General features: G+C 39.3%; 102 protein-coding genes and 1 pseudogene (1 of these 103 running past the window's edge). 53 read left to right on the forward strand and 50 right to left on the reverse strand.

Annotation, left to right across the window (positions count from 1 at the left end):
- Together F580_RS26615 and F580_RS0113850 are read left to right on the forward strand one after the other, a co-directional pair.
- Window positions 1–2,083: thrombospondin type 3 repeat-containing protein (locus tag F580_RS26615; RefSeq protein ID WP_040357384.1), on the forward strand; the 2,083-nt coding region annotated here is incomplete at its 5' end.
- 135 nt (window positions 2,084–2,218) lie between these two features.
- Entirely contained in the window at window positions 2,219–2,599 is a 381-nt protein-coding gene (locus tag F580_RS0113850) for a hypothetical protein (protein WP_019028336.1), read from the forward strand.
- A 310-nt stretch (window positions 2,600–2,909) separates the two neighbouring features.
- Here the strand turns inward: F580_RS0113850 and F580_RS25565 are convergent, their stop codons facing one another.
- Entirely contained in the window at window positions 2,910–4,535 is a 1,626-nt protein-coding gene (locus F580_RS25565; RefSeq protein ID WP_019028337.1) for an ATP-binding protein, read from the reverse strand.
- Complete coding sequence (locus F580_RS26390) at window positions 4,532–4,675, reverse strand: hypothetical protein (protein ID WP_019028338.1); 144 nt, start codon at window positions 4,673–4,675, stop codon at window positions 4,532–4,534. Before F580_RS26390 ends, F580_RS25565 begins: the two co-directional genes overlap by 4 nt.
- Before the next feature lie 506 nt (window positions 4,676–5,181).
- On the opposite strand from F580_RS26390, the gene F580_RS26395 reads away from it, so the two are divergent.
- The 9 genes from F580_RS26395 to F580_RS0113905 all read left to right on the forward strand — a co-directional run bounded on the left by F580_RS26395 (window position 5,182) and on the right by F580_RS0113905 (window position 13,765).
- Window positions 5,182–5,337 carry a hypothetical protein gene (locus F580_RS26395; RefSeq protein ID WP_019028339.1) on the forward strand — a complete coding sequence of 52 codons (156 nt, stop codon included), beginning with the start codon at window positions 5,182–5,184 and terminating at the stop codon, window positions 5,335–5,337.
- Window positions 5,334–5,483 carry a hypothetical protein gene (locus tag F580_RS26400; RefSeq protein WP_245560629.1) on the forward strand — a complete coding sequence of 50 codons (150 nt, stop codon included), beginning with the start codon at window positions 5,334–5,336 and terminating at the stop codon, window positions 5,481–5,483. The genes F580_RS26395 and F580_RS26400 overlap by 4 nt, the downstream gene beginning before the upstream one ends.
- Window positions 5,484–5,486: 3 nt before the next feature.
- A complete protein-coding gene (locus F580_RS0113875; RefSeq protein ID WP_019028341.1) occupies window positions 5,487–6,290 on the forward strand; it encodes an ABC transporter ATP-binding protein in 804 nt (267 codons plus the stop codon).
- The gene (locus tag F580_RS0113880) at window positions 6,281–6,991 is read left to right on the forward strand and encodes an ABC transporter permease subunit (protein WP_019028342.1); all 711 of its coding nucleotides are present in this window, start codon (window positions 6,281–6,283) and stop codon (window positions 6,989–6,991) included. The genes F580_RS0113875 and F580_RS0113880 overlap by 10 nt, the downstream gene beginning before the upstream one ends.
- Entirely contained in the window at window positions 6,992–8,662 is a 1,671-nt protein-coding gene (locus F580_RS0113885) for a GldG family protein (RefSeq protein WP_019028343.1), read from the forward strand.
- A 492-nt stretch (window positions 8,663–9,154) separates the two neighbouring features.
- On the forward strand, window positions 9,155–9,781 hold the full coding sequence (upp, locus tag F580_RS0113890; protein WP_019028344.1) for a uracil phosphoribosyltransferase: 627 nt from the start codon (window positions 9,155–9,157) through the stop codon (window positions 9,779–9,781).
- Window positions 9,782–10,040: 259 nt separating this feature from the next.
- Complete coding sequence (locus F580_RS0113895) at window positions 10,041–11,888, forward strand: M43 family zinc metalloprotease (RefSeq protein WP_157443121.1); 1,848 nt, start codon at window positions 10,041–10,043, stop codon at window positions 11,886–11,888.
- Between the two features lie 154 nt (window positions 11,889–12,042).
- Window positions 12,043–12,486: a YtoQ family protein gene (locus tag F580_RS0113900; RefSeq protein ID WP_019028346.1), complete on the forward strand. Its 444-nt coding sequence runs from the start codon at window positions 12,043–12,045 to the stop codon at window positions 12,484–12,486.
- 403 nt (window positions 12,487–12,889) lie between these two features.
- Complete coding sequence (locus F580_RS0113905; RefSeq protein ID WP_019028347.1) at window positions 12,890–13,765, forward strand: urea transporter; 876 nt, start codon at window positions 12,890–12,892, stop codon at window positions 13,763–13,765.
- Between the two features lie 74 nt (window positions 13,766–13,839).
- Here the strand turns inward: F580_RS0113905 and panC are convergent, their stop codons facing one another.
- From panC to F580_RS0113955, 10 genes are all read right to left on the reverse strand, one after another.
- On the reverse strand, window positions 13,840–14,706 hold the full coding sequence (gene panC / locus F580_RS0113910) for a pantoate--beta-alanine ligase (protein WP_019028348.1): 867 nt from the start codon (window positions 14,704–14,706) through the stop codon (window positions 13,840–13,842).
- 100 nt (window positions 14,707–14,806) lie between these two features.
- Window positions 14,807–15,601, reverse strand: a complete 795-nt coding sequence (gene panB / locus F580_RS0113915; protein WP_019028349.1) for a 3-methyl-2-oxobutanoate hydroxymethyltransferase — start codon at window positions 15,599–15,601, stop codon at window positions 14,807–14,809.
- Window positions 15,602–15,812: 211 nt separating this feature from the next.
- A complete protein-coding gene (gene folK, locus F580_RS0113920; RefSeq protein WP_040357416.1) occupies window positions 15,813–16,301 on the reverse strand; it encodes a 2-amino-4-hydroxy-6-hydroxymethyldihydropteridine diphosphokinase in 489 nt (162 codons plus the stop codon).
- Window positions 16,302–16,311: 10 nt separating this feature from the next.
- A complete protein-coding gene (gene pcnB / locus F580_RS0113925; RefSeq protein WP_019028351.1) occupies window positions 16,312–17,736 on the reverse strand; it encodes a polynucleotide adenylyltransferase PcnB in 1,425 nt (474 codons plus the stop codon).
- Window positions 17,737–18,234: 498 nt separating this feature from the next.
- Window positions 18,235–18,927: an SDR family oxidoreductase gene (locus F580_RS0113930; RefSeq protein ID WP_019028352.1), complete on the reverse strand. Its 693-nt coding sequence runs from the start codon at window positions 18,925–18,927 to the stop codon at window positions 18,235–18,237.
- A 64-nt stretch (window positions 18,928–18,991) separates the two neighbouring features.
- Entirely contained in the window at window positions 18,992–19,939 is a 948-nt protein-coding gene (gene gluQRS / locus F580_RS0113935) for a tRNA glutamyl-Q(34) synthetase GluQRS (protein ID WP_019028353.1), read from the reverse strand.
- A 33-nt stretch (window positions 19,940–19,972) separates the two neighbouring features.
- Window positions 19,973–20,419 (reverse strand): RNA polymerase-binding protein DksA, encoded by a 447-nt coding sequence (gene dksA / locus F580_RS0113940; RefSeq protein ID WP_019028354.1) that lies wholly within the window; start codon window positions 20,417–20,419, stop codon window positions 19,973–19,975.
- A gap of 275 nt (window positions 20,420–20,694) precedes the next feature.
- Entirely contained in the window at window positions 20,695–21,408 is a 714-nt protein-coding gene (sfsA, locus tag F580_RS0113945) for a DNA/RNA nuclease SfsA (RefSeq protein WP_019028355.1), read from the reverse strand.
- A gap of 75 nt (window positions 21,409–21,483) precedes the next feature.
- Window positions 21,484–21,927 (reverse strand): hypothetical protein, encoded by a 444-nt coding sequence (locus F580_RS0113950; RefSeq protein ID WP_019028356.1) that lies wholly within the window; start codon window positions 21,925–21,927, stop codon window positions 21,484–21,486.
- A 166-nt stretch (window positions 21,928–22,093) separates the two neighbouring features.
- The gene (locus F580_RS0113955) at window positions 22,094–22,579 is read right to left on the reverse strand and encodes an acyl-CoA thioesterase (RefSeq protein ID WP_019028357.1); all 486 of its coding nucleotides are present in this window, start codon (window positions 22,577–22,579) and stop codon (window positions 22,094–22,096) included.
- A 132-nt stretch (window positions 22,580–22,711) separates the two neighbouring features.
- Between F580_RS0113955 and hrpB the strand changes: the two genes are divergently transcribed.
- Both hrpB and mrcB read left to right on the forward strand, forming a co-directional pair.
- Window positions 22,712–25,255 (forward strand): ATP-dependent helicase HrpB, encoded by a 2,544-nt coding sequence (hrpB, locus tag F580_RS0113960; RefSeq protein WP_019028358.1) that lies wholly within the window; start codon window positions 22,712–22,714, stop codon window positions 25,253–25,255.
- Between the two features lie 10 nt (window positions 25,256–25,265).
- Window positions 25,266–27,596, forward strand: a complete 2,331-nt coding sequence (mrcB, locus tag F580_RS0113965; protein ID WP_019028359.1) for a penicillin-binding protein 1B — start codon at window positions 25,266–25,268, stop codon at window positions 27,594–27,596.
- A gap of 76 nt (window positions 27,597–27,672) precedes the next feature.
- On the opposite strand, the gene F580_RS0113970 is transcribed toward mrcB, so the two are convergent.
- Window positions 27,673–28,017, reverse strand: coding sequence for a DUF3718 domain-containing protein (locus F580_RS0113970; RefSeq protein WP_019028360.1), 345 nt, complete (start codon window positions 28,015–28,017; stop codon window positions 27,673–27,675).
- Between the two features lie 472 nt (window positions 28,018–28,489).
- Here F580_RS0113970 and F580_RS0113975 point away from each other — a divergent pair, with 472 nt between their 5' ends.
- From F580_RS0113975 to ung, 6 genes are all read left to right on the forward strand, one after another.
- Window positions 28,490–28,888, forward strand: coding sequence for a YebG family protein (locus F580_RS0113975; protein WP_019028361.1), 399 nt, complete (start codon window positions 28,490–28,492; stop codon window positions 28,886–28,888).
- Between the two features lie 37 nt (window positions 28,889–28,925).
- Window positions 28,926–29,660 carry a M48 family metallopeptidase gene (locus tag F580_RS0113980; protein WP_019028362.1) on the forward strand — a complete coding sequence of 245 codons (735 nt, stop codon included), beginning with the start codon at window positions 28,926–28,928 and terminating at the stop codon, window positions 29,658–29,660.
- Between the two features lie 480 nt (window positions 29,661–30,140).
- On the forward strand, window positions 30,141–32,618 hold the full coding sequence (thrA, locus tag F580_RS0113985; RefSeq protein WP_019028363.1) for a bifunctional aspartate kinase/homoserine dehydrogenase I: 2,478 nt from the start codon (window positions 30,141–30,143) through the stop codon (window positions 32,616–32,618).
- Window positions 32,618–33,592 carry a homoserine kinase gene (thrB, locus tag F580_RS0113990; RefSeq protein ID WP_019028364.1) on the forward strand — a complete coding sequence of 325 codons (975 nt, stop codon included), beginning with the start codon at window positions 32,618–32,620 and terminating at the stop codon, window positions 33,590–33,592. Before thrA ends, thrB begins: the two co-directional genes overlap by 1 nt.
- A gap of 81 nt (window positions 33,593–33,673) precedes the next feature.
- The gene (thrC, locus tag F580_RS0113995) at window positions 33,674–34,978 is read left to right on the forward strand and encodes a threonine synthase (protein WP_019028365.1); all 1,305 of its coding nucleotides are present in this window, start codon (window positions 33,674–33,676) and stop codon (window positions 34,976–34,978) included.
- Window positions 34,979–35,120: 142 nt separating this feature from the next.
- On the forward strand, window positions 35,121–35,804 hold the full coding sequence (gene ung, locus F580_RS0114000; RefSeq protein ID WP_019028366.1) for a uracil-DNA glycosylase: 684 nt from the start codon (window positions 35,121–35,123) through the stop codon (window positions 35,802–35,804).
- Window positions 35,805–35,809: 5 nt separating this feature from the next.
- Here the strand turns inward: ung and F580_RS0114005 are convergent, their stop codons facing one another.
- Window positions 35,810–36,727, reverse strand: a complete 918-nt coding sequence (locus F580_RS0114005; RefSeq protein WP_019028367.1) for a hypothetical protein — start codon at window positions 36,725–36,727, stop codon at window positions 35,810–35,812.
- A 170-nt stretch (window positions 36,728–36,897) separates the two neighbouring features.
- Between F580_RS0114005 and F580_RS0114010 the strand changes: the two genes are divergently transcribed.
- A complete protein-coding gene (locus F580_RS0114010; protein ID WP_019028368.1) occupies window positions 36,898–37,200 on the forward strand; it encodes a hypothetical protein in 303 nt (100 codons plus the stop codon).
- Window positions 37,201–37,242: 42 nt separating this feature from the next.
- Here F580_RS0114010 and F580_RS0114015 read toward each other — a convergent pair whose 3' ends face one another.
- From F580_RS0114015 to trxA, 4 genes are all read right to left on the reverse strand, one after another.
- Window positions 37,243–37,821: a GNAT family N-acetyltransferase gene (locus tag F580_RS0114015; protein ID WP_019028369.1), complete on the reverse strand. Its 579-nt coding sequence runs from the start codon at window positions 37,819–37,821 to the stop codon at window positions 37,243–37,245.
- A gap of 289 nt (window positions 37,822–38,110) precedes the next feature.
- Entirely contained in the window at window positions 38,111–39,064 is a 954-nt protein-coding gene (locus tag F580_RS0114020; protein ID WP_019028370.1) for a D-2-hydroxyacid dehydrogenase, read from the reverse strand.
- Window positions 39,065–39,229: 165 nt separating this feature from the next.
- Entirely contained in the window at window positions 39,230–40,435 is a 1,206-nt protein-coding gene (locus F580_RS0114025) for an NnrS family protein (RefSeq protein WP_019028371.1), read from the reverse strand.
- A gap of 196 nt (window positions 40,436–40,631) precedes the next feature.
- The gene (gene trxA / locus F580_RS0114030) at window positions 40,632–40,976 is read right to left on the reverse strand and encodes a thioredoxin (RefSeq protein ID WP_342663220.1); all 345 of its coding nucleotides are present in this window, start codon (window positions 40,974–40,976) and stop codon (window positions 40,632–40,634) included.
- Window positions 40,977–41,594: 618 nt separating this feature from the next.
- Between trxA and F580_RS0114035 the strand changes: the two genes are divergently transcribed.
- The gene (locus F580_RS0114035) at window positions 41,595–42,503 is read left to right on the forward strand and encodes a LysR family transcriptional regulator (RefSeq protein ID WP_019028373.1); all 909 of its coding nucleotides are present in this window, start codon (window positions 41,595–41,597) and stop codon (window positions 42,501–42,503) included.
- A 115-nt stretch (window positions 42,504–42,618) separates the two neighbouring features.
- On the forward strand, window positions 42,619–43,293 hold the full coding sequence (locus F580_RS0114040; RefSeq protein WP_019028374.1) for an alpha/beta hydrolase: 675 nt from the start codon (window positions 42,619–42,621) through the stop codon (window positions 43,291–43,293).
- A 599-nt stretch (window positions 43,294–43,892) separates the two neighbouring features.
- On the opposite strand, the gene F580_RS0114050 is transcribed toward F580_RS0114040, so the two are convergent.
- From F580_RS0114050 to F580_RS0114060, 3 genes are read right to left on the reverse strand one after another with little or no spacing between them, the layout of a single operon-like run.
- The gene (locus F580_RS0114050) at window positions 43,893–45,266 is read right to left on the reverse strand and encodes a sigma 54-interacting transcriptional regulator (protein WP_051092088.1); all 1,374 of its coding nucleotides are present in this window, start codon (window positions 45,264–45,266) and stop codon (window positions 43,893–43,895) included.
- 28 nt (window positions 45,267–45,294) lie between these two features.
- Window positions 45,295–45,870, reverse strand: coding sequence for a hypothetical protein (locus tag F580_RS0114055; RefSeq protein ID WP_019028377.1), 576 nt, complete (start codon window positions 45,868–45,870; stop codon window positions 45,295–45,297).
- Window positions 45,867–47,396 (reverse strand): sensor histidine kinase, encoded by a 1,530-nt coding sequence (locus F580_RS0114060; RefSeq protein WP_019028378.1) that lies wholly within the window; start codon window positions 47,394–47,396, stop codon window positions 45,867–45,869. Before F580_RS0114060 ends, F580_RS0114055 begins: the two co-directional genes overlap by 4 nt.
- Before the next feature lie 384 nt (window positions 47,397–47,780).
- Here F580_RS0114060 and F580_RS0114065 point away from each other — a divergent pair, with 384 nt between their 5' ends.
- The 3 genes from F580_RS0114065 to F580_RS0114075 all read left to right on the forward strand — a co-directional run bounded on the left by F580_RS0114065 (window position 47,781) and on the right by F580_RS0114075 (window position 52,955).
- On the forward strand, window positions 47,781–48,134 hold the full coding sequence (locus F580_RS0114065; RefSeq protein WP_019028379.1) for an EF-hand domain-containing protein: 354 nt from the start codon (window positions 47,781–47,783) through the stop codon (window positions 48,132–48,134).
- Window positions 48,135–48,752: 618 nt separating this feature from the next.
- A complete protein-coding gene (locus F580_RS0114070; protein WP_019028380.1) occupies window positions 48,753–50,939 on the forward strand; it encodes a M3 family metallopeptidase in 2,187 nt (728 codons plus the stop codon).
- A 372-nt stretch (window positions 50,940–51,311) separates the two neighbouring features.
- Window positions 51,312–52,955, forward strand: a complete 1,644-nt coding sequence (locus F580_RS0114075) for a DUF5666 domain-containing protein (RefSeq protein ID WP_157443122.1) — start codon at window positions 51,312–51,314, stop codon at window positions 52,953–52,955.
- Window positions 52,956–53,053: 98 nt separating this feature from the next.
- On the opposite strand, the gene F580_RS0114080 is transcribed toward F580_RS0114075, so the two are convergent.
- Window positions 53,054–53,311, reverse strand: coding sequence for a DUF2164 domain-containing protein (locus tag F580_RS0114080; protein ID WP_019028382.1), 258 nt, complete (start codon window positions 53,309–53,311; stop codon window positions 53,054–53,056).
- A gap of 260 nt (window positions 53,312–53,571) precedes the next feature.
- Here F580_RS0114080 and F580_RS0114085 point away from each other — a divergent pair, with 260 nt between their 5' ends.
- A complete protein-coding gene (locus F580_RS0114085; RefSeq protein ID WP_019028383.1) occupies window positions 53,572–54,543 on the forward strand; it encodes a putative porin in 972 nt (323 codons plus the stop codon).
- Between the two features lie 64 nt (window positions 54,544–54,607).
- On the opposite strand, the gene F580_RS0114090 is transcribed toward F580_RS0114085, so the two are convergent.
- Window positions 54,608–55,066: an Lrp/AsnC family transcriptional regulator gene (locus tag F580_RS0114090; RefSeq protein ID WP_019028384.1), complete on the reverse strand. Its 459-nt coding sequence runs from the start codon at window positions 55,064–55,066 to the stop codon at window positions 54,608–54,610.
- A 483-nt stretch (window positions 55,067–55,549) separates the two neighbouring features.
- On the opposite strand from F580_RS0114090, the gene iscX reads away from it, so the two are divergent.
- The 12 genes from iscX (at window position 55,550) to F580_RS0114150 (ending at window position 69,969) form a co-directional block, all read left to right on the forward strand.
- Window positions 55,550–55,756, forward strand: coding sequence for a Fe-S cluster assembly protein IscX (gene iscX, locus F580_RS0114095; RefSeq protein WP_019028385.1), 207 nt, complete (start codon window positions 55,550–55,552; stop codon window positions 55,754–55,756).
- A gap of 339 nt (window positions 55,757–56,095) precedes the next feature.
- Window positions 56,096–57,784, forward strand: a complete 1,689-nt coding sequence (locus F580_RS0114100) for an NAD-dependent malic enzyme (protein ID WP_019028386.1) — start codon at window positions 56,096–56,098, stop codon at window positions 57,782–57,784.
- A gap of 188 nt (window positions 57,785–57,972) precedes the next feature.
- Window positions 57,973–58,404 (forward strand): nucleoside-diphosphate kinase, encoded by a 432-nt coding sequence (gene ndk, locus F580_RS0114105; RefSeq protein ID WP_019028387.1) that lies wholly within the window; start codon window positions 57,973–57,975, stop codon window positions 58,402–58,404.
- Between the two features lie 296 nt (window positions 58,405–58,700).
- Window positions 58,701–59,861 carry a dual-specificity RNA methyltransferase RlmN gene (rlmN, locus tag F580_RS0114110; RefSeq protein WP_019028388.1) on the forward strand — a complete coding sequence of 387 codons (1,161 nt, stop codon included), beginning with the start codon at window positions 58,701–58,703 and terminating at the stop codon, window positions 59,859–59,861.
- Window positions 59,862–60,112: 251 nt separating this feature from the next.
- Window positions 60,113–61,741, forward strand: a complete 1,629-nt coding sequence (gene pilW, locus F580_RS0114115; RefSeq protein WP_157443123.1) for a type IV pilus biogenesis/stability protein PilW — start codon at window positions 60,113–60,115, stop codon at window positions 61,739–61,741.
- Complete coding sequence (locus F580_RS0114120) at window positions 61,734–62,726, forward strand: RodZ domain-containing protein (protein WP_019028390.1); 993 nt, start codon at window positions 61,734–61,736, stop codon at window positions 62,724–62,726. Before pilW ends, F580_RS0114120 begins: the two co-directional genes overlap by 8 nt.
- A gap of 105 nt (window positions 62,727–62,831) precedes the next feature.
- Entirely contained in the window at window positions 62,832–63,962 is a 1,131-nt protein-coding gene (gene ispG / locus F580_RS0114125) for a flavodoxin-dependent (E)-4-hydroxy-3-methylbut-2-enyl-diphosphate synthase (protein ID WP_019028391.1), read from the forward strand.
- A 177-nt stretch (window positions 63,963–64,139) separates the two neighbouring features.
- Window positions 64,140–65,420 carry a histidine--tRNA ligase gene (gene hisS / locus F580_RS0114130; protein ID WP_019028392.1) on the forward strand — a complete coding sequence of 427 codons (1,281 nt, stop codon included), beginning with the start codon at window positions 64,140–64,142 and terminating at the stop codon, window positions 65,418–65,420.
- Between the two features lie 23 nt (window positions 65,421–65,443).
- Window positions 65,444–66,130 (forward strand): YfgM family protein, encoded by a 687-nt coding sequence (locus F580_RS0114135; protein ID WP_019028393.1) that lies wholly within the window; start codon window positions 65,444–65,446, stop codon window positions 66,128–66,130.
- Between the two features lie 47 nt (window positions 66,131–66,177).
- The gene (gene bamB / locus F580_RS0114140) at window positions 66,178–67,422 is read left to right on the forward strand and encodes an outer membrane protein assembly factor BamB (protein ID WP_019028394.1); all 1,245 of its coding nucleotides are present in this window, start codon (window positions 66,178–66,180) and stop codon (window positions 67,420–67,422) included.
- A 274-nt stretch (window positions 67,423–67,696) separates the two neighbouring features.
- On the forward strand, window positions 67,697–69,178 hold the full coding sequence (gene der, locus F580_RS0114145) for a ribosome biogenesis GTPase Der (RefSeq protein WP_019028395.1): 1,482 nt from the start codon (window positions 67,697–67,699) through the stop codon (window positions 69,176–69,178).
- A 110-nt stretch (window positions 69,179–69,288) separates the two neighbouring features.
- Window positions 69,289–69,969: a PilZ domain-containing protein gene (locus F580_RS0114150; RefSeq protein ID WP_019028396.1), complete on the forward strand. Its 681-nt coding sequence runs from the start codon at window positions 69,289–69,291 to the stop codon at window positions 69,967–69,969.
- A 44-nt stretch (window positions 69,970–70,013) separates the two neighbouring features.
- Here the strand turns inward: F580_RS0114150 and xseA are convergent, their stop codons facing one another.
- Entirely contained in the window at window positions 70,014–71,348 is a 1,335-nt protein-coding gene (gene xseA / locus F580_RS0114155; RefSeq protein ID WP_019028397.1) for an exodeoxyribonuclease VII large subunit, read from the reverse strand.
- A 363-nt stretch (window positions 71,349–71,711) separates the two neighbouring features.
- On the opposite strand from xseA, the gene guaB reads away from it, so the two are divergent.
- From guaB to F580_RS0114185, 6 genes are all read left to right on the forward strand, one after another.
- Window positions 71,712–73,184 carry an IMP dehydrogenase gene (guaB, locus tag F580_RS0114160; protein WP_019028398.1) on the forward strand — a complete coding sequence of 491 codons (1,473 nt, stop codon included), beginning with the start codon at window positions 71,712–71,714 and terminating at the stop codon, window positions 73,182–73,184.
- 260 nt (window positions 73,185–73,444) lie between these two features.
- The gene (gene guaA, locus F580_RS0114165) at window positions 73,445–75,022 is read left to right on the forward strand and encodes a glutamine-hydrolyzing GMP synthase (RefSeq protein WP_019028399.1); all 1,578 of its coding nucleotides are present in this window, start codon (window positions 73,445–73,447) and stop codon (window positions 75,020–75,022) included.
- Window positions 75,023–75,387: 365 nt separating this feature from the next.
- Window positions 75,388–75,735, forward strand: a complete 348-nt coding sequence (locus F580_RS0114170; protein ID WP_026301445.1) for a RidA family protein — start codon at window positions 75,388–75,390, stop codon at window positions 75,733–75,735.
- A 60-nt stretch (window positions 75,736–75,795) separates the two neighbouring features.
- Window positions 75,796–77,316, forward strand: coding sequence for a protein adenylyltransferase SelO (locus tag F580_RS0114175; protein WP_019028401.1), 1,521 nt, complete (start codon window positions 75,796–75,798; stop codon window positions 77,314–77,316).
- Between the two features lie 102 nt (window positions 77,317–77,418).
- A complete protein-coding gene (locus F580_RS0114180) occupies window positions 77,419–79,452 on the forward strand; it encodes a RecQ family ATP-dependent DNA helicase (protein WP_019028402.1) in 2,034 nt (677 codons plus the stop codon).
- 346 nt (window positions 79,453–79,798) lie between these two features.
- Entirely contained in the window at window positions 79,799–80,674 is an 876-nt protein-coding gene (locus F580_RS0114185) for a DMT family transporter (RefSeq protein ID WP_083926991.1), read from the forward strand.
- A 228-nt stretch (window positions 80,675–80,902) separates the two neighbouring features.
- Here F580_RS0114185 and F580_RS0114190 read toward each other — a convergent pair whose 3' ends face one another.
- The 4 genes from F580_RS0114190 to F580_RS0114205 form a co-directional block, all read right to left on the reverse strand.
- The gene (locus tag F580_RS0114190; protein ID WP_019028404.1) at window positions 80,903–81,268 is read right to left on the reverse strand and encodes an MmcQ/YjbR family DNA-binding protein; all 366 of its coding nucleotides are present in this window, start codon (window positions 81,266–81,268) and stop codon (window positions 80,903–80,905) included.
- 19 nt (window positions 81,269–81,287) lie between these two features.
- Window positions 81,288–81,599, reverse strand: coding sequence for a cupin domain-containing protein (locus F580_RS0114195; protein WP_019028405.1), 312 nt, complete (start codon window positions 81,597–81,599; stop codon window positions 81,288–81,290).
- Between the two features lie 45 nt (window positions 81,600–81,644).
- Window positions 81,645–82,679 (reverse strand): tetratricopeptide repeat protein, encoded by a 1,035-nt coding sequence (locus F580_RS0114200; RefSeq protein WP_019028406.1) that lies wholly within the window; start codon window positions 82,677–82,679, stop codon window positions 81,645–81,647.
- Window positions 82,680–82,836: 157 nt separating this feature from the next.
- Window positions 82,837–83,709 carry a hypothetical protein gene (locus tag F580_RS0114205; RefSeq protein ID WP_019028407.1) on the reverse strand — a complete coding sequence of 291 codons (873 nt, stop codon included), beginning with the start codon at window positions 83,707–83,709 and terminating at the stop codon, window positions 82,837–82,839.
- Between the two features lie 295 nt (window positions 83,710–84,004).
- On the opposite strand from F580_RS0114205, the gene F580_RS0114210 reads away from it, so the two are divergent.
- From F580_RS0114210 to F580_RS0114220, 3 genes are all read left to right on the forward strand, one after another.
- Complete coding sequence (locus F580_RS0114210) at window positions 84,005–84,415, forward strand: VF530 family protein (RefSeq protein ID WP_019028408.1); 411 nt, start codon at window positions 84,005–84,007, stop codon at window positions 84,413–84,415.
- A gap of 350 nt (window positions 84,416–84,765) precedes the next feature.
- Window positions 84,766–85,398, forward strand: a complete 633-nt coding sequence (locus F580_RS0114215; protein ID WP_019028409.1) for an alpha-ketoglutarate-dependent dioxygenase AlkB family protein — start codon at window positions 84,766–84,768, stop codon at window positions 85,396–85,398.
- Between the two features lie 232 nt (window positions 85,399–85,630).
- Window positions 85,631–85,813 (forward strand): hypothetical protein, encoded by a 183-nt coding sequence (locus F580_RS0114220; protein ID WP_157443124.1) that lies wholly within the window; start codon window positions 85,631–85,633, stop codon window positions 85,811–85,813.
- Window positions 85,814–85,868: 55 nt separating this feature from the next.
- On the opposite strand, the gene F580_RS0114225 is transcribed toward F580_RS0114220, so the two are convergent.
- The 4 genes and pseudogenes from F580_RS0114225 to F580_RS27235 all read right to left on the reverse strand — a co-directional run.
- Window positions 85,869–86,429: a hypothetical protein gene (locus F580_RS0114225; RefSeq protein ID WP_019028411.1), complete on the reverse strand. Its 561-nt coding sequence runs from the start codon at window positions 86,427–86,429 to the stop codon at window positions 85,869–85,871.
- A 287-nt stretch (window positions 86,430–86,716) separates the two neighbouring features.
- The gene (locus F580_RS0114230) at window positions 86,717–88,066 is read right to left on the reverse strand and encodes a multifunctional CCA addition/repair protein (protein WP_019028412.1); all 1,350 of its coding nucleotides are present in this window, start codon (window positions 88,064–88,066) and stop codon (window positions 86,717–86,719) included.
- A gap of 155 nt (window positions 88,067–88,221) precedes the next feature.
- Entirely contained in the window at window positions 88,222–88,407 is a 186-nt protein-coding gene (locus F580_RS27230; RefSeq protein WP_026301446.1) for a TonB-dependent receptor, read from the reverse strand.
- 104 nt (window positions 88,408–88,511) lie between these two features.
- Window positions 88,512–88,811 (reverse strand): annotated as a pseudogene (locus tag F580_RS27235) (TonB-dependent receptor); the annotation flags it as partial.
- A 165-nt stretch (window positions 88,812–88,976) separates the two neighbouring features.
- Here F580_RS27235 and F580_RS24580 point away from each other — a divergent pair.
- The gene (locus F580_RS24580) at window positions 88,977–90,680 is read left to right on the forward strand and encodes an AAA family ATPase (RefSeq protein WP_040357425.1); all 1,704 of its coding nucleotides are present in this window, start codon (window positions 88,977–88,979) and stop codon (window positions 90,678–90,680) included.
- A gap of 121 nt (window positions 90,681–90,801) precedes the next feature.
- Here the strand turns inward: F580_RS24580 and leuD are convergent, their stop codons facing one another.
- From leuD to gmd, 7 genes are all read right to left on the reverse strand, one after another.
- Window positions 90,802–91,398, reverse strand: a complete 597-nt coding sequence (leuD, locus tag F580_RS0114250; protein WP_019028414.1) for a 3-isopropylmalate dehydratase small subunit — start codon at window positions 91,396–91,398, stop codon at window positions 90,802–90,804.
- 140 nt (window positions 91,399–91,538) lie between these two features.
- The gene (leuC, locus tag F580_RS0114255; RefSeq protein WP_019028415.1) at window positions 91,539–92,954 is read right to left on the reverse strand and encodes a 3-isopropylmalate dehydratase large subunit; all 1,416 of its coding nucleotides are present in this window, start codon (window positions 92,952–92,954) and stop codon (window positions 91,539–91,541) included.
- Window position 92,955: 1 nt separating this feature from the next.
- Window positions 92,956–94,071, reverse strand: coding sequence for a 3-isopropylmalate dehydrogenase (gene leuB, locus F580_RS0114260; protein WP_019028416.1), 1,116 nt, complete (start codon window positions 94,069–94,071; stop codon window positions 92,956–92,958).
- Between the two features lie 102 nt (window positions 94,072–94,173).
- On the reverse strand, window positions 94,174–95,751 hold the full coding sequence (gene leuA, locus F580_RS0114265; protein WP_019028417.1) for a 2-isopropylmalate synthase: 1,578 nt from the start codon (window positions 95,749–95,751) through the stop codon (window positions 94,174–94,176).
- 424 nt (window positions 95,752–96,175) lie between these two features.
- Window positions 96,176–96,904 (reverse strand): DUF1796 family putative cysteine peptidase, encoded by a 729-nt coding sequence (locus F580_RS0114270; RefSeq protein WP_019028418.1) that lies wholly within the window; start codon window positions 96,902–96,904, stop codon window positions 96,176–96,178.
- Window positions 96,905–96,945: 41 nt separating this feature from the next.
- The gene (fcl, locus tag F580_RS0114275) at window positions 96,946–97,917 is read right to left on the reverse strand and encodes a GDP-L-fucose synthase (RefSeq protein WP_019028419.1); all 972 of its coding nucleotides are present in this window, start codon (window positions 97,915–97,917) and stop codon (window positions 96,946–96,948) included.
- A gap of 69 nt (window positions 97,918–97,986) precedes the next feature.
- Complete coding sequence (gene gmd, locus F580_RS0114280; protein WP_019028420.1) at window positions 97,987–99,114, reverse strand: GDP-mannose 4,6-dehydratase; 1,128 nt, start codon at window positions 99,112–99,114, stop codon at window positions 97,987–97,989.
- 248 nt (window positions 99,115–99,362) lie between these two features.
- Between gmd and F580_RS0114285 the strand changes: the two genes are divergently transcribed.
- On the forward strand, window positions 99,363–100,244 hold the full coding sequence (locus tag F580_RS0114285; protein WP_019028421.1) for an alpha-1,2-fucosyltransferase: 882 nt from the start codon (window positions 99,363–99,365) through the stop codon (window positions 100,242–100,244).
- Between the two features lie 88 nt (window positions 100,245–100,332).
- Here the strand turns inward: F580_RS0114285 and F580_RS0114290 are convergent, their stop codons facing one another.
- The 3 genes from F580_RS0114290 to F580_RS0114300 form a co-directional block, all read right to left on the reverse strand.
- The gene (locus F580_RS0114290; protein WP_019028422.1) at window positions 100,333–101,196 is read right to left on the reverse strand and encodes a glycosyltransferase family 2 protein; all 864 of its coding nucleotides are present in this window, start codon (window positions 101,194–101,196) and stop codon (window positions 100,333–100,335) included.
- A gap of 98 nt (window positions 101,197–101,294) precedes the next feature.
- Window positions 101,295–102,188, reverse strand: a complete 894-nt coding sequence (locus F580_RS0114295) for a glycosyltransferase family 2 protein (RefSeq protein WP_019028423.1) — start codon at window positions 102,186–102,188, stop codon at window positions 101,295–101,297.
- A gap of 153 nt (window positions 102,189–102,341) precedes the next feature.
- On the reverse strand, window positions 102,342–103,892 hold the full coding sequence (locus F580_RS0114300; protein ID WP_019028424.1) for a capsule assembly Wzi family protein: 1,551 nt from the start codon (window positions 103,890–103,892) through the stop codon (window positions 102,342–102,344).
- Between the two features lie 227 nt (window positions 103,893–104,119).
- On the opposite strand from F580_RS0114300, the gene F580_RS24585 reads away from it, so the two are divergent.
- Both F580_RS24585 and F580_RS0114310 read left to right on the forward strand, forming a co-directional pair.
- Window positions 104,120–105,235 (forward strand): glycosyltransferase family 9 protein, encoded by a 1,116-nt coding sequence (locus F580_RS24585; protein ID WP_019028425.1) that lies wholly within the window; start codon window positions 104,120–104,122, stop codon window positions 105,233–105,235.
- A complete protein-coding gene (locus F580_RS0114310) occupies window positions 105,232–106,320 on the forward strand; it encodes a glycosyltransferase (protein ID WP_019028426.1) in 1,089 nt (362 codons plus the stop codon). Before F580_RS24585 ends, F580_RS0114310 begins: the two co-directional genes overlap by 4 nt.
- 108 nt (window positions 106,321–106,428) lie before the next feature.
- On the opposite strand, the gene F580_RS0114315 is transcribed toward F580_RS0114310, so the two are convergent.
- Entirely contained in the window at window positions 106,429–107,034 is a 606-nt protein-coding gene (locus tag F580_RS0114315; protein ID WP_019028427.1) for a TIGR04211 family SH3 domain-containing protein, read from the reverse strand.
- Window positions 107,035–107,334: 300 nt separating this feature from the next.
- Between F580_RS0114315 and F580_RS0114320 the strand changes: the two genes are divergently transcribed.
- The gene (locus F580_RS0114320) at window positions 107,335–108,957 is read left to right on the forward strand and encodes a CYTH domain-containing protein (RefSeq protein WP_019028428.1); all 1,623 of its coding nucleotides are present in this window, start codon (window positions 107,335–107,337) and stop codon (window positions 108,955–108,957) included.
- A gap of 23 nt (window positions 108,958–108,980) precedes the next feature.
- Entirely contained in the window at window positions 108,981–109,925 is a 945-nt protein-coding gene (locus tag F580_RS0114325; protein ID WP_019028429.1) for a L,D-transpeptidase family protein, read from the forward strand.
- Between the two features lie 44 nt (window positions 109,926–109,969).
- Here the strand turns inward: F580_RS0114325 and F580_RS0114330 are convergent, their stop codons facing one another.
- From F580_RS0114330 to F580_RS0114360, 7 genes are all read right to left on the reverse strand, one after another.
- Window positions 109,970–110,227, reverse strand: a complete 258-nt coding sequence (locus tag F580_RS0114330) for an Lpp/OprI family alanine-zipper lipoprotein (RefSeq protein WP_019028430.1) — start codon at window positions 110,225–110,227, stop codon at window positions 109,970–109,972.
- Window positions 110,228–110,340: 113 nt separating this feature from the next.
- On the reverse strand, window positions 110,341–110,682 hold the full coding sequence (locus F580_RS0114335; protein WP_019028431.1) for a hypothetical protein: 342 nt from the start codon (window positions 110,680–110,682) through the stop codon (window positions 110,341–110,343).
- Between the two features lie 51 nt (window positions 110,683–110,733).
- Window positions 110,734–111,375 (reverse strand): hypothetical protein, encoded by a 642-nt coding sequence (locus F580_RS0114340; RefSeq protein WP_019028432.1) that lies wholly within the window; start codon window positions 111,373–111,375, stop codon window positions 110,734–110,736.
- A 91-nt stretch (window positions 111,376–111,466) separates the two neighbouring features.
- Window positions 111,467–112,156 carry a PspA/IM30 family protein gene (locus tag F580_RS0114345; RefSeq protein ID WP_019028433.1) on the reverse strand — a complete coding sequence of 230 codons (690 nt, stop codon included), beginning with the start codon at window positions 112,154–112,156 and terminating at the stop codon, window positions 111,467–111,469.
- Window positions 112,157–112,216: 60 nt separating this feature from the next.
- Window positions 112,217–112,630 carry a YjfI family protein gene (locus F580_RS0114350; protein WP_019028434.1) on the reverse strand — a complete coding sequence of 138 codons (414 nt, stop codon included), beginning with the start codon at window positions 112,628–112,630 and terminating at the stop codon, window positions 112,217–112,219.
- Between the two features lie 153 nt (window positions 112,631–112,783).
- Window positions 112,784–114,535, reverse strand: a complete 1,752-nt coding sequence (locus F580_RS0114355) for a polyamine aminopropyltransferase (protein ID WP_019028435.1) — start codon at window positions 114,533–114,535, stop codon at window positions 112,784–112,786.
- Window positions 114,536–114,669: 134 nt separating this feature from the next.
- Window positions 114,670–115,343: the 3' portion of a DUF350 domain-containing protein gene (locus tag F580_RS0114360; RefSeq protein WP_019028436.1), read on the reverse strand. It continues 229 nt past the right edge of the window; 674 of the gene's 903 nt are visible here — the last part of the coding sequence; its start codon lies beyond the right edge, outside the window; it ends in the stop codon at window positions 114,670–114,672.

The raw sequence follows: 115,343 nt of genomic DNA on the forward strand, positions 1-115,343 counted from the left end.
TGAATGGGCCGATGGTGATATGGATGGTATCGGTGATAACTCTGATTGGGATTTGGATAACGACGGTGTTGATAACGACAACGATGTATTCCCATTGGATGGCTCTGAATGGTCAGATTTAGATGGTGATGGCACAGGCGACAATGCGGATACAGACCGTGATGGTGACGGTGTTGATAACGATTTAGATATCGCCCCAGATGATGCAGACATTGCGAGTGCTATTACATTGACTGCTGCTGAACTGAAATCAAGTTATGTACAGATTTCAACAGGATATCAAGCTGAGCCGACGTTTAGATTAGGTGTTGCTTCAGGTAGTCAGTACAGTTTCGATGGCAGTACTGGTGAGGTAATAACTTCAGCAGGTAACCAGACTTATACCTACAGCATAGCGAATGATGAACTTGCCATGGTGTTAAATGGTGCAGTTGAATCAACGACTTACTTAACCCCCTATGAGTTGGCGGATTATGGTGTGGTTAGTCAACAATCTGCGGATGATTTTGTTAACGATAATGGCGAATACCAATTGGAAATTCGTACCACCACTACAGCAAGTAATTGGCAGCTAGTGGCGGTTGATGGCAATGAGCAAACGTTCTTTATCGTTGATGTCACAGAATATCGCTTTGCTGAGCAATGGCAACAAGAAGCGTTAATTGGTTTAGAAAACGATTTTGTCACAGTAGGCAGCGACTCAAGTGTTGTATTGATTGATGCAACGTCATTAGCGTCAGTTGATTTTACCGAAGGTGAGTTAACGACCGGTCAATGGGCGATGCAAGTTCACCTTGATGAATATAGCGATGATGGTCAGAGTCGTTTAGCGGCAGATGTAGCGACCTTTAATGTTGACAACACAGGTACTGCACTTATCAGTGGAGCAACGTTTGATTGGATGATTACTGATGGTGCATTGGTATTAACGTATCCTGCGGGCAGCACTGTTACATTTACACGTTACCAAGACTTTGCACAAATTGATGAAGTGTTAATTACTATCGATGGTAATGGTTTTGTCTCAAGTGAGTACCAAATCATTGCTCCATGGGGCAATACTAACCTTGACCCGCTAATTAATAACTATGCACAAAATGGTTTCTCATTAACCAATCCTAATGCGTATGACAGTGAAGGTAATTTTGACCTAGACCATGTGTTTGGTTACCGCTTACAAGACAATGGCGTAGCCACTCGCGTATGGAGTAGTGACGTAGACTTTAATAACTACGGTGCTGGTTGGGATACTTGGGATATGCAATGGGGCAGTTTAGGCGAAGCCATCATGACGTCTTATTTAGATGGTGCGAACTTAGATAGTGCAGGTTATCCTACATGGCATGCTGATTGTAATCCTAATGATTGGGATTGTAGTGAACACCGCAAGCGTGTTTGGATCCCTATTCAACAAGTGGGTAATCGTGTTTATGTCATCGAGTATGAAGAGCGAAATAGTGAAGCTTGGAATTTTGGTGCAGAGCCAAACTGGTATATGTATATTCAACCTCGAATTCAATTCTACGAAGCTATGGATATTGGTTTAGATTCAGATTCTGATGCAGAGCCTTCAAGCTTAGTTTGTGGTTATGAATCTGGCTGGAATGATGATCTAAATGACGGATTAGGTGGTCCAATTTCACCTAACTCTTTCGCTGATTTTGTCAGTGTTGTTACTGATTGTGGAACCCCTGCAAGCATATCCAATAGCTATATAGCGGGTCTAACTTTCGATGATGATGGCGAGATGAGCAGTTTTAATAATGATGGTTCAGCCACCCAAGGTGACCCAAGCACAGGGCAGTTCTTAGGTGAAGATACCATTGATTTTATTTGGTACATCGAGACGGTTGACAGCATCACTTATCTGGTCCTTGAATCTGATGACTCTTTGGATTCAGATTTACCAGCAGGCTTTTGGTTTAGAGAAACCAGAGCTATTACCACTATTAATGGCACACCTGGTGCTTCAGGCACCACTTATCATGTAACACATTACAGTGAACAGTCTAATTATGCAGATGATGATCGTGCTGCCAATAGTGATGGCGAGATATGGTCAACCGTTTATACCCTGCAATAAGATGATTTACGCTGATGAACCTAAAATCAGCACCTTACAAGGTATAGATGTGAAAATTTACGGAACGCCTCAATAAATTTTATTGAGTAGTAAATAAAAAAGGGATAGCAATATCCCTTGTTTATAGGAAAAAAAATGAAACAAATAATATTATCTTTAACTATCGGCTTAGTTGTTGGCTATGGTGTGACTAGCGTTTTTGAAAACTCGGAGATATCTCAGTTACAGGTGGAAAATAATAATGCAAAGCTGCAGATGGTCAAATTAACTGAGCAGTTACTGATTTTACAAAAGCAAAATAGGCCATCACCACATATAGCTCAGCGTCAGGTAGTGAAACGATCAACTAAAAATTTAACGAGTAACTCATTACATAAAGCTAAACGGAAGAAACAGAGTCAAGAGCAAATGTATGCTCAGCGTAGACAAGCTACAGAGCATATGCGTAGTCAGCAAAGCAATAATGGATTAAAAGACCATCAGGTAAAAACGACTGAAAATGGTACTGTATTATAAAATGCTGGCTTGACTTTGAAATCAGTAAATCAAAAAAGGCAGAGTATGAATACTTTGTCTTTTTTTTGAGCTCAAATAAGCCCATCAAATGATCATATAGGTACGAAAGGTGACGTTTACTCGTTAGTTTTTTTACTTGCTTGTGTGCTCGTGTGATTAACAATAAAATTAACAAGGACACTCACTGTTAATTATTGTTTAGTGCGCTTTATAAGGGGATATAACGATTATTAATGCAAATTTACAACTCGACTAGGTGCAATATTTAGCTAAGCATTGTTGGGTCCCTCGATTATCCATTTCAGTGGTTCTATTCATTAGTTTCAAGCTTCAATGATTCATTAAAGGGCAAGATGATTTCAAATATCACCCCTTCGTCCTTACCTCCACGGCAAACAATGGTGCCTTTAAACAGTTGCACAATAATATTATAAATAATGTGTAAGCCCAAACCACTGCCGCCAGTATCTCTCCCTGTGGTATAGAAGGGTTCAAATATCTTTTGGTGTAATTCTTCAGTAATGCCTTTGCCATCATCTTGATAAAGAATAGTTATACTATTTGCTTCCACTGTCACCTTAATAGAGATAGTGCCATCGGTAATATAATCAAAACCATATTTAACTGAATTAGTAACTAAATTAGTTATCACTTGCGATAGAGCACCTGGAAAGCTATCTATCGCTAAGGTCTCAGGACAATCGATAAGTACTTGTTTGACGTGACGTTTTGTTTGCGGTTTAAGGGAGTTTACAATGGCTTTTAAGTAAGTATTCACATTAAAAATACGGCGCTCATGACTGGTTTGATCCACGGCAACTTGCTTGAAGCTCTCCACTAACTCACAGGCCCTTTGCAGGTTATGGGTTATTATTTTACCACTTTCCAAGGATGTCTTGGTATAGGATTCAAGTACTGAACGAGTTAGTTTGCCTTTTTCAGTATGAGAGATAATGGCTTGAGTTTCTTCTTCTAATATCGATGCGGCAGTTACGCAGATGCCAATAGGCGTATTAATTTCATGGGCAATGCTAGCAACCATGCCACCGAGTGCAGCCATCGTTTCTTTCTCTACTAATGATTCTTGTGTCTGCCTAAGTTTTATGAGCGTTTGCTGTAAATCTTCATTAGATTCTAAGACCTTAATTTGTGCGCGTTTACCTTGTTCTATTTCGATATTTAATTTTTTTTGAGATTGCTGATAGTTAAATTTAAGCCGACCAATTAGCAGCATCATCGTAAATAAGCCAACGAGGGAAACGCCTAGGATCAACCAAATAAAGCCTCCTAGGTTAGTCTTTGCTTGTTGCTGAAAATTCCCTATCGGCAGTGTCACTTCTAAAATACCGCGCACATCACCCGTTTTCCAATCAGACTTTGGCGTATCTTTATGATTATTATGACATTCAACGCAATCTGCTCGCATTTGGTCTGCAACCGCATAACGTAGTACTCGATTTCCACCGATAACTTCAAAGGAAAAATAGGCCAACTGAGGTGATTTTTGAAAAAAATCCCAGGCCGACTGACCAAAACTATCTTGTAAGCCCCGATCTTCTTTCCGCCAAGGAAAAGGAAAAGGGCTATATAGTCTGACTTTCGTACCCGAGCTACGCTGACCAATGCGTTTCGCGAGCAACATGCTTAACGTTGCCGGTAATGGGATCGCGTCAGCGCGTTCGTGATAATCATGAACAATAGAAATATTACTATTTTTAAGTTTATTAACTACTTCAGAGGTATAGAGGGTACGAAACTCACTAACAGCGCCAAGGTATAACTCGGCATTTTTAATGCTAATGGATTCTACTAAGACACTTTGTTGCTTTTCCATATACCAGACAATCATGGTACCAGTACTGATAAAAAGTAAAATTAACAAGAGCCAAGTATGGTTGTAGGTATATTTAAAAACACGCTCTTTAAACGATTTCATTGAATGATGACGGCCGAAATTAGGTATTGCGTATTATCTAGATGTTTCATGCCGGGCTCTATTCGTAGCTGATAACAATCTTTTTCTTGCCACTTGGCAGCAATGTATTTGTTCAGGTGATTCAGTCTAATTTCATACATAAATGGTCCCTATAGTTAACGTTAACTCTTTGGAAGTATAGCCCAAAATTGAGATATTCAAACTGCTTATCCATAATGTCGAAAGGTATAAGTAATCACATAACCAAGCAGGTAAATATTAATTTCAACTGTATGTTAGAACATTATTTTTTGAAAAATAGCGCTACTTTAATACCTAATTGCCAGTTATTTAAATTGGCTTTTACTTAGAGTAATACTCAAGGTAACACTGAGGGCAGGTGGCGTTATTTAAGTTGTTTTATATCGAAGTGTTATGCTTTCAAGGTGAGTCAGGGAATATCATTTTCATAAGAATAGCGTAAGTCCTCACGAGTTTGAAAAAATGTACTTTGAGACCAGTTTAAAACGGTCAGTTGGCTTATTACTTTTAATTTTTAACCTCTCATTATTAAACGATTTATTTCAATAAAGATAAAATTTCTTATCAAAATTTCGTGTTATGCTGTCGCAATATTATCACCCAATGATTGTTAAAGAGACTCTTTATGCCACCGACCTTTTCTCGTTATTCTGCCATTGCCCTTGTCAACGAAATAGAGTCAGCTGAATGCCCCATAGGCATAGAAAAACGTGTTGCTCTGCTCCCCCGTGATGATGAATACTTAAAAAAAACTGCCTCTGTGCAAACGGCTGAGCAATGATGGGTATGATGCATGAAACTGCTATTGGTTATTCAGGGAAAATTGTTGAAGTGTTAATTGGAGAAGAAAAGCTTATTGATGGACTAGGGCAATTAAAATATGGCGTTAAACGCGTTTTGGTTTGTGGACCTTTCAGGAAAGTATAACAGATGATTATTGTTGATAATGTCGTCAAGAATTTTGGCTCGTTCCAAGCATTAGACCATGTTTCCTTTGAAATCGGCAAAGGTGACATTGTCGGCTTCCTAGGTAAAAATGGCGCAGGAAAAACCACTTTAATGCGTATTTTGACCTCCTTTTTGGCCCCGTCATCCGGCAAAGTGATTATTGATGGCAGTGATATGGCTAAAAACTCTTTAACCATTAGGCAACAAATTGGCTACCTTCCTGAAACACCACCTTTATATAATAGTATGGCAGTGGAAAGTTATTTAAAATTTGCAGCACAAATCAAAGGTGTTAGGGCAAAAAAACAACGAATTCAGTTAGCTAAGGTAATCGAAGAATGCAATCTAGCGCAAGTTAAACACAAAACTATAGCAACCTTATCTAAAGGCTATAAACAAAGGGTCGGTATTGCTCAAGCTATCATTCATGAGCCAAAAGTACTCATTTTAGACGAACCCACCAGCGGCCTTGATCCTATTCAAGTTCAACAAGTATTGGCCTTGATCAAAAATCAACGAGAACAAAGAACAGTCATACTAAGTACGCATAATTTAACTGAAATTGAGCAAATTGCCCATCGGGTGTTAATCATTAAAAGTGGCAAAATAATTATCGACCAATCATTAAAGGGGTTATTGAAAGCTAAAAATGACCAACACACTCTATTTCAAGCTGAACCTCATTTACAGCCAGCCTCATTAGAACAGATTTTTATTAACCTTCATCAGCTAAATTCAAGTCAAGAAACAACACCGGACAACACAACAGGTGATAAATGGGTATAATAATTGCTTTGGCAAGAAAAGAATTACACGGTTATTTTAGCACGCCAATCGCTTACCTTATGTTGATTGCTATGTTGTCTTTGTTCAATATTTTCTTTTATATGATCATTGCTCAAAATAAAGAGGTGTCATTGCGAGATGTTTTTCAGATCATGGAGTTTATGTTTGTCTTTCTGATCCCCTTATTAACCATGAAGTTATTTTCTGAAGAAAAATCAACGGGCACGATGGAGTTTTTGCTGACTGCACCGTTAACACCTAGCATGTTAGTGTTAGGTAAATATTTAGGCATGATGACTTTTTTCTCTATTTTAATTGCCATGACGATTATTTATTATGTCATCGTGGAGTATTTTGGTAGTCCTGATCCGATAAGTATTTTATCGGGTTATGTTGGCATTTGGCTCGAAGGTGCTTTTTTTATTGCTATCGGTTTACTGACATCTTCTTGGACGGGCAATCAAATTATTGCCGCAATGATGTCATATCTCATCTTATTTTTACTCTATTTTGCCACTAGTTTTACCCAATATTTTACCGGGACTGTGGAGAGTTTTCTGATACAGCTTAGTACACGTACCCATTTAGAGAATTTCGCCACCGGCATGATTACCCCCGGCGATATTACCTACTATTTATCAGGGATATTACTTTGTTTAGTTTTAACTCGTTTAAGCATAGACAATAGGTTGTGGCAATAAATGAAGTTTATCTTCCAGAAAATGAAATTTTTTATTAAAAAGCGCTTACCTTTTTTATCTGGTCTTATGTTATTAAGCTTAGCCTTGAGCTTGTCATTTTTTTATATCGAACAACAGCTTACTCATCTAGTCGCTAGTCTTATTATTTTGACAAGTCTGTTATTTGTTGTTTTCGTTTATATATCTTTTAATCTCAATATTAATGATTTAAAAAACCGAAATAATATCCAGTCTTTAAGGGTGGCGCAAGTGCGGATGTTTATGCGAGTTTTAACCATTTTTATGGTAAGTATTACCTTTATTGGCGGCAGTAATTATTTAGCCCATAACTCGGATATGAGATGGGATGTCACCCAAGCTAAACAACATACCTTATCTAATAATACCATTGAATTTATTCGCTCTTTAAAAAGTGATATTAAATTAACCGCCTTTTATGTCGGTATGCCGCCCAAATATTTACAAGACTTATTCAACGAATATCAACGAGTATCTGCGGGTCTCATTAGCAGTGAAATTATCGATCCTATTGAACAAATAGCTTATGCAGCAAAGTTTGGCAATGTGGTTAGTGGTAAAGAGCGCAAGGTTATCGTGCAAACAAACGGTAGCAGTAAAGAAGTTGATTTTACTGATGAGTACCTTTCAGAGGAAAAATTAACTCATGCAATAGCCCGTGCGATTAGAGCTCCAAGACAAGTTTATTTCTTAACAGGACATAACGAATATTCAATATTGAATAAAGATAATGTTGGTTTGAGTACCTTCAAAAAATTATTAGCCGATAATAACATCGAAAGTAAAACGTTAATGTTGGGCATAACTCAATCTATTCCTGACGATTGTGATGTTTTGATCATTGCAGGTCCTCAAAATGAGTTAACCCCAAAAGAAGAAAAGCTGATCATTGAGTATTTAACAAAAGGTGGAGATGCTTTATTTCTTATCGAAAACACCTTGGTAACCACAGCAGATAAACCGTTAACGGCAAGCCAACAAGATAAAAATCCAGCGTTAAATAATATCCTCAATCACTGGGGCCTAAATGTTCAGTCGGACATTGTTGTTGATTTAACTAATCATGTTGGTGATGATGTGGGCAGCCCCGCCACCAAAAATTATCCACGCCACAAAGCGATAACCGAAGGTTTAGATTATACCTTTTATGTTAGGCCGCGCTCTATTCGCGTTTTAGCACAACGACGACCGACGATAAAGGTTGCACCGATAGCCTCTACTGCATCAAAAGAGAATAGCTGGGCCGAAACGGATAGAACCTTAAACATAAAGTTTGATCCCGCAGTTGATACAGCAGGTCCGGTACCTTTTGCTTATGTCGTTCTTGAAGAGAGAGCAGCTGAAGAAAAAACAGCAAAACAAAAGCAAGAAAATATGACATCAAATACTCGGCTGATTGTTTTTACCGACGCTGATTTTTTGACTAATATTTATATTAATCAATACAGTAATGCACAAATGGGGCTTAATATTGTTAACTGGTTGGCTGAGCTAGAGTATAAGGTTTTTCTTAGCCCTAAAGAAATCAAGGTCGAGCGTTTAGACTTAACCAGTAAACAAAAACGACAAGTGATTGTGATACTGTTTTTATTGCCATTTTTCTTTGTTATTGTCGGCTTAATCGTTTGGTTACGCACTAAAGTTCATCACTAAAATAGCTTTAGGGAGTTTGGATGAACTCTCTCTTCCTAATTAGTTGTCTCAAGTCAGTCAACTAATTAACAAGCACACTCACTGTTAATTGTTATCTCAAGTCAACGAAGGCGCATCATTTTCATTGCCGGTTATATGCATTACCAACTTCAACCTATACCCGTTACCATTCAAGATGCATGTTTCGGAGTGCTTGAGAAATTTCAATTCAAGGCATATCAATGTAGCCATGGTTAGTCAGGAGAATATGCTCAGGATAATGTGCTCCTGCATTATCTAATAAGGTACGTCCTGTACCGTCTGCATTCTCTTATAAGCTACATCCATGTAGCGCCATTCAAATTGATGTAACGACCCTTCGGCCTAAATCAACTCTTTCAGATTTAAAACGACTAGTTTTTTGAATTTTAATTATAAAGTTCGCTGAACATCATCAAAAAACGCTAACTTCCTGCTAATCTATGTGAGAACTCTCATCAAAGGATTATCTGCATGTCAGTATTTGAAATAAAACACCCACTAGTACAACATAAAATTAGCCTAATGCGTGCTAAAGAAATGAGCACTCGGGACTTTAGGCAACTCTCTGCTGAAGTCGGTTGTTTATTAACTTATGAAGCGACTAAAGACCTTGAGTTAGAAGACTTCCAAATGCAAGGTTGGGATGGTGAGTTAACGGGTCAGCGTTTAGTGGGTAAAAAAGCAACGGTAGTACCCATTCTACGTGCCGGCATTGGTATGTTAGATGGAGTCTTAGAGTTGATGCCTAGTGCTAAAGTCAGTGTTGTTGGTCTTTACCGTGATGAAAAAACGTTAGAGCCGGTCACTTATTTTGAAAAATTAGCCGGTGATATAGACCAACGGATGGCGTTAATCATTGACCCTATGTTAGCGACTGGCGGTTCAATGAATGCAACTATCGACATACTAAAAAAAGCCGGCTGCACTGACATTCGTGCTTTGGTCTTGGTTGCTGCGCCAGAGGGTATTGTTAAGGTACAAAATGCCCACCCAGATGTCGATATCTATACGGCATCGATTGATGATCACTTGAATGACAATGGTTATATCATTCCTGGACTTGGTGATGCCGGTGATAAAATATTTGGCACAAAATAAATCGGCTAGTTTAGCGGTGACTAGTTCTCATTAGTCCCCGTTATTAGTTAGCGCTAGTAACGGCACGCTATTTTACTTTGCTAAGGTAAAATAGAGCGAAAAAAGATATAAAACTGGCTTACCGGCTCTTTAAAACGATAATCTGATTCCGTATGGTTTACACAGTCTCTTTTTATCGGTTGATGTTGTGATTACCAAAGACCCTCTTTTATATGTTACTAAAGCACTTTTTGTTTGTTTGGCTTTATTAGCAAGTCCAATGACTTTCTCCCAAGGCGTTGATAATGAAATCGGTGTTTATTACCTGATCTCTGCAGATGACCGTAATGGTCAAGCAGCAAGTGCGACCAACGAACAATTACAAGCGGGGATAGAACAGTTAAATAAAGATTTCTCTATTTTAAATATCAGCTTTGTTTTACTCGATAAAATCTACTTAACCAATGATGATGTTGCCGGTATAAATGATGGCAGTTGGGATGATGATAACGAAGAGCAAGTACGGCCATTTTTTCGTTATGGCGCCTTAAATATAGTGGTGGCAGATCTTGATGGTAAAAATGGCCATGCTTACTGGAATTATGAAGCAACCGATACCATTGAAGTTGAACCTGAAGATCTAGGCACATCAACTATCTCTCATGAGTTCGGTCATAACTTAGGATTATTGCATACTTACCAAAGTATTGATGATGGTTCAATTACGCTACTCGAAGGTGTTAATGGTTGGCAATATGGCGATAAGGTCATTGATACCGCCGTTGACCCGGGTAAGCGAAGTTATTATAACCACTGCAACTATACGGCTAGCGCTGTTGATAACTCAGGTAATACTTATCATCCAGACGGTTTTAATATTATGGGTAAAGGGCAGAATACTTGTCGAAATAGCTTTACTGCTGAGCAAGTTAAACGCATGCAACGAATCCTGTTAACTGATAAATTCCATTTACTGAATACTTTTAACAGCCTAAATAATCCAACCTGCATAAATACCGCTATTCATACCGATCAAAATTTAACTGAAGGTTTTAACTATAACGAAGTTGCTCAACTTAATAGCTGGCGTCAAGATAGCTATCAAGATGATTTCAACTGGAAATATTATAACTACACTAATAGCTCAAGTACCGGAGCCAGTAGTCCCCAAGAAGGCCATACCTTCTTACATATTGATGCATCCCATGAGTTATTATCAGCCAACGATAATATTAACCTCATCAGCCCTTGTTTTACTTTTACAGCAGCATCGTCTGCTCAGCTAACATTTTACTATTCTATGTATGGCGCTGATATCGGCTCATTAACGATGGAAGTAACCTTAGATAATGGTGTTAGTTGGCAGAGTCTTTGGCACAAGTCCGGTCAACAGCATACCAGCGGCTCTTCTTGGTCATTAGTCACAATAACACTTGATGAATATATTACCGCGCCATTTCAATTACGATTTTCAGGGCAGGTGATTGGTGGTGATAAAGGTGATATTTCACTTGATAACATAAGTGTTACGGCGAGCCAATTACCGGTACAAGAGCAAGTGATTGATATAACCATTAAAGAGCAGTTAGCTGTTGAATTAGATGTGAGTGTTTATTTTGAAGCGCTACTTATTTCAGCCACTGTCGATAGTGAAATAGCCGTGAGTATCAACAATGGCGAATACGCAATTAACTGCCAAGCAGATGCCTATACCACTGAAACATTAAAGCTCAGTGATGGCGATACTTTATGTTTGCGTCATACCAGTAGCGTAAACTACCAAGAGCAAGTCACAACGGTACTGATACTCGCTGAGCAAAGCTTTAATTTTAATAGCACAACCATCGTTGAGCCAGTTGTCGCACCAGAGCCAGTAGCTTTATCAGAGCCAGTAACTATACCAGAGACAGTAACTGCGCCAGAGCCACTGACGATACCCGTTCCGGTAACTACGCCGATAACGGTGGCAATAACAACACCTGTGCCAACACCCGTTCCCGTTGCTGAAAACACCGCTGAAACGGTAGAGCAGCAAAGCAGTGGCGGAGTCATAATCTGGTTATTACTACTGAGCTCGATGCTGTTGACTACAAGGCATCGCCAAAGTAAGTTACTTAGGAGTGTATAAAGGCGGTCAGCTAATTTGACTGAGTTTTGTCTTTAGTAGAGAATTTCATTTTAGTCACTTATTCCACATAGTGAAATTGACTCAAGCTTAATTCATACAGGATGTTATGAATAATTCATGTATTATGAATGAATTATAAAATGAGGGTGCTGTTATGAAATTAAATGTTTATTTATCGGGTGAAATTCATTCCGATTGGCGAGAGAAAATTATACAAGGTTGTCAAGAAAGTGATTTAGATATCAGCTTTACCTCGGCTAATACGGATCATGAAAGTAGTGATTGTGCTGGCGATCATTTGGGCGCTGAATCTGAGCAGTTTTGGCGCGACCATAAATCAGCCAAAGTGAATGCAATGAGAATTAAAACCCTTATTCAGCGTTGTGATATTGCGGTTATTCGCTTTGGTGAAAAGTATAAGCAATGGAACGCTGCATTTGATGCCGGTTATTGTGCCGCCTTAGATAAGCCTTATATTACCCTGCACAGTGAAGATATTATTCACCCCCTTAAAGAAGTGGATGCTTCTGCTCAAGCTTGGACGACCAATGTTGAGCAAGTCATCACCACGTTAAAAAATATTGCCGGTAAGTCTTAACACTGTCGGTAGAGTGTCAACAGCGTATGGCTAGTAGTAATACCAATCCGCATAAGAAAGTGCTCGCTTAGCGAGAATTTAAAGGCTTATAGGCAAGGCATTGATTGCAGATAATGGTTATTCCCTTATTAAAATCAATAACGCAGTATATAAGCCTTTAAAACTCGCCCTTTGGGAACACATGGATCACCATGATAACTTCACATAATATGCTCGATGTAGAATAACTATAACTACGCATATTTTGATTGTTCTAATGTCGCCCATGCAGTTCTAAGAGAGCACTTCTTTATGCGGAATGGTATGATTAGCCAATAACCTGCACTTGAATGAGATAGCCATGTTGTAGCCTTGACGTTGCTCGTTACTGGCTTAAAGTAAACTATTTTCCGCGATAACCTTAATGAAACTTCCTTTTGATCATTTTAGCCAAAGCTTTCTGCGTAGCTTTGGGCAAATCATGCTGCAAGCAAATGCGGCTACCGGGTTTTTATTTTTATTGGGTATAGGCTTAAATTCAGCCGTTATGCTAGTGGGCAGTATTTTAGCGGTACTCTGTGCCTTAGCGGTAGCTCAGCTTGGTAAATTTGATGCGGAAAATATACAGCAGGGATTGTATGGCTATAATGCGGCTTTGGTTGGTATTGCGGTATGGTTTTTATTACCTGTTAACTTAACGTCTTTGTTATTGGTTATTTTTGGCGGTGCACTCTCCACGCTCCTGATGCACTTAATGTTGAGCAAGCTACCGAAAATTCCGACTTTTACCGCACCGTTTATTTTATCAACTTGGCTTTTACTCATTTTCATTGAATATGCCGATTTGGCGTTGCTAGATAGGGCGCTAATGACCGCAGATAATGCCACTACGATAATCGATTATATCCAAGCAAGTCTGCGTGGTGTTGCCGTTGTGATGTTACAAGAAAACGCCTTAACAGGTTTGATCTTCCTTGGGGCATTATTTTGTCAATCAGCTAAAGTCGCCGTTTGGGCGCTAATGGGTTCAACACTGGCAGTGTTAGTCGCACTGAGCTTTAGCTTCTCAACAGAAATGATTATCAGCGGACTTTATAGCTTTAACGCCTGTCTGGTCGGTATTGCTATGAGTATTCTTTATCCTAGAAAGCTTGGCTGGATTATCTTAACTATCAGTCTTAGTGTTTTTATTACCTGGGCTTTTAAACAACTAGACCTATCAGCATTAACCGCGCCCTTTGTATTATCAACTTGGTTGGCCATTGCCATTATTACAGTGACGAAGAAAAAGGCCGTATAAGCTTGAACTGAGCGGTTTAAGCCTAGTTGCAAACCCTTAGCCTTTTAGCTTGAGTATGCTGAGGTTGACCGGTGCTAAATAAGGTTCACTTGCACATTATCTATTAAGCGTGCGTTACCACAGTGTGCCGCCGCTAAAATAACGAGTTGGGTGTCATCTTCACTGGCAGGTTGCAATGTTTGTGCCTGACAAATATGAAGGTAATCGGTATGTAAGCCCGCTTTATTGATGGTGTATGCGGCTTGCTTGGCTAAGCCAATAAAATCGATACTATCATTTTGCTCAAAACCCGATTTAACTTGCTCTGCTAGCCATTGTAAACTTTGCTGCAATACTGGCGCGCTGGCTTTTTCTTCAGCAGTTAAATAACCATTACGTGAACTTAGTGCTAAACCACTTTTTTCGCGAATCGTCGCCACAGGTACTATGGTAATAGGCATTGATAAGTCTTCAACCATGGTTTGGATCACTTGCACTTGTTGGTAATCTTTTAAACCAAAACAAGCGACATCGGGTTGTACTAGGTTAAATAATTTACAAACTACCGTAGCAACGCCGCGGAAATGACCAGGGCGACTTTCGCCGCAGTAACCCTCAGAAACATTAGGAACTTCAACAAAACTTTGTTTGTTGAGACCTTTAGGATAAATAATTTCGGGTGTGGGTGTGAATAATAAGTCAGTACCGGCAGCGGTTAATTTTTGCTGATCATCTGCCATGGTGCGTGGATAATTATCAATATCTTCATGGATACCAAACTGCATAGGGTTAACAAAAATACTGGCAACAACTTTATCTGCATGTTTATGAGCTACATCGACTAACGAAATATGTCCCGCATGTAAATTACCCATGGTAGGTACGAAAGCCACGGTTAAACCTTGTTCACGCCACGCTTTAACTTGTGCGCGTAATTCACTAATTAGACTGACTGTTTTCATAAATTATTCTTACCGCTTTTATTATTATTACTTATTATTTATTGCTAAGACTCAATATTAACTATAACTGATAATTTATTGAATCGAATATTTATAGTGATTATTTGAAAATATGTTCGTCACCGGGGAAGTTACCTTGGCTTACTTCGCTGATATAAAGCTCAATGGCCTTTTTAATATCACCGGTGTCTTGTAAAAAATTACGTGAGAATTTTGGCATATAATTACAAGCAATGCCTAGCGCATCGTGCATCACCAAAATTTGTCCATCAGTATCTTTACCTGCACCGATACCAATGGTTGGGATAGTTAAAGCTTTGGTAATGGCTGCACCTAAACGGGCAGGAATACATTCAAGCACCAATAATTGCGCGCCAGCGGCCTCAAGAGCCTTAGCGTCGGCGATCATTTGCTCGGCTTTGTCATCTTCACGGCCTTGTACTTTAAAGCCACCAAAAATATTAACTGACTGCGGCGTTAACCCTAAATGCGCACAGACTGGAATACCACGCTCAACTAATGCTGAAATAGTATCATTAAGCCAAGCACCACCTTCCATCTTTACCATGCTTGCACCAGCTTGCATTAACAAAGCAGCATTACTCATGGCTTGTTCTGGTGTTGCGTAGCTCATAAAAGGCATATCAGCGATCACTAAGGTTTGTTCTACACCACGTTTTACACAGCGAGTATGGTAAGCCATATCTTCAATGGATACCGGCAGTGTACTGTCTTGCCCTTGTAATACCATACCCAGTGAATCACCAATCAAGATGGCATGTATTCCTGCTTGGTCGAATAGCTTGGCGAAGCTGGCGTCATAGGCGGTGATCGTTGATATTTTTTCGCCTTGCTGCTTCATCTTCAGTAAGCTTGCTGTGGTTATTTTAGCCATGAATTTTCCGAATAGTTTAATGAGCTTATTAACCCGCTTGGGGTAAGCTGTCAGTGTCAATATATTATATACCCGTTACCATTCAAAGTGCACTCTGAAACCTGCATCTTGATTGATAACGGCTATAACACTAAGGATTGTATTGTTAATATTGATGCTTGCAATATTTATTATTTCAATACTAAGTATTTCAGTACTAATGAGTTAAATATTATAGTTTTACTATGCCATTACCATTAATTTCACTCGCAAGTGAATTGATTGAGGTACCATCTGGTAAGTGTAAATTAGGTGCAATCTCTGCCAGTGGCAGTAAGACAAATTCGCGTAGCTTCATACCGTAATGAGGCACAGTTAAGCGTTCATTCTCTATGGTATCATCGCTATACAATAAAATATCACAATCAAGAATGCGCGCGCCCCAACGGTTTTCTTTTCGAACACGACCGGCTGCATTTTCTATTGCTTGTAAGGCGTCTAATAGTTCAAGGGCGGATAAACTGGTTTCTACAGCAATAACTGCGTTGATATAATCATCTTGATCTTGAGGACCCATAGGTTTGCTCAAATATAGTGACGATAGTGTAATAGCGTTACTTACTGATAATTTTGCTATTTCTTTAGCGGCGGTACTCACCTGTACTCTCGGGTTAGACAGGTTGCTACCTAACCCAATGTAAGCGATCACTTTTTCTTTCATCAGTTTACCGTTATGATTCAGTGGTTTTTGCACTAGGTTTACGGCGTTTCTTTGGGCTACGTCGTTTTGAACCTTGTGGCGACCTGACACCTTTGATCATTTGTAAACGGGCTTCATCCGATACTTCTTGAAAGTCTGTCCACCACTGCGCTAATTCAATAAGCTCAGGGGTCGCTTCAATTTGAGCGCGTAATAACAAGAAGTCATAGCCGGCTCTAAACTTAGCATGCTCAAACGTTTTAAAGGCGCGTTTACCATCGCGGCGACCTAACTTCTCTTGCAATATCCATATATCTTTAATAACCGCTTGGAAGCGCTTAGGTATGGCAATACTGCGCTGCTGCTCTGGCATTATTTCATTTAAAGCGGCAAAAAATACGTCTTGAGGAGTCAATTGGGTGGTGACTTTAATTTGCTGAATATGCTTTTGTAATGGATACCAAAGCATGGCAGCGAATAAAAAGGCCGGCGTTACTCGTTGCTCGTTAATAATGCGTTTGTCGGTGTTTTCCATAGCCAACATAATAAAATCGAGTAAAAAGTCTTGTTCTTGTGTGTCCTGATTAAGGGCTTGGTCAACCGCAGGGAAGAAATAACCGAAGAGGTTATAACTACGCAGTTGCTCGAAATTCGCGACAGCTTTTCCTGAAATAAACATTTTCAAAAATTCTTCAAACAAGCGAGCTGCAGGGATATTAGCCATTAACGATGAAAGTTCTTTAATGGGCGCTTTGGTGGAGTCACTTATTTGCATATCAAGCTTAGTGGCAAAGCGAATTGCACGTAACATACGTACTGGGTCTTCACGGTAGCGTGTTTCAGGATCACCAATTAAGCGGATAACTTTATCTTTTACATCTTGAACGCCATTGGCAAAATCATATACTTTAAAGTCTTTTGCTGAGTAATAAAGCGCATTGATAGTGAAATCTCTACGCTCAGCATCTTCGTTTATACTGCCGTAAATATTGTCACGCAATAACATGCCGGCATCACTTTGTTTCGACGTTTTTGTGCAGTTCCTTTCTTCCTTTGAAGCATTCTCATGATGGCCTCTGAAAGTGGCAACCTCAATAATTTCTCGACCAAAAACAATATGCGCTAAACGAAAACGTCGACCTATTAAACGACAATTCCTAAACAAGGCTTTTATCTCATCAGGTGTCGCATTGGTAGCAATATCAAAGTCTTTAGGTTTTAAACCAAGCAAAATGTCACGAACACCACCACCAACAAGATAGGCATCAAAGCCGCCTTTATTTAAGCGGTACAATACTTTAAGCGCATTTGGGCTCATCAATTTACGTGAAACTGGATGCTGATCTCTTGAGAAAATCAATGGCTTGTCAAAAGATGCCGTGGCAACAGTAGTTTTGTTACGGGTATTTTTTATTGTGTCCTTTTTAGGGATCGCTTTGGCGATAGTTTTTCTCATTTTTTTGGAGAAAACTTTTTTGCATAAATTAATAACGCTTTTGATAGTCACAGGCCTTTAAGACAGACATAAAATAGTGGCGCAATGATATAACAGTGTAGGGCAAAAGAGAATAACCGTTGGGGTAAATAGCGTGAAAAAGCAGCAAAAAAAGGCCTAAGAAAGAAAGGTCGAAGCAAAGCGCGCCTTTCTGACTATAAACCTATACCCAGCGGTATATTTATTGAGTTACTTAGGTAACCTCAACTCTAGATAAGCAAAGTTACTCAAAAAGCTATTTTAGGTGATATCAGCGTTGGTATTCCTACCAATAACCAGTTATTGGGTACGTAATACCGCCTTGTTTTCACCAAAACTATCAATATTGAGACGAATAAATAAACTTATAGCATAGGTGTTTATGCTATGTGATTGATAATAAATAAGTACTTAAAAAAATTAACATTCATTATCCAGAGTTGAGGTTAGGCAGTCAATTACCAGGTTGGTTGCTATAACCTACCAAGGTAATGTTTCACCGTTTGAATGCTTAAAGACCCCAGTTTCAGCCATTGTTAACTGGTCCATTAAGGTGATTAATCGCTCTGCAGCTGTATCGGCACTGATGTCACCGTTACTTAATACGCCGTCGTTATTTACCATCTCAGTTTGTACATATCCCGGGTGATAAATGCCAACGGCAATACTTTCGTCATGGAGATCTCTGGCCAATGATACCGCAGCAATGTTAAGTGCTGCTTTTGACATGCGGTAACCATAACGTCCGCCGGAAGTGTTATCGGTAATAGAGCCCATTCTCGAGGTAATAAAAGCAATCTTACTACCGGCAGATAAATTCTTGAGTAAAGCGTGACTAAAGCAAAGCGGCGCTAGGGCATTAACATTAAATTGTTCTAAAATAGTGTCTTGGTTTAAATCACTGAGTTGCTCGTCACGTAAAATACCGGCATTGTTGATCAATAAATCAATGGCTACTCCTTTTAGCGCTGAAACCGCTTTATTAACGCCAACTTGGGTAGCGACATCAATATGCTCGACTACGTTGACGCCGAGGGCATCTAGCGCTATAGAGCTTTGACGACAAAGTGCATACACGGTATCGCCACGCTGTTGGCAGAGTTTAGCCATGGCAAAACCAATACCACGATTGGCGCCAGTAATAACAATAGTACTCGGTGTAATAGTAGACATAGTGCTTCCTTTAAATGATTGTATTTTACGCTTTATATCAGCTTAATTTTAACAATGCTCAACGCTAATCAATGTTTATCTCAACCACTTTAGGAACAAGACTGCGTTGCCAATGTTTTATTGCCCAGTTTATAATCTCGCCAATGCTTGAGTCAACTAACTCTGGCAAGGGTGATTGCCCTAAAAAAGTTAAGGCAGCAATAAGCGCTGGCTGTGGGTTGGCATTATCAATTACCGGTGCTTTATTTTGTTTACTCAGCTTATAACCTTCACCGGTTATGGCTAAAGGGACATGACCGTATTGTGGTGTGTTACATGGCATGAAACTATCGTTTAAGGTTTGATAAAGTGTTAATTGCCTGGCGGTAGGCTCGAGTAAGTCACAGCCGCGAACAACATGCGTGATCCCTTGCGCTATATCATCGGCGACTACGGCAAGCTGATAGGCAAATAAGTTATCTTTACGGTGGATTATAAAATCTTCATTAGCTAATTTTTTATCGCAAATCACATCACCTTGAAATATATCGTTAAATTGATATAAACCGTAGTGGTTAACAAGCCTTAAGGCACTGTCTTGTGCTGGATGATTTTCGCTACGGCAATGTCCTTGATAGATACCGCCAATGGCTTTGATTTGTGCACGGGTACAACGACAGGAATAACTTAGTTTTTGTTGTGCCATCTCTGACAATACCTGACGATAATAGTTACTTTGCTTGCTTTGATAAAGCTCAGTTTCATCCCAATATAAACCAAAAGCTTCTAGCGTTGTTAATATTTCAGCGCTAGCACCTGGTTGTTCACGAGGGGGATCGATATCTTCAATGCGAATAAGCCATTTGCCTTGTTCGCCGCGATCATTAATGAATGCTTTGGCATCTAGAAAACTCGCTAGTGCAGCGATTAGAGAACCAAAATGAAGTAAACCGGAAGGGGATGGAGCAAAGCGACCACGATATTGAACAACCTGATTAGGTTTAAGTGGTCGCTTATTATGCAAACGTTGCATGAGAACTAGGTTTAACTGACTCTTAGCTAAGAGTTAGCCAGCCATTTGGCGTTCTTTAATTTCAGATAACGTTTTGCATTCAATACAAAGGTCAGCTGTAGGTCGCGCTTCTAAACGACGAATACCTATTTCTATGCCACAAGAGTTGCAAAAACCAAAATCGTCATCTTCAATTAACTGTAAGGTTTTTTCAATCTTCTTGATAAGTTTACGCTCACGGTCTCGTGTACGTAATTCAAGACTGAATTCTTCTTCTTGAGCTGCTCTATCCACAGGATCTGGGAAGTTTGCTGCTTCGTCTTGCATGTGTGCTACGGTGCGATCAACTTCTTCACGCAACTGTGAGCGCCAAGCATCTAAGATTTTTTTAAAATGCACCTTTTGAGGCTCTTCCATGTACTCTTCGCCAGATTTTTCTTGATAAGGCTGAACGCCCGCTAATGCAAGAATACCTAGTGACTTTTGTTTGTTTGTTGGCATGCTTATTCTCCTAATGCAACATATACCAAGGCAATTTACTAATATACCACGTTTTATCGCGGTAAAATGCCTTCGTTGTAAGTGCCAATATTTTATATATGACCCGATGAATCAGGACTATATTGTGTTGCTCATCATAAAAATCAACTGTTAGAGTAAAATAAATATTTTATTTTACTCTATTAGCTAGTTCAGCGCAGTGAACAATGCTGTTTACTGCGTTAAAAATTTTTGAGCAAGCTTTTTTAGCAAACTTTAGTAGGGCTAGTCAAATATTATCGTTCAATAAAAGGAATTTTTTCAGATAAAGTTATTTTTAGCTCTCCTAAATTTAGGGAAAAATCGGCTTTATAGGCTAATATTTCAACACCTGCTTGGCTTGCTTGCTTAAGAAGCTTTGCATAAGTGGCATCAATATGACTGGCGACACTAATATCATTAATACCACTGTGCAATACAGCAAACAGTAAAACAGCTTTGTGCCCTTGTGTCACCATATCCATCAATTCTCGTAAATGTTTTTGGCCGCGTGTAGTTACAGCATCGGGGAAATAGCCATGCCCTTGCTCTAGTAAGGTGACTGATTTGACTTCAATATAAGTGTCAGGTGAGCCATCATAAGTGGCTAGAAAATCTACCCGGCTATTTTCATTACCGTATTTAACTTCACGATGTAACGTTTTAAAGGGCGTTAACTCACTAATTACCCCATTGTGTAATGCTTCTTCGACCAATTGGTTTGCACGTAAGGTGTTTACGCAAATAAAATGTTCGGCTTGGCTTTGGGTGATTTCCCAACTGAAGGGGTATTTACGTTTACTGTTAGTTGACGTGCTATACCAAACCGTATCGTTGGGCTCTGCACAACCCTTCATTGCACCTGTGTTCGCACAATGTATGGTTGTCTGTTGGCCATCGCTAAATTCAATATCAGCTAAGAAGCGTTTATAACGCTTAATCAGTGTGGCGGGTTGTAATTGCAGTATCATAAAAAAGTGTGTTAAAAATGGTTTAGCGCATCATAACCTAATTTACTGCTGCTCTAGGCAAGTTAAGTGTTTCTTTTAATTAGTCAGTGCGATTTTTCGTTGGTTATTCTTCATTAAGTTTGATTGTTGTAGAAAATCATTAAGCCAGTCTGCGGCGCTTTCGCTATCACTAAAAACATGAAATGCCATTTGGCAGTCATGATAAATGCGTTGTAGTTGCAATTGCTGTATATCGGCATAAGCACTATCTCTAATGACCACCGCAATGGCAATCATGCCTTTTTCTTGTCGGTAGATGGTGGTTTCTTTTAATTGCAACTCAGCTTCAGGGGTAAAAACACTATTACCACGAAAGGTGATTAATGAAGCCCAGGGCTCACCGGTCATTTTTTCAGTGAGCAACTTTATTTCTTGGTGATATTTTTCAATAGTCAACTCAGTAAAGGGTCCTTGTGCATCTACGAATAAAATATTGTTTTTCTGTTCAATAACATAACGTCCATGTGCGGAATATGGCATGTTAACTCATTTCAGTTTAATTAAAGGACGCATAGTAATAACAAGCTTTTTTAAACTTGCCAAGTAAGCAGAGATATTTTATTTTGCAAGTTTTAATTTGATATAAAGTACCGTTTAAGTTATCCACTGTAGATAACTTAAAGGAGATACTGCGAAAAGGGAGGTCTTATTTCCAACCAAGGTTTTTCTCGAAATCTTGATCGAGCTTTATGGCAAACTCTTTTGCGTGGATAGCTACTAGCTCTAACTTATTTTCTTCTTCATTTTGGGGTGAAAACTTTGGCACTTTAACGGGGTAGCCACTCTCATCGGTTGCCATAAACGTAATGAAACATCGGTTGGTTATCACATAGCTATGCTCCTTAGGATCACAAGCTCTGACTACCACATAAATATGCATACTGCTGCTACCCGTATGTACTATTTGTGCGGTAATCGTGATCATTTGTCCGACTAAAATGGGCCGGATAAAGCGAATGCCATTTGCTGATACAGTGACACTGTAGCGTTTACTCCATTTTGCTGCACACGCATAAGAAGCTTGATCAATCCATTTCATCACCATACCACCGTGAACTTTACCGCCGAAATTCACGTCAGTAGGCTCTGCTAAAAAGCAAAATTCAACGGTGTTATCGAGATTTTTTTTCATGGTAGAGATTACCTTGTCCGGTTTCTTACACATTGAATTAATTATAGACAAATTCAAGTGCTTATCGAGTTATGCTCAGCAAGTAATAATTGATATGATAAAGGTCATCCTTTGTCTCACTGAATTTTATCGATGGCTGTGTCTACTTCTTTACCCATAGAAGCAATTAAACAACAATTTTGCCAAAGCCTGAATGAGCAAAATATGCTTATATTATCGGCGCCACCAGGGGCCGGTAAATCAACGTGTTTACCTTTGTGGTTATTGACCTTACCAAGCTTGGCTAATAAAAAAATATATTTGCTCCAACCTAGACGCTTAGCGGTTAAAAACATCGCTACCTTTTTAGCTAAACAATTAGGTGAAAATGTTGGGCAGACCGTTGGCTATCGGTTACGAAATGAAAATAAAACCTCGGTCAATACTCGTCTTGAAGTGATTACTGAAGGTATTTTAACGCAGATAATTCAAAATGATGCTGAATTATCTGATACCGCGTTAGTGGTTTTTGATGAATTTCATGAGCGCAGCTTACAGGGCGATTTAGCGTTTGCCTTGACCCGTGAAGTACAAACAGAATTGCGTGAGGATTTAAAAATACTGCTGATGTCGGCAACATTAGACACTGAGTATTTAGCGAAAGCCCTCCCTGATGCTTTGTTGCTAAATAGCGAAGGACGAAGCTTTCCCGTTGCAGTGAATTATCATGCACCTAAGAGCCAGAAATTATGGCGTGAGCATGCTTTAGCGGTAATTAAAGATAAGATGTTTAATCATCAGGGGTCTATATTAGTTTTTTTGCCAGGTAGTGCTGATATTCGTTTTTTAGTTGAACGTTTAAGTAATCTACCCGTTCAAGGCGTGCAAGTTTGTCCTTTATTTGGTGAATTAACGTTAAAAGAGCAGCAACAAGCTATTGCGCCTTGTGCGAATGGTAATCGTAAGGTGGTCTTAGCGACCAATATTGCGGAAACATCACTGACTATTGAGGGCATTGATCTGGTCATAGATTGCGGTCTTGAAAAGGTGGCACTATTTGATAGCGCTAGTTTGATGAATAAATTGATACAACAACAAATTGCCAAAGCTTCAGCGGTACAACGAGCAGGACGTGCTGGCCGATTAATGCCTGGTCAATGTATTCGTTTATACGCTAAAGACGATTTTGAACGTAGGCCTCTGCACAGCGTTAATGCTATTCAACAAGCTGACTTATTGCCTACACTTATTGAGGCCGCTCGTTGGGGTGTCACTGCGCTAGCAGACTTACCCTTATTGGAATTACCGAGTGACATTAAAGAGCAACAAGCTTGGCAAGAGTTGCAAAGTTTAGCCATTGTTGATGATAACAATATCCTCAGTAAACATGGCGATAAAGTCGCAAGTTTACCTTGCCATCCGCGCTTCGCACATATGATCTTAATGGCACAAACTCAAGATAAACAGGCCGCATCATTAGCTTGTTTAATGGCAGCCTTACTCGAAGAAAGAGATATTTTTAAAGGTGAACAAGCACGTTTTGATTGTGATCTAAATCATCGATTGCAACTACTGATGCAACAAAATAATAAAAACAATCATAATAAAATCCCGGTATTAACACGGATCTTAAAGCAAGCAGAGCGACTCGCTCATCAGGTGAAATTACGCTTTAGTACCCAGTCACTCGATTTAGCAAAAACCGGATGCTTACTTGCTTATGCTTATCCAGAACGTGTCGCTAAAGCGCGCTCTAGCCATGGGGATTATATTTGCGTCAATGGTAAAGGCGCATCCATCAATCAACAAGATGCGTTAGCCAGTGAGGGCTATATAGTTATTGCCCAAGTTCATCAGCGTGATAACCAATTAAACGTCAACTTAGCCTGTGCAATAACATTAGATGAAATCAACCAGGTTTTCACCGAACAAATCAAGCGGCAAGATATTGCTCAGTTTGATAACCGAAGCGGAAGAATTATTGCACAAAAGCAAACTTCATTAGGCGCAATAGTGCTATCGGAACGGCCACTGAAAAATGGTGTTACGGCTGACGAAATTAGTCGTATGTGGTGTGAAATGGTGATAAAAAAAGGTCTTGGTTTTTTACCTTGGCAGACAAAAGACTTAGCACTTAAGGCTCGTTGGCAATGGCTAAATCAATACTTTCCAGAATATAATTTAGCCGAAATTGATGATCAGAACTTATTGAACAACTTAAGTACGTGGTTGGCGCCTTTTGTTGGTGAGATAACCACTAAGGCGCAGCTTGCTAAGCTAGATTTATCAGCAATGTTGTTATCTTTGCTTAATTACCAAGAACAAAAATTACTGAAACAAGCAGCACCCACTGTCTATATCGGACCAACGGGGCGACATTGCCCTATTAGCTACACTCAAGAGCCGTCTCCTAAGGTGTCCATGCCCATGCAGGAATTGTATGGTTTAACACAAACCCCTTGCGTAGGTGTTATAGTAGGCATAAATGAGCATAAGAAAGGGGTGCCATTATTATTAGAATTACTATCCCCGGCACAACGGCCAATTCAACTGACCCAAGACCTAGTGACCTTTTGGTCTGGTAGTTATCAAGCAGTACAAAAAGAGATGAAAAGTCGCTACCCTAAACATTATTGGCCAGATGATCCCCTTAATGCAAAAGCAACCAATAAAACTAAACGTCATATAAAAGAATAGAATAGCTAGCATGTCGAATAAAAACATCAAAAGTAAAGCAACAAAATCGAATAAGCCAACGAAGACAGCTGATAAGCAAAAATCGGTAACAGCTAGAATAATAATATTTTTAGCAAAATTGACTATAGCGTCACTTTTTACCCTCGGTATTTTTTTAATTTACCTCGATGCGAAGGTGCGACAAACCTTTGAAGGTCAACGCTGGCATGTGCCCGTACAAGTCTATGGTCAGCAGCAAAAGCTACAAATAGGTGGACAGGAAAACTTAACTGCAATAACCGAATCACTGATTATCAATGGTTATGAGAACGTGAATTATGTCACTCGAGTGGGCCAGTTTTCACAGGTGGCAGATCTATTAACTATTTTTCAACGTCCTTTCGACTTTGATGATGGCGCTAGTCACGCGCAGCAGTTAAATATTGAGATAGTCAATGATATTGTTGTCGCGCTTCAAATTGATAAAGCAGCGGTTAGCCAACTTTCCTTAGAGCCACAATTATTAGCACGCTTAGTTCCTGATAATAAGGAAGATCGCGTGCTGGTCTCTTTAGAAGAGTTGCCAAGTCAGTTGATCGATACCTTACTACTCATTGAAGATCGTGATTTTTATCATCATTATGGCGTGTCCCCGATGGGCATTGTTAGAGCCTTATTCAAAAATATCAGAGCGGGTCGTACCGTTCAAGGCGGTAGTACCTTAACTCAACAACTTGTTAAAAATATGTTTTTAAGTCGCGAGCGTACCCTTACGCGTAAAGTTCAAGAAGCGCTTATGGCGTTAATTTTAGAGTTTAGGTACAGCAAAGATCAGATTTTAGAAGCGTATATTAATGAAGTCTACCTAGGACAAAATTATGCCAACGGTGTTTATGGTTTTGGTCTAGGTGCGCAGTTTTATTTCGGTAAAAGCCTTAATGAACTAAGCCCAGCGCAAATGGCATTGTTGATTGCCCAGGTGAAAGGGCCTAGTTATTATGATCCTTGGCGACACCCAAAACGTGCGGTAGAGCGACGCGATCTTGTGCTCAGACTGATGTTCGAACAACATTTATTATCACTGGTAGATTTTGAATACGCAGCAGAGTCACCGTTATCCGTGCGCGCGCATAGACGTTTAGCTAAAAAGAAGTACCCAGCCTATTTGCAATTGGTCAACCGCGAACTCAACCAATATCTATCCAGTTTTACGCAAAAATCGGGCATTAAAGTTTTTACTGGTTTTTCACATCGCAGCCAACAGTTATTAGAGCAAAGCGTTAATCAGCAATTACCCTTGTTAGAAAAACAATATAAACAAAAAGGCTTAGAAACTTCGATGATAGTTACCGATATTGCAACGGGTGAGATCCGTGCTCTAGTAGGTGGTCGAGAAAGTGGCTATGCCGGCTTTAACCGAGCACTAAATGCTAAGCGGCATATTGGCTCATTAATCAAACCTATCATCTATGTAGCGGCATTAGAGCGCTATCAACAATATAACCTCGCTAGCATTCTTGATGACAAAGCTATTACCTTAAAAAATGGCTCCGGTAAAAAATGGCAACCCAAAAATTATGATGGTAAGTATCGTGGCCAAGTTTCCTTAATCGAGGGCTTAGTTTATTCCCTCAATATACCGACTATCAATCTTGGTATGAGTTTAGGTTTAAACAACGTAGCTGATGCGATTAAAGCGCTTGGTTATCAGCATAAACTGCAAATGCGCCCCTCGGTTTTATTGGGGGCTATTAATATGTCACCCCTGGAAGTTAATCAATTATATTTGGCTATTGCTAGTAAAGGTTATTATCGAAAAAGTCATACAATCACCAAAATAATATCGTCAAAAAATGAAATATTATGGCAAAAAAAACAAACAGGTGAACAGCGTTTATCAGGCGAAGCCGCCTACCTACTTGATTACGCCTTAACACAAGTGACGAAAATAGGGACCGCTAAATCACTAACTTGGCGTTTAAATAACAAGGAAATTGCAGGTAAAACAGGTACTAGCAATGCTTTACGTGATAGTTGGTTTATTGGTTATGACAATAAGCACTTAGTGACCACCTGGTTGGGTAAGGATAATAATAAGCCAACCGGGCTAACGGGTAGCAGTGGTGCGCTGCCGTTATTTGCCAATTTTATGAAAAGACAAGGTGTGGTTAATAAAATTGAAGAGCAACCACCGGGGATAGTGGTCACATTATTCGAACAACAAACAGGTAATGCAGTCACTGAAGAATGTGCTAATACCGTCATTTACCCAGCAATTAGAGCCGGTATTAGAACTTCAAAGCATTGTCTGCAAGAAAAAGTAGATAGGCGATCTTGGTTTGAAAAAGTGTTTGGTGACTAGCGGTAGTACTCGTAGGATAGGCTAAAATACGAACGCTCAAAGCTCGCAGGTTGAGCGTTCTTATTTAGCGGTCATGTTAAAAAGTTACTTTAACTTTTGATAACGCGGCAACATCAGTGATGCTCACATTACCGATACTTCTTTGTAATCTTGCAGCAGTTTTATCTGCACCATAACTTTCGGCAAAACTAATAACATCTTCACCGTTACACATTAATTTTAACGCTACGGTTTTTGTGCTTAGGCGATAGCCCTTGGTGGTGCCATTAAGTTTGATCAGGCTGTTGCTTTTTGCTGCTTTACAGACATCAATTAATGCTTTTTCCATATAGGGGCTCATTGTTGCTTGGCTAGGTAAACTAATAGCTAACACTGGTAAAGAGGCCGCAAGTGCAATTAAGGTTTTTTTAAAAGTAGTCATGAATATTCTCCAAAATGTTATTGTGATTCGTTAGTGTTTTAATATGCCTAGTTATGCAAGGCACAACATAATAGTGGACTCTTTTTAGTTAAAAGTTGTAACAATCTTCGAGGAGGATGTAAGCAAAAATCAAGGCGAAAATGTCATTAAACTGCTAAGTCATTGATTGTTTGTCTGTTCGAAAAGTAACCTTGTATATTACTGAAATTAATGTTTACATTTAGTGATACTTTGACATACGAAACTTGGTGTACTTGCCATTTGTCTTACGACCATTGGCGGATTTTTAGCCTGTTTAACTGTTTGCTATGCGGTTTAATATCACAGGTAACTGTTTTTATATACAGTTCTTGGTTTAGGTATGTTATTGTTCTGGTATTATTTGGGTTAAAGTGAATTTAATGCGTTAGGCATTAATGTTGACAATATTAAGAGCGCGTATTGAGCTCATCGGTAGAAATAGGGATAACTAATGGCAGTTGAAAGTCGGTTTGTAGTAATTAGAAACGGAATAGAGGCAAAAACATTTATGGATAAAAAATCAGCAGATGAATATGACAAAATGTTGGATATGGCCGATAACTTGAGTCAGGTTTTCTCTCAATCTTCAGTTGAGTTAAGCGACAGTGTTAATGAAGAGCTAAGCATTTATCTAGCGCAAAACAGAGAAGCGGTACTTGTCGCCTTGTTAGCTAAGAAACCAGCGAAAGAAACGACCAAGCCAGCGACTAAAAAAACAGCCATTAACACGAATGATGAGCCAATTGTTAAGGTTGTAGAGCAAGCCTCAAACAAGGATGAAAAATCGCCAGTAAAAGCAAAAAAAAGCAAAACTAAGGCAACGGCAGTAAAGTTAAGTGCAGCAAGCTAACAAATGGCTAATATTTAGCTCTTGTTGTTAGTATTTTATGTTTGAATATCAACTTATCCGCAGTAAGCGTAGAAAAACACTCAGCTTGCAAGTTAAATATGGTCAAGTGACTGTACGTGCACCGTATTATGTGACATCAGCCTTTATTGATACTTTTATTAACGAAAAATCGGCTTGGCTGCGTGCTAAGATTGCCGAGCAGCAATGTCTATCAGCTCCGCTTAACTATAGGCAAGACGCTGGAATACTCTTGTTAGGTGAGCCTGCTACGCTTAACATCAGCATAGCCAAGCAAGCATCAGTTACTGTTAGTGATGAGTTATCGGCTGACAATGGCGTCGTCCGTCAGCTTAATATTGCCCTAAGTGAAAGGGTGAATACTCGACTGAAAGATCCCACAGCAAAAGCCGAGCAAATAAAAAAGCAGTTAGAGCGGTATTTTAAGCAGCAAGCACAAGAATTGATATTTGAGCGCCTTGAGGTTATTTGTCAGCAAACTTCACTCACACCGACTAAAATAAAAATTCGTCAGTACCGTTCACGTTGGGGAAGTTGTAATAACCGGGGTGAAGTCAGCTTTAATTACTTGTTAATGATGACACCCTTATTTGTCATTGATTACGTTATTGTCCATGAACTTTGTCATTTAGTGCACTTAAATCATTCTAAATGCTTTTGGCAATTAGTAGCACAACACTCACCAAATTATAAAATAGCTAAGCAGTGGCTAAGTGACCACCAAGTAAAACTACACTGGCAAAAACCCAGTTAAGTTATCAAAAGTAATTCATCAATTCGTTGCTGGCTACAAGTTTAGCTACCGTATTTTTTTTGCTAATTCTGCTTAATTATCGCTCGATTTTCGGTAAGTGATCAACTCTCACCCACAAAGTGTTTTCCCTATAGCAGATTTTTGCTTGAATATAAATTTTTATGCATAATTTATAACTTTTTATTTAATGAGTTTTTGTCATAAAAGATTGACAGCCCTCATCAGTTAAGGCATTTTAACGGTATGATATTAAACAACAGCCTCATGATTATTATTATTACCACCACCACCCGAATTTGGATGGCGGTCGCTGGCTAACGTGTAAAAAATAACAATTTTATCGAAGCCCGTGACCTGAAAAGGTTACGGGTTTTTTTATGCTTACAATGAAGAGCATTCACTCTAATATTTCTTGACGGCACATCGCCCTAGAAAAAAAAGGAGCGGCTTTATTCATTGTTTTATACAAAGGAAGAAAACATGCGTGTACTTAAATTTGGTGGCTCTTCATTAGCGTCTGCAGAGCGTTTTCGTCAAGTTGCCGATATCATCAAAGATAAAAGTGAATCATCAAATCTAGCCGTAGTAGTGTCTGCGCCACAAGGCATTACCAATCATTTAGTTGCCATGGCAGAAAATATAAGTGATGAAGCAAAGTTGGTAACTGACCTAGGTCATTTTAATCGCGCAATCACCACCATTATTGATGACTTATCGGCAAGTATTAGTAACTTTAATCGTCAGCATTGTGAACAAGCCTTAACAAATTATGAGCAGCAACTTACTCGTTATATGCAGGGGGCGACATTACTCACTTATTGCCCAGATCATATTAGAGCGAGGATCATTAGCACGGGTGAACGTTTAAGTGTGGCAATACTCGATGCCGTATTACAAGCGGATGGCTTAGCCGTTTCATTATTAGCACCAGAGAAGTTCTTATATACTAATAATTCATCACTCAATGCCGTTGCTGACTTGGAACTATCGAAAGAAAAATATGCAATTGAATATAGTAACTTAAGCAAGATATCACTTATGCCAGGCTTTATTGGCGTCAATGCCGATGTCAATAGTGACATGCCACAAGTCACCACGTTAGGGAGAAATGGCTCAGACTACTCAGCGGCAGTTTTAGCTGTTTGTGCACAAGCTGAGTGTTGTGAAATATGGACTGATGTTGATGGTATTTATAATGCGGACCCTCGCTATATAAAAGAAGCTAAGTTACTTGATTATTTATCCTATCAAGAAGCGATGGAGCTTTCTTATTTTGGCGCCAGTGTTTTACATCCAAAAACAATTGCCCCCATTGCGCAATATCATATCCCTTGCTTAATTAAGAACACGAACAACCCAAGCGCTGCAGGCACCTTGATCTCACATGAAAACGATCAACAAAAACGGGTAAAAGCCATTTCTAATCTTGATGACCTAACCATGGTCAATGTTTCAGGTCCTGGCATGAAAGGCATGGTTGGCATGGCGAGTCGTGTTTTTGCCACCATGAGTCGAGAAAATATTTCTTTAGTGCTGATTAGCCAATCATCAAGTGAGTATTGTATTAGTTTTTGCATTTACTCCAACGATAGCGAGCGTGCTAAGAAAAGCTTACAAGATGAGTTTGAGTTAGAGCTGTTAAATGGCTTACTTGAACCTTTAGCGTTAAAGGGCGAGTTGTCTATTGTTTCCTTAGTGGGTGATGGTATGCATCATCAACGCGGCGTCGCGGCAAAGTTTTTTAGTTCACTCGCGCAAGCACGCGTAAATGTGGTTGCTATTGCACAAGATTCTTCAGAGCGTAGTATCTCGGTTGTTGTTGAGCAAAGAAAATGTATGGATGCGATGAAAGTCAGCCATCAAAATTTCTTTTCACACAAACCAACTATCGATGTGTTTTTAGTTGGCTGTGGTGTTGTCGGTAGCGAACTTATTGCGCAAATTTATCGTCAACAAACAAGTTTAAAAGCGCAAAATATCGTTTTGAAAGTATACGGTATTGCCAATTCTAAAGGCATGGTGTTTGATAAAGAAGGCATTGATTTAAATAACTGGCAAGACGTTGTTGCGCAGGGCAATAATAGGCTACCCGTTAATATTGATAGCCTTAAAGGCTTTGTGCGTGATAATCATTTAATCAATCCGGTTTTTGTTGACTCAACATCAAATGAAGCCTTAGCTATGAGCTATGTAGATTACTTAGCTGAAGGCTTCCATGTTGTTACCCCGAATAAAAAGGCCAATACCGCTTCTTGGGAGTATTACCAACAGCTACGTAGTACGGCACAAAAAACTAACCGCCGCTTCTTATATGAGACAACGGTAGGTGCAGGCTTACCGGTTATTGATACGTTACAAAGTTTAATAAAAGCGGGTGATGAGCTACAACGCTTTGAAGGCGTATTATCGGGCTCATTATCGTATATCTTTGGTAAATTAGACGAGGGTATGCCTTTATCAGAGGCGACGGCTATTGCCAAGGCAAATGGTTTTACCGAGCCAGATCCCCGAGATGACTTAAGCGGTATGGATGTGGCGCGTAAATTATTGATTATGGCGCGTGAAGCCGGTATGAAATTAGAGTTATCAGATATCACTATCGAGTCAGTATTGCCAAGCGACTTCGATGATAGCGGTGATGTCAGCCAGTTTATGAATAACTTAACCCAACTTGATAGTGTTTTTGCTGATCGAGTAGCAAGTGCTAAGTCGACAGGTAAAGTACTGCGTTATATTGGTAATATTGTTGACGGGAAATGCCAAGTTGCCATTGAAGAGGTGGGCGTTGACCACCCATTATTTAGTATTAAAGAGGGAGAAAATGCTTTGGCTATTCATAGTCGTTATTATCAGCCGTTACCTTTTGTCTTACGGGGTTACGGCGCGGGTGCAGCAGTGACAGCCGCCGGTGTCTTTGGTGATTTATTAAGAACTTTAGCATGGGAGCAACAACACTAATGTCGATTAATAACTCAAGTGTTTCAGTATTTGCCCCCGCCTCTATAGGCAATGTTAGTGTCGGTTTTGATGTTTTAGGACTCGCGGTAAAGCCAATTGATGGTACTTTATTAGGTGATGTGGTCACCGTTAGTGCGACAACAGACAGTGACAGTAGTCTTTTGGTTATTGGTAACTTTGCCGGCAAACTTCCGCCCAATAAAGAAGATAATATTGTTTGGTCTTGCTTGTTACTTTTTAATGAACAATTAATAAAAGTACAACAACCATCGGTAGCGGTAGCACTGACCTTAGATAAAAAAATGCCAGTGGGTAGTGGCTTAGGCTCTAGTGCTTGCTCTGTTGTTGCCGCGTTGGTGGCCTTAAATGAGTTTTACGCTAAATATCATAATTTTAGTTTTTCTGAAAATTTGATATTAAGAATGACCGGACAAATGGAAGCGAAGATTAGTGGCAGCATACATTATGATAATGTCGCGCCATGCCTTTTAGGTGGCTTGCAACTCATGGTTCCTGATGAAAATGTGATATCACGCACTTTACCTAGTTTTGATGATTGTTACTATGTTATGGCTTATCCAGGTATAGAAGTCTCGACAAAGGCAGCACGAGACGTTTTACCCACAAGTTACAGTCGTAGTGATGTTATCCATTATGGTCAAAACTTAGCGACGTTTGTCGATGCTTGTCATCGTCAAGATAAGAGCCAAGCATTTTCAGTATTAACCGATGTTATTGCGGAGCCTTATCGCACTGATTTGTTACCAAGGTATCAAGTAGCACGTGATTATTTGACCGGAAAAGGCGCTTTAGCGGTGGGGATTTCAGGCTCAGGACCAACACTTTTCTGTGTCTGCGATAGTAAGCAACAAGCACAGCAATTTTCTCTTTGGTTAGAAGACAATTATTTGCAAACAGACTTAGGTTTTGTCCATATATGTAAAGTCGATGATGTGGGTGCAATAGCGCTTTAATAAATAACTTAATGGCTACTGGCTGAACTAACATAAGCACGGTAGCTAAGAATCTTAGTGAACCTATTATTGGGATATAGAGTGAAATATTATAATTTAAAAGAAAATGATGAACAGGTAACTTTCTCACAAGCGGTTAAGCAGGGTTTAGGTAAAAACCAGGGCTTATTCTTTCCTAGCGCCATGCCAAAGTTCAATAATATAGACGATCTTCTCGCATTACCTTTAGTAGAGCGTAGCGTCAAAATTTTACAGCCATTTGTTGAAGGTGATTTAACCAAAGCGGAATTGACTGATATTGTTACCGATGCGTTTAACTTCCCCGCTTTATTACAACCCATTAGCCCTGATCGTGCAATTTTAGAATTATTTCACGGTCCTACCTTAGCCTTTAAAGATTTTGGCGCTCGTTTTATGGCGAAATGTTTGCAGGTATTTGTTGCCAAAGATGCTAAAGCTAGCGGTGAAACGAAACCATTAACCATTTTAACGGCAACTTCGGGTGATACCGGTGCTGCGGTTGCCCATGCATTTCATGGTATTGAAAATATTCGTGTTGTTATCATGTACCCGAAAGGCAAAATTAGCTTACTGCAAGAGAAAATGTTTACTACCCTTGGTGGAAATATTGAAACCTTAGCCGTCGATGGTGATTTTGATGCTTGTCAGTCATTAGTTAAACAGTCTTTTGATGATAAATACTTGGCTACTACTATTGGTTTGAATTCAGCAAACTCAATTAATATCAGTAGATTACTAGCGCAAGTATGTTATTACTTTGAAGCGGTAGCGCAAATTTCTCGCACCAAAAGTGACTTAACTAATATCGTGTTTTCAATCCCAAGCGGTAACTTTGGTAACTTAACGGCGGGTTTATTTGCTAAAGCGATGGGTTTACCTATTAAGCGCTTTATTGCGGCAACTAATGCCAATGATACGGTGCCACGTTATCTTGAAACAGGTGAGTGGACACCCCATGCTACGGTCGCAACTATTTCGAATGCTATGGATGTGAGTAACCCTAACAACTGGCCACGTGTCGAGCACATGTTGAAAAGCGGTATTGTTGAGCAAGGTTGTGTCAGTTCGGTCTCTATCGATGAAGAGCAAACTCAATCAACCGTTATTCAGCTGAGTAAATTAGGTTATATTAGTGAGCCTCATGCTGCGGTAGCATATAAAGCATTACAATATAGCGCTGTTGAGGGGGAGTTTGGTGTGTTTTTAGGTACCGCTCATCCCGGTAAGTTTAAAGACGTGGTTGAAAGTATTCTGGGTCAACCTATTGGTTTACCGAAAGAACTAGCCGATTGTATTGGCGAGCCTATTTTATCGAAAGATCTTAGTGCTGATTTTAGTGACCTACGGAGCTATCTGTTAGCTTAGCTTATCGTTGAAACTGCTCAATAATATATTTGAGTATGCTTAACCCGAGCCGTTATCGTAAAATATAAAGCTATCACCTAGGTGATGGCTTTTTTATTTATACTGATTTTTGTATTTATAACGCATAATTTTAGGAAATTATATGATTAAACCACAATGGCAGCAGTTACTTAATAGCGAAGCTAAAAAGGAATATTATCAACGTTTAACGAGTGAAATAGCAAAGCAAAGATCGTCAGAACTTGCTATTTATCCTGCCGAAAAGGATATTTTCAATGCCTTTAACCATGTTGATCTAGCTGACGTTAAAGTTGTCATCTTAGGGCAGGATCCTTATCACGGTAAAGATCAAGCCCACGGTTTAGCCTTTTCAGTACAACATGGCGTCAAGGTGCCACCATCACTGGTGAATATATATAAAGAGCTGACAACAGATATTAGCGGTTTTAAAACGCCAACGCATGGTTGCTTAACGACTTGGGCTGAGCAGGGGGTTTTATTGTTAAATACAGTATTAACCGTGCAGCAAGCCAATGCACATTCACATGCCAAACTGGGTTGGGAAACGTTTACAGAACAAGTCATCAGTGAATTGAATGAACATAACCCCGGTTGTGTTTTTATTTTATGGGGCGCACATGCTCATAAAAAAGGTAAAAATATCAATCAAGATAAGCATTTAGTCTTAGCTGGCCCACATCCATCACCACTGTCCGCTTATCGAGGTTTCTTTGGCAGCCAACACTTTTCTCAAGCCAATGTTTGGTTAGCCAAGCAGGAGATGAAGCCCATAGACTGGCACCTGCCTAGGGCACTTGCTACTTAAACTCGTTAATAGCTATTTTCATCAACGCCAGGCAAAAATTGGAATACTTCAAGATAATACTGGCGGAGCTTGGGTAAGTCTCCACTGAGCAGCCACTTTTCATGGGCATAATAAAACTCAGTACTTAGATACGCTTGTTGAAGTATGTCATTAATCTGACTGATGATCTGCTCGCCTACTGCCGTTTTAGAGCAAGAAACGTGGCCTAGAAAATAAGGTGGACTACCGGCAATGGTATAACTTTCTAAAGTGATATGGTCTAGATTTAGGGCATTGATATCTTGGGGATAGTAGATAATGTACTCAATCCTATTTTTCAATAACATATTCGCTACTGATGTTATCCTGCTAGCACCCGCACGTACAAAAACATTATCAATACTCAGCTCCTTTATTTGCTTGTCTATCTCTGCTCCATAAGAAACGCCGCTGGCAATGGCTAAAATTTGTTCTGGGTAATATTGAAATAATCGCGCCAAATTAATAATTTCACCTTGGCTATTTAGCACTTTCTCGTGCAGAGGCGTTGATTGAGTAACACGATACAATTGCAAACCTAGGTAGAGGTCGTGGGGTAAGCTAAAAAAGGAAAATATTTCTCTTTGAGGGTTTTTCATCCTGTTTGACATACAGGCGTTAACTTCACTTTGTAGAATTTTCTCGGCTCTATCGCTAGTCGCTTTAACAACGGTTAATTGATATCCAAGAGATTCTAACCCGTGCATTATTATCATCGCGGTATCTTGTGAGGTGGTTTTAGATATCTTGCTGACAAAGTCTTGCCATTCAAAGGTGTCTTCAATTATCCAAGTGATGGTTTTGGTATGTGGCGATGTTGCTAAGGGCGATACTTCATTCGACGTTGTAAGCGAGGGAAATAAAGTAATAGTGGCTAGTAAGCAAAAGCGTAATAGCAATAACATCTTATCCTCCTGAAAACTTCAGGCCGGCCGATAAAGGCCTAGCAAGTGCTATAAGTATAATTCAAGCGGGTAATAATGTTAGTGATTGAAAGTGGCGGGTAATGTTCTAATTTTTGTAACTCTGCTATATTTTAGGTATATAGGGTATATTGAAAGCTAAAGGAAATAAAATGAGTGTCAGTTTTACTCAATTTGATGAGTCGGCAGTGGTAATTTTAAAGGCATTGGCACGGCATTTTCCTATGCCAACAGAAATTGGCTTTAATGATGTTTTTCCAGAAGGTGAAAAGGATGCCAGTAAACGTGCCGTGCATATAGGCACTATTGCTTTTTTACGCCACGAAGATCTTATCGCTCATGACATAGGAAGTGCGTCTTCATTCATTCTTACCCGAAAAGGTTTAGCGTTATTTGATAAGGATGTCTATAAACACATAAAAGATGAGCTAATTAGCGATGCTGATAGTGTGTAGATCTAGTTAATTTATATTTTTAAAAAGGTTAAACCTCAAGGGTTAATCATCAAATCGAATTATCATCTCAGCAGCTTCGCATTGGCAGTCGTGACCACATAAAATACAGTTATAACCTTGTTTACTTTCTTCATTCCACTTACCTGGATGAGACTTTACTAGCTCGCCACCACATTTACTGAAATAGGATACGGCACTGTTATTAGGGCTTTGTTTCCATAAGTGACTAATACCGGCTTGAGCTCCTTGTCGTTTTGCGGCTTCAATGGCCAGTGTGAGCAATTTTTTACCAATACCTAAACCGCGATACTTTTCATCGACAGTATTGCACTTAAAGTAACAACACTTTAGACGGTCTACTTGCCATAACTCAGGACTACACCATTGATCAATCGGCCATTGTTCGGCTGAGTACGTGCTGCGAAAGCCAATAACCTTGTTATCCAACAGGGCGACAAAACTACAGTTGATGGTATTTACTATGCCTTTTTGTGTCCATTGTGCCAGTGTCTCATTAGTTAAATAACCTTCACCATGAACCCGGTTGGCTAGGGGAATAACTTGTGAAAAATATTCAGTCGTTAACGGTAAATACTTTATTGCTGCTTTTTTAATTGTCATGGTATGCGAAGGTAATTTAATGAGAATCTCATCGCTAAGATAGCAAAGCTTTATACCAATTTCATTAAATTATTGCCCACTTGTACGGGTTAAAATACTCCAAGGCTGCGCTATTCTCAATCCCAATAGCCGGCTATTGCACAATCGAGCGCCTTACCTTGAGTTGTTTTTTCTTCGCACAACAAGATCACAAACTTAATGAAACGGCTATTAGATTAATTGCAGTGGAAATCACTTTGTCCTTAGCAGGCTTAACTCTGGTTTTACTCGGGCTTAATTTAGGCTTAACTTAGTCTAAGCGGTTTAAGCGTTTACCTTGTTTAAAGGCAAAGATATTCTCGCTCAGTAAATTAATGAGTCGCATTTGCGCTTCAATACTTGCCCAGGCAATATGGGCAGTGATTTTCAGATTTTTTAACTTAGCATTAACGAGTAAATGATCTACAGGAGGTGGCTCTTTTGTTAAAACATCTAAAATTGCATAGGCAATATCTTTGTTTATTAAAGCACTTAATAAAGCTTCTTCATCAACTAATGCGCCACGCGCTGTGTTGATTAATACCGCGCTATTTTTCATGCGAGATAAGACATTAGCATTAATAAGTTTTTCTGTTTCAGGGGTTTGCGGACAATGTAAACTAATAATGTCTGCTTGCTCAATAAGGTTATCAAAACTAATTCGTTCAGCTCGAATTGAACTTGCTTTGGGTCGTTCACTAATGAGTACTTTCATGTTAAAAGCATGGGCAATGCTTGCTACCGCTTTACCTAAACTGCCATAACCAACAATACCTAGGGTTTTTCCTGCTAGTTCAGCGATACCATTACCGTGATAACAAAAGGCATCGCTGCTTGACCATAAACCTTGCTCGGTGTTGTTATTATGGTGATTGGTTTGTTGAAAATATTCGAGTAACTGAGCAAAAATATATTGGCCAACAGCTTGCCCGGCGTAACCACTGACATTTGTTAGCGCAATGTTTAATTTCTGGGCTGCTGCTATATCGACATTGTTATAACCGGTGGCACTAATACAAATTAGTTTTACCTTAGGTAATGCCGATAATATATCGCCGCTTAACAGAACCTTATTGGTGATAATTACCTCGGCCTCAAGACAGCGAGCTATTATCTCATTTGGTGACGTGTTGGCATAACAAGTTAATTGGCTTACTTGTTTTTCAATCGCGGATAAGTCGATGTTAGGGCTAAAGGTTTGTTTATCTAAAAATACTGCGCGCATGTTATTTGCTCATTTTTATTTAACTTAATTAATTTATATGACTTATATGGTTTAACTAAATTATTTTAGTAACCTAATGAAAGAAGCTAGCTCTAAAGCGTTTGCTAGCTTTTTACTTTTATCCCAAAAGACAGCTGTCTTGGTAACTCGATAGTGTAAATCACTCTATCCAGGTCGACCATCTTTTCTTGCGGTAATTAACATGGGTCCATAGCCGATGATAAATAGTGCAAAAGCAATAATCCAAAATCCGCCACTGATATCAATAAATAATAACGTTTTTTCGGGGACTGCCCAGGGTCCGAAAGTTCGTAGCAATGCCGCTAAACTTATTAATACATAGGCAATAGTCATTGATTTCGGTGGTGTGAGTGGGCGGCCAGTATGACCTAAAGATACCCGTGAAATCATCGCTAATATTAAACCGCCCATACCGCCAATTGTCAGTAAGTGCCATACGTGGTTACTCGGTACCTCGGGGATTAAATAACTAGCACCAAGTACAAATAAGCCAAAACAAATAAACTTCATCGCGCCATGTATAGACCATAACAGCGGTATGCTTAACGTGATCCAAGGCCGCCATCGTAACCAACGTATGGTTTGAAATACGCTAGCAATGATCAGTAATACCCCAAAGAATAGTGCTGAAAAGCCAACGACCGGCTGTAAAAGTAAACTTAACATGGCAATCGCTAAGCTACCGTTAGCGGCTTTATCTAACCAAGGTAATGGCTCAGCTTTAGCAGTTTTTGTGCCATTTGCAGTAAACATAGGCGCAACACGCCCAGCCATGACGGACATTAAAAAGGTCACTAACATCACGCCGGCATAACCCGAATAGATGCTATTGAATGTTTCAGGGTAATGTATCGCTAAGTGCATCTCTGCATTAGCGAGGGTGAATAAAGCGAGTAGTGGTACAAAGAATAAATTACGATATTGTTTGATAGCAATAATTGGCTTGGCTAATACCAATGCAACGACAGGAAGAAAGCTTAAGTCAATCAGGCTAGTTAGCGTTGAACCAAATAAGTCAGGCATAACTAGAAAAACGCGTCCTGCTAACCAGAGTAAGAATAAAGCGAGTAAAGTCTTACCTTGAGCCCCCTTAACCCCTGTCCAATTTTGTACAGCGGTTAATAAAAAACCGGCAATAATGGCGCCGCCAAAACCGAAAATCATTTCATGAATATGCCACCAATAACCACCACCTAAGGGCGATAAACTGATTGTTCCCCGATACATTAATAACCATAGAATAATAGCGAAAATGCTAAAAATAGCACCGCTAAGGAAGAATGGTCTAAAGCCTAAACGTAATAGTGGCGGAATTTTTTGTTCTGTTGCTAAGTCGGTAATTTGCATCATAAGGTCTACCTTATACCTATCTAAGTAATTGCGTCGGTATTGTTAGTAATAATAGTAATCAACAATTGTAATGAATTACAGGCATCGATATCCGAAATAGATCAAAGAATTGTTAATAAGCTTGAGATACCGCGTTGGACTGGCTATCGATGATGCATAGCCGAGTCCGTACCGCATACTTTAAAATCACATATTTTTACTGTTGTTGAATAAATTTCTTAACTTGGTTAACTGAAGCTGCGCCTACTTGAGTTGCGACTAACTTTCCATCGTTCATTAATAGTAAGGTGGGTATGCCACGAATACCAAATTTGGCCATTAGCGCTTGGCTGTTATCCGAGTTAATTTTAATGACTTTAATATCATCAAAATCTTGTGCTATTTGCTCAACTACCGGCGCAAGCATTTTACAGGGAGCGCACCAGGGTGCATAAAAATCTATTAAGACTTTACCTTTAGCTTGCTCGACTTCTTGAGTAAATTGCTCTGCTAAAATTTCTTCGACCTTAATCGGTGTTGCTGTACTCATGTTGTACTCCATTTTATTAGGTAGTTATCTTGGGTGATAGTCATTGTTAACTCTCCCTTTAATTAGTCTAAACAGTGTACTTAACTTGGAATTGATAGATTAGATGTATTTAATAGGATTCATTGTTCTATATATGAAACAATGGGGTAGGTAATACCAGTTTCATTAAGTTGGTGATCTTGTTGTGCATAGGAAAAATACACCAGAGCAAGGCGCTAGACTGAGTAATAGCTGGCTATTGGGATTGAGAGTAATACCAATTACACTAATATATTGATCAACTGAGAGTTATATTATGGAGCTTAGAACAAGAAAAATTACTTAAACATAGTTATTCTATATTTTTTTAATTTTGTGCCGTTATCAGTTTGCTAATAAACTCCCATAGGGCGAGTTTAAAAAGCTTACATGAGTCGTTATTGATTTCGACAAGGACGCTACATGGATGTAGCTTATTAGAGAATGCAGGAGCTTATTCTCCTGAATAACCATTATCTTCAATCAATGCCTTGCCTCTATGCCTTTTAATTCTCGCTCAGTGGTCAATTAATTAATGTACTTGGTATCGCGCTGACATGGCGTATTTTAACCAGCACAAGTGAGCAATAATTTAATGAGATTGGTATAAGTATGAAGTTGAGTAATTTAGATGATTTACATTTATTTGTAACCTTAGTCGAAACCGGATCATTTACCCTAGCAGCCAAAGAATTAGGCATGGCAAAATCTAAAGTCAGTCGGCGCTTGGTTCAGTTAGAAAAAAAATTAGGCTGCGATCTGCTTTTACGTACCACGAGAAAGCAGGAACTTACTGATAGTGGTCGCTTACTTTATTGTTCGTGTAAAGAGCATATTGATGCCTTAACCAAAGTTGAAGAGGAACTATCCGCTTCGTTGCATCAACCACAAGGTCAGCTGAAAATATTATTACCGTTAGAGTTTTTTAATAAAATAATAAGTACCCTAATTACTGACTTTTTAAGGCGCTATCCTAAAATTCAGCTGCATTGTCAGCACTACTCAGGCTCGGTGCCTGAATTTGATCCTAAGTTTGATCTCTGTTTCGTTTTACATGAGCAAGCGTTGCCGACAACCAACTGGATTGCTAAAGAGTTACTAAGCTTTCCCCAATCTATTTATCTATCACCGGTGATGGCATCCAAGGCACAACGGAAACTACTTGCTAATAAAGCCATTAAGCCAGAACAACTTAGCCAATATGACTGTATATTGGCAGAAGAAAACCAACCTTGGCACTTTCGTAATAATGAAAAAATTGAGCAAGTGATGGTTTCTGGCAAGCTGATACTGACTAGCCCAGAGATGCGTCTTCAGGCGGCAGAGCAGGGTCTAGGCTTGTGTAAATTACCGGATTACATGATAAAAAATAGTGTACCAAGCCAATCATTACAACGTTTGTGTTTAAACCACCAGAGCATAGCTCAACGGTTAAGTGTGCTCTATCAAAGTCGTAATATTGCCAGTAAAACTCGAACCTTTTTAGATTACTTTCAGAGTAACGTCGGACAGTTACTCTAAAAGTCATTAGCCGGCTAAGTATTCGGTAAAATTGTTCCTATATGCCGTTTTGCTACAGGCATTAACCTTGTTATGATGTGGCATCTTTTTATTAACGAATAAATCATTGAATTTTATGTCAGCAACCTCACTTGAACGAATTACTATCGAGCCTAAATCTCCGGCAACTTCCTGTGTCATCTGGTTACATGGTTTAGGAGACTCAGGTGCAGGATTTTCACCTATTGTGCCGGTGTTGGACTTGCCAAAAAATCACGGCATCCGCTTTATTTTCCCGCATGCGCCTGAGCAAGCAGTCACTATTAACCAAGGTTATGTGATGCGATCTTGGTATGACATCAAAAGCATGGATCTACATAACCGTGCCGATATGGCCGGGGTGTTAGAGTCTGAACAGCGTGTACAAGCACTAATACAAGAACAGATTGACTCAGGCATAGCGGCAAAGAACATTGTTTTAGCAGGTTTTAGCCAAGGCGGTGTCTTGAGTTTATTCACCGGCTTACGATTTTCGCAAAGTTTAGCGGGTATCTTGGCATTGTCTTGTTATTTACCGACTGCAGATAAATTACCTGAGCAATGCCATAGTGCCAATGCACAAACCCCTATTTTGCAAAACCATGGCGACCGAGATGGTGTGGTGCCATTGAGTGCCGGTAAAATGGCAAATACATTATTATCAGCAGCAAACTATAAGGTGACTTGGAAGACATACCCGATGGAGCATTCCGTATTGCCTGAACAACTTACCGATATTTCAGCTTGGCTACAAGCTAGACTACTTGCATAATTAACCGCTATCACTGAGTAGGGTTAAGGTAAGTTATGGATGAGGTTAAAGGACAAAGTGGCACTGTAAAGTAACAAAGCCGGTGTCTTAAAGTATGTCATCGTCTGTCGGCAGATGATGTATTGTCAAGAAGGCGATTTTTACCAAGAGCTAACCGAGGCTGGCGTTAATATTAAAGTGCAAGTATTAGATTTTAAGCTTAATTAGCCGTTATCCACTGACCCTAGTTAGCCAAGTGAAAAAAGTGGTGAGTCACACCAATTGAATGTGACTCACGTTATGACTGTTCAAAAAACGAGTCACACTGTAGATGAAGTTATAGGTAACGTTATACCAATTTGATTAAATTTCTTCCCAACTCAGAGCTCTGCTCAATGTTCAATAACAAGGGGGATTTGTTTCGGTTTAGTCATTCTAAATCAAATAAATTTAACGATGTTAGTGGGCATCGAGCAAGCTCCCAGAGGGCGAGCTTAAAAGGCTTACATGCTGCGTTATTGATTTTGACAAGGGAATAACCATTCTCTTCAATCAATGCCTTGCCTTTAAGCCTTTTAATTCTCGCTGAGTGGGAAATAACTTAATCAACTTGGTATTAACTAGTCTTCTCTATAGGATCCAGGCACTAAATGATGACGATTTAACAGCTTATAAAACTCAGTACGGTTACGTTGCGCAATTCGCGCTGCTTGTGAGACATTACCAGCAGTAATTTTTAATAATTTTGCTAAATAATCTCGCTCAAAATGGTCTCTTGCTTGTTGAAAAGACGGAAATTTCGTTGAATCATCACGTAGGGCATTTTTCACTAACGTTGCACTGATGACATTTTCACTTGAGAGCGCCACGCTTTGTTCAATTACATTTTGCAATTGCCTAATATTGCCGGGCCAAGGCGCACTAATCAGTAATTCCATCGCCTCTTGGTTAATGCTTTTTATCGGCATATTTGAGCGCGCAACCGCTTGGTTCAAAAAGTACTGCACTAATAATGGAATATCTTCACGTCGTTGTATTAGGGGGGGCAGTTCTAGCTCAACCACATTGAGTCGGTAATATAAATCTTCTCTAAAGGTGCTGGCTTTAATCGCTTTGGTTAAATTAACGTGCGTTGCTGAAATGATACGAACGTCAATTTTAATCGCTTGAGTACTGCCTACCGGCCTAACTTCTCGCTCTTGTAGTACCCGTAATAATTTCACTTGAAAACTAAGGGGCATATCGCCAATTTCATCTAAAAATAAAGTGCCACCATCGGTCGCTTGGAATAAGCCTTGATGATTGCGCTCTGCCCCAGTAAATGCGCCTTTGGTGTGGCCGAATAGTTCGGATTCAAGTAACTGCTCAGGGATTGCGGCACAGTTAATTGCGGTAAAAACTTTATCTTTCCTGTTACTGGCTTGATGAATTGCTTTTGCTAATAACTCTTTACCGGTGCCGCTCTGGCTGTGAATAAGCACACTAAAATCACTATTGGCCACTTGTTTGGCTTGCTGTAATAGCGATGTCATCACAGTGCTGCGACTAATAATATGACTACGCCACCGCTCAGTTTCACACGTTTGGTCACCACTGGATGGTTGTAATCGTATCGCTAGTTCAACGGTGTCGAGTAGCTCTTGGCTTTCAAACGGCTTAGTTAAAAAGCTAAATACACCTTGTTTAGTGGCGTTAATTGCATCTGGGATGGTGCCATGAGCCGTCATGATTACCACAGGAATATTTGGATGCTGCACTCTAATTTGTTCAAATAAAGCCATGCCATCCATACCTTCCATCCGTAAGTCGCTAATCACAACCTGCGGGATGAAGTGCTGTAATGTCCCTAGGGCAATTTTAGCATTGGCGGCTGATTCAACCTCATAACCTGCTGCTGAAAGTCTAATACTGAGTAAACGTAACAAACTAGGATCGTCATCTACTATCAGAATTTTAGCAGGGCGTATTGCCGCTGCTGGCGTTTTTTGACTCATAACATTATCTCTTTTAGGGCTTGTGGTATTAGCCACGCTCATTAATATTTTGATCAATTTGCTTTAATAACTTTAATTGCTGTTGTAACTGCTCGATGAGCAGGTGGTGTTCATCCGACTCTTTTTTACATGTTTCGCGGTGAGCTTTATGGCTTGCAAGTAAATGTAGTTGGCTATTTAACTGGTCTCTTAGCACCATGATAAAAGCAAAATTTTCTTTAGCTATGCTATCGCCAGAGAGTAAGTACTCATTAAGCAATCGCTTGGCTTTGTATGGATGGTGTAGGTTGGAGTTAGGTAAACTGTAAATTAAAATGAGCTTGCCTTGGTTAAGCACTATATCTTCACGATATTTATTATTGATAAGGATTTTCAGATGTTTTTCTTCTGCCAATAGCCCCTTATCCGTTAAGTTTTTTAACCCTAAGTAATACTGGCTATAATTCTCTGAATCATTAGTCGCAGGGGGAGGCATTTGACAGGCACTCGTTAAGCTAATGAGGCAGGCAATAAAGAGCATTGATAGCTTTTTTTGTACTCGGGCTACGGGGGGAGGAGTGAGCCAGTTCATGGCAGCATATAAAGTCAGACTATTATTTTTCATACTTCATCTTCTACTTGCGAATTTGGTAAAGTGATGGTGACGCGGGCACCTTGTCTATGGCTTTCGTGTGGCTCTTTTGCCTGAGTAATACGGATGCTGCCATTGAGACGCAGTAATAGCTCTTTAACTATGGTCAGTCCTAAGCCGCTACCTTTTATCTGGCTATTCTGGGGAGGTTGACCCTGATAAAAAGCATCAAAGACTTTCTCACTAAGCGCGGAATCGATTCCTGGCCCTTGGTCAATGATAGTAATGGTTAAGCACTCTTTATCTTTTTGATACGTTATCTCGATAGTGCCATTAATGGGTGAATATTTAATCGCATTCGACAGTACATTATCTAAAATAACACTGAGTTGCTTACTATTACTGTAGATATAACAATGGCTTTGATCGCATTTTAATATTATACCTTTTGACTTTATATCGAGTTTTCGAACACTACAGGCGTCATCGATAAGCGCCGCTAAATTAACTTTTTCTAAGCCATGTAAGCTAGTTGAGTCGAGCACAATATTAAAATCGAGTAAATCTTCAATTAAACGTTGTAATCGATTGACGCTTAAACGAATGATATCGCAAATTTCTTGTTGTTCTTCATTAAGTGAACCAACGCTATTATCATAAATAAGCTCAGTGCCTTCTCTTATGGCTGCCAGTGGCGTTTTTAATTCATGGGAGATATGCCGAATAAAACTCGATTTTTGTAACTCTAGGGTATGTAAGCGCAGGCGCATATTCTCTAATGCATCAGCAATCTCTCTTACTTCGACCGGACCATGTAAATTGATTTCTTGTTCAAAATCCCCTTGCTCTAGCACTTTAATTTTATCGGTGAGTCTTCTTAGCGGCTTGGTGATTAAAATAATAAATATAGCAGCTATTAGCAAAGTGATAGGAATGATATACAAACGTGCAAGAATGTTGTTACTAATATTTTCAGTGGTATGGTGAATATTCAATACGTGCTGATTAACAACAAAATTGCTGCGTACTTCAATACTGTCATTGATTTCATGTAAGTGCTTAAAGTCACCTTGGATGTCTTTCAGTGAGAGGCTGTCGATTACGTCGCTCAACATTAAGGTTTTTATTCTTTCGCTATCAAGTTGCAATGACGTTAATAACTTTATCAGTACTGCATCTTTTTGTTTCTCTGCGGTATCGCTAATGAGACCAGATAACACCTCTTGCTGGCGACTAAAGCCACTAAGTAACTCCTCATCCTTAAGCACTATATATTGGCTCGCAGAACGTTCCATTCTCGCAATAGTGTCATCAAGCTTATTGTTGAGTTGGGTGAGTTGGGCCACATGATAAATAGCGCTAGTACTCTGTTTGGCTAATTGACTGACCTTATTAGCACTGAAAAGTAAAGCAGTGACTAAAGGCAGGGCGACCAAGATAAAGCCTATTAAGGTGAGTTTACTCAGGGAGATCTTATTAATAAATGACTGACTAAAAAGTGCCAGCGTTAGCCGGCGCAGTTTGGCTTTACTTTTGTTTAATTTACGAAGGAAAGTCATGAATCTTTGGCCTGAACTCTATCGGGTTAAATGAATGTAGGTGTCCTTTGTATGATAAAAATAAAGTAAAAACAAGACTGTCTTTAATATGAGACACCTATTTCTCTGTTGTGACTTTGTTGTGGCTTGTGTGTAAGTTTTTGTATTTATTGTTTATTCTTTATTATCGTTAGTTTTTTATCAGTGAAAAGCAGATTAATATATTAATCTGTTGTTATATGGCGACAGTTAAAGGGTTATTTTGAGCGAGTGATTGGTATTATTTTATTTTAAATTCCTTAAAATCAAGGTGTTATTGTTTGTGGCACGTTGTGTGCTATTCCTTTATCGATAATGAATTTAACCAGCGAAATTTAACGCTCAAGATTTTAAGAGAGGAATCTAATGAAAAGTATCAGCTTAACGCAAGTAACCGCCTTTGTAGTCGCCGTGACTATGGCTTCTTTTTTAGTTAATGCTGATAAAGCATTAGCTCATAGTGCAGAAGGAAATGATGCTAACCATAGTGAACATTCAACGGTTAGCGCAGTCAGCGAAAATGTAGTGCTGAGTACTGAAAGCTTTACTTTCACTTCTTTAGATATCAATAAAGATGGTAAGTTAAGCCAACAAGAAGTGCTTGCCGGCAAAAATACCTGGTTAGTTAACTCATTCAAACAAATTGATAGCAACTTGGATGAATTATTAACAGAACAAGAAATTGTTGATTTTGTGTCAAAAACAGCTGCAGCGAGTTAACGACCGCTATTGAGTAATCATCCAGCTGACCAGTTTTAGGGGAGCTCCCAACTCGTATCATTACATTTATTTGCCATTCTTAAGGACAAAGAGGGCTTATACCAATCGGACTAATTTATTGATCACTTAGCGAGAGTTAAAAGGTTTAGAGGCAAGGCATTGATTGAAGAGAATGGTTATTCAGGAGAATAAGTTCCTGCATTATCTAAGAAGCTACATCCATGTAGCGTCCTTGTCAAAATCAATAACGCGGCATATAAACCTTTACTTTTTATTAGGTACTCGCCCTTTGGGAGTTCAGTAGCAAACTGATAACATCACAAAATGCATGAAATATAGAATAACTATGTTTAACGCATTTTGTTTGTTCTAAGCTCGCTACTGAAGCTCTAAGTTGGTCAATTAATTAATCCGTTTGGTATTCATCGTCTTGTTATAATCCACTCCCCTTTGGGCTGGCTACATTGGTAGCCGGCCTTTTTTATCGCTGGATTTTATAACTTAAGGTAAAAATAAGTTTAGTTGCACTGATCTCGGGATAGACGGTAGTTGTCGATATATCCCGGCCGAAAAATGCTTGATACACTAAGAGCAATTACTATAAAAAGAGAATACTCAATGAAATCCCAGTTTATCAAAGCATTGTTAGCTTCTAGTATCTTAATGGGTTGCTCAACAGCAACGGATACCATTGAGGGTCAATCTGCTGCTAACATGGTAAGTAAATCTCCTAGCGTACAAGCAGTACAAGAATCACAAGCACTTTTGCTTGCTAAGTGGCAAGGACCGTTTGAGGGCGTACCTGCTTTTGACCAAGTCACCTTAGCTGGGCTAGTGCCGGCAATGGAACAAGCTATGGCTGATAAATTGGCTGAAGTTGAGCTTATTGCTAATAACAATGAGGCGGCTACTTTTGAAAATACCATAGTCGCTATGGAAAAAACGGGTGCAGAGTTAAGTCGACTGTTCACGTATTACGGGATTTGGCGTGCAAATAAATCAACGCCAGAATTTAGAGCATTACAAAGCGAGATAGCACCAAAACTGTCAGCGTTTTACTCAAAAATAAACCAAAATGAACAATTATTTAAACGTATTTCAGCGGTTTATCAAAGCGATGCCGTGAAGGCGATGACCCCTGCCAATCAGCGTTTAGTGTTATTAACTTATAACAGCTTTTCTCGTAATGGTGCGACCTTAAATGCGGCCGATAAAAAACGTTATGCAGACATTAATTTACGTTTATCCCAGCTACAAACAAGGTTTGGTAATAATATTTTAGCGGATGAAGAAGGTTATGTACTGTATTTAGATAAATCACAATTGAGTGGTTTACCTGAATCTATTGTTAACGTAGCGGCAGCGGCAGCGGACGAGCGTGGCCATGAAGGTGAGTATGCGATTACTAATACGCGCTCTTCAATGGACCCTTTCTTAACCTACTCAACAGAGCGTGAATTACGCAAAACAGTGTGGAATACTTACTATAGCCGAGGCGATAATGGCGATCAGTATGATAACAATGCCATCATTGCTGAAATTTTACAGTTACGCCATGAACGTGTTGGCTTATTAGGTTATAAAAACTATGCCTCATGGCGCTTAGAAGATCGTATGGCTAAATCGCCGGAAAATGCCATTGCTTTGATGGAGTCAGTTTGGCCTGCCGCTATTGCCCGTGTTGATGAAGAAGTTGCTGACATGTTAGCCATCGGCAAGAGAGAAGATGGTATTGAGCAAGTACAAGCGTGGGATTACCGTTTTTATGCGGAAAAAGTGCGTAAAGATAAATACAACTTAGACTCAGATGAAGTAAAACAATACCTTCAGTTAAATAATCTTCGTGAAGCTATGTTCTATGTAGCAGGGCGTTTATTTAATTTTAACTTTACCGAAATTACTGATGGCTCTGTCCCTGTGTTTCATCAAGACGTTCGTGTTTGGGAAGTAAAGGATAAAACTTCTGGTGAACACATTGGCTTGTGGTATTTAGACCCATTCGCTCGTAAAGGTAAACGTTCAGGTGCTTGGGCAACAACATACCGTTCCCACACTACCTTCCAAGGTAAGAAAAACGTGTTATCGTCTAACAATTCAAACTTCTCCAAAGGCGTTGCCGGTCAACCAACATTAATCTCTTGGTCAGATGCGGAAACCTACTTCCATGAATTTGGTCATGCATTACATTTTTTAGCCTCGAAAGTTGAATACCCAACACTGAACTCTGGCGTACGTGATTACACTGAATTCCAATCTCAACTGTTAGAGCGTTGGTTAACAACGGATGAAGTGATTAATAACTACCTAGTGCATTACAAAACTGGCGAAGCAATGCCAAAATCACTGATTGCTAAAATTAAAGCAGCGGCCACCTTTAATCAAGGTTTCAAAACAACTGAGTATCTAGCATCAGCCCTTGTTGATATGAAATTTCATACGGTTGATCCTACCGGTATTGATGCCGATAAGTTTGAGCGTGAAACTTTAGGCGCATTGAAAATGCCTAAGCAAATTGTAATGCGTCATCGTAGCCCGCAGTTTGGTCATATCTTTAGCAGTGAAGGTTATGCTTCAAGTTATTATGGTTACATGTGGGCTGAAGTATTAACTTCTGATGCAGCTGAAGCTTTTGCCGAGGCGCCAGGTGGTTTTTACGATAAAGAAGTGGCTAATAAATTAGTGGAGCATTTATTTAGTGTCCGTAACGCTGTTGACCCAAGTGAAGCTTACCGCGCCTTTAGAGGACGTGATGCTAAAGTTGAAGCCTTAATGCGTGATCGTGGTTTTCCCGTGAAAACTAAGTAATAACGAACTCAACTGATCAGTTATAGCGCTTCGCTATATATGATTGTTAATTAAAACTCGCTTCGGCGAGTTTTTTTATACACAAAATAAGGTGAATTTGTAAGAGGAAAATAAGCCCAAGGTGTGGTCTTACTATTATTCTTTATCAAATACTTAGCTAGGTTTCTGCTGAGTCATCTGGTGAGTAACATAATGGATCAAAGTTACAATATATTAGCTAAAGAGACGAAGGTAGACTCGCTCCCCTATTTGCAGCTTTATGGTTATATAGTGTCGTTGTTTCAATTCACTGCACTCTATTCGCTCAAGTTAAGCTGCGCTGTTTTAGTTGATTTAGGGAAAAACCCTAAGCTATTTAGTGGAATTGTATTGATGCAACATAGATTTACGGCTATTGCCGCAGTAGCCAGTTTGAGTTTACTTTTGTCAGCTTGTTCAGATGACGATGAAGAAGTAGTTTTAACCCCTAATGCCACCAGTTCAGGTATTGTCAGTGGCTTTGGTAGTGTGTATGTAAACGGCCTACGTTACGTTACCAAAGACAGTAGTATCATAGGCAATGGCTCAGAAAGCAGTGAAGAAGCGCTTAAAGTCGGCATGAAAGTGGTGATTAAAGCCAATCAGTCTGCAGATAATGACCCTACCGCCCTTGAAGTGAAATACCTTGCCGATGCTATTGGCAGAATCGACGCTATTGATCTAGCCGCGACTTCATTAAGCATATTAGGACAAACTTATTTTATCACTTCAGTTACACAATTTGATGAAGTGATTTTTAATGAACTGCGCGAAGGCATGGCGATTGAATTGAGTGCTTTTGAAAATGCTAACGGTAGCTTTACTGTTACCTACTTAACAACAAAAGACGATTTCAGTGAGCATCAATTATCAGGTACGGTATCAAAGCTTAAAACTCGAGAGAAAAGCTTTTTTATTGGTAGCTTAGTGGTTAATTACGGTGATGCTGAGGTGCAAGGGACCTTGTATGATGGCTCGACAGTTTCGCTAAAAAGCGATATTGGCCTGGTTAGTAATGAATTTATTGCCGATGAAGTGACTGTGCAAGGCATGCTGTTAGTGGTGGGTGGCACACTCACCGTTGCCGGTTTTGTTGAAGACATTAATAAAGTCGAGGCTGGCACTGTTATTGAATTAGATGGTCGAAACTTCCTATTAACCTATGAGTCTGATTTTAGCCAAGGCGATGAAGAAAACTTACGTGTTGGCGATCAAGTCAGCTTAGTGGCCACGGTCATTGATTCAGAGCTACAATCCCCTTATTACCCAATTAAGAATATTCGAGTTGAATTAGCCAATGAAATTAGTCTTGAAGGCATTGTTGAAGTTATAGCTGATGAGAGTTTTACTCTTTTCGGCCAAGCGTTTAGCGTTGATAATTATACCCAATATGAAGATGATTCTGAGCAAGATCTTCGTTACTTTAACTTCGCAAATATCGCCATTGGTGACAGGTTAGCAGTTGATGCTTATGAAGTTGACGGGCTGTTAATTAGTCGTAATATTGAGCGTCAAGAAACGGGGGCTATTGAAGGCGACTCACATGATATTGAAGGCGTGGTTGATAGTATTGATAGTACTTTGGCACGTTTTTCAGTGAAAGGTATTAACGTGTTGACCAATGAGCAAACTGAATTTGAGAATGCTGTTGGCAGCGATGTTGATCAAGCTACCTTTTTCAATACTTTAAAGCTTAACGATGAAGTTGAAGTAGAAATCATCGAGATAGGTGGAGACTGGTTTGCACTTGAAGTTGAAATTGACAGTGCCGAAAAAGATAACGATGTTGAATTGTTAGGTACAGTTGAGAACTATATTAGTCGATTTAACTTCACTGTAAATGGTCATCAAGTTATGACCAATATCCAGACTGAATTTGACAATGGCAGTGCCAGTGATTTAGCAAACGGGGTATTGATTGAAGTTGAAGGCAGAATAGATAGTAATGGTAAGCTCATTGCTGAAGAAATTGAGTTTATCGAACCTAGTGAGAGCTAGTTGTAGACTCAGCTAAACAAAATTAAACAAAGCCGCCGTTAAGCTAATAACTTAACGGCGGCTTTTTTGTGACCTAGTTTGAGCGACCAAAAAGCTGATTAACTAACCGGCTTTTCAATTTCATTAATGCCTTCTTCGACCATTTCACTGACATGTTCAAGTTTAGCGGCAATAACCGCTTGCGCATCAAACAAGCCGCGATTATAAAAATAAGCGCCAATTTCTTTTGAGAAAAAATCTAATAAAAATTCTGCATCAAACTGACCTAAGTCTTGGTCAAGTTCTTGGGCAAAATAACCTTGAATCTTGTTAACGAGTTGCTCTGTTTCGGTGCTGGAAAATTTAATGCTGCTCATAGCTGTTTGCTCTTAATAGAAGAAAGTTTAAAGAGTTATATCTGCCTAGTATATCGAGTGACTTGGCTAAATGGTTAGTGTTTTTTTTGATGTTCACTTTTACGTTAATAGCTACTTGACCAACTACTATTGTTTGTATCTGTAGGTGTTTTGTATAAAAAGTGTAAGTTTATTAATGGATTAATATACATGTTATGCCTTATCTGACATATTCCCCCTTGTTGTTAAAATGGACAATATAATAATAAGGATATATTACTATGAAGCTATCAAAGCTTTCAAAGTTATCAGCACTAGCGACTTTACTGCTATCAAATACGGTACTTGCACAAAGTTACCAGTCATTTTCTAACTTAAATTATTCACAACGAAACTTCACTTCTAATAATTCTACATTCAATCGTACTTATAAAAGTGATTCGGATAATATTACCTTGTCTAGCCAGTATTACTTTGATGAAAGGTTAACGCTAGGACCACTGAACGAATTTGATTATATCAATACCCTTAGCAATGTTTATCTATCAGCCGGTCATGGTGGTAGTGATAGTTTTAGCGCTGATAAATCTCAAGACTATAATCAAGAGTCGAGCTGGAATTCTGAGCATTATAGTGTCAGTATTGGCGGCGAGTGGATAACCAATAGTTTTATTTTTGGCGGCAGTTATAGTTATAGAAAAGCAAGTCATGACGGTGATTTTCAGCTGAATAGTGATAGTGGTAGTTACTCTTATGAAAACAGCAGTAGTTATTTTTCACTAAAATTCGGCTACTTGTTCACTGATAACTTTGTTATCAGTGCAGAGGCGTTTGATGATGACGATGGCGGTAACTTAGTCACCTTTAATGCGAGCTATAATTGGCAATTATCGGGCACTGACTATATTGGCTTTAGTTATGATGTAAATGAAGACTTTGATTATCATCAACTCTCTACTCGTTACTTTTTCGGTATTTCTACGCAAAGTTATTTAGTGCTTGGCGTCGATTATACGCTTTGGGATTTTGAATACTTTGGCACTGAAGATACTTGGAGTGTTAATTCGAGTTATTATTATAATGATAGTGCTTCTATCTCAGCGTCTTATGGCGAAGAAGGCAACTATAGCGTCAGTACTAATTATTTTGTCAATGAAAACTACTCGCTTTCAGCGGGCTACAATTCAATTACCGATAACAAGGTGATAGATAAAGCTGATGGTTACTTTGTTGGCTTTTCTGCACAGTTCTAATAAATATCCATCCATTGAAAAATAGCGCCACCATTATATTCTAGTGATGTAGTGGCGCATCTCGTTAAATATAATCAACTGGCAAGGCGGTGGTGTATTTGATTTCCTCCATGGCGAAACTCGAGCTGATATCTGAGAAGTCTACTTTCTTGATCAACTCTTTATAAAAACGATCGTAAGCCTTCATATCAGGCACTACCACACGCAGTAAATAATCAACATCGCCACTCATACGATAGAATTCGACAATTTCGGGGAAGTCATCGGCTACTTTGGCGAAGGTCGCTAACCAGTCGGGGTTGTGCTGGTTAGTTTTCACCATAACAAAGATGGATAGGCCAACGTTTAACTTCTCCGGATCAGCCAAAGCCACACGGCCTCTAATAATGCCTGCTTTTTCCATCGCTTGAATTCGACGCCAACACGGGGTGGTTGATAGGCCGACTCGTTCAGCAATAGCACTGGTGGAAAGGGTACAATCTTTTTGTAAAATACTAAGAATGTGTTTATCAAAAGAATCCATATTGCTCAACCCGCTTATAGCTAGAATTAAAAACCAACTTAAATGTATATCTTAGTATTATGTTCTTACTTAGTCGCGATTGAAAGTAAAAACAGTACAGTCGTTACTAGCGTTAATTAGTCAACATATAACTCACTCTAACAAACAAATTCGAATTTTTGCTTTACTCACCTCATCTAAATATTGAAGTCGCGTTAATATGATATTAGAGATCAGCCGCTACTGATATACTGCTGTGATAGCCGAAATATCATGGTGTTTGACGAGTGAATAAATGATGAAAAAATTAAAAGGTTGGTGGCATTCTGATTGCTCATTTTGTCGAAAAGTTAGGTTGCTATTCGTTTGGCTTATACTAATGTTAGTGGTAGATTTATTTTTCTTTCAATTGTTATTTTAGTGGTTAGCTTTAGTACTCAGGTTTTAGCTCGCAGGTTTTAGTTAGGCTGCTGAAATAACACGGTTAATAATAGGCGGGCTATTATGGCAATGGGACTACTATGGAGCGACTCTCAAGAGATTGCTTTAGACTTAATTGAGCTGCATGGCGATGTTGATCCGTTTAAACTGCACTTCACCGATTTAAGGCAGTGGGTGCTAGATTTAGAACGCTTTGAAGATGATCCAAATCATTGTGGCGAGCGGGTACTTGAAGCCATTCAGCTAGCATGGATGGCGGAAGTTGATTAATGCCATTATTTAAAGGCATTGTTTAAAGGCATTAACTGAAGCTATTTATACTCAAGGGGTTTATACGTGCAGTGTTTTATACCTTTAGTGGTATTACCAGTTGTGGCGTTTTATCTAGGCGGTAGCCTTATTTATCAGTGAATAAAGGCTAGCAGTTTTCACAAAGTGAAATTGAAAGGTCTTTTTCAAATCTATTCAAAATCTATTCCGATAATAATCCCATCTTTTTAACAAATACCACCATTGCCTTGCTTTGCAGCGGGTTTAATTTCCTCTATACTTTGCTGCATTAATTAAGTAAATAATCATTATTCATCAAACATATAAGTAGTCAGTCAAATGCCTCAAGCTAAACGCCCACTTTATATTCATTATGCAGGCCCGTCATTATTAGAAACCCCCCTTCTTAACAAAGGTAGTGCCTTTAGCAAAGAAGAGCGCGGAAATTTCAACTTAACGGGTCTATTGCCGCCACGTTTCGAGAGTATTGATGAGCAAGCTGCACGTGCATACCGTCAGTACAGCTGCTTTCAAACAGACCTTAACAAGCATATTTATTTACGTGCTATTCACGATAATAATGAAACTTTATTTTTTAAATTGGTACAAAACCACTTAGCTGAAATGATGCCAATTATTTATACGCCAACAGTGGGTGATGCTTGTGAGCAGTTTTCAGATATTTACCGCAGCTCACGTGGTTTATTCATCTCTTACGAAGATAGGTTTAACATTGATGACATGTTGCGTAACGCCACTAAAAATAAAGTGAAAGTACTTGTCGTTACCGATGGTGAACGTATCTTAGGGCTTGGTGACCAAGGGATTGGTGGTATGGGCATTCCAATTGGTAAGCTTTCTCTTTATACCGCATGTGGTGGTATAAGCCCGGCGCATACTTTACCGGTAATGCTTGATGTTGGGACTAATAACCAAAAACTATTAGACGATCCCATGTACATGGGCGCGCGACATAAGCGTATTGATCAAGATTCATATGATGAGTTTATTGAATTATTTATTAGTGCGGTTAAGCGTCGCTGGCCAAATGTTTTATTGCAATTTGAAGATTTTGCTCAACCTAATGCCATGCCATTATTAGCGCGTTACCGCGATAGAATTTGTTGTTTTAATGACGATATCCAAGGCACGGCCTCAGTTACAGTCGGTACGTTACTTGCGGCTTGTCGTAGTAAAGGCTCTAAATTATCAGAGCAGACTGTTGCCTTTGTTGGTGCAGGGTCGGCAGGTTGTGGTATTGCCGAGCAAATTATCAGCCAAATGACTCGCGAAGGTATTTCAGCAGAGCAGGCACGTAGCCAAGTATTTATGGTTGATAGATTTGGTTTATTAACCCAAGGTATGAAAAACCTTCGTGACTTCCAAGAAAAATTAGTACAAAGCAATGAAGCGTTGGCTTCTTGGGATATTCAAGGTGAGTTCGCTTCTCTGGTTGAAGTAATGCATGGCGCGAAACCAGATATTCTTATCGGTGTTTCAGGACAAGCAGGTCTCTTTACTGAAGAAGTCATTACTGCAATGAAGTCTCACTGTGATTTGCCTATTATTTTCCCGCTAAGTAACCCGTCTCGCCAAGTAGAAGCAACACCGAACCAAGTGATTAATTGGACAAAAGGTAAAGTAATTATTGCCACAGGTAGTCCGTTTAAGCCGGTTGAATATGAAGGTAAAAGCTTTCGTATAGCGCAGTGCAATAACAGCTATATCTTCCCTGGTATCGGTTTAGCTGTTGTTGCGGCAAATATCACTCGTATTAGCGATGATATGTTACAAGTAGCCAGTGAAACGTTAGCAGCAGCGTCTCCTCTTGCTAATAAAGAGTCAGATGAACTACTGCCACCGTTAACCGCTATTGCTCAATTAAGTAAAGATATTGCGTTTGCTATCGCCCAAGTTGCTTTTAAGCAGAACTTAGCGCTACCGATGAGCGATGAAGAGTTAGTTACGAAAATAGAAGCAACTTTCTGGAAACCTATTTATCGTCAATATCGCCGCACAAGCGTCTAACTATTTCGAATTTAACCATATTTGATTAAAACGTCGCAACAATATAAATGATATTGCTAAGTGCGATATCATTAGTTGTTTGTGGGATTTTCGTCTATAATGCGCCCAAAATTCTAGCCGTTTAAACGAATGGTTGGATAAATATTTAAATTTTCAACGTAAATTAACACAACTTATAAGGGCTTATCATGGCTATCGAACGTACTTTTTCTATCCTAAAACCAGACGCAGTTGCTAAAAACTTCATCGGTCAAATCTACAACCGTTTTGAAACTGCTGGTTTAAAAATCGTAGCATCAAAAATGATCCACTTAAGCCAAGAAAAAGCTGAAGGTTTCTACGCTGAACATAGCGAACGTCCTTTTTTCGGTGCTTTAGTTGAGTTCATGACTTCTGGTCCAGTAATGGTTCAAGTTTTAGAAGGCGAAAACGCTGTTCTTAAAAACCGTGAAATCATGGGTGCTACTAACCCTGCTGAAGCACTTGCAGGTACTATTCGTGCAGATCTTGCTGATAGCATTGACGAAAATGCTGCTCACGGCTCTGATGCTTTAGAATCAGCTGCACGTGAAATTGCATATTTCTTCTCAGACGAAGAAATCTGCCCACGTACTCGTTAATTCACTTTTAATCTTCGCAAAGCTCACGACTCCGTTGTTGGCTATACTCATTGACTAACGTCAATTTCGTGTAGCTGCCTAGAAATCATTTCGTTTGCTTTGCTTTAAAAATGAATTAAATTTAAAGGATTTTACCTAAACAGGTAAAATCCTTTTGTTATTTTTAACGAATGATAAATTCTTTAAATATAAGCCAGTAAAATTGCGATTGTTGCTTAAAAAGCGTACAATACGCGCCTTGTTTTTTTAGGCTACTTTATTGAGTAGTTTAATTTTAGTTATTGAGAGTTTGTTGTATGAGTGATGCTAGCGGAAAAATTAACCTACTAAATTTTGATCATAAAGGTATGCGTGCATACTTTGAATCTATTGGAGAAAAACCCTTTAGGGCCGATCAAATGATGAAGTGGATTTATCACTTTGGCTACAGCGACTTTGAACTAATGACCAATATCAATAAGAAGTTACGAGAGAAGTTACAGCGCAACTGTGTGATTACCGCACCTGAAATCTCTGAAAAACAAATATCTTCTGATGGCACTATCAAATATTCGTTAAGACTTGAAGGCGGCCAAGAAGTTGAGACCGTATGGATCCCTGAAAATGATCGTGCCACCTTGTGTGTATCATCTCAAGTTGGTTGTGCATTAGAGTGCACCTTCTGTGCTACCGCCCAGCAAGGCTTCAATCGCAATTTAACTGTGTCTGAAATTATTGGCCAAGTATGGCGTGTTGCCAATGATATTGGCGCAACGCGCATTGCCGGAACTCGTCCAATTACCAACATTGTCATGATGGGTATGGGAGAGCCGTTATTAAATATGAAAAATTTAATACCGGCACTTGATACTATGCTGAACGATTTAGGTTATGGCTTGTCAAAACGTCGAGTAACAGTAAGTACCTCGGGTGTTGTACCCGCATTAGACATGCTTAAAGAGAAAATTGATTGTGCGTTAGCTATTTCAATTCATGCACCTAATAATAAGCTGCGTGATGAGTTAGTGCCAATCAATAAAAAATATCCACTGGAAGATTTTATCGCAGCGGCTGGGCGATATATCGATGGTTCAAAAGCGAATAAACAAGCAACCATTGAATACGTAATGCTTGATCATGTTAATGACAGTACCGATCAAGCACATGAATTAGCCCATGTGTTAAAAGGCTTACCGAGTAAAATTAATTTAATACCATTTAACCCATACCCAGGTTCGCCTTATACACGTTCAAGCAATTCACGTATTGATCGTTTTGATAAAGTCTTACAAAGCTATGGATTAACGGTTATTACCAGACGTACCCGTGGTGGTGATATCGATGCCGCTTGTGGTCAACTAGCTGGCGATGTTATAGATAGAACTAAGCGCAGTGCCTTCAATGCCTCAAAGAAAGCAGAAATAAGTTCATTGAAAGATCAGCCTAAAGCTGACACTATCTCTATAAAAACAGTCTAAGCATTAGTGCCTTGTTTTTTAGTGAAAAAATAATGTAAATTTCCTTGCTTAAAGTAGCCGTGGCCATTGTAAACCAAGCGATGAGATAAATTTTTCAGAACAAGGCGTTTGACTGAGTAATAGCATACTATTGGTATTAACAGCACTAGCCTGCTATTGACTATTTAGGCAATTTGAACATGATTACACAGTGAACGACATGGGTATAATAATCAGAGGCGGTGAACACATTGCATATTATGGATAAAGCTATGGCTAAATATATTCTCCTAACACTAACGTCAGTCATTTTTCTGTCGCTATTAAGTGGTTGTGTTACCCAAAGTTTTGAAAATAATGAACCTATTGTAAGAAACCAAGCAACTCTCAATGAAATGGCGACAACTCGTGTTGCCTTAGGATTGGGTTATTTACAAATGGGTGATATGTCTCAGGCAAAACTCAACTTAGAAAAAGCGAAAGGCTTCTCTCCCAATTTAGTACAAGTCCATACTGCCTTTGCCCATTATTATGAAACCGTAGGTGAAAGTGAACTCGCCATTACCTCATTCGAGCTAGCTTTAAGTATTAAAGCTGACAGTGCCGATACTTTAAATAATTATGGGGTGTTTTTGTGTCGACAAGATAAAGTTGATGCTGCCGAAGTTCAGTTCTTAAAAGCAATTGCTGTACCTAGTTACTTACTGGTCTCGCAAACTTATGAAAACTTAGCCTCGTGTTATTTACAAAGTGATGATTTTGACAAAGCTGAAATGTATTTGAAGAAAGCGATTGCACATGACCCAAACAGAACAGCACCATTATTACAAATGGTGCGTTTGCAATATGCGATGACAGATTACAAAGATGCTAAGCTATTTTTACAGAAATTTGAGAGAAATACCCTGCGCTTTACTGCCGATTCTTTAGCACTTGCTTATAAAGTCTATTGGAAGTTAGGGCAACGTCGTACGGCAGGTAATTACGCGAATATGTTAATGAAAATGTATCCACGATCGTGGGAAGGAAAACAGTTTCTACTCAATGAATTAGAATTTATTGAGGCGGATAATCTAGCCGATAAATACAGGCTTAGCCAAAAAGAAAAAAACCGTTACCTCGTATCGACAAGTCATAAACGAGTCGTGAAGCTTTCACCGAAAAAAATAGCTAATTCGCCTTATACCAACAGTAATCTAGCGGCTATTCCAACAAGTAATAGTACAGTAGCTAGCAAGCCTGAGACTGTTGCAAGTAGCACAAATTCATTACTGGGCTCGGGCACAGCTTTACTCTCTGTCGGTATAGCAGGAACAGTTGTAGCCAACAACTTACCGGTAACTAAAACGGCAATGGTAAGTACTACTGGACTAAGTAATGCAGGGCTATCAACAACTGGGGTAAACAATACTGGGGTAAAAAATATCCCTGTAGCGAGTAATACTGCAGCCAATGTAGTTAAAACAATACTACTTACCTCATCTGTAGTAGTCGGACAATCAGATAGTGATGCCAATGAACCGACATCAACAAAACCTATACCAGCAACACGCGATGTACCTTTACCCGAAGCATTGCCTGAAGAAGAAGAGGCCGAGGTAATTCAAGTTGCAAGCCAAGTTAGCGATAAAAAGATCACTAGAACATCAGTTAATGTTGAGGCATCTAAAAGCACTACCAAGGTAACTGAAGAGTTAGCCCGAGGCGCTGAATCCCTTGCCAAACAAGAATTTTTACACACCGTTGCTCCAGCAGAAAATCTTTACAATATCTCGATGAAATATAACGTCAAGTTAAAAGCATTACGCGAATGGAATAACATTTCTGAAAAAAACAAAATCCATGTAGGAGATAAAATCTATGTGGTTAATCCCCAAACAGTGAAAAATATTAATGAATAATGATGTAAGCCCAATTAGCAAAACAGATGATGAAGAACATACTAATATCACCGAGCAAGTCACAGAAAATATTACAGAACTAAGTGAAGATATGGAAATGGTGAGTCCTGGCGCTATGTTACGTGAAGCTCGACTTGCGTCATCACTTTCACAAGAGCATATCGCTAGTAAGCTAAATTTTAAGGTCAAACTTGTAAATAATATCGAAGAGAATATCTTTGATCCCTCAATGCCCGTTACCTTTAACCGAGGATACCTCGTTAATTATGCTAAGTTGGTGGGTGTTGAAGTTGAAGATGTATTAGCAAGCTTTGATGCCCTTGGTGCCGCTAGTATTCAACGCAGTGAACTGTTGAGTTTTTCTAATGAAACGACTAAACAAGCTGAGCATAGTCGTGTTATGTGGTTAAGCTATTTAATCGTCGCTGTTTTAGTTGGTTTGACCATATTATGGTGGCAACAAGAGAGTAACCACCCAGCCGTCACTACCTTAACAGCACAGCCCTTGGCAGATACACTGCTAAAGAAAGACGTTGAAAAGCTTAGTAATGAAACACTAACAAAGACCGCAGAACAGCTTACCAATGACGAGCAAGTTGTAACAGCTCAAGCAAGTGAAAAAAAAACGCTAACTGACATTGAGGCAAGTGCCAATACCGCGCCTTCTATTGTGAATAAAGCTGTAGTTTCAGCTGATAGAAAAATAGATGACAAACCTCAACCGCAGGAGCCTGAGATAAGTACTGCAGTGTTTACTTTTAATGGTGATTGCTGGGTCAATATTTATGATGCTACTGGTGAAAGAATTGCCTGGGGCATTAAAAAGTCAGGTTATGTGATGACTATTAAAGGTAAGGCGCCACTGCGTATTACGGTTGGCAAACCTGAGTTAACCAGTATTGTATTTAATGGGAAACCGGTAGATATGTCGGCCTTTAATGTTGGCAATATTGCTAAATTTAACTTACCCATTATCATTGAGTAGTTAATATTAAATAGGCAGTATTAATACCTATTGCAGAATATATACTGTTGAGTCGTTTTTAGGGTTTATCCTTCGTTTAGCTATTAGCTTATATAAAGAAAAATTATGTTTAAAGAATCTCCAATTATACGCCGCGTATCACGTCAAATTATGGTCGGTAATGTGCCCGTTGGCGGCGGTGCTCCAATCACCGTGCAATCAATGACTAATACCTTGACTACAGATGTTGCCGCCACTGTCGCGCAGATAAAAGCGCTAGAAGCGGTTGGTGCTGATATTGTTCGTGTCAGCGTGCCAACAATGGATGCAGCTGAAGCCTTTCGTGAAATCAAAAAACAAGTCAATGTACCTTTAGTCGCTGACATTCATTTTGATTACCGTATCGCGTTAAAAGTTGCTGAGTATGGCGCTGATTGTTTGCGTATCAATCCAGGTAATATTGGTCGTGAAGATAGAGTACGTAGTGTGGTTGAATGTGCTCGAGATAATAATATCCCCATTCGTATTGGTGTCAATGGCGGTTCACTTGAGAAAGACATTCAAGAAAAATATACCGAGCCAACAGCTGAAGCTTTGTTAGAATCGGCTATGCGGCATGTTGATATACTCGATAGATTAAATTTTCACGAATTTAAAGTCAGTGTCAAAGCTTCGGATGTATTCCTTGCCGTTGAGTCTTATAAATTACTGGCTAAACAAATTGATAACCCTTTACATCTAGGCATCACTGAAGCGGGCGGTTTACGTTCTGGCTCGGTAAAATCATCAGTAGGTTTGGGCATATTATTGGCGCAAGGTATTGGCGATACGATACGTATTTCATTAGCTGCGGACCCGATTGAAGAAATTAAAGTGGGTTTTGATATTTTAAAATCACTTAAACTTCGAAGCCGTGGCATTAACTTAATTGCTTGTCCAAGTTGTTCTCGACAAGAGTTTGATGTGGTAGCAACGGTTAATGCCTTAGAGCAGCGTATCGAAGATATTATGACGCCGATGGATGTGTCAATTATTGGCTGTATTGTTAATGGTCCAGGTGAAGCTATGGTGTCAGATTTAGGCTTAACAGGCAGCAGTAAAAAAAGCGGCTTTTATTTAGATGGCATACGTCAAAAAGAGCGCTTTGATAATAATAACCTTGTTGATCAACTTGAACAGCGTATCCGCGCTAAAGCACACGCGATAAATGAACGCGAAGATGCAAAGAACAAAATTGACTTCCAGTCAGTCGATTAACTTCTGATAATAACCAGCGAATAAATCATGAGTTTATTAGCGCCCTGTTATTAGGTATACTGCGCGCTGCGCAAATTTAACACAGTACTTAATATCTAAATAATTAAGTGTGACGCTGAAAGACATAGGCTTAAGTCTTTCAGCTTTACCTAAAGAATAAGAAAGAGAGATCCCTCAGTGGCTAAACATAATACTCTACAAGCAATCCGTGGCATGAATGATTGTCTTCCTAGCGAAACCAATATTTGGCAAATGGTCGAAAAAATACTGCGCCGTGTTGCCAGTAATTATGGTTTTGCTGAAATTCGCATGCCAATTGTTGAGTCAACCGCATTATTTAAACGCGGTATTGGTGAAGTAACCGATATTGTTGAAAAAGAAATGTACACCTTTGACGACTTAAATGGCGATAGTTTAACGCTGCGTCCAGAAGGTACGGCAAGCTGTGTTCGTGCGGGTATTCAGCACGGCTTATTGTATAACCAAGAACAACGTCTTTGGTATATGGGCCCTATGTTTCGCCACGAAAGACCACAAAAAGGTCGTTACCGCCAATTCCATCAATTTGGCCTAGAAGCCTTTGGCATAGCGACTCCGGACATAGATGCTGAAATTATTTTACTCACAGCACGTTTATGGAAGGAACTTGGCATCAATGAGTTTGTCACACTAGAGTTGAATTCATTAGGATCAAACGAAGAACGTGCAAATTACCGCGAAGCTTTGATTGCATATTTGCTTGAACATGAATCGTTACTTGATGATGACTCTAAGCGTCGTATGCACACTAACCCGTTAAGAGTTTTGGATAGTAAAAATCCAAAAGTTCAAGAGGCCTTAGTTAATGCACCTAAATTATCAGATTATTTTGGTGAAGAAACGCAAGCGCACTTTGATACCCTATGTGCTCGGTTAGATGCTGCAGGCATTAACTATATTTTAAACGAGCGCCTTGTACGTGGTTTAGATTATTATAATCGCACGGTGTTTGAATGGGTTACTACGACATTAGGTTCACAAGGTACTATTTGTGCAGGTGGCCGCTATGATGGTTTAGTCGAACAACTTGGTGGTAAAGCAACGCCAGCATTTGGTTTTGCTTTAGGTATCGAACGTTTAGTCTTAATGCTAACAGAGTTAGGTAAAGTCACTAATATTCGACCACAGGTAGATGCTTATGTGGTTATATTAGGTGATGACGCACAAATTACCGCAAATAGGTTAGCTGAACAATGGCGTGATCAAGTACCAGAGTTAAGATTGCAATGTCACTGTGGTGGCGGCAATATGAAAAAACAATTAAAACGTGCCGATAAATCCGGCGCACAAATCGCGTTAATATTGGGTGATGATGAAATTGCTCAAGAGAAAGTGATGGTGAAATACCTACGTGGACAAAAAGAACAACAAAGCGTGGCATTTACTCAAATTGCTGACTTGTTAACTGAATTAATTTAAGGGCTTTAAGCCAAGGTGAAGTAGTGGAAATTTATCAAACGGAAGAACAACAAGTAGAAGCGATTAAAAGTTTTTGGCAAAAAAATGGCAATACGATTATTGCTGGTATTGCTTTAGGTTTTGCTGGTTTTATCGGTTTTAATCTTTATCAAGACAATAAATTAGAGCAAGAATTTGCGGTATCTGATAGTTACCAAGCACTTATGGACGCAAGTGCTAAGAATGCTAAAGACTTCACGGTCAACGGTGAAAAGTTTATCAGTGAAAATGGTGATAATAGCTATGTTGCTTTAACGGCACTGGCACTTGCTAAAGAGTCTGCTTCTCATAAAGATTGGCAACAAGTCGAAAAGCAATTAACAACGGCAATTAAGACCGCACCAACAGACGGTATTAAAGCTATTGCCAGCCTACGTTTAGCACGTGTGCAAGTTGAACTTGAGCAGTATACGCAAGCCTTAGCGACTTTGAATAACAATTTACCGGCATCGTTTACCGCGGCGATTGAAGAAATTAAAGGTGATGCCTACTTAAAACAGGGTAAGAAAGATCTCGCCCGTAATGCTTACCAAGCAGCTATTGCGGCTGATGGTTTAGCGACAAGCCCAAGCTTACAAATTAAATTAGATGATTTAGCCCAAGCCACTATATTACCTGTGACTACACCAGTAGTCGTAACACCGGTAGTAACCGAAGCTGACGCTAAATAACTTACTGGTTATTTAGCCCTTCATTTATTGTAGTTAAAAGGCAAAGTATGCGTTATTTTGATAAAATTTTTTTTAACGGCTTTAGTGCTAAAAAAGTATTAACCATCATCTTGTTATCTTCAAGCTTACTCGCTTGTTCATCAAATGATGATGAAGACCCAAGTACCAAAGTTGCAGAGCTAAGCAATTTAGACAACGCTTTTGACGTTGAAGTCATCTGGGAACGCAGCGTTGGCGATGGCGTGGCAGATTACTTTTCACGGATAAAACCAATTGTTGCTTATGGCAAAGTTTACAGTGCTAGCCGTATGGGCGATGTTGTTGCTTTTGATCAACAAAGTGGCAAACGAGCTTGGCTCGCTGACTTAAGTGATATCAATAATGAACGTAGTTTCTGGGATAGTCGCGTTTCTGCATTAGTCGCAGGTGGACCTATCGCGGGCCTGAATAAAATATTTTTAGGTACTGAAAACGGAGAAGTTTTTGCCCTTGATGCAGAAACTGGCGAGCTTGTTTGGAAAGCCAAAATTAAAGGTGAAGTGATCACTGCGCCTGCCATTGATTCTGGTGTCTTAGTGGTAAACTCAGCTTCAGGTATAATGAAAGCGTTTGATGCCAATACGGGTGAAGAGTTATGGAAGGTTGAGCAAGATGTTCCCGCGCTTACTTTACGTGGTATTAGCACACCAGTTATTGCCTCTGGCGGCGTCTTAATTGGTTCAGGCAAAGGTGAACTAGGTGTTTACATCCTTGAAAAAGGTCAAGCAGGCTGGACCACTGAAGTTGGTGAAGCAACAGGCTCTACAGAGCTGCAACGGGTTATTGATCTTGATTCAGCGCCGGTTGTTTTTGGTGATAAAATTTATGCAATATCCGCTCGTGGTAACTTAGTTGCCATAGAGTTACAATCGGGCCGGATTTTATGGAAACGCCAATATTCGTCCTATCGACAAATAGCAGTTCACCGTAATGACATCTTCATTACCAATACCCAAGGTCATATATATGCCTTAAATCGTATTAATGGTATTGAGCGTTGGAGTAATGTGGAATTAACCAATCGTGGTGTTACCGGACCGGCTGTTGTTGATAGCTATATTGTTGTCGGTGATTTTGAAGGCTATTTACACTGGTTAGATCAAGACACCGGTGAAATCGTCTCTCGCCATAAAGTTGATAGTAGCGGTATCCATACAACGCCAACAGTGTCAGGTGATGTTTTGTATAGTCAATCACGTGATGGTGATTTACAAGCTATCGTCACACCAGAAATTATCAGTGCAGCACAATAAATGGCACTGTTTCTAGCTGCTTCTATAAAAAGAAGTGACTAGAAAAATACTATTTCAATTAGCTTATTCTCACTCAGAAGAATAAAACGATTTGTTTTGGTATACTAACGGCTCCTATGCAAAGTGCATCAGGGGCCGTTGCTTGTTTTTAGTAGTATCATTTTTTAATAGTTTGGGCAAAATTGCCTTACTTGTTGTTTTTGATATTTAGTTTTTATATTTGTTTGAAAAACCATGCATTACTCGCTTGTATGGTTATTTCTTTGAGGTGCTCATGCTTCCTGTAGTTGCTCTTGTTGGCCGTCCTAATGTCGGAAAATCAACGTTATTTAACCGTTTAACCCGTAGTCGAGATGCACTTGTTGCAGATTACCCTGGTCTAACTCGCGATCGTCAGTACGGTCAGGCTCAAGTAGAAGAACACCCATTTATTGTTATTGATACCGGTGGTATTAATGGTGATGAAAAGGGCATTGACGTAAAGATGGCTGAACAGTCGTTACTGGCGATTGAAGAAGCCGATGCGGTACTTTTTTTAGTTGATGCCCGTGAGGGCTTGACCTCAGCTGATCATGGTATTGCTGATCATTTGCGTAAACAAAATAAAAAAATATTCGTCGTTGCCAATAAAATTGATGGTATTCATGGCGACTCAGCGGTTGCTGAATTCTATTCTTTAGGTTTAGGTGAACATGTTCATCAAATTGCTGCTGCCCATGGTCGTGGTGTTACGCAACTGTTAACGCTTGCTTTAACGCCGCATATTGAAGCTTTGTCTAATCCTATTCAGCCAAAAGAAGAGGGTGAAGAAAATGATGAGTTTGCTGAGGAAATTGAACTTACCGAAGAACAGTTAGCTAAAAAGCTTGAAGGTGAGCCGAAAGAAAATGACAAAATAAAATTAGCTATTATTGGCCGTCCTAATGTAGGTAAGTCAACACTAACTAACCGTATATTGGGTGAAGAACGTGTTGTTGTTTATGATCAGCCGGGTACTACTCGCGATAGCGTTTATATTCCTATGGAGCGCAATGGTCGTGAATATACCTTAATTGACACTGCCGGTATCCGCCGTCGTAAAAATGTTACTGATGTGGTAGAAAAGTATTCAGTGATTAAAACCTTACGTGCCATTGAAGATGCCAACGTTTGTCTGCTTATCATTGATGCACAAGATGGCATTAGCGATCAAGACTTAAGTTTATTAGGCTTTATTCTCGAAGCAGGGCGTTCTTTAGTGCTTGCAGTAAATAAGTGGGACGGTTTAGAAGACCATCAAAAAGATCGTATTAAGACAGAACTTGATAGACGTTTAGGCTTTATTGATTTTGCTCGTATACACTTTATCTCAGCGTTACATGGTACCGGTGTTGGTCACTTGTTTGAATCAGTAGAAGAAGCTTTTGTTTCAGCGACAAAACGTATTTCTACTGCTATGGTTACTAAAATACTCGATATGGCTGTTTTTGATCACCAACCGGCATTACATCAAGGACGTCGTATTAAGCTTAAATATGCTCATGCGGGTGGTTATAATCCGCCTATCATTATTATTCATGGTAACTTAGCGAAGAAATTACCCATGTCTTATAAACGTTATTTAATGAACTATTATCGTAAATCATTAAAAATGATGGGAACCCCTATCCGCATTCAGTTTAAAGATACCGTGAACCCCTTTGCTGGCAAGAAAAAATTGAACTATACACAGCAAAAGAAAATTGCTCGTTTAACGCAAGGTTACAAAAAAGATTAGTCTTTGTTAACACCGCTATCATTGCAACCGGCACAAAAGTGTCTGTTGCAATTTTTAGCTGATTTAACTAAGGTAACAGGTACGCTCCACATTCTATCTTATTGAAAAATATGACTGGACAAGCAATTTTAACCGACCCAACTAAACCTTCTGCGCACAATTTAGTTTTTTTTAAAGCGGGTGCGCCTATCACTATTGATATCGCTACGCCTGCCGGGCAAAAAAGAAGATTTAATACCATTTTTATTGGCTATCTACCTAAAAAGTATGTTTTAGTTGAATTTCCTGATGCCTCTAAGTTAGGTAACTTTTCTCAATATATAGCTCAAGGCACAGTGGTCACCGTTCGAGGTTTGATTGAGGGCCATGATGGTGCGGCTATTGCCTTTATAAGTACGATAAAACAAACCCTACAAATGCCGTCACGCTGTATGGTGTTAGATATACCAACTACTGTCACTTTACAGCGATTACGCTCATCAGTGCGCATTGATACTCATATCAATGCGAAAGCTAAAATAGATGGGGTCTATTGGCAAACAGTCTTAACCAATTTATCGGTTGATGGTGGGCAGTTAGATATCATTAATGGTGAGAAACTGTTGTTAGCAGAAAATAAACTTATTGAGATAGTCGTTGAGAAAGAGGCTGGGGAAAAGAGTCTTAAGGTGGATGCGACCATTTGTAATATTAAGCAGCAAATTGATGGGATATCTTTCGGCGTTAAATTTAATAAAATCAGTAAGCAGCAAGTCATTGAATTGCTGTATCAAGCGCTCACACAAGAATAGGGGCTTGATAACCTTTTTAAATCTTTCCCTCAGACTAGTTAGAGCTAAATAACTCGGGTATTTATCTTACCGTCACTTAACTGCACACTTATTTCTTCACCTTGAACCACTTGATTAACTTTTGTTATCACCGCATTGTCTTTATTCCGGGTAACACTATAGCCACGAGCAATAGTGGACAATGGGCTAACAAGTTGTAATTGCTCAATTATATTTACAAATCGTTCACTTTTATGCTGCAAAGTATTGTGCATAGCTTGCGTAATTCTATGCTCATTTTGTTTAACTTTCTGTTGTTGTAATTGAATCACTTTTAGGGGGGATTGTTGTAATAACCTTTGGCTAAGTTGAGCTGGCTTAGCTTGTACCTGGACAATATTACGCTTCATTGCTTGTTTTAAACGTAAGGCTAATTCATCGGCTTTTTGTTGCTGTAATTGTAACTGTTGCTCGGGGTGGACTTGCGATAAGCGATGTTTTAAATAGTTTATTTCACTGCCTAAATGGGCAAGTTTTATTTGCTGAGCTTTAAGTAAACGTCGTTTAAGCATTACTACATGATTAAGCAATTCACTACTATCACTTGAGACTAACTCTGCAGCTGCAGAAGGGGTTGCGGCGCGTAAGTCAGCAACATAGTCACTGAGCGTGGTATCTATTTCATGGCCAACAGCGCTGATCACCGGTAGATCACTTTGATAAATAGCACGGACAACACTTTCCTCATTGAATGGCCATAAATCTTCTAAAGAGCCACCGCCTCTACCAACAATAAGTACATCACATTCATTACGGCTATTGGCACGTTCGATAGCATGACAAATATCACCTTGCGCATATTCGCCTTGTACTAAGGCCGGGTAGATAATCGCTTTGATATTAGGATTACGACGCTTGAGTACGGTTAAAATATCTTTTACCGCGGCACCAGTCGGCGAGGTGATAATACCGACACAATTAATATGTGTTGGTATTGCTTTTTTATGGCTTAAATCAAATAACCCTTGTGCGTTGAGTTTGTTTTTCAATTGTTCGAATTGTTGACGCAATATGCCCGCGCCAGCATCTTCCATATGCTCAATAATTAATTGGAAATCACCACGGGGCTCATATAAAGAAACTTTAGCGCGCACTAACACTTGTTGGCCATTACTCGGTTTTGCGCCTGTGCCTAAACGAACGCGTCTATTGCTGCCTTTAAACATGGCGCACTTAACTTGCGATTTTGCGTCTTTCAAAGACAAGTACCAGTGGCCAGAGCTAGCCGCAATAAAGTTAGAAACTTCGCCGGTTAACCACACCGTATTTAGTTCACTTTCTAGAATAAAGCGTACTTTTTTGGTTAATTCGCTTATTTGTAATATATGCTGTTGGCTCATAATGCAGAGGTTATCGTAGTTTTGTGTAGACAGATAGCCCGCTAGTATATCAAGTCTACTGTAATAATGCCGAACTCATAATCGCTAATCTCATAAGCATAATTTGCAAGTATCTAGTGCATTTTGTTCAATTTTTATATTTTTTGTAATCCCGTTAATTAGTTGACATATCTGTCAGTAATTAGCTAATAGGACATTAATCCAAATTATATTCTTATAAATAAAGTATTTCGGCACTATTATTGCGTTGTTTTAGAGTGAGTTGATAAAAGTTTAAAAAATAGGTTTACCTAAAACAAGAAAACGGTTAAAATTTTGCCGCAATATTCACTCCCTAACCAACCTTTTTAGAGAGATGTTGCGATGCTAAGAATTGCCCAAGAAGCTTTAACTTTTGATGACGTATTACTTGTACCTGCTCATTCAAAAGTACTCCCACACACGGCTGATTTAAAAACTAAATTAACCCGTAAAATTAATTTAAACGTACCTATGATTTCTGCGTCTATGGACACAGTTACCGAAGCGCGTCTAGCGATTACGTTAGCGCAAGAAGGTGGTTTAGGTTTCATTCATAAAAACATGACCATTGCTGAGCAAGCGAAAAACGTTTCTCAAGTGAAGAAGTATGAAAGTGGCATAGTTTCAGATCCAGTAACGGTAAATAGCACATTTACTATTGAACAGGTCATGCACAAAGCTGATGACTTAGGTTTCTCAGGTTTTCCTGTTGTTGATGAACATAACAGCTTAGTTGGTATCATTACAGGACGTGATTTACGTTTTGAAACGGATTTAACTAAACCGGTATCTTCACTAATGACGGTAAAAGCAAACTTAGTGACGGTTAAAGAAGGCGCTGCTCGCGAAGAAATTTTAGGTTTAATGCATAGTAACCGTATTGAGAAAATCTTAGTGGTTGATGATGCGTTTAAGTTAGTGGGCCTTATTACCGCGAAAGATTACCAAAAAGCGGAAGACAAACCTGACGCTTGTAAAGACGAATTAGGTCGTTTACGTGTTGGTGCTGCTGTGGGTGTTGGCGCCGGTACTGATGAACGTATTGACGCTCTAGTGGCTGCAGGAGTTGATGTTTTATTAATTGATACTTCACATGGTCATTCACAAGGTGTATTAGATCGAGTTAAAGAAGCACGTAATAAATACCCAGATTTACAAATTATCGCCGGTAATGTAGCAACAGCATCAGGTGCAAAAGCCATGGCAGATGCCGGTGTTGATGCCGTTAAAGTCGGTATCGGCCCAGGGTCAATTTGTACTACACGTATTGTTACGGGTGTTGGTGTGCCACAACTAACGGCTATTTCAAATGCGGTTGAAGGTTTGAAAGGTACAGGTATTCCAGTGATCGCTGATGGCGGCATTCGTTTCTCCGGTGATATTGCTAAAGCACTTGTTGCTGGCGCACACTGCGTTATGGTTGGTAGCATGTTCGCAGGTACGGAAGAAGCACCCGGTGAAGTTGAGCTTTATCAAGGACGTTATTACAAGTCTTACCGCGGTATGGGCTCTTTAGGCGCAATGGCGCAAAAAGATGGCTCAAGTGATAGGTACTTCCAAAAATCTGATGGTGAAGCAGACAAATTAGTACCAGAAGGTATTGAAGGTCGTGTGGCTTATAAAGGTCCAGTGGCAGCTATTATTCATCAGCAAATGGGTGGTTTACGTTCATCAATGGGCTTAACTGGCTGTAAAGATATTGAAACCATGCGTTCTAAGCCTGAGTTTATGAAAATTACCTCTGCAGGTATGGGTGAGTCACACGTACACGACGTAACAATAACAAAAGAAGCCCCAAATTATCGTATGGGGTAGTACGCTCGGTTGAGTTATTTAAGCTCAATTTCAGCGTTGCAAGTGCTCACCTAGTAAACTAGGCTCCGCGCTAGCGCCTTGAACTAGAACTAAAATACTCTCAACTTGATGTTGCTAGAATAAGATAAAAAATGATGATGAGTAAGTTCATCATCTAACAAATTCAAATAGGCTGAGCTGGAATCTCGCAAGAGAAGGCTCGGCCTGTTTTACTTAAGATACTACGCTCAAATAGAGCCCTCAAAGGTAGGAAAACAACCATGAGTAAAGACATTCATGATCACCGCATACTAATATTAGATTTTGGTTCACAATACACTCAACTTATCGCCCGTCGCGTACGTGAAATTGGTGTTTACTGTGAGCTTTGGTCGTGGGACGTAACCGAAGAGCAAATTAAAGGTTTTAAGCCAACAGGTATCATTCTTGCTGGTGGTCCAGAGTCAGTAACAGAAGCTAACTCTCCTCGAGCACCTGAATATGTATTTACCGCTGGCGTGCCAGTGTTAGGTATTTGCTACGGCATGCAAACTATGGCTGAGCAACTTGGCGGTGGTGTTGAAAGTTCGAGCCATAAAGAATTTGGTTATGCTGCGGTTGAGCTAGTTGCCCAATCTGCGTTATTCAACAAAGTTGAAGATAGCGTTGGTGATAATGGTAATGCTTTACTTGACGTTTGGATGAGTCACGGCGATAAAGTTTCTGCAATCCCTGAAGGTTTTGTCACCGTTGCACAAACACCAAGTTGTGCTTTTGGTGCCATGGCTAACGAAGAGAAGAAGTTTTACGGCGTACAATTTCACCCAGAAGTTACCCATACCAAACAAGGTTCACGCATTTTAGAAAACTTTGTCGTAGATATCTGTCAATGTGAAAAACTATGGACATCAGCGTCAATCATTGACGATGCTATCGCTAAAATGAAAGCACAAGTTGGTGATGACGAAGTTATCCTTGGCCTTTCAGGTGGCGTTGATTCATCTGTTGTTGCCATGTTATTACAACGTGCCATTGGCGATAAATTGACTTGTGTCTTTGTTGATAACGGTTTACTTCGTTTAAACGAAGGTCAGCAAGTCATGGATATGTTTGGTGATCATTTTGGTCTTAAAATTGTTCATGTTAAAGCAGAAGACAGGTTCTTAGATCGTTTAGCAGATGAAAGTGATCCAGAGAAAAAACGTAAGATCATTGGTAACGTTTTTGTTGAAGTATTTGAAGAAGAATCAAAGAAACTTGAAAATGCTAAATGGTTAGCACAAGGTACTATTTACCCTGATGTTATTGAATCAGCGGCTTCAGCTACGGGTAAAGCGCACGTCATTAAATCTCATCATAATGTTGGTGGTTTACCTGAGCATATGGAAATGGGCTTAGTTGAACCATTACGTGAATTATTTAAAGATGAAGTACGTAAAATTGGTCTAGAGCTTGGTTTACCGTACGACATGCTTTATCGTCACCCGTTCCCTGGACCTGGTTTAGGTGTACGTATTTTAGGTGAAGTGAAAAAAGAATATGCCGACTTATTACGTCGCGCCGATGCTATCTTCATTGAAGAATTACACAATCACGACTTATACAAAAAAGTAAGCCAAGCGTTTACCGTGTTCTTACCGGTACGTTCAGTCGGTGTAATGGGTGATCAGCGTAAATACGATTGGGTAGTAAGTTTACGTTGTGTAGAAACTATCGACTTTATGACCGCTCGCTGGTCACATTTACCATACGATTTCTTAGGGCTAGTTTCTAACCGTATTATCAATGAAGTTGATGGTATTTCACGCGTAGTCTACGATATCAGCGGAAAACCACCTGCAACGATTGAATGGGAATAAAAATTAGCACTCTTTTTTGCTACTTCGCCTAACTTCAGCGTTGGTTGTACTCACTGACATGCGTCAGCTCCGTGCAACCGCCTTGAATTAAGACGAACTACCTGCAAATAGCGCTATTTTATTTCATATTTATATAGTAGTTAAAACCCCAAGATTGCAAGATCTTGGGGTTTCTTTCTAAATAACAAAGGAAAAGCTCAACTCCTTGGGATTTACTTTTAACAATAACCAGACAAGGAGCTCAAACTAGTTGGGATTTTAGCAAAGTGTTTGAGTTTTTAATTTTTGAGCTTATGGCTATAAGTGATGGAATTAAAATCGAGAACAATGCCGATAAAATTTCAAATAGGCAGAGCCAATACACTATGATTGAAAGATTAGAAACTAAGCAAAGAATGAGTCGTATCGTTAAACACAACGGTACTATTTACCTGTGTGGCCAAGTAGCGGCAGATGCCACTAAAGACATTACTGAGCAAACACAAACCATGCTCGATAAAGTGGATGCTTTATTAATACAAGCTGGTAGTGACAGAAAGCACATCTTATCAGCAACTATTTATGTTAAAGATATGAGCTACTTCTCTGAAATGAACGCGGTATGGGATGCTTGGTTACCAGAAGGCCATGCACCAGCGCGTGCTTGTGTTGCCGCTAAAATGGCACGTGAAGCATTATTGGTTGAAATCTCAGTCGTTGCTGCTGAAATATAATATTATAAAGGTAAGTTAAATCGTCACCGCCGTCTTTAAGCATCATTTTTGTGAGTAAATATGAAATTATCCCTGTCTAATGGTTACTTTTCTTTAGGAAATGCCTTTTATCAACAATCCACACCAACGCCCGTTAGTGCGCCAGAATTATTATTGTGGAATACGCATTTGGCAGAAAAATTATCGATAAATTACTCAATAGAGCAAGATGATGAGCAACTCGCACAATACTTTTCTGGTAATCAATTAATTGATGGCAGTACTCCTATTGCACAAGCTTATTCGGGCCATCAATTCGGTCACTTTAATCCGCAACTGGGTGATGGTCGCGCACATTTATTAGGAGATATTAGTGATAGCGAAGGTCAGTCTTGGGATGTGCAATTAAAAGGCTCTGGCACGAGTTTCTTTTCTCGTAGCGGCGATGGTCGCTGTGCATTGGGGCCAGCACTACGTGAATATATGATGAGTGAAGCGATGTTCGCCCTAGGTGTACCAACTACGCGCTGTTTAGCGGTAGTGGCTACTGGTGAGGCGGTTTATCGAGAACGGCCATTACCAGGCGCCGTGGTTACCCGTATTGCCAGCAGCCATATTCGTGTTGGTACTTTTCAATATTTTGCAGCCCGTAATGATATTGACTCCTTAAAAAAATTGACCAACTTTTCAATTGAACGCCATTTCCCACAGTTAAAAGGCATTGAAGGGGAAGTCTTATCTGCGCAGCAAGTCGTTGATTTTTTTGCTGCGGTACTCAACAAACAAGTTCCTTTAGTGGTGTCATGGTTACGGGTTGGTTTTATCCATGGCGTAATGAATACTGATAATACCGCTATTTCAGGGGAAACCATTGATTATGGCCCTTGCGCCATGATGAATCATTATCACAGCGATACCGTATTTAGCTCTATTGATAGAAATTCGCGTTATGCTTTTGGTAACCAAAGCAAAATAATACAATGGAATATGGCGCGTCTTGCGGATTGTTTATTACCGTTAATTGATGACGATGAGGATATTGCCTTAGCCAAAATTACACCATTGTTACAGCAATTTGCCAATGACTTGCAGTTTCGTTATTTTGAAATGATGGCGAATAAATTGGGCATTGCTCAATTAGCGGATGGTGATATTGAATTGGTTAATGATTTACTGGCTATTATGACAAAGATGAAACTAGATTATACCCAGTCTTTTGTCACCCTAGCTGCTAACTTAAATCAAAAAGAAGTAGATAAAGTGATAGCTCAACATAGTGATGGCGAAAGCAACAACGCGGGCGAAGAAGTAGGCAGTGCTCAATATCAGTGGCAGGCATGGCTTAGTCGTTGGTATGTAAGAATCGCCGCTGATGTTGAGGGTGCTAAAGACTTGATGGCAAAAACTAACCCGTTAGTGATCCCTAGAAATCATCATGTTGAAGCTATTTTAGCGACGAGCCAAACTACGGGCGATCTAAACCCATTACATGAGTTTTTAGCGGTTGTACAGCAACCCTATGAGCTATTAGCGCAAACGGCTGCCTATCAAGATGCACCGAGTGACGGTGATGAAAACTATCATACTTTCTGTGGTACTTAACACACAGTGAGTGAATAGTTAATCAGGTGATGGTTAGCTTGTTAATAGTTAACCATCTAGTGTGATAGCTGCTTTCATCGATAAATTTTAATCAGGAAATATATGACCAGTCAACCGACAAGTGCACTCCAAAGCTCTCTTTTAACTACTTTTGGCTTTGATGGCTTTCGCCCAGGGCAAGAGCAGACCATTTCGCAATTGTTAAATGGCCAGTCTTCGTTAGCTATTTTCCCAACAGGCTCAGGTAAGTCTTTGTGTTATCAATTAACAGCTTTGCATTTACCACATTTAACCTTAGTGGTATCACCGTTATTAGCCTTGATGAAAGATCAACTGGCTTTTCTTGCTAGCAAAGGCATTAAGGCAGCAAGCATTGATTCGACCCTAAAAGGCAATGAAGCACAAACCGTGATGGCAGGGGTGCGTGATGGTGATATTAAAATCTTAATGGTGTCAGTAGAGCGTTTTAAAAATGAAAGATTCAGACAATTTATTGAATCTGTACCTGTGTCTATGTTAGTGGTTGATGAGGCGCATTGTATCTCTGAGTGGGGTCATAACTTTAGGCCTGACTATTTAAAGTTACCTAGCTACTGCCAAGCATTAAAAATTCCCTTGGTATTATTACTTACCGCTACCGCTACCCGTAAAGTAAAACTAGATATGGCCGCTAAATTTGCTATTCGAGATGAACATATTGTGCAAACGGGCTTTTACCGCGCCAATCTTGATTTAAGCGTGTTACCCGTGACTGAGTCAGATAAAAATGGTCTGTTAGCGCAAATTATCTCTCAACAAAGTACTCAGCAACAAGGCCCCGGTATTGTTTATGTGACCTTACAACATAGTGCTGAAAAGGTGGCGCTTTACTTAACGCAACAAGGCATTAATGCTTGTGCTTATCATGCCGGTTTTGACAGTGATACTCGCAGTCAAATTCAGCAAGACTTTATGGCGGGTAAAATTCAAGTGATTGTCGCCACCATTGCCTTTGGTATGGGCATAGATAAAAGTGATATCCGCTTTGTTATTCATTATGACTTACCTAAATCCATTGAAAATTACAGTCAAGAAATCGGTAGAGCTGGTCGAGATGGCATGCCTGCGCAATGTTTTACCTTGGCAAACCTTGATGGTTTGAATACGGTAGAAAATTTTGTTTATGGCGATACCCCTGAGTTTAACGGTATTGAAATGCTGCTTAACAGTATTAAAGATGAAGTCATAACCAGTGCTTATGACAGCAAGTGGGAGCTGCAAATATTGCAACTTTCTAATGCCGTTAATATTAAACAGTTACCGCTTAAAACCTTACTGGTTCAGTTAGAGCTAGCGGGCGTGATTGAGCCACTTTACGCTTATTTCGCGGATTTTAAAATTAAGTTGTTAAAACCGAAAACTGAAATAATTAATAGTTTTAATGCCCAGCGCCAAGATTTTCTTCAGCGGATTTTTAACGCCACTGATTTTAAAAAGGTTTGGGGCAGTTTAAATTTTGACACCTTATTGCAAGATAAAACTATTGAGCGTAATCGGGTAATTGCTGCGCTTGAATACCTGCAAGAGCAGCAATTAATAATACTCGAAACCAAAGGCATGACCGAGGTTTTCAAAATTAACCTGACTGAATTAGCAGATCCGAGTTTATGTCAATCACTCGCCAACTACTTTAAAGACAACGAAGTAAAAGAAATAAAGCGCATCGCCGCGTTAGTGCGCTTCTTCCAATTAGATACTTGCCTCACGGTTAATTTAGCGCGCTATTTCGATGATGCATTTTTTGACCAAAATAGGCTTGATGTAAGTGGTGCTGGTGAATCAGGCTCGACACCACAATGTGGTCACTGTAGCGTTTGTCGCGGGCAAGTAGCAGTGTTAGAGCGTTCTCAAGCACAAGTCCCATGGCCTAGTGATGAAACATTAAAACAAGGTATGAGTGAATTAACTGAGCGACTGGCGGGTAAGATAAATCAACCCTTATCCTTAGAGAGTTATTGCCGTTTTTTTGCGGGCATGACCGTGCCATTGTTCGGCCGTAATAAGGTTAGGCAATTATCAGGTTTTGGCGTATGTGAGCAGCAAAGGTATCAAGGTATAAGGGATAAAATAGCGCCGCTGTTTACAACTATGCAGTAGGTGAAATCGCTACTTATACCCAAGCTACTTCAAGATGCTCGTTTCAGCACGGCTGAGCGACTCATAATCAAGACGCGTATTTTATTAATGGTTATTCCCTTAATTAACTACGAAACGATGAATATGATTTGCTCATACATCCCCGTAGGGCTGGTTTAGAAATGTTTTATCCATCGTTATTGATTTCGACAAGGGAATAACCATTCTCTTCAATCAAAGCCTTGCCTAAAGACGTTTCTAACTCCAGCTGAATCCTGCATCTTGAGGTTGTTTGGGTATATAAGGTAGAATAGCGCCGAATAATTAGCGCCACTCTCCCATTTAACCAGTCGAGTACCTGAGTACAATGTTTACTAGCCTAAAAAATTCAATGCCAATGAGCGTTTGGTATATGTTGATCTCGGCTTTGGGCTTTGCCTTAATGTCAGCCTGTGTCAAAGAAGTGAGTGCTTTGGGCATTCCTGTTTTTGAAATTGTTGCCGCTAGGGCTATCGTTTCTGGCCTTATTAGTTACGCAGATATTAAGCGCAAGAAAATCTCTATGTGGGGGAATAACAAAAGCTTGTTAATTGCGCGTGGCTGCGTTGGCGCATTCGCACTGATGTTTGTTTATTATGCTGTAACCACTTTACCCTTAGCTGAAGCAACGGTTTTACAATATTTACACCCCGTGTTTACTGCTGTGTTAGCGCTGTTTTTTTTGAAAGAAGTTATACAACGCTCTACCATTGCTTGTATTTGCATCAGCTTAATCGGCTTATTTATTATTATTCAGCCTAATTTGCAAGTGGGCAGTGGTGTGCAATATCCATGGCTAAGTATTGGCGCGGGTGTTTTAGGTGCTTTTGGTAGTGCGATTGCTTATATTATTATTAAAAAGCTCACCAAAACTGATGATAGTTCAGTTATTATCTTTTATTTCCCACTGATTGCCCTGCCCATCTCAATAATACTGTTGGGTGATGATTTTGTTGTGCCTAGCTTGGCAGCGACAGGTTTACTGATTTTAATCGGGATATTTACCCAAGTTGGACAGGTAGGCCTAACTAAGGCACTGCACTGCGCCGATGCCAACAAAGCCACGGCATACGCATATGTGCAAATACTGTTTTCGGTCTTTATCGGTTGGGCGTATTTTAGTGAAGTACCGGCAGTCACCACAATTATCGGTGGCGGCTTAATTATGTTCGGTGCTTTAGTGAATGTATTCTGGAAACGCTAGGTTTATTTGAAATGTTAAGGCCTGCCTAGTTTTACTCTTTATTAAGCTGATAAGTAATTTACTAAAACTTATACCAATTTCATTAAATTATTGCCCACTTGTGCGGGTTAAAATTCCCCTAGGCGGCGTTGCTCTCAATCCCAATAGCTAGCTATTGCTCAATCAAGCGCCTTGCCCTGATTTATTTTTCCTGCGCACAACAAGATCACAAACTTAATGAAACTGGTATTACGCTTGATTTAACCCCAGTTCTTTTTGTTTTTTCTTGGTTAAACCTTGTGAAACTAAACGATGGGATTCACTAAGGTAATAGTGTAAGTCTTCATCTTTTGCTTTTTCAGTTTCGAAATGCTGTATCCATTTCATACCGCGATTAGCAAAATAGGGCGCTGGTCGGTAACCGTCACATTCACTTAAAAAACCAAAATTTAATTCAGAGGTTTTAAAGGTAAAAGCAGGTTTTTCGTCTTTGCTCCAACCACCAATGGCAAAAACTTTACCGCCGACTTTCCATACATGGGAATTACCCCATTGCATGACATAACTTGTTGCCGGTAAAGCGCCACAAAATTTATTAAATTTATCGTAATTCATGAACCCTAATGCCTCAACTTTAATAGAAAACGGCTAACCAAACGGTCACTTCATCAGGTGATGTTTCAATAACTCTATGTTTTTCATGGGCCGTGATATTTAGGTAATCACCTTGTTTAAGGGTGACTTTATCACCATTAAACAATTCAATGACCCCGTAACCAGACAAAACAACAAGCCACTCATCTTCACTTTGATCGTACCAACCCGTAGCCGGCGATGTTTGTCCCTTAGATATTATTCGCTCAATTCTAAATTTTTCAGTGGTGAGAATATCCTCGAATATTTCCTTAGGGATTTCTGCTGGAATATTGCTAAATATACTGGTCATTACAGCGATCCTTACGTGGGTAATCGACCAGGTAAATCATGTTAATCAATTACCGCTACCCTCATTTAAGAAATCTTCAATATCCTCTTCAGTCATGCCTTTGCAAGGGTACGATGTTTGACCACATTGACTGCCCTTAATTCTACTGCCGGTTGATGCAGAAAAATTGCGACTACTTTTGTTTAATAGGACTAAGAGATGACTCATCGCATCTTTAGTTTCCATCGTGTAGGAGTTAACAGTGAATACTTCAATATCTAGGGTGGCATTGAGTTTGTTAATGAAGCTTTGTCTCTCTGTTAAAGTATTAGCGGTAAGCGTTGTTGAGTTATTCTCCATCTCAGCAACTATGTTCTCTAACCGTTGGCGACTATCTTTATAATCATTTCTCACTATTTTTTCATAATAAATCGCAGCTTTAATGATATCTTTTTCAATAAAGTCACCTTGCTGATACAACCTTGCAAGATAATAACTTGCCTCAGGGTAGCTACTGTCACTGGCTTTGTCGAGTAAGCTAAAACCCTGTGCTAGGTTACCCTGCTTAAACTCAATAAATGCGTTATCAAACAATACTGGCCCGTAGTTTTTTTTAGCTAATTTATCTAGATATTTGCTGGCCAATTGCTGATCTGGCTCAACACCAATGCCTACTTGATAGAGCTGTGCCATCATATGATAAGCTTTAAGGGAGTATTTACCCGCGTTGGATGAGCTATTATAAGCGGTACGCTTTAACCAGCTTATTGCCACGTCGGTATCTTGTTCAACACCATCACCATACAAGTAGGCTGTAGCCAAAACTAATTGTGACTTGGCGTCACCCCAGCGAGCATATTTCCGTATTTGGATAAGTTGCTCACGACATTCTTCCGAGCTACAGATATCTTGATAGTTACTGAGTAACGCTAACAGTCTATCTTGAGGCGTTAGTGGTGTTAGTGGTTGAGCGTGCTTAGTGCCTGCTTGTTGCTCCGTAACAATATCAGCCTTGGCTTCGGCGAAACTGGTCAATGATATCAGTGCTGAACTGAGCACCGCCAAAATAACTATATCGCTAAAAATTGTTTTTAAAGCCATAAATAACGCCCTGTATATAATCTCTAGCTAAAGCCTAATGTAAGGCTAAGAAATAGCTAAAGTAAATAAGCATACAGGCTAGCAGAACTTTTGGACAAAAAAAGCGCTTAAGGGCTAAAGAAAGGTAAAGAGACAAAAAACGAGACAAAATAGATATCTATTTAATATTTTCGCTAAGCATTGTATGTTTTGGGTTAGTGTTATGTTGTAAATACACGATTATTTCTTTGTGAGCTTGGCGAAATGGTTTATATAAATGTGACTTTAACTCTTTTTTAACCTGCTTAATTTCAAGCCCTTTGATGACACAGAATAAGGCTAGAGCGTAAACGGTTTCGAGCTCGGGCAATGCTGCTTGTCGGTTAAGGTTGCGGTTATTACATGAGCCACAACCGCCTTTAAATTGATAAGCAGTATTGGCAAAAACAATACCAAAGCCCATGAAACAGGCGACTAAATCTACGGTTTGCGCAAATGCTGCTTTGCCTCCAGGGGCGGCTAAATTAAAGCTGTTTAAGCTTGAGATATTTGTATTAGCAGCAAGAGCACTATGTTGATTGACCAATATGCCCGCTTGAACTTGCACAAAATAGGCGATCATATCTTGTGGTTGGTTAAGCTGACTTGCATGAAAGGCAATGTCTATACTTGGAACGACTTCAGTACTTTCTACCTTATAGCTAAAATTAGCACTTTCATTAACTGATATATTCGCACTTTTACCACGCAGTGAAGACCCAAAAGATAACAGCGGCATTGGTTTTTGCACAAAACGATCGCTTGCTACTAGGGTTAGTGGCCATTTAGTCATGCCAGTGTACTTTGTTGTGTTAGCAAAGATCGTTTGTGCCATTTCTTCGATACTAGTTGAACTGCCTGGATAAAAAGCATTATTGGGTAATATCAACTCACTACTTTCAAGAAAAAATTCAGCATCAAGTTGCTGCATGCACCAAGAGAAAGTATCAAAAATCCATTCTTTTGATGATTCATTAATGACAGGTTTTGTTTTAAAGAAAGTTGATAACATTAATGTAGAGCCTTTATTTACTGGGTGTTAGCGTTTATTAGCACATGATGAGTTGTAGTAAAACAAACCTAGGGTAGCAAAGAGCAGCACAGCGTTACTAAATTAGTAAGCTGTTGCTCTTAAAAGTCTATAACTTTAGCGATAGTCGTTATGGCTATTGCTCGAGTACTCATTATCTCAATATTTTATTTTGTCATGACATCATTGGTGCAGGTGGTATAATTACTTTATTCATACCAGTTACCCCATCGCGAAGTTACTAGCTTAAGTGACTTTCTGCCGTTTAGGAAGAAGAATGACTAACAAAGATATTTACAAGAATAACCCGTTACATGGTACGAGTCTTGAAACCGTGCTAACGACTTTGGTTGACCATTACGGTTTTGAAATTTTAGCAGCTTACATGAATCTAAATTGCTTTAAACAAAATGCCAGTATTGAATCGAGCATGAAGTTTTTGAAAAAAACCTCATGGGCACAAGAAAAAGTAGAAGCTTTTTTTATGTATCAATATAACAGCTTACCTAAAGCTGATGATGCTAATTTTGAATTACCGCCACGTGATCGTATTGTGCCGTCAGGTTTAGAGCAAAGACCACCAAAAGAATTAAGCCTTGAAGATGCCGAAGAGTTACGCATTAAAACCGCGCAGAAAACCCGAGAGCGTGCTGCAGCTTCAAGACCTGCTAATCCTTGGGGTAATTAGTTGCTTTGTAGGAGAGAATTTATTCTCGAATATATTAGGGTCTGTTGATCTTTCGAGATTACTTTTACAGCAACTTGTTTGGTATTTAGACAAAGCAGAGTTTGTGACGTGTAGCTGGCTACTCGAACAGACGATAACGTAGACTAAATTTCAAACAAGTGCTGCCCTTTAGGGTTCATTTAAAACAAATTTACTCATTGTTACTCGCTTTTTTAATAGAATGACTATGGTACAAAGCTCGCGTCGCGATTAAATCCGTTTTAAATTGAATAAATTTTAACCCTGAAAGATCAACTGCCCCTAGTTGTCAGTCAGTTTTTCGCGGTTAAAACCGCTCCTACAAGGATCTTATGGATTTATTCTCAGCTTTACTCGATGAGCCGCTTAATATTTTACCTACCGATGGTGAGGTGAATTATTACGGTGAAATTATGCCGGTAAGTGATAGCGACTATTACTTTGAGCGGTTGCTAAACACTATTGCTTGGCGTTGTGACCAAGCACTGGTGTTCGGTAAACTTATTGAAACGAAAAGAAAAATAGCTTGGTGTGCAGAAACCCTTAATGGTAAACCGTTTGCCTATAGCTATTCTGGCGTGACTAAGTACTCTATCCCGTTTACTGACGAGTTATTAGTACTCAAACAGTTAGTTGAACAGCACAGTAATGAAACTTATAACTCATGCCTGTTAAACCTTTATCACTCAGGTGACGAAGGCATGGCATGGCACAGTGATGGCGAGAAAGATTTAAAAGAACAGGGCGCTATTGCCTCACTTAGCTTTGGCGCAGAACGAAAGTTTGCTTTTAAACATAAGCTCTCCAAAGAAGTTATTGCCTTACAGCTGAAACCCGGTAGCTTGTTAGTAATGAAAGGCTCAACCCAACAACATTGGTTACACAGACTCCCTCCGACCAAAAAAGTATTAACACCGCGAATAAACCTCACCTTTAGAACGATCGATAAACCAGAACTTAAGTAGTACTAAGGCAAAGGTTTAACTGAGCGCTTATTTTATCTTAATCATGAGCTTTGGCTTAATAAATGCAGCCTTTTTTGTAGATAGCAGCATATACAAATAAGTGTCAAAAAGCGTATGTCGAGTTATTTAAAGCTTATTATTTATTCATCTCAGCCGATAAAAAGATTGAAGAAGGTGATTTTATTTGAGGCTTTTTTTACTAGGTTTGCGCATCATGTTAATGGTGAATATTATGACAATTGAAAAGCAACGGCATTACCTTTTATACGGTAATCGCGCAGTAATTTATGTGGCGAGCTTAGTTGGACTTTTTTATGAGGTGAATATTGCTTATGTGGTAGCGCTAACGTTATGGCTATGGCTACCACAATGTTTATTACTGGAATTAAACTTACTTAAAGCGCTCAGGCATTAGCACGTTGGGGTTTCATGGTGCAAGTTGCAAATTAACCGTCGCAAATTGACAATTCCTAAGCACTAAGGTGTATATAAGAAGCGGTACTAGGCATCATTAAATTGTTGTAAGCCTCTATTTTCTGCCGTACTAATGGCTGATTACTCGCACTTATTACAGTCGTTCCGGTTGCATTGCTAACAGAGCTTGTTGGCAAGGTTTGCACTGGTTGATGTTCAATAAAGTCACCAACACCCTCTTTCACATTTTGATGTAATTGATATAACTCTGCATAGGCATTGGTTAATGCTGATACCGCACTACTACTTTGATTCTCTTGGCTGATGTTACTATCAATATTATGCTCGGTACTGCTTTGTAAGTAGATATCAAAGAGTTTTTGCTGTTGCAGGTAATATGATTGCATCAAATCAATATCTTTAGCGGTTTGATAGTTTGATTTTACTTGTTCAACTTGCTCCGCAATTTTGTCATCAACACCGTGTTGCACAGTATTCTTTTGCTCTGGTGTTAAAATATCACTTAAATCCGAACGTGACTCACCTTGAGGTTTAGCAGACATTACGGGCTGAACTTGACCATAATTACCTTGTGAAGAAGTTATTTGCATTGTCATGTTGACCACCTTACCTAGTTAACTATGCTTTACGAAATTAAGTTGTACCAAAAGCTGATACTGACTTGATGTAAAGATAATAGTTAAAAGTGCTTCAGGTAGTTGTAGTCGTTTGTAAACGTCTTGCAATAAATTGTTGTTTGCTGTGAAGGCTAGCTGAACAATGTTATTAAGCTAGTCTTCATGCTAAATAACATTGTCACTTGGAGCCTTGTTTCTTGAAGCTTAGTTTCCAGAAGTGTGGCTCCAAACAAGATAGTTCCTAGTAGATAGGACGAAGTGCTGCTTTATGGGTTAGGGTTTAAATGCGCACAGTTGGCTTTAACTGTTACGATAGCGTTTAACCTTGCTTTCGCCATAGCCTTTTTTATTGCTATGCCCTGCAAGCCTTGCTCAACAAAAGCTTTTGCGGTTACTTTTCTTGCCGCCTTTACTGCCGCTTGTAAGTATTCTTCTTGTGGGTAAGGGCGATTTTCAAAACCTAAACGGCCGAGGAAATCAGCTTTACAGGCCATTAAAAAGTAATCAAACTCTTCAGGCTTGCGCCAAATATCAAGCTGATTAAACATTTTTAACAAGGTGCTGGCTTTAAGCTCGAAAGCTTTATGACAATGTAAGTGAAATTCACATACTTTCAGCGCCAGTTGCTTGTAGTGTGATGGTACTTTCAGTTGCAGACATATTTTTTCAACGAGTGGTAAACCTGACTTTTCATGACCTTTATGGCTAGGTAATAAATGAGTCTCGGTAACTCCTTTACCTAAATCGTGGCATAAGGCGGCAAAACGAATTGCGGTTTTCTTGTCAATTTGCAAAGAACCACTTTGGTTATCAGTCAACGTTTCGGTAAGTAAAACCGCTTGCTGCAATACCATCATGGTATGTACGCCACTACAAATTTCTGGGTGCCAAAGGGCAGGGTTAGGAATACCCCATAAAACCGCCAGTTCTGGCCATAACTCTTCTAGAGCATGGCACTTTTTGAGTACTTGAAAGAATACTTCTGGGTTACCTGTATTAATGTCAGAATTATCGCCACCATCGGCCAAGCTTAATTGCATTTCTTGCCATACACGTTCGGGGGTTAAGGTTTTTAATTCACCACTGGCACTGATTTCCTGCATCAAGGTAAGCGTTTCATCGGCTATGGTAAAACCGTATTTGTGATAACGTGCGGAAAAACGAGCTACGCGCAGTACCCGTAAAGGGTCTTCAATAAAAGCGTCACTGACATGGCGTAAAATACGATCGTTAAGATCTTTTTGGCCATTATAGGGATCGATAATATCACCGTTATCCGCCATTGCCATGGCATTAACGGTTAAATCACGACGTCTTAAATCTTGTTCAATGGTGACATCTGCAGCGAAATAGCAACTAAAGCCGGTATAACCTTGGCCTTGTTTACGCTCTGTTCGGGCGAGAGCATATTCTGCTTTTGTTTTTGGGTGTAAAAAAACCGGGAAGTCTTTACCTACTTGTTGGTAACCTAGCTTTAGCATTTCATCAACACTGCTACCAACCACTAAATAATCTTTGTCTTTGATCGGACGATTAAGTAATTTGTCGCGCACTGCACCACCGACTAAATAAGTGTTAAGTTGGCTACTGTTACTTTCAGAGTTGTTGCTTGACAAGGTACGACCAAAATGAAGGGAATATTAACTAAAGTGTATCATAAGGCAGCAAAAAATTCAGGGAGCGGCAGTTAGAACAGAGCAATATTGAATGCTGCTTTGTGCTAACTTTAGCCTATTTAGCTGTTGCTATAATTGATAGCTACAATCGGTGGTTAAAATTGGTTGTTAAAAAGGTAATTAACGCCAAAATTAACCGTGCTACCTAAACCTTTAATGTTGTAACAGTCATAGGTATAACCTGGTAATTTTGTTGGGTAGTCATCTTGGTTAAATAAGTTTTCCACGCCGATAAACGTCGACCAATCTTTGGCGAAATCATAATTACCACTTACGTTCACTATTTGATAGCTATCAATAGCCCTTGTTCACCAACATACTTGCCATCAACGGGCTCAAACCGTTTACGATCGCCAACATACAAGTAATTTAACGCTAGGCTGATAGTATTACTTGAAGTACCCTTACTTGGTGCCATGCCAATGACTAAATTAGCTAATAAACTTTGAATTTCAGAAGAAACTTTTAACTGCAGTACTATTTGCTTTTGAGTGATTATGGTTATCGAAGCAGGTACTTCATCTATTTTTTCTGCGATACGGCTACCGGTAACGATAATTCGCTCAATATCTTGTTCAGTCAATTTTTTTTGAACTTTGCTCGTTTCAGTAATGTACTTAGCTTGGCTGTGTACTTGGCCTCTTATAACAAGGGCCAATAGAGTAAGGGATGTTTTTAAAACCATATTTACCTTTTAAGTATTAGTGTATAAATAAAGCCCTTACATATTAATAATAATGATTACTATTTGTAATTAAACGTACACATTTACTCTAATTTTGGTAACTCTTTGACATCCACCAAACAAGCGGTTAATTTTGTATCTCAATTTTCCAGCTCAGCAACCGCCATGTACCGCAATTTTTTCTCATTAAGCGAATTACCTTTTTCTATTTCCCCCGATCCTAAATATTTGTTTATGAGTGATAGGCATAGGGAGGCTTTAGCACATTTAACTTATGGTTTAGGAGAAACGGGAGGTTTTGCTTTATTAACCGGGGAAGTGGGTACGGGAAAAACAACCATCAGCCGTTGCTTAATGGAGCAATTACCTGATAATACCCAAGCTGCTTTTATTCTTAACCCAACCTTATCCAGCCAAGAATTACTGGCCACTATATGTGATGAATTAAAGATTCGTTATCGAAAAAGTGATGCCAGTTTAAAAAACTTAACCGACAAAATTGCCGAAAAACTACTGAAAAATCATGACAAAGATATCAATACTTTATTGATTATCGATGAAGCACAGCACTTGCAACCGGAAGTGTTAGAGCAGTTACGTTTATTAACGAATTTAGAAACCAATACTAAAAAGTTATTACAGGTAATTTTAATTGGTCAGCCAGAATTACAACAATTATTACAACGTCGAGATTTACGGCAATTAGCGCAGCGGATAACGGCTCGCTATCATTTAATGCCGTTAACAAAGCTAGAGCTTGACCAATACATTAAACACAGATTAATGGTTGCAGATTGTGCCAGAGCACTTTTTGATAAAGCTGCTTTAGCGAAAATTCATCAGCTATCGCAAGGCGTACCTAGGTTAACCAACCTCATTTGTCATAGTGCACTGATGCTGGCCTATAACCAAAATGACAGTGTTGTTAATAAAAAGACCGTTATTGCGGCGGCGGAGCGGGCCTTGGGTGATGACCTCATAACTAAGCGAGGACTAAGTCATTATAACGGTGCATTGGTATTTTCTACGGCATTAAGTGTTGCTGCTTTCTTTGCTTTAGCGGGGTTTTGGTGGGGGCAAACGCAGGCTCCTATGAGTCCAGTGATGGTAAGTACGGCTCAAGAGCAAATAAACACTCTTCAAAAGCTAGTAAATAGTGATCAAGTTCATGCTAAGGCTACGGAGCTAGCAAAGCCTGTAGTAGATGAAAAGAGCAGAGAAAAAGTTGTAATGAATACTGGTGAAAAATCAGGAAACACTATAATAACTATTGCGGATAACTCATCTCTAGGCACAAATAAAGATACCCCAAAAGCTAACAATATTTTTGTTGAGGGTAAAACGATGCCAACGCCCGCAGTGATTAAGACCACGAACCAAACGAATACGGATAAAACACTCTTTGTCAGTGCCAAGAAGAAGAATATAGTAAATAACACCTATGAAGATTATCAAGTGCAAGAAGTCGAAGGCGTGTCTAGTGATTTAGTAGCACGATTTCAGACGGCACTTGATGAAACCAATGATGAAAGTAAAGCGGGATATTCAACGAGCAATCAGTCAAGCAATTATCGCCCTGAAGACAAGCAGAATGATTTTGAGTTACTTGAGAATATTAATAACTCAATGGCATCTATTAGGTCAATATCCCAAATGCCAGCAGAGCTAAAAAATGCCTTACCGAGCATGAACTTTGAACAACATATTTATGTCTCAGATGGCAATGGCTGGGTAAAGGTCAATGGTCGAGATCGTTATGAAGGAGACTATATTGGCGATAACGTAGTGGTTGAAAAAATATTACCACAGCAAGTGATTCTCTCTTTTCAAGGTGAAACATTTAGCTTACCCGCTTTAAGCAACTGGTAACTGTTACTCTTTTTAACTTGCTAGTAAATTATTACCAGTAACGGAACTGAAAAAGAAAAAGCCCAGCTAAGTGGCTACTTAGCTGGGCTTTTTATATCGTCTCGGTGACGTTATTTTAAGGCTACTGCCAAGCAGGCATTTTCGCTTCAAAGGCTTTGATGGTATCCAGTTTATCTAGAGTCCAACCGACGCTATCTACACCATTTTCCAAGCTGTATTGTTGAAACTCATTTAAGCTGAATGTAAACGAAAGTTCGCCACGAGTAATAACATTATTGGGTAAATCAACTTTCAAGGTTAGTTGAGTGTCAGCAGATAGTTTAAATAACTGGTCAATTTCAGCTTCATTTAATTTAATCGGTAAAAGACCGACATTGATACAGTTACCGTAAAAAATATCAGCAAAACTTGAAGATATAATCACTTTAAAACCAAATTCTTGCAGTGCCCAAGGCGCATGTTCGCGACTTGAACCACAGCCAAAGTTTTCACGGGTTAACAAAATGCTGGCGCCTTTATATTCGACTTTGTTAAGAATAAACTCAGGGTTTACCTGCGTACCCGCATGATCAAGATAGCGACTATCATGAAATAAATGTACGCCAAAACCTACACGTTCAGTTTTTTGTAAAAATTGCTTTGGGATGATTTGATCGGTATCGACATTGGCGATATCTAATGGCACAACCAAACCAGTATGAGTGTTAAACTTTTCCATTTTCTATTCCTCTGATTGGGTAGACGCTGCTATTTTCTGCAAATCGCCGTGAATATATCCCTATAGGCTTAACTTTAACATCCATGTTAAAGATATTTGCGCCAAATCTAGCAGCACCTACCCCATAATTTAATAGTGAACTAGCTGTTTAAATCAACAAAGTGGCCAGTTATCGCTGCTGCAGCTGCCATTTCAGGACTCACTAGATGAGTACGGCTACCACGACCTTGACGGCCTTCAAAGTTACGATTACTGGTTGAAGCACAACGGTCGCCTTCTTCTAAAACGTCATCATTCATACCTAAACACATAGAACAACCCGGTAAGCGCCACTCAAAACCTGCATCAGTGAATATTTTATCTAAACCTTCACTTTCAGCTTGTTCTTTCACGCGGTAAGAGCCTGGAACGATAATGGCATCTACGCCCTCTACTACTTGCTGGCCTTGATATTGCTGAACAACACCGGCCGCAGCGCGTAAATCTTCAATACGAGAGTTAGTACAAGAGCCAATAAATACCTTGTTCACGTGGATATCAGTCATCTTAGTACCGGCGGTTAGGTCCATATACTTAAGGGCATTTATACAAGACTCCTTCTCAACGGGATCACTGAAATCGTCAGGGGAAGGCACAATACCGTCGACGCTAATAACTTGCCCAGGATTTGTGCCCCAAGTAACTTGGGCTTTAATGTCTTTTGCTGCAAGTGTTATTACCGCATCAAAAGTTGCATCAGTATCCGATTTTAATTTTTTCCAATCGGCTACTGCTTGGCTAAACACTTCACCTTTTGGTGCGTATTCTTTACCTTCTACGTAATCAAAAGTAGTTTTGTCTGGGGCAATTAAACCGGCTTTGGCGCCAAATTCGATACTCATATTACAAACTGTCATGCGCTCTTCCATACTTAGCGCTTCGATAGCTTCACCACAGTATTCAACCACATAACCTGTTGCGCCAGCACTACCGGTTTTACCGATAATAGCTAAGATAATATCTTTGGCACTAATGCCGGCACCGACATGACCTTTAACTTCTATTTTCATGGTTTTTGCTTTGTTTTGACGTAAAGTCTGCGTAGCAAAAACATGTTCTACTTCTGAGGTACCAATACCAAAAGCAAGAGCACCAAAAGCGCCATGGGTAGCGGTATGTGAATCACCACAAACAATAATAGTGCCGGGTAAAGTCAAACCTAACTCAGGCCCAATAACATGAGCGATACCTTGGTTTTTGTGACCCATATCAAACAGCTCGATACCAAAGTCTTTACAGTTTATTGCTAACGCGCGTAATTGGTTGGCAGCGCCTTCACCGGCAGCATCAATTTTAATTGAGCGCGTTGAAATATTATGATCCATAGTAGCAATGGTACGTTCAGGGTGACGTACCGGGCGATTATGAAAGCGTAAACTGGCAAAAGCTTGTGGTGAGGTCACTTCATGAATCAAATGACGGTCAACATACAATAATGGTGTTTCCCCTTTAGCGTCTTCAACTAAATGGCTTTGCCATAATTTTTCGTACATGGTTTGTGGGCTAGTTGTTGTCATCTTAAACGTTCCCTTTTTCCTGAGCATTACTTTGGGCAGTGATGTGTTTACAGATATAATCACCCACTTCACTGGTCGATTTAGCATTTTTACGTTCGTTTGCAGGTAATAAATCAGCGGTTAATATGCCATTATCCAGTGCATTAGAAACTGCATCTTCAATCGCTTTTGCTGCAGCTTCTTGATTTAAGCTATAACGCAGCATTAATGCCGCGGATAGTATTTGGGCAATAGGGTTTGCCACGCCTAGACCAGCAATATCAGGAGCACTGCCGCCAGCGGGTTCATACATACCAAATCCATCGCTATTTAAGCTAGCTGATGGCAATAAACCCATTGAGCCAGTAATCATGGCGCAAATATCCGATAAAATATCACCAAATAAGTTAGGGCAAAGTAAAACATCAAATTGATTAGGATCACGTACTAACTGCATGGCAGCGTTATCAACGTAAAGGTGCTCTAACTCAACTTCTGGGTAGTCTACGGCAACTTCTTCAACCACTTGGCGCCATAACTGACTGGTCGCTAAAACATTGGCTTTATCAACAGACGTTACTTTGTTGTTACGCTTTTTTGCTGCTTGAAAAGCAAGGTGAGCAATGCGTTTAACTTCACGACGTGAATAAAACATAGAATCAAAACCGGTTTCTTCTTCACCTTCGCCTCGACGACCCTTTGGCTCGGCAAAGTAAATATCGCCGGTTAGTTCACGAATAACTAATACGTCAAAACCTTGTGATGAAATATCAGCGCGCAATGTTGAAAGTGATGATAGTGAAGGCTGTAGGGTTGCTGGGCGCATATTACAAAATAAATCAAAATGACCACGCAAGCCTAATAAAGCACAACGCTCAGGTTGCTCTGTCGGCGGTAAGTTTGCCCACTTAGGACCGCCTACTGAGCCAAATAAAATAGCATCGCTAGCTTCACAGCCTGCCATGGTTGAATCGGGTAGGGCATTACCGTGATTATCTATGGCAGCACCACCAATATCAAAATCTTTAGTTTTTATTTCAAAATCAAATTTATCCGCTACTGCGGCTAATACTTTTTTAGCTTCAACCATGACTTCTGGGCCGATACCATCACCGGCTAAAATTGCTATGTTGGACATGTTTATAACCTTTTAAATTGTAATTTTTCTTTAGCGCGAATAAATTCCCGCCTACATACGCGTTCACATGTAGGCGGGATTTTAATCGCGCTTGTTTAATGTTTATTTTGCTAATTTTAAATCGGCAATAGTCATCGCTCTATGGATACTGTTTAGCGCATGAATTAATGCTTGCCCAGACGCTTCAATAACATCAGTTTCTAAACCGTAACCATGGAAGTTTCTACCTTGCCAAGTAATGACTAAATCAGCTTGGCCTAAACCATCTTCACCTGAGCCTTTGTTTGATATTTTGTAATCACTGACTTCAAATTCGATATCAACACTCTGCTTAATAGCTTGATATAGTGCATCAACTGGTCCATTACCTGTTGCTGCCTGTACTTTACTGTTGCCGTTATCGCCTTCTGCCTTGCTGCCAGAGATAAGTTTGATGCTGGCAGTAGCAAATTCACCGTCACCACATTGCACATTAATGGTGTCTAATCGGTAAAAATCTTGTAAATCTTTTTGCTGCAACTTAAATACTAAGGCTTCTAAGTCATCATCAAATACTTGGCCTTTTTTATCCGCTAGCGTGATAAAGTCACTGTAAAGTTCCTCAATATCATAATCAGACTCTTGATAACCTAAACTTGCCATACGGTGTTTAATGACATGACGACCGCTGCGTGAGGTAAGGTTCAATTTGGTTTTAGCAATGCCGACACTTTCTGGTGTCATGATTTCATAAGTATTGCTGGCTTTTAACATGCCATCTTGATGAATACCTGAGGAGTGACTAAAGGCATTACCGCCGACAATTGCTTTGTTTAATTGCACCGGCATATTACATACAGTACTGACTAACTTAGATACGCGGGCAATTTCTTGATGATTGATATTGGTGTTCAAACCTAACAAAGCTTGACGAGTTTTTATGATCATCGCCACTTCTTCTAAAGAGCAGTTACCGGCACGCTCGCCAATACCATTAATGGTACATTCGATTTGACGGGCACCTGCTTGCACTGCCGCCATAGAGTTAGCAACTGCAAGACCTAAGTCATTATGACAATGTACAGAAATCACCGCTTGGTCGATATTCGGCACACGATTAAATAAATCAGTAATGATGCCTTGGAATTCAAAAGGCAGAGTATAACCTACGGTATCAGGAATATTTACTGTGGTGGCACCGGCTTTTATGGCACTTTCTACCATGCGGCATAAATTATCAATGGGCGTGCGGCCAGCATCTTCACAAGAAAACTCGACATCGTCGGTGTATTTTCTTGCATGCTTAATCGCATGTACTGCCATGGCTTCAACATCGCTAAATTCTTTACGTAATTTTTGTTTTACATGGACATCAGAGGTAGAAATAAAGGTATGGATACGAAATTGTTCAGCAACTTTTAGCGCTTCGCCACAGGCGTCAATATCGGCTTCAACAGCGCGCGCTAAACCACAAACACGAGCATTTTTTATCACACGAGCTATTTGTTGGACCGATTCGAAATCACCAGGTGATGATACAGGAAAGCCTACTTCCATAACATCGACCCCTAAACGTTCGATAGCTAAGGCAATTTGCAGCTTTTCGTGTACAGATAAGCTAGCATTTAATGCTTGTTCTCCATCGCGTAAAGTGGTGTCAAAAATAATGACTTGGTCATTGTTAACTTGTGGGATGCTCATGTTTTTTGTCCTTTAAAATCTGATATCTACGGTAAAATTTTCACTATTAACTGCGGACATAAAAAAACCCGCGATTGTTAGCGCGGGTTTTAATTAATTTCTACTTAGTTCTTAATATTTAAACTGTTGAAGAAGCAACAAAACCTAGCCGCGCATGGTGAGTGCGAGCAGGAGGTTAGTTTTAATGTACTTAATCAATTTAGTCATTTTTGTTTCGTTAATTAGTATTTGTGTAAAAATTCACAAAAAGCTGATAAATATTCTATTTAAGAGAAAACTATTCAATATACTATTAATAGCGCACTTGGCTTAGCAGTGTCAATGGATAAAAGGTAATATGATAGTTAATTATTCAAGGTTGAAATTACTAATAGATCGATGACGCTAGCCATGAGTAGGTACTGAGCTTTTTACTTTGGCTCTGCTAAGTTTTCTTTAGCCCTAAAAAAACTTTAAATTTATCCAACGTACTCGGTTTAATCATAGGGCTATTAAGTTGCACCTTACGCTCTACTAATGCTTCTTTTATTACCGTTCGATCCCATTCCTTTGTTTTGCCTTTTATTTTTGCTGATTCAAAGTCAATAAAATGATAAAAAACGTCAGGTCTTTTATCTTGCTCTTTAATTTCATCGGCATGAAAAATTAGCAGATCTATATTGCCCTGATATTTGTTATTGCAAAAGTCTTTAAGCTCATAACAATGAGTGATGGAATCTTGTTGGTTAAAAAAATCAGCGTCTCTTTTTTCATGCTCTTCATGAGTATTATCATTATGAAATGGTGCTTTCATGTCCCAACGAATCAACAATACTTTATCTGCGTTTAATGATTGTTGCAGGGCGATAATTCGTTTTTGGTAAGTGGCAACTCTTTCTTGTGACCAATGGTGCTCATGCATAAGGCCAATTTGGTATTGGGTGTTTAATACCCATGGAGACTCCTTACCCTTCTGGGTAAAACTGATCTTATTTTGGCAATTTGAGAGTGAAAAGAAATCATTGAAATCATTTTTAAACACTGCAAGGACTGCTTGCGCGCTATTTAGAGTCCAATCTAGAGGCAAAGCTTCTTGTCTTAAATCTAAGTCTCTAAGGGCTTGCGCAACTCTGCAGTTAGCACCAATAGGTATGATAGTGTCGTATTTCATCATATTGACTCCTTATGCCGTGGTGGAATTATTCACCATGAACGTTATGCACCCTTTATTGTTGTTTGATTATCAACAAACCATTGATAAGCCATTTTCAAACCATCTTCTAATGATACCGAGTACTGCCAGCCTAGGGATTTAAGTCGGTCGACATTCATTAATTTTCGTGGTGCACCATCGGGTTTTGTGGCATCAAAAACGATTTCCCCTTGATAACCAACGACCTTAGCTACAGTCTCCACTAACTCACGAATGGTACAATCAACACCTGTGCCGACATTAATATGGCTTAACATGGGCTGAGTGTTATCATCATAAATATTTTTATCTAAATTCATCACATGAATTGATGCTGCTGCCATATCATCGACATATAAAAATTCACGCATCGGTTTACCACTGCCCCAAGCCACTACTTGTGCATCTTGCTTTTGCTTAGCTTCATGAAAACGACGTAATAAAGCCGGAATAACATGACTATTTTCTGGGTGAAAGTTATCAAAAGCACCATAGAGGTTCGTTGGCATAACACTACGATAATCTCGTCCAAATTGGCGGTTATAACTTTCACAGAGTTTAATGCCGGCAATTTTAGCTATCGCGTAGGGTTCATTGGTTTCTTCTAAAGGATCGGTTAATAACGCAGATTCAGCCATAGGTTGTTGAGCGAGTTTAGGGTAAATACAGGATGAACCCAAAAAAAGTAATTGCTGAATATTTGCAAGATGCGCACTATTAATGATGTTGCATTGGATCATTAAGTTTTCATAAATAAAATCGGCTGGGTAAGTATTGTTAGCAACAATACCACCCACTTTAGCCGCAGCTAAATAGACTTGATCGATCTTTTCAGTTTGAAAAAACTCAAGAACAGCTTGTTGGTTGTTTAAATCTAACTGCTGGCGTGTGCGGGTAATAATCTTTATGTTATTAACTTTACTCAGTTGGCGGACAATAGCTGAGCCGACCATGCCATTGTGGCCCGCGACAAAAATGTGTGTTGTGTTATTCACAAATACCTCTTAGAGCTCTTTTATCTTGAGCGAGCACGTACTTTACTCGCTCAAGGTTATTGTTGATTATTAGCTTTCCACTGTCACTGCAATGTCATAGCCATGATCTTTTAATATGGCATGTTGCTTAGCTTTATTGAGATCATGCGCCACCATTTCTGCACACATCTCTTCAACGGTGATTTCTGGCGTCCAACCTAATTTTGCTTTGGCTTTTGAGGGGTCACCTAATAGGGTTTCTACTTCGGCAGGACGGAAATATCGCGGGTCGACTTTTACTATAACGTCACCGACTTTTGCTGCTGGCGCATTATCACCAGAAATTGAAGTTATCGTGGCAATTTCATTAAGGCCTTCGCCAGTGAATGCTAATTCAATACCAACTTCTTTAGCAGACAACTTAACAAATTCACGAACACTTATTTGCTTGCCTGTGGCAATAACAAAATCATCCGGTTGTTCTTGTTGAAGCATCATCCATTGCATACGCACGTAGTCTTTTGCATGTCCCCAGTCACGTAATGCATCCATATTGCCAAGATACAAACACTGCTCTAAACCTTGTGAAATACTAGCTATGGCACGGGTAATTTTTCGGGTTACAAAGGTTTCTCCGCGGCGCGGCGACTCATGGTTAAATAAAATACCATTACAAGCATACATGCCATATGACTCACGGTAATTAATTACTATCCAGTAAGCATACATTTTTGCTACTGCATAAGGAGAGCGCGGATGAAATGGCGTGGTTTCAGTTTGCGGTATTTCTTGCACTTCCCCATAAAGTTCAGAGGTAGATGCCTGATAAAACTTTGTCGTTTTTTCCATGCCTAAAAAGCGGATTGCTTCTAATAAACGCAAAGTGCCCATGGCATCAACATCGGCGGTATATTCAGGGCATTCAAATGAAACGGCTACATGAGATTGAGCGCCTAAATTGTATACTTCATCTGGCTGAACATCCTTTAATATACGGGTAAGGTTTGAAGAGTCAGTTAAGTCACCATAATGAAGAAAAAACTTTTGATTTTTTTGATGATTATCTTGGTAGATATGATCAACTCGCTCAGTATTCAATGATGAGGCGCGACGTTTGATTCCGTGCACTTCATAACCTTTTTCTAATAGCAGTTCGGCTAAATATGACCCATCTTGTCCTGTGATGCCGGTAATTAGAGCGATTTTATTTTTTGACATGACCGAAAGTCCTAATCTTAAGAGTTATTAAAAGCAAAGCTGTTTAAGCTTAATGACAATAATTATAAAGTATTTGGCATAAATAAAATATAGATGATCTAGCTGTTTGTTTGTATGTTACAAAAATTTAATCGCTTAATATTAAGTGCTTAAATTCGCATGAGCAGTAATGCTCATGATAAACTCATCAGTAATTACAAAGAGCCTTGTTGTTCTAAATATCACAATATAATCTATAAAGAGAATGTATGAAAATAGTTAAAATCGCTGGTGGTTTCGGTAATCAACTCTTTCAATATGCCTTTTATTTAGCATTAGATAAAAAATATGCTGAGCAGGTTTGTTTAGATAGTTTAGATATGGCGAAATATCGTTTACATAATGGTTATGAGTTGGAAGGTATTTTTAAACTTGATGCCCGTTATTGCACTGAAGAGCAACGTATTATAGTAAGAAAAGACAATAATATTTTTACCAAGCTACTTAGCAGTTTGAAAAAAAAACTAGGTAATAACAAAAATTATATTTTAGAGCCGAAACAAGAGCACTTTACTTTCCATGAAAAAAGCTTCGGTCAAGCCAATACACCTACCTACTATAAGGGCTATTGGCAGGATGTTAAGTACCTAGAAAATATTGAAGAAGAGCTGAAGTCTAGCCTTGTTTTTCCTGAGTTTGAACTTGGTAAAAACATCGAACTTGCTAATTTTATTTCCTCTAATTCATCAGTTTCTCTCCATGTTAGGCGTGGTGATTATGTGCAACATAAAGCCTTTGGTGGAATTTGTGATTTATCTTATTACCAACGTGCGGTAGAGCAAATAAATACCTTGGTAAAGGATCCTATTTTCATTGTCTTTTCCGATGATATTCAGTGGTGTAAAGATAATCTTAATCTTGAAAAAGCCAAGTTTGTTGATTGGAATATTGGCGAGAATTCCTTCCGTGATATGCAATTAATGACTTTGTGTAAGCACAATATCATTGCTAACAGTAGCTTTAGTTGGTGGGGCGCTTGGTTGAATGCGAATGATGATAAAAATGTCATCTGCCCTGATAAGTGGGTGCATTATACCAGTGCTACGGGCGTGTTACCGTCAGAGTGGATAAAAATTAAGGCGTCTGTTTAAATCATTATGCTATCAGATATTATAAATTAATGAATTTAAAAGAGAAAGCCGTATAACTTTAGTGTTATACGGTAAACTGGCTAAAATATTAGCTTAAAGAAGTAAGCCGCGTATAAGGCTTTTTATGAATTAATATATCTCGAATAATACGAGTATATTGTTTCTCACTGTTCTGTACACCGAAATTACGCATGGCACTACTATAGTCAGTGACATCATTTCGATAGTAATAAAGAGGTGAGTCAATAAAGCTCGCTTTTTCACCTGACATTTCTAACATGGGGTAAGAAAATGCCTTATCATCTACTCGTTTAATATATAAGCCTGAGTCATCATGCAAATCATTTGCTTTGATTTTTCGCCAGGCAAACCAGCGTTTGAGATTAAAACTCAATAAAGAGCGTTTTACTGCGTTCTTAACATCAAGCTCACTAACCTGAAATATATCCATATTTAACTTACACCAAAGTGCATATTTAAAGGTTTTTAAATGAGATGCTAGCCACTTGTTTTGTCGGTAGCTGTGCTCATCAATAACACTTTGTTTATAAGCCTTATTGTTTTTCTTACGTCCGGCTGAGCGAATGAAGCTGCCATATGTCATCCAACAGTCATCCTGCTGGTAGGTATCGGCTACAGTTTGTAATACATTTTTATCAAAGAGTCTATCATCGCCATCAAGCAGGATAATAACATCTTCAGGCGCAGCATTAGCGTAAGTAATACCATCGACAACATTACGAGTTTTGTACTTCTTTTCGGTATTAATAACAAAATTAAATCGTTTGTCACCGTTAATGGCATCATTAGCAAGGGTAACTGTCTTGTCGGTAGAAATATCGTCAATAATAACAACATTGAAACTTTGATAGGTTTGCTGCCTGAGCATATCAATGTTTTCAACTATCCACTCTTCGACGTTATACATGGCGATAATGAGATGAAACTTCATTTTACGAAACCTGTCTTATTTTTTTGAGTTTGCACCAAAGATCCTATGATTTTAAAAGCAATGGAAATGAGGGGGCATCAGAAAGTAGCTAAGGGCAGTTACTCTTGAATTCTTCTGATTTTACTTCTCACTCTGGAGGAAAAAGTATCTTTTTTGTATCGACCTTTGTGAACATGTCTAATTTGAAAAACACCGTCGACATCAATAGGTGTTCCTTGGGTCTCTAATAACCAACGAAATGCGCGATCTTCATAACACTTACACCAGTGTAGCGATTGGGTTTGATAAATGCTTAGTCCTTCACAATAACCAATAGCACGAGCAACATCGCCATGGACAATTTGAAAGGCGCCTTTGGCTTTATCACGTGAATGTAAGCTAAAATCTTGCGTTGCTATATTAACTATTTGTGGTTCGCTATCTTGACGAAGCATAGGATCATCTTGTGCCAACATCTCGGTAGTTCGTTCCTGTCTAGGGAAATAAAGGCTTTCCTGTTTTCCTTGTAGTTGCTCCGATAATGAGTCTAAACAGTTTTCATGAAAAATAATGTCGCAATCGGTATACCAAAGCCAGTCAGCTTGGCTTGCTCGTGCTGCCATATTACGGCCAATGGCGCGTCTGAATAATTTACTCTTTTCCAGCGCTTGGAAGTTCCAAGTGACATTTTTAACAGATTTTTTGCTAAAAAAGTCGAGTACTGCTTGGGTTTTTCCATCTTCGTTTCCGTAAAAAACGGTTACGGTAAGCGCACATTTTGTTGGTGGGTAATTAACAAAAGAGCTTAGCTGGTAGCTGAGCATGTTTGAATATTGCCAGCAATGGCTGATAATCTCTAACTTGAAATCGCCATTGACGGCTTTGCGTTGATTTTTTGTGGGCAATGCTGATCTAAACCAAGACGGCGGTAAAATTTTCTCGATAATTAGGCGAAAAAAATGAATGGCATAAGTGTTATACCAGCGAGGAGCGTAAGTTTTTATTGTTTTCATTTGCTAGTTCGCTTTTTAGTTATTTTAATTATCAAGTGATGGAGTATACCATTAATTTTATTTTTTTAATTAACTGTTAAATATTATTTACTTAGCAGTGTTTTATAGAACTTTTATGCCACTAAAATAAAAAAACCAAGTAGCTAACAAGGATTAAAAACGATATTCCCACTTCATATACATATCAAATTCAGTGCCGTCTTCATCGTCATTATCACTACTAAGGTTACTTTCATTATTAGCAAATTTAGAGTTAGTTACTATCACTCCCAGGGTAAAGCGAGAATCAAAGGCAATAAATTTATATTGGCCATCAAATTGCAAAACATCCTCAGCTACTTGCGATACGGTATTACCCATGTTGATATCATCAGGATATCGGTCACTATTATCGGTATTTAGTTGCGCTTTTCTAAACTTTAATTGCCAGCTATTGCCAGCTTTCGTTTGGATTAGAAAAGTAGCCACAAGAGTTTTGGCATCATTATCATAGGTTGAACCAATAGTACGTCGGTAATAACGATAACCAGACAGATAGGTGGTATGCTCATAATAACAATCTAAGGTTGGATCATCGCCATCACAGGCTACCTGGGTATCTGTGTATTCGAAATTGGCCAAAATACGTTGGTCAAACAAAGTAAAGCGAGTTTCAATACCATATAAGTCAGCTTTGTCGGTAATTAAACCGCCATCAGGTGAATCCTCACCTATCCTTTGACCATAGATTGCATAGGGTAAATCAAAAATCGTATCTGACCAGCGAGCATCAAAACCTGCTATATGATTACCTAATTTTGTAAGCAGGCTTGGATCACAAGTCGGCTCACCGCATACTTGGCCACCGTTGATGGCTTTAAAAAAGTCACTCATTGAGCTAGGTTGACCTTCACCGGCCCACTGAAGTGACCAAGAAGCGCCAAGCTCTAGACCTCTAAGTGGACGGAATGTGCCACGAGAACTCCACATCAAGGCATCCGGTACTTCTCGGCTTTCTTCTAACTTTGCCATTTGGGAAGTGAAGGTCCAAGGGCCGATCCAACTGAGCCAAGGTGTTTCAAAAGCATCTGAGTTATCACGGGTAATACTCAACGCAGGTAATGGTCTTGCGTTCGTGGTCATAATTAAATTGGTATCGATGCCAGGGCCCCACCAACGGTCAATTGCACCAGCACTGACTACCCAGTTTCCTAATTTATAAGCAAGGTAACTGCCGTCGAGATTGAAGTCACTACCTTGATTCAATTCCGGGTTGCCATCTAAACCTAGGCGATAATTAACTTCTAATTTACCGGCTAGGTTACCGACAAAAAACTCATCAGATAACTCAATATTACCTTGATCAAAATCATCATTACCATAACTGGTAAAACGTTTAGCGCTACTGGCTAAATAAATACTTTTCTTGGTGGTGTTTTGATTACTTGAGGCATATTTATAGCTATACCTTACATGGTTTAAAGCTTGCAGCTGCGCATCATTAAGTAAAGACGTATCAACCGATAAAATATCAGCTTTAATAGCGTTCCACATAAGTGGATAGGTTGTTACTGGCGCGGTAATTATGCCACTATCAGCCAGTAATTGAATATCACTTCTTAAAGCAAGGTCATCAGGCTCAACCCAAGGGGCGGCAAAGCTAGCTTTCGAAGGCGTGCATAAAATAAAGAGACAAACAATGACCGTAAAAGGCTTTAATAACATGGAGGTATCCTAACAAATGGGAGATATTATTGATGGAAAATATTGCAGCATAAAATACAAGGAGCTGCTAAAACAAAATTGCGCAGATTGTATCAGTGTTGGCCAATTAACTCATCTTTTGTTTAAAGTTAATAACAAATAAAAACACCGCTAGAAATTAGAGGAACAGCCTGTTTTCAGGTATCATGCCGCTCTTATTACTTCATCTATCTCTTGGTATATGTGTTATGGAACTTAACAGCGTATTATTTATTCCCGTCTCTTCATCTTCAGGTATCGGTGAATACATGCGCTCTTTGATTATTGCAAAGGCACTGATTTCACGCTGGCCTAGCATTAAAATTCACTTTATTTTAAATGAGCAGGTTGCTTACTTTAACGATTGCCCTTTTACCGTTCATGGTTGCAAAGCATCGCCGACAAAAGATCTAGCAACCGTTAACGCGGTAATGGCAGAACTTCGGCCTGATTTAGTGGTATTTGATGCTTCAGGTCGAGCTAGTCAGTTTAAACAAGCTAAGGCAGTTGGCGCAAAAGTTGCTTTTATTTCACAACATAATAAAAAGCGCAGTAGAGGCTTAAAGCTCAATAGATTATTCAATACCGATATCCATTGGGTAGCGCAACCTGATTATTGCCTTAAATCCTTAAGTTACTGGCAGCGCGCGAAGCTTAGCTTTTTTAAAAAAACAACCCCTAAGAATATAGGGCCAGTTTTTGAATTAAGTCGAATTGATTACCAAAACCAGTTACTTAAAAAATTCAGCTTAGTTAGAGAACAATACTTCATTTTTAATGCCGGCTCTGGTGGGCATATACTGGCAGGGGAGCTTGCCGCTGATGTTTATTACCAAACAGCCCTGGAATTTTATCGACAAACTAACGTTAAGTGTGTGGTGATATTTGGTAGTAACTACCCAAAAAAATTGCCAGAAGATAACCATATAAGCTGTATTAAGAACATCGATAATAAAGATTTCATTTCTTTGATTGCTGCAGCACAAGCTTGTGTCATCAGTGCCGGTGATACGTTGTTACAATGTATCGCATTGCACAAACCTTGTGTTGCCGCGCCAGTATCCCCGGATCAACCTGCGCGGTTACTTTTATGTAAAAATAAACAATTGGTACTTGCTGCTGCCCCAAGCAGCGAAAGTTTATTGGAAAATGCAATACGGCTAATTGATCAACAAGGTCATGACAGGCTTTCCCTCATTGATAATATGCAGCGACAGGCATCAGTTAATGCTTTAAAAGTAATTATTGAGGATATTGAGTTGCTCTTTACTAAGAACAAAAAAATTGTTGCTCAAAATAGTTGCACTCAAGGGAAAATCAAATGAAAAATATTGCCATAGTCATTGATAGCCTAACGGGTGGCGGGGCAGAACGAGTGATGATTAGTTTAGCCCGCGAAATGGTTGCCCAGGGACATAAAGTGACTATCTTGTCGTTAAGTAATCGCTGTGACTATGTTATTCCAACAGGTATAAGGGTGTGTTACTTATTTGCTCATAAAGCTTCCAAAGTGGATCGGTTTTGGCAAATTAAATCGAGTATTGCCAAGTTAGAAGCTTGGTTTACCAAAGAGGCGCAGCAATCATCGCCATTCCATTTGGTTTTATCAAATTTAGATCGTAGTAATAATTTACTGGCACAAAGCAACATTGAATCAGTTTATTATATTATTCATAGTAACGTTGATGCAGAATTGCAGCAACAAAGACGATTTGGGCCTTTAGCTTTTTGGTATTTGTTAAAATCGAAAAGAAATTTATCAGGAAAAAAATTAATATCAGTTTCTAAAGGTATCACTGAGGCTATTTGCCAAGGAGATAAGATATCACCGCAAAGTATTTGTACTATTTATAACCCGTTTGATATTCAACATATCCAAAAACAATCATTACTTACCTTCTCTGAAATCCCCCAAGAGCCCTATATAATACATGTTGGCAGGTTAGCTAGAGTTAAACGCCATGATATATTATTTATGGCACTTGCCAAGGTAACAGCAGAGGTAAAGTTGGTCTTATTGTGCAATAAACCTGAGAAAGCACTTAAATTAGCAGAAAAATACGGTGTTGCTGAGCGGCTAATATTACCTGGCTTTCAAGCGAACCCTTATAACTGGATAAAACAAGCACAAGCGTTAGTCTTAAGCTCGGATTATGAAGGTTTTGGTAATGTATTATTAGAAGCCATTGCTGTTGGTACTAAAGTGGTAAGCACGGCATGTCCTCATGGACCGGATGAAATATTAACGGGCCCATTAGCTGACTTCCTCGTACCAAGGCGTGATCCTGAAGCGCTCGCAAATGCGATAGATACCATTTTAAAGACTGATATTGCTCTAGCAGAAGCTGATATTCTTAATAAAGTTTCGGCAAAGCAGATTGCTCTGCAATATTTAGCGTTAGCTAAGTAAAATTATTATTTAAGCAATAATTAACCGCTCGTCTTTATGAAAAAAAATGCCTCAAGCAAAAGCTATGAGGCATTTATATTTATTGGATAATAAGTGATGAGTTTAAATTTATGACCAGTTTTCCATTGAACCTTTACGGCGAGAGAAGAATCGCGGCAGTATCAAGCCTAAAATCAAGCCAACACCTAAGACCATAGCACCGTTGAAGAACCATTGTTTCTTAATGTTAGTATCTTGGTCTTTAATTTTGGTGCGAGTTATTGCTAGTGTCGCGGTTATTTCTTTAAGCTCAGCTGTCAGCTTTTTCTTATCGTTAGTTAATAAGTTAACTTTACTTGATAACTCGTTCACCTCACCATCTAACTGGCTAGTAAAACTACTGCTATTAGCAATTTTCTTATTCAGCTCGGCAACCACAAAGCGAAGACCCGCTTGAGCAGTTACATATTTGCTTTCAACCCAAGTAGTGCGACTTTTATCATCGATTATTTCGCTATAGCCATTGTCTTTTGAGCCAGTAACTTTAATTTCGGTGCCTGCACTAATCGTGCTTATTATTCTATAGTTTGTGCCTGGACCGGCATGGGTATAAATGAATAATTCATCAGAGATAAATCCCTGTTTGTAGGTGTTCTCGGCAGCTTGAGCAGATAAAAATAGCGAGCTCAAAATGGTGATAGCAAGAAGTGTTATGACGTTAATACCGTTATTCATAGAAAACCAATGTAGTAAATAAATCAAGGAAGACAAGATACTATGTGTTTGCTGCTTTGTTGGCAAGCTAAGAATGACATCACTAGCGACAAAAGTGCGCTTTAGTCTTAGCCAGGTTTATCGATTGATCCCATAATCAATAGAGCTATTTTTTTAAAGCCAAATGTCACCTTAAATCGCTGGCTAGTTCAGCCTTTGGTCTATGTCAGTTTACTGAAATTAACAGATAATTCTCTATTGGCATATGGATGTACTAACGGTATGCTTGTTAAGTTATAGAAAAATACTTATTGGAAAATAATGGCTACAGAAATAGAATTAAAATACTCCTTACTTGAAAATGTTAATTTCGAGACAGCAGCACCAACAAATAAAATAATATCGCATCTACTCAACAGCGATGATATTCCCTTTTCCTATCAAAAAAAACAGCTCAGCAATAGCTACTTTGACACGCCTAACCTTACCTTACGACAGCATAAAATAGCTTTGCGGACTCGAGGTACAATATGTGCAGATGAAATTGAGTGCTTCGAACAAACGATTAAAACTTCAGGCACTGTCATTGCCGGTTTACATCAAAGGCCTGAGTATAATGTTGACATTGATAATGACAAACCTATTTTAGCATTATTTCCTAAATCTATATGGCAGCCCAATATTGATTGTCAACAATTGCAACAGCAGATTGTTGAGCTATTTTCGACTAATTTTACTCGTCATACTTGGTTAGTTGATATTGGCAACGCTCAAGTTGAAATCGCCTTTGATAGCGGTGAAATTGTCTGCCAGGGTTTTGAGCAAAAGCCAGCTATTTACGAGATTGAATTAGAGCTAGTGAATGGTGATGCTCAGGCGCTATTTATATTAGCTAAGCTACTTTTTAGTCAGTTATCATTACGACCAGGGCAATTAACGAAAGCGGCGCGCGGTTATGCGTTATATCACGAGAGTCTTAGAGTAAATAAGAAAGAAACTTATGCTGGTAAAAAAACTGTTGAGAGTGCTGAGTCAGTGTCACTCGCGGCGATTACCTTCCCCAAAAACACTAAAGTCAATAATGCCCTAAACTACGGCGTAGAATATATCTTAACTCTTTTACAAACCTGCGTTGATAGTTATGTCGAAGCACCGTTACTGACTACATTAAGTAAAGTAAGAGAATTACTTACCTTGTTAAGACAGGGCTTTTGGCTCTTTGATGACTTGTTGACCGATCAAGAAAAAGTATTGCGTAGTGAATTGAGTTATTTCATTCGTACCCTGCATTGGGTGGATAATGCGCTTTATATTGAACTACTTACTAGCAAGCAAAGCTCCTACCAAAAAGTAATATCGGTAAATAAAGAGCTAATCTCTAAGCTAGGGTTGGGACAGAGTAGTTACCCCAGTGAAACGCAAGTGTTGGCAATATTACACAGTGAACGTTTCAATAATTTGCAGTTAGACTTACTGGTATTATTACTCAAAAAAAATAGTATTGATGAGCAGGACGAGTCCAATTTACCATCACTGGTAAAATTTTCTGAAAAGCACTTAGCCAATAGCATCAATGGTTTGATCCATGAACTCACTAAACTGCCGCAGTCAGAGGGTTTTGAAAGCGCACAATATAGCTCAACAAAGCACTATTTAACCGCGCATGGTTTATTAATTCGTGCATTATTAACGACGAGTTGGTTCGGCTGTTTATTCGTTGTTCAAGAAAATAAAACCGTCAAAAAATTCACTGCTCCGTGGTTTGATATTAAGCAGGGTATTAGTGAACTACAATCATTACATGTATTGCAACAGAAACTACTTCACTTGCCAAAACCAGAAAAAAAATTAGCTTTATGGTTAGCAAATAAAAGTGAAAACTTAATTACTGCATTAGATCAATCTAAAGCTAAAGCTATAACGATGAAACCATACTGGTCATAGTTAAGATAAGAGATATAAAAAACATGAGCTTTATTAGCCACCGGTTACCCGCTTTGTTAAGCCTTATTATTTTATTGATATGTGTTAATCCAGTCAGGGCAAATCTTTACCAGATGGGCGATGTGCATCAAAGGTTGATAGGTGAGCCTTTGATGCATACGGTGGTTAAAGGCGATTATTTTCAACAATTGGCTGAGCAGTACAATGTTGGTTTTTTAGCATTATTGGCGGCTAACCCAAAACACGATCCGTTTCTCCTTAAGATCGGTTCGCAAGTCATTATTCCTAACCAAATGTTACTGCCTTTTATTAGCCGCAAGGGTATAGTGATAAACTTACCTGAATTACGGTTGTACTACTTCTTACCGCAAGAAAATAAAGTACTTGTTTTTCCTGTTGGTATCGGTAGGCAAGGGTTATCCACGCCATTAACCAGTACTGTTATTGGGGAGAAAAGGAAAGATCCTGTCTGGCGGCCGACACAAGAAATGCAAGAACGTCATTTTACTCAATATGGTAAGTACCTTGCCAAAGAAGTACCTGCAGGCCCGAATAACCCATTTGGTAAATATGCCTTACGTTTAGGGACCAGTGAATACTTAATTCATGGTTCTAATAAGCGTTTTGGTATTGGTATGCGTGCTAGTTCAGGCTGTATTCGGATGTATGATGATGATATTAAATGGTTGTTTGATAACGTGCCGCTAAACACTAAAGTTAGAGTTATTAATCAGCCGGTTAAAATGTCCTATGAAAACGGTGATAAACAATTAATAGAAATACATCAACCGTTGACGGATCTTGAGGAGACTAAAGGCAATGTCATCGTAACTAAGGCTTTGCAGCGTTTTGTTGGCAGCAAACGTGAGCACTGGCAGCAATTATTACCCATTATTGAAAATCCCCATGGTTTAGTGGTTGAATTATCTGGGCAGCCTAAAAATTCAGCCAATAAAAAAGCACCGTGAGGTGCTTTTTTATTGGCTTTCACTAGTAATACTAGTAAAGATGTTTATTTCTTATAGGATGCAACTACGTTATCAATACGCTCATTTGCGGCTTTTGCATCGGCTGATGCTTGCATTGCTGCGGCTTTAACTGCTTTGGCATCTGCGGCGGCAGATTGTTGCTGTGTTTCTAAATCAGCGACTTGAGCTGATAAGGCATCCACTTTATTGGAGAGTGAGCTAATGTTAGCATCAAGTGCATCAGTATTTGCACAAGCAGTTAGTGTTAGAGCTAAAGAAATTGCAGTGATTTTTTTTAACATAATGATATCCCAGTGACGTTATTATTATTTCCTGTTCATAGCAGTATGGCACAAAATAAAACTTTAACATAGAAGTTACATATTGAGATAAGGTGTTGAATTAAATACTGGTATTAGCTTTGATTTTTATCCGTGTTAGCTAAATTAATGTGTCTAATTAATTCTTCCATTAATTTTTTCTTAATCTCTAGCTGATCTTCTGCAGCTAACTGATACTTTTGTGCAAGAATCTCATAGTCGCTCGGCGCTAAACTTACCGTTAAACGAGGGCGTTTTGGCCTTGTGTTAATAGGGAGACCTAAAATATCACGAATTTTATCTGAGGGGCTTAAACCGGCATCAACTGCTTGCTTACGGATAGATAATTGGATTTTTTCATCCATATCAAAAGCAACTTGCACTGCTTTTATTGCTTTTACTGATGATTGCCATTTATCGGGGATCTTTCGTGCCATTGTCGGTTCCGAAGTCGTAGTTTAGACTGCTTGAGTTAATTGTTCTTTCGATTAGCTTCCTGGGTACATATCAATAATATCACTAAGCGGTCTAAATAAAGTTAAACATACCTCAGTATCACCATCTTGCCACACTTCAACATCAATACCTTTGCTTTGATCTTCATTAAATAGGCTATATAACTCGAATTGCTCGCCGCTATCTTTGCCTTCATAGGCCGATAGGTTTTCACTACGGTGATCTTTCCGGTGAAAGAATCCTACTTTAGCGAATACACTTTGCTGGTATTGCTCGCTACTCCACATTGCGGTGATGTCACTATCAGCTTTTTTATCGAGGAAAGCTTGCCCTGGTTGGTCAAAAATTTCAGCAAAACGGTCTAAATCAAATAACGTTTCGACATCTTCATGCTGAATTTTTAACGAAAGCTTAAGTTCGGAAATATCATCAACTTCTAATGATAAAAATATCTCTAGTGTGTTGGTACCCACTAAGGCCCACTCGGTTTGTACCTTATGTTCAAATTCGTAGCTGTTAACGGCTTTAACTTGGAATTCTTGACCCCGTAGTGATTCGGGTAGGGCAAAGCTGTCTGTTAGAACAATAATATCGCCAACGAGTAATTGATTAACCTCTGTTAATTTTCTCGGTTGCTCAGCTGATTTTTTAAATATCTTGTTAAAAAAACTCATAGGGTACCTAATTAATGTGTGCAATCGTAATAGTGTACAAAGCTATCAATAGAAAAGGTACCAGCTATTAACCGGTACCTTCTTAGCTAGACTATTTTTTCTTAGCTTTTAAACGCTCTAATACTGAGTTAGCGCTGTTATCTTGCGAGCCAATACCAGCCGCTTTTAACTGTGCTTGCAATGAGGTGTCAGAATCTTCTGAATCAAGCAGCTCTGCAGCTTTCATTTTATCATCAAACTTTTGTTGCTTCGCTTTGATGCGTTCTAATGAATCTTTCGCACTTAATAACTTAGAGTTGCTTGATGAAAAGTTATCGGTAATTGCTGATGTCGCTTTTTGTACACTTTCAGTGGTTTTAACCATAGAAAGTTGACGTTTATGTTCAGCAACTTGACGTTCACTTTTCTTAACTAAGTCTTTCAAACGGTCAGCGCTACCACTGAAACTATCATGGGCGTGCTGTTGATCAGCTAAAGTACTTTCTAAGTTAGCAATTTTTTCTGCTACGGCTATGGCTAAGGTCTCATCACCTTTTTCAAGCGCTTGCATTGCATAACCTTCATGTTCTGTAATTTCACGTGTTAAGCGATCAATCTCACGTTTTGCTGCCATTTGTTCAGCCATAACGCCAGTTAAGTCACGTTTAGCTTTGGTTAGGTGATGTTCTGCATCACGAATTTCTTGTTCAAATATACGGGTTGCATTGGCATCGATAATTGCTTCACCAGCTTCTGATGCGCCGCCGCGAATTGCGGTCATAATTTTTTTAAATATACTCATTAGTAACTCCACTTGTACCTAATTATGGGATGATTTATGGTGATCGTTATTAGTGTAAAACTAAAGTAAGTACTCACTCATATCATCAATAACTTCTACAGCATTATTACTTAATACTGCTAATTCATGCTCAACATCATCAAAACTAGAATTGATGGATAAAGCCCCAAACACCACATATTTATCACCAATTTTTGAAAATGATGACAAGGGCATAGGGATGTTCATTTCTAACATGCTCTCATGCATAGCATTAACGCATTCAGGTTTTACTTCGTCAGTACCCCATAAGTAGCAGATACAAAGGATTTGATCTTCGGTAACCGAGATAAAAACGGGTAACTCTTCACGGCCTAAAATGCTAATTTGCAGGACGTCAACTTCGCCAGATATTGGTTGGCAATCAAAGCTCATTCCTGTGTCTGAATTATCTGCCAAGCTGTTTAAGTGATCGGCTATAGTATGAATATTCATGTATTTCCTATCCTTCCTTTCTTTGTTGAAAAAGCAGATGACATATTATGTCGTCTGAGTTAAATTTAGCATCTTGACATATTATGTCAAGGTGTTTTTATAAACTAATTGTTATCGCTATGTATAAATTCTACATTAATTTTAGCTTAACCCTTAATTCAAGTCTTGTTGATCTTGCCACGCCTTTTGGTGCAACTGGTAAATAGTGTGGCTACCTAAAATGTTAATGCCGATATCTTCTTTATTTTGATAAAAATCATTAGGAAAAATAAAAGCCGCCTTTAATATAGCTAAATTTATCCATTGATGCGCTACGGGTAACTCACTGAGTTTGTTTAATCTTTTTAACGGGCTAGCGCCACTCTTCGAGGCAATAGTCCAACCCCATTCGCCAAAGGTAGGCACATTGTCGTGATATTGTTCAACATGGGTAAAATTAGCCGCTGCTACCGTTTTACCTATAGCAATAAACGAGTCTTTAGCGTGATATGGACTGGTTGATTGAATCGCGATTAAACCGTCACCTGCGAGTAGTATTTTCAGCCGAGCGTAAAAGTTCACGGAATAGAGTTTATTAAGATCAGGATGGCTAGGGTCTGGTAAATCGACAATAATCGCATCAAATACTTGTCGGTTTTTTATTAATTCATTGATGGCAATAAAAGCATCGGCAGGAATAATGGTCACCCGTTCATCCTGCAAACTGTGTTTATTAAGTTGTAATAATTGGCCAGCCAAACGCGGGTTTACTAATTCATTGGGCTGCTTGAATATATCTATTAATTCGCCATCTAAGTCGATTAAGGTTACCGCTTTAGGGTTGTATTTGAGTACGTCCCGTAGGGCTAAACCGTCACCGCCGCCAATGATTAAAATGTTGTCATGTCGTGCAGAGCCGGCCATGACTGGTGCAACTAAGTAGTCATGATAAATATGTTCATCAATCGAAGAGAATTGTAAGCGACCATTTAGGTAGAAGTTAATAATATTTTCTTGCTCAAGGCCCATATGACGTTCAGTAAAGGTTAGCTGCTGATAACGGGTTTTGTCGGTGTGCACCACTTTATCAAGGTAAAGTAAGCTATTCATTTGGTTAAGCCATTGATTACCATAGTTAAACATCAGCACAATGATTAAAGCCAATAAACAATGTAAACCAATAAATGTTTTTCGCCAGTGTAGGCGTTGCCAATAGCGCATAATAAAAAATGCACCCGCTATAAGGTTTAAACTCGCTGTTAATGCGGCGGCTTTACTGATATCTATACTCAGTAAAAACACTACCCAAATTGCCGCGCCAATACCTGCGCCTACATAATCAGCGCCATAAATAGTGCCCAAATTATTAGCAAGGTGCTGTTGATGTATCTGCTCACGAATTCGAGCAATTAATGGGATTTCCATACCAATAAAAAAGCCCAGGATCACGCCAAAAAAATACGGACTATTAATAGCTAGCCAGCTGAGTTGTTTGAACAGACCGCCTTGTGGTTTCATATCTGGCGGTAGTGATAGCATGTTAGCAATCAATTCAGGAAATATTTGCGTGATAGCAATTAAACCGCCAATAATTAAAATGGCACAGCTGCCAATTAGAGCAATAATAAGTTCAAGCCAGACAAAGCCATTAAAAGCACAGCGTACTTTTCGGGCTGCGAATGCACCTATACCCATAGACACTATCATCAAACCAATCATGGTATAAATGGTACTTTCCATCACGCCTAGTACTCGGCCAGCGTAATGAGATAATAAATACTCATAAATTAGGCCACAGCCAGCGAGCACTGCCATGATTGAAATGAGTAAGATATCATCGAGCAGATGGGACTTTCCTTGAGGTAAAGAGTCTCGAGGTGAAAGGTTTTGAAGTAAAGGGTCTTGCGGTGAAGTGCTTTGTGACATAGTGGCTAGTATTAGGACTCAGTGATTCTTGAGGGAAGGTTTAATTAACAGGTGATATGCGTTTTTGTTAATAGTTACCGCCAATACTTGCTAAGTATAAGCGGTAAGTCGTAGCAGCTAGTACTAACAGTCAGTTAAGCCATTAGCGCCGTTAAAATTAAGGCAATGGAAATACTGGTAGCCATTTCAATACTGGCAACACCAATATTATGCTGTTGATCAACCTCTTCAACTAAATTGATTCCCCAAAGTACAATGCTCTTAGCTATAGCGGTAAGTACAGCCACGAGTAAGGTCATCACTATGCCAAACACTAACCAACCAATCAAGTTAACCACTAAGGTCTCTGGGCTATATACTAGGAAGTAACTAGCGGCCGTTACGGCTAAAGCGGTACTGATCACTTGACCACTATAACGAATTGCCAAGGCAACTTGACCATTACTCAACGCTTCTTGTAAGCAATCTTCTTGGTTATTTTTAGCATATTGTCTTTCACGAAGTCGGGTGACAATAACTAACATGGTTTGTGCAACAAAAAAACCACTGGTGATGGCAATAAAAGTACTTAAATCTAAGCCATCAACCCACACTAAAACTGCGCGAATAACAATGGCCGTAGCAATAGCGCCTGCAGCGTCGATAATGCCAATACTCAGGTTTTGTTCTAGAATCAGTGCGTTTTTATCTAAATGTTGTAAAGCCACCTTGTCATGAATAATACGGCCAACTTTTATCAGTATTAAACCATAACCGCCATATGCCAACATGCCAATCGCTTCCATAGCATAACTACTTGCAGCTTCAC

This window comes from Colwellia piezophila ATCC BAA-637 (assembly GCF_000378625.1).
Lineage (GTDB): Bacteria > Pseudomonadota > Gammaproteobacteria > Enterobacterales > Alteromonadaceae > Colwellia > Colwellia piezophila.

Excerpts from the sequence above, each read along its gene's own strand:
- F580_RS0113850 (WP_019028336.1), top strand. The coding sequence starts at position 2,219 with ATGAAACAAATAATATTATCTTTAACTATCGGCTTAGTTGTTGGCTAT.
- F580_RS25565 (WP_019028337.1), bottom strand. The coding sequence starts at position 4,535 with ATGAAATCGTTTAAAGAGCGTGTTTTTAAATATACCTACAACCATACT.
- F580_RS26390 (WP_019028338.1), bottom strand. The coding sequence starts at position 4,675 with ATGTATGAAATTAGACTGAATCACCTGAACAAATACATTGCTGCCAAG.
- F580_RS26395 (WP_019028339.1), top strand. The coding sequence starts at position 5,182 with ATGCCACCGACCTTTTCTCGTTATTCTGCCATTGCCCTTGTCAACGAA.
- F580_RS26400 (WP_245560629.1), top strand. The coding sequence starts at position 5,334 with ATGATGGGTATGATGCATGAAACTGCTATTGGTTATTCAGGGAAAATT.
- F580_RS0113875 (WP_019028341.1), top strand. The coding sequence starts at position 5,487 with ATGATTATTGTTGATAATGTCGTCAAGAATTTTGGCTCGTTCCAAGCA.
- F580_RS0113880 (WP_019028342.1), top strand. The coding sequence starts at position 6,281 with ATGGGTATAATAATTGCTTTGGCAAGAAAAGAATTACACGGTTATTTT.
- F580_RS0113885 (WP_019028343.1), top strand. The coding sequence starts at position 6,992 with ATGAAGTTTATCTTCCAGAAAATGAAATTTTTTATTAAAAAGCGCTTA.
- upp (WP_019028344.1), top strand. The coding sequence starts at position 9,155 with ATGTCAGTATTTGAAATAAAACACCCACTAGTACAACATAAAATTAGC.
- F580_RS0113895 (WP_157443121.1), top strand. The coding sequence starts at position 10,041 with ATGACTTTCTCCCAAGGCGTTGATAATGAAATCGGTGTTTATTACCTG.
- F580_RS0113900 (WP_019028346.1), top strand. The coding sequence starts at position 12,043 with ATGAAATTAAATGTTTATTTATCGGGTGAAATTCATTCCGATTGGCGA.
- F580_RS0113905 (WP_019028347.1), top strand. The coding sequence starts at position 12,890 with ATGAAACTTCCTTTTGATCATTTTAGCCAAAGCTTTCTGCGTAGCTTT.
- panC (WP_019028348.1), bottom strand. The coding sequence starts at position 14,706 with ATGAAAACAGTCAGTCTAATTAGTGAATTACGCGCACAAGTTAAAGCG.
- panB (WP_019028349.1), bottom strand. The coding sequence starts at position 15,601 with ATGGCTAAAATAACCACAGCAAGCTTACTGAAGATGAAGCAGCAAGGC.
- folK (WP_040357416.1), bottom strand. The coding sequence starts at position 16,301 with ATGAAAGAAAAAGTGATCGCTTACATTGGGTTAGGTAGCAACCTGTCT.
- pcnB (WP_019028351.1), bottom strand. The coding sequence starts at position 17,736 with ATGAGAAAAACTATCGCCAAAGCGATCCCTAAAAAGGACACAATAAAA.
- F580_RS0113930 (WP_019028352.1), bottom strand. The coding sequence starts at position 18,927 with ATGTCTACTATTACACCGAGTACTATTGTTATTACTGGCGCCAATCGT.
- gluQRS (WP_019028353.1), bottom strand. The coding sequence starts at position 19,939 with ATGCAACGTTTGCATAATAAGCGACCACTTAAACCTAATCAGGTTGTT.
- dksA (WP_019028354.1), bottom strand. The coding sequence starts at position 20,419 with ATGCCAACAAACAAACAAAAGTCACTAGGTATTCTTGCATTAGCGGGC.
- sfsA (WP_019028355.1), bottom strand. The coding sequence starts at position 21,408 with ATGATACTGCAATTACAACCCGCCACACTGATTAAGCGTTATAAACGC.
- F580_RS0113950 (WP_019028356.1), bottom strand. The coding sequence starts at position 21,927 with ATGCCATATTCCGCACATGGACGTTATGTTATTGAACAGAAAAACAAT.
- F580_RS0113955 (WP_019028357.1), bottom strand. The coding sequence starts at position 22,579 with ATGAAAAAAAATCTCGATAACACCGTTGAATTTTGCTTTTTAGCAGAG.
- hrpB (WP_019028358.1), top strand. The coding sequence starts at position 22,712 with ATGGCTGTGTCTACTTCTTTACCCATAGAAGCAATTAAACAACAATTT.
- mrcB (WP_019028359.1), top strand. The coding sequence starts at position 25,266 with ATGTCGAATAAAAACATCAAAAGTAAAGCAACAAAATCGAATAAGCCA.
- F580_RS0113970 (WP_019028360.1), bottom strand. The coding sequence starts at position 28,017 with ATGACTACTTTTAAAAAAACCTTAATTGCACTTGCGGCCTCTTTACCA.
- F580_RS0113975 (WP_019028361.1), top strand. The coding sequence starts at position 28,490 with ATGGCAGTTGAAAGTCGGTTTGTAGTAATTAGAAACGGAATAGAGGCA.
- F580_RS0113980 (WP_019028362.1), top strand. The coding sequence starts at position 28,926 with ATGTTTGAATATCAACTTATCCGCAGTAAGCGTAGAAAAACACTCAGC.
- thrA (WP_019028363.1), top strand. The coding sequence starts at position 30,141 with ATGCGTGTACTTAAATTTGGTGGCTCTTCATTAGCGTCTGCAGAGCGT.
- thrB (WP_019028364.1), top strand. The coding sequence starts at position 32,618 with ATGTCGATTAATAACTCAAGTGTTTCAGTATTTGCCCCCGCCTCTATA.
- ung (WP_019028366.1), top strand. The coding sequence starts at position 35,121 with ATGATTAAACCACAATGGCAGCAGTTACTTAATAGCGAAGCTAAAAAG.
- F580_RS0114005 (WP_019028367.1), bottom strand. The coding sequence starts at position 36,727 with ATGTTATTGCTATTACGCTTTTGCTTACTAGCCACTATTACTTTATTT.
- F580_RS0114010 (WP_019028368.1), top strand. The coding sequence starts at position 36,898 with ATGAGTGTCAGTTTTACTCAATTTGATGAGTCGGCAGTGGTAATTTTA.
- F580_RS0114015 (WP_019028369.1), bottom strand. The coding sequence starts at position 37,821 with ATGACAATTAAAAAAGCAGCAATAAAGTATTTACCGTTAACGACTGAA.
- F580_RS0114020 (WP_019028370.1), bottom strand. The coding sequence starts at position 39,064 with ATGCGCGCAGTATTTTTAGATAAACAAACCTTTAGCCCTAACATCGAC.
- F580_RS0114025 (WP_019028371.1), bottom strand. The coding sequence starts at position 40,435 with ATGATGCAAATTACCGACTTAGCAACAGAACAAAAAATTCCGCCACTA.
- trxA (WP_342663220.1), bottom strand. The coding sequence starts at position 40,976 with ATGGAGTACAACATGAGTACAGCAACACCGATTAAGGTCGAAGAAATT.
- F580_RS0114035 (WP_019028373.1), top strand. The coding sequence starts at position 41,595 with ATGAAGTTGAGTAATTTAGATGATTTACATTTATTTGTAACCTTAGTC.
- F580_RS0114040 (WP_019028374.1), top strand. The coding sequence starts at position 42,619 with ATGTCAGCAACCTCACTTGAACGAATTACTATCGAGCCTAAATCTCCG.
- F580_RS0114050 (WP_051092088.1), bottom strand. The coding sequence starts at position 45,266 with ATGAGTCAAAAAACGCCAGCAGCGGCAATACGCCCTGCTAAAATTCTG.
- F580_RS0114055 (WP_019028377.1), bottom strand. The coding sequence starts at position 45,870 with ATGAAAAATAATAGTCTGACTTTATATGCTGCCATGAACTGGCTCACT.
- F580_RS0114060 (WP_019028378.1), bottom strand. The coding sequence starts at position 47,396 with ATGACTTTCCTTCGTAAATTAAACAAAAGTAAAGCCAAACTGCGCCGG.
- F580_RS0114065 (WP_019028379.1), top strand. The coding sequence starts at position 47,781 with ATGAAAAGTATCAGCTTAACGCAAGTAACCGCCTTTGTAGTCGCCGTG.
- F580_RS0114070 (WP_019028380.1), top strand. The coding sequence starts at position 48,753 with ATGAAATCCCAGTTTATCAAAGCATTGTTAGCTTCTAGTATCTTAATG.
- F580_RS0114075 (WP_157443122.1), top strand. The coding sequence starts at position 51,312 with ATGCAACATAGATTTACGGCTATTGCCGCAGTAGCCAGTTTGAGTTTA.
- F580_RS0114080 (WP_019028382.1), bottom strand. The coding sequence starts at position 53,311 with ATGAGCAGCATTAAATTTTCCAGCACCGAAACAGAGCAACTCGTTAAC.
- F580_RS0114085 (WP_019028383.1), top strand. The coding sequence starts at position 53,572 with ATGAAGCTATCAAAGCTTTCAAAGTTATCAGCACTAGCGACTTTACTG.
- F580_RS0114090 (WP_019028384.1), bottom strand. The coding sequence starts at position 55,066 with ATGGATTCTTTTGATAAACACATTCTTAGTATTTTACAAAAAGATTGT.
- iscX (WP_019028385.1), top strand. The coding sequence starts at position 55,550 with ATGGCAATGGGACTACTATGGAGCGACTCTCAAGAGATTGCTTTAGAC.
- F580_RS0114100 (WP_019028386.1), top strand. The coding sequence starts at position 56,096 with ATGCCTCAAGCTAAACGCCCACTTTATATTCATTATGCAGGCCCGTCA.
- ndk (WP_019028387.1), top strand. The coding sequence starts at position 57,973 with ATGGCTATCGAACGTACTTTTTCTATCCTAAAACCAGACGCAGTTGCT.
- rlmN (WP_019028388.1), top strand. The coding sequence starts at position 58,701 with ATGAGTGATGCTAGCGGAAAAATTAACCTACTAAATTTTGATCATAAA.
- pilW (WP_157443123.1), top strand. The coding sequence starts at position 60,113 with ATGGCTAAATATATTCTCCTAACACTAACGTCAGTCATTTTTCTGTCG.
- F580_RS0114120 (WP_019028390.1), top strand. The coding sequence starts at position 61,734 with ATGAATAATGATGTAAGCCCAATTAGCAAAACAGATGATGAAGAACAT.
- ispG (WP_019028391.1), top strand. The coding sequence starts at position 62,832 with ATGTTTAAAGAATCTCCAATTATACGCCGCGTATCACGTCAAATTATG.
- bamB (WP_019028394.1), top strand. The coding sequence starts at position 66,178 with ATGCGTTATTTTGATAAAATTTTTTTTAACGGCTTTAGTGCTAAAAAA.
- der (WP_019028395.1), top strand. The coding sequence starts at position 67,697 with ATGCTTCCTGTAGTTGCTCTTGTTGGCCGTCCTAATGTCGGAAAATCA.
- F580_RS0114150 (WP_019028396.1), top strand. The coding sequence starts at position 69,289 with ATGACTGGACAAGCAATTTTAACCGACCCAACTAAACCTTCTGCGCAC.
- xseA (WP_019028397.1), bottom strand. The coding sequence starts at position 71,348 with ATGAGCCAACAGCATATATTACAAATAAGCGAATTAACCAAAAAAGTA.
- guaB (WP_019028398.1), top strand. The coding sequence starts at position 71,712 with ATGCTAAGAATTGCCCAAGAAGCTTTAACTTTTGATGACGTATTACTT.
- guaA (WP_019028399.1), top strand. The coding sequence starts at position 73,445 with ATGAGTAAAGACATTCATGATCACCGCATACTAATATTAGATTTTGGT.
- F580_RS0114170 (WP_026301445.1), top strand. The coding sequence starts at position 75,388 with ATGATTGAAAGATTAGAAACTAAGCAAAGAATGAGTCGTATCGTTAAA.
- F580_RS0114175 (WP_019028401.1), top strand. The coding sequence starts at position 75,796 with ATGAAATTATCCCTGTCTAATGGTTACTTTTCTTTAGGAAATGCCTTT.
- F580_RS0114180 (WP_019028402.1), top strand. The coding sequence starts at position 77,419 with ATGACCAGTCAACCGACAAGTGCACTCCAAAGCTCTCTTTTAACTACT.
- F580_RS0114185 (WP_083926991.1), top strand. The coding sequence starts at position 79,799 with ATGTTTACTAGCCTAAAAAATTCAATGCCAATGAGCGTTTGGTATATG.
- F580_RS0114190 (WP_019028404.1), bottom strand. The coding sequence starts at position 81,268 with ATGAATTACGATAAATTTAATAAATTTTGTGGCGCTTTACCGGCAACA.
- F580_RS0114195 (WP_019028405.1), bottom strand. The coding sequence starts at position 81,599 with ATGACCAGTATATTTAGCAATATTCCAGCAGAAATCCCTAAGGAAATA.
- F580_RS0114200 (WP_019028406.1), bottom strand. The coding sequence starts at position 82,679 with ATGGCTTTAAAAACAATTTTTAGCGATATAGTTATTTTGGCGGTGCTC.
- F580_RS0114205 (WP_019028407.1), bottom strand. The coding sequence starts at position 83,709 with ATGTTATCAACTTTCTTTAAAACAAAACCTGTCATTAATGAATCATCA.
- F580_RS0114210 (WP_019028408.1), top strand. The coding sequence starts at position 84,005 with ATGACTAACAAAGATATTTACAAGAATAACCCGTTACATGGTACGAGT.
- F580_RS0114215 (WP_019028409.1), top strand. The coding sequence starts at position 84,766 with ATGGATTTATTCTCAGCTTTACTCGATGAGCCGCTTAATATTTTACCT.
- F580_RS0114220 (WP_157443124.1), top strand. The coding sequence starts at position 85,631 with ATGACAATTGAAAAGCAACGGCATTACCTTTTATACGGTAATCGCGCA.
- F580_RS0114225 (WP_019028411.1), bottom strand. The coding sequence starts at position 86,429 with ATGACAATGCAAATAACTTCTTCACAAGGTAATTATGGTCAAGTTCAG.
- F580_RS24580 (WP_040357425.1), top strand. The coding sequence starts at position 88,977 with ATGTACCGCAATTTTTTCTCATTAAGCGAATTACCTTTTTCTATTTCC.
- leuD (WP_019028414.1), bottom strand. The coding sequence starts at position 91,398 with ATGGAAAAGTTTAACACTCATACTGGTTTGGTTGTGCCATTAGATATC.
- leuC (WP_019028415.1), bottom strand. The coding sequence starts at position 92,954 with ATGACAACAACTAGCCCACAAACCATGTACGAAAAATTATGGCAAAGC.
- leuB (WP_019028416.1), bottom strand. The coding sequence starts at position 94,071 with ATGTCCAACATAGCAATTTTAGCCGGTGATGGTATCGGCCCAGAAGTC.
- leuA (WP_019028417.1), bottom strand. The coding sequence starts at position 95,751 with ATGAGCATCCCACAAGTTAACAATGACCAAGTCATTATTTTTGACACC.
- F580_RS0114270 (WP_019028418.1), bottom strand. The coding sequence starts at position 96,904 with ATGATGAAATACGACACTATCATACCTATTGGTGCTAACTGCAGAGTT.
- gmd (WP_019028420.1), bottom strand. The coding sequence starts at position 99,114 with ATGTCAAAAAATAAAATCGCTCTAATTACCGGCATCACAGGACAAGAT.
- F580_RS0114285 (WP_019028421.1), top strand. The coding sequence starts at position 99,363 with ATGAAAATAGTTAAAATCGCTGGTGGTTTCGGTAATCAACTCTTTCAA.
- F580_RS0114290 (WP_019028422.1), bottom strand. The coding sequence starts at position 101,196 with ATGAAGTTTCATCTCATTATCGCCATGTATAACGTCGAAGAGTGGATA.
- F580_RS0114295 (WP_019028423.1), bottom strand. The coding sequence starts at position 102,188 with ATGAAAACAATAAAAACTTACGCTCCTCGCTGGTATAACACTTATGCC.
- F580_RS0114300 (WP_019028424.1), bottom strand. The coding sequence starts at position 103,892 with ATGTTATTAAAGCCTTTTACGGTCATTGTTTGTCTCTTTATTTTATGC.
- F580_RS24585 (WP_019028425.1), top strand. The coding sequence starts at position 104,120 with ATGGAACTTAACAGCGTATTATTTATTCCCGTCTCTTCATCTTCAGGT.
- F580_RS0114310 (WP_019028426.1), top strand. The coding sequence starts at position 105,232 with ATGAAAAATATTGCCATAGTCATTGATAGCCTAACGGGTGGCGGGGCA.
- F580_RS0114315 (WP_019028427.1), bottom strand. The coding sequence starts at position 107,034 with ATGAATAACGGTATTAACGTCATAACACTTCTTGCTATCACCATTTTG.
- F580_RS0114320 (WP_019028428.1), top strand. The coding sequence starts at position 107,335 with ATGGCTACAGAAATAGAATTAAAATACTCCTTACTTGAAAATGTTAAT.
- F580_RS0114325 (WP_019028429.1), top strand. The coding sequence starts at position 108,981 with ATGAGCTTTATTAGCCACCGGTTACCCGCTTTGTTAAGCCTTATTATT.
- F580_RS0114330 (WP_019028430.1), bottom strand. The coding sequence starts at position 110,227 with ATGTTAAAAAAAATCACTGCAATTTCTTTAGCTCTAACACTAACTGCT.
- F580_RS0114335 (WP_019028431.1), bottom strand. The coding sequence starts at position 110,682 with ATGGCACGAAAGATCCCCGATAAATGGCAATCATCAGTAAAAGCAATA.
- F580_RS0114340 (WP_019028432.1), bottom strand. The coding sequence starts at position 111,375 with ATGAGTTTTTTTAACAAGATATTTAAAAAATCAGCTGAGCAACCGAGA.
- F580_RS0114345 (WP_019028433.1), bottom strand. The coding sequence starts at position 112,156 with ATGAGTATATTTAAAAAAATTATGACCGCAATTCGCGGCGGCGCATCA.
- F580_RS0114350 (WP_019028434.1), bottom strand. The coding sequence starts at position 112,630 with ATGAATATTCATACTATAGCCGATCACTTAAACAGCTTGGCAGATAAT.
- F580_RS0114355 (WP_019028435.1), bottom strand. The coding sequence starts at position 114,535 with ATGTCACAAAGCACTTCACCGCAAGACCCTTTACTTCAAAACCTTTCA.